The sequence below is a fragment of the Clostridioides sp. GD02377 genome (assembly GCF_045899875.1).
Classification (GTDB): Bacteria; Bacillota; Clostridia; order Peptostreptococcales; family Peptostreptococcaceae; genus Clostridioides; species Clostridioides difficile_A.
The window spans coordinates 57,672-142,649 of sequence record NZ_JBJODA010000013.1 but is presented as its reverse complement, the minus strand read 5'-3'; the positions used below and the strand labels follow the sequence as shown (position 1 = coordinate 142,649).

Sequence of the window (84,978 nt, the reverse complement as noted above, 5' to 3'; positions counted from 1 at the left end):
TTAAAAGAAGGACTAAGACTAATAACAGTTTAAAATAAATAACTTATGTAAGAACCGTAGGAACTACGGGGATAGCCTGTGGAGAATTGATAAGACATATTTCAGTATGCAAGATTCTATGAAACAGGAACCCTGTGACTTTAGTCATGGGAGGTTCAGAGAGAATTAAGTTTGCCTTGTTTTATAGATAATGCAAAAGAAATAGTGGAGAATATAAAAATATTTAGTATAGAAGATTTCAAAAACAAAATGAAAATCAATGAGAAACTAGCTACATTAAATAAAAATAGATTTGAGAGTATTAAGTTTGATAGACTTGGGAGTCCTGCAATCTTAACTTATGATGGAATGCAATATAAAAACATAGAAGCACATAGTTTTACAAAGGAAGATGAAGACTTTGCAGATGGTTGTATTCGAATCATAAGTGGATTGTATGGAGTTATAAAACCATATGACAGCATATATGAATATAGATTAGAAATGCAGACAAAATTACAGATACAAGAATTTAAGAATTTATATGAATATTGGGGAAATAGCATATATAAAGAACTAATTAAAGAAAAAAAGGCTATCGTCAATCTGACATCAAATGAATACAGTAAATCCATAGAAAAATTTATTAAAGATAGTGATACATATATTACATGTACTTTTAAAGTAAGCAAAAATGGTAAATTGAAAGTTGAATCTACACAAGCAAAGAAAGCTAGAGGAATGATGGTAAAATATATTGTAAAAAATAGAGTAAGAGATATTGAGGAACTAAAGAAGTTTAATTTAGGTGGATATAAGTATCAAGAAAAGCTATCTGATAGTGGTGAATATGTATTTGTAAAAGAGTGGATAGTTTTAAATATTAAATAGTATTGTTAAATTTAGGTAAAATATGCTTATTGTGTATTGAATTGAGCTTAATTTTAAAATATAATTATTCTTAAATCAAAAAAAGAAAGGAGTGATCTTCCAAAATGGAAAATCACAAACAGATGCCTTGGCATTCAAGAGCAACACATGAAATTTTAGAAAGTCTAGATTCATCAGAAGAGGGGCTCACCGATACCGAGGCGGAAAAACGGATTAAAGAGAATGGTTTAAATGAACTGAGAAAAAAACCACCTAGAACAACTTTACAAATGCTTTGGAGTCAAATTACAGATGCTATGGTTTTAATCTTAATAGGAGCAGCCATATTATCTTTGATATTTGGAGAATTTACAGAAGCTTTTGTAATACTAATAATTGTAACAGTAAATGCAGTTATTGGAATCGTTCAAGAGAAAAAAGCAGAATCATCACTAGAAGCACTAAAAAATATGAATTCACCTATAGCTCGTGTTATGCGTGAGGGTGAAGAAAGTGTTATTCCAGCAAGTAATCTTGTAGTAGGAGATATTGTTTTTTTAGAAGATGGGGCGATGGTTCCAGCAGACCTTCGTTTAATAGAGACATCAAGTTTAAAAATTCAAGAAGCTTCATTAACAGGAGAATCTGTTCCATCAGAAAAAGACTCAGATACAATCTTATCTGAAGAATGTGTATTAGGAGACCGTAGCAATATGGCTTATACATCCTCAATCGTCACATATGGTAGAGGTGTAGGTGTTGTAGTTGCAACTGGTATGGATACAGAAGTGGGTAACATAGCGCATCTTTTAGATTCACAAGATGATTTTGATACTCCTATAAAACGTAAACTTAATACTGTTGGAAAGACATTAAGTGTAATAGGTATTATTGTATGCGTTGTTATATTTGCAATAGGTGCATTTTATCAGAGACCTCTCTTGCCAATGTTTATGATTGCAATTTCCCTTGCCATATCAATTATTCCAGAGGGATTACCTGCAACAGCTACTATTGTAATGGCTTTAGGCGTACAACGTATGGCTAAAAGAAATGCTTTAATTAGAAAATTACCTGCTGTTGAAACACTAGGAGGAGCTACAGTAATATGTTGTGATAAAACTGGTACATTAACTTTAAATAAGATGACTGTTACACATATTGCTGTAAATGGAGATTTTGAATCTGGGAAAGTTACATCAATAGATACTGCATCTGAAAAACATCCACTAGTATATAAAGAGATTGTTTATGCTGGTGCACTTTGTAATGATGCATGTATTAATCCAGATAAAACAGATGAAATATTAGGTGACCCAACAGAGGGTGCATTAATTTTTATGGCTAACAAATTTGGAATAGATCAAGAAGCTCTTGAAGAAGAATATCCACGTGTATTTGAACAGCCTTTTGATTCTGATAGAAAATGTATGACAACTGTTCATAATATAGATGGAAAGATTACTGCTTATACTAAAGGTGCAGTAGATGAAATTCTTGACTTATGTACTAAAATATTAACATCAAAAGGCGAAAGAAATATTACCGAATTGGATAAAAAGAATATACACGAATTATGTCTTACTATGTCTAAAGATGCATTGCGTGTACTTGGTTTTGCGAAGCGTGAGATTTCATCTATACCAAAAGAAGATAATGGAAATATAGAATATGATTTGACATTTATAGGTATGGTTGGTATGATTGACCCTCCAAGAACTGAGGTAATTGATGCAGTAAATACTTGTAAAGAAGCAGGTATAAGAACTATAATGATAACTGGTGACCATAAAGTTACTGCCACAACAATAGCTCATGAATTAGGAATATGGAATGAAGGAAATACTGTTATATCTGGTGATGAACTTGATAATTTAAGTGATGATGAGCTAGATGAGGCTGTTAAAAATGCTACAGTATTTGCACGTGTGTCCCCTTTTGATAAACTTAGAATTATACAATCTCTAAAAAGAATTGGAGAAGTGCCAGCAATGACTGGAGATGGAGTAAACGATTCTCCTGCCTTAAAATCTGCTGATATCGGTATAGCTATGGGTATAAGTGGTACAGACGTTGCAAAAGATTCTTCTGATATGATTTTAATGGATGATAGCTTTACAACAATTGCTTATGCAATAAAAGAAGGTAGACGTGTATATAGAAATATACAGAAAGTTATACAATTCTTACTTGTTGGTAATATAGCAGAGATACTTACATTGTTTGTTGCAATATTATTAAATTGGGACACTCCACTTCTTGCAGTTCATATTTTGTGGGTAAACCTTGCAACTGCTACACTTCCAGCCCTTGCGCTTGGAGTTGACCCACCAAGTAGAAATATAATGAAGCATCAGCCAGTGAAATCAACAACCTTATTTGAAAAAAATCTTATACAAAGAGTAGTTACTCAAGGTATATTTGTGGCAATAATGACTATTTTAGCATATAAAATTGGTCTTAATATAGAAAATCATGCTGTAGGTCAGACAATGGCATTTTGTGTATTAGCATTTTCACAAATGTTAAGAGCATTTAGTCAGCGTTCAAATACAGATTCCATGTTTAATAAAAATAATGGTAAGAATCCATTTCTTTTAATTTCATTTTTAACTTCTGCATTATTAATAGCAGTAATACTATTTGTACCTGTCTTTAGAAATGCATTCAGTTTAACTATTTTAAATGGTTCAGAATGGCTCATAACAATCATTCTAGCCACAATGTCTGTAGTTCAAGTAGAAGTTGGAAAAGTTATTAAAAGAAAAATTTTAAAAAAATAGTTGACAAAATTAGGAAAAATATATAAGATATAAAACATAGAAAAATTAAATAAATCTTATCCAGAGAGGTGGAGGGACTGGCCCTATGAAACCCGGCAACCAGTATATTTATATACATTGGTGCTAAATCCTGCGGCGAAAGCTGAGAGATGAGTATAATTAAGCTTATACAGAGCCTGAGTTATATACTCAGGCTTTATTTATTTTAAATCTCATCTGGTAAATAGTTTAATTTTTTTACTAAAATCTAAGGGGGATACAAAAATGTATAACAAAGAAACAATATGTGTACAAGGAAATTATAAACCAGGAAATGGAGAACCAAGAGTCTTACCTTTATATCAAAGTACAACTTTTAAATATAGTAGTATAGACCAACTTGCTGACCTATTTGATTTGAAAGTTGATGGACATATGTATTCAAGAATAAGTAATCCAACTGTTCAAGCCTTTGAAGAAAAAATAAGTTTGTTAGAAGGGGGAGTATCTTCTGTGGCTGTATCATCAGGTCAATCTGCAAATATGTTAGCTGTTTTAAATGTATGTAAATCAGGAGATAGTATACTTTGTTCCTCAAAAGTATATGGAGGGACATTCAATTTATTGGGACCTAGTCTTAAAAAATTTGGAATAGATTTAATATCATTTGATTTAGATTCAAGTGAAGATGAAATAGTAAAACTTGCAAATGAAAATACTAAAGTTGTGTTTGCAGAAACACTTGCGAATCCAACTCTTGAAGTTATAGATTTTGAAAAAATAGCAAATGTGGCTAAGAGAGTTAATGTTCCATTTATAGTTGATAATTCACTAGCATCTCCAGTGCTTTGCAATCCTCTAAAATATGGGGCAAACATAGTTACTCATTCTACTACAAAGTATTTAGATGGGCATGCTTCAAGTGTTGGGGGGATTATAGTAGATGGTGGAAACTTCAATTGGGATAATGGAAAGTTTCCAGAGTTAGTTGAACCAGACCCAACATATCATGGAATAAGTTATACTCAAAAATTTGGAAATGCTGCATATGCAACTAAGGCACGAGTTCAACTACTTAGAGATTATGGAAATTGTTTAAGCCCATTTAATGCATATCTTACTAATTTAAATGTTGAAACACTTCACCTTAGAATGGAGAGACACAGTGAAAATGCACTTAAAATAGCTAAGTTTTTAGAAAAACATGAAAATGTAGATTGGATTAACTATCCAGGACTTGAAGATAATAAGTATTATGAGAATGCCAAAAAGTATCTATCAAAAGGATGTAGTGGAGTTTTATCATTTGGAGTAAGAGGTGGATTAGAAAATGCCAAAAAATTTGTGGAAAAATTACAGATAGCATCTTTAGTTACACATGTTTCAGATGTAAGAACATGTGTTATACATCCAGCTTCAACTACTCATAGACAGTTAACAGAAGAACAATTAATTGCATCTGGAGTATTACCTTCACTAATAAGATTGTCCGTTGGAATAGAAAATGTAGAGGATTTAATAGCTGATTTAAATCAAGCTTTAAATTTCTAATAGTCTAAGAGAAAGAGAAGTGAAAAGATATGGCTTTAATACTACCAAAAGGATTACCTGTTATTAATAAATTATTGGATGAAGGAATAGATGTAATTTACAAAGAAGATTTTAATAAAGAATTAAAATATGAAGAGAATATAGATACAAAGATAGCTATATTGAATCTAATGCCTATAAAGATGGATACAGAATTAGATTTACTTAGAAGAATAGATAAAACAGGATTTAATGTATCTGTGGAATTTATTAAAATCTCAACAAGAGAAAGTAAGAGAGTATGCAATGAGTATGTTAAGGATTTTTATAAAACATTTGATGAAGCCAAAGAAGAACACTTTGATGGTTTTATAATAACAGGAGCTCCAGTTGAACAAATGGAGTTTGAAGAAGTTGATTATTGGGATGAACTAGAAGAAATTATGGATTATTCTAAAAGAAAAACTAAATCTACATTATATATATGTTGGGCAGCTCAAGCAAGTCTTTACAAATACTACAATGTAAAAAAACTTCCATTAAGTCAAAAATGTTTTGGGGTATTTAAGCATAAAGTAGATAAAAATAGTAAAATAGTAGATGGATTTGAAAAAGAATTTTTTGCTCCACATTCAAGACACACTACTATAAATACTGAAGCTCTAAGAAATAATAAAGAATTGAGTATTGTAAGCCATTCTAAAGAAGCTGGTCCTTATATAATTACAAACTCAAGAGATGTATTTGTAATGGGGCATGGTGAATATGATAAGTACACTCTTGATAAGGAATATAAGAGGGATATAGACAAGGGAGATGAGATATCAATACCTCAAAACTATTATATGAATAATGACCCTTCACAAGAGCCAACTGTCAAATGGAAAAAACATTCTGAGTTATTGTTTAGAAATTGGATAAAAAACTATCTACTACAATAAATTTGAGATGCCATATAAAAATAATTAAATAAGATATAGAAAATGATAGGTATAGAGATAGTCTTAATGATTCTTTATACCTTATTATTTTTTAAAAAATTTGACATTATAATAGTAGTTTTATATAATAAAACTAAACCGACTGACGGTCTATTGAAAGGAGAAAACATATGAGAATTGTAAAAGACCCTGAAGAACGTAAAGCTGAAATATTAGATACAGCTGAAATGCTTTTTTGTACTAAAGGTTATTCGAAAACTACTATAAATGATATTTTAAATGAAATTGGAATTGCAAAGGGTACTTTTTATTACTACTTTAAATCCAAAGAAGAAGTAATGGATGCAATTATAACTAGAATTATAGATAATGATATAAATATGGCAAAAAAAATTGCTTTAAATCCAGAAATTCCAGTGCTTGAAAAATTCTTTCAGATATTGATGTCTCAAAGACCTAGTGTTGGAAATAATAAAGAAAAAGTAATTGAACAATTCTATTTACCAAACAATGCAGAAATGCATCAAAAGACAATAGTTAAAACTATTTTAAACTTTACACCAATCTTAGCAGAGGTAGTAGAACAAGGAGTAAGAGAAGGAGTATTCAATACAAAGTATCCAAAAGAAACAATAGAGTTTTTGATTGCTTCTTCTGAGTGTATATTTGATGAATCAATGTTCAATTGGAATAAAGATGAAATGTTACAAAAAACAGAGGCTTTTGTTTATATTATGGAAACAACCTTAGGTGCAGATAAAGGTAGTTTTGATTTTGTACATGATATGATAATAAAGAATTAAGTTTTTGCACTATTTATTATTATATTTTGATTTTTAGTCATACTATATTTGAGATAATTAGTTGTAATGGGATTAAAAAGTGGGAAATCGGTGTAAAATATATACATCGATTTTTCATTAAATTTCATTAAAAATATATTATATAAAATTAGATATCAATAAGAAATGATATTTATAACTGAAGTTACAATATTGTAATTGACAATAAATACTTAATACTATAATATTTAATACATTAAATATTATAGTATTAAGTATTTATTAGTGAGATACGCTTAAGTCTAAGGTTAATATTCAGTAAAATAAAGCATTTTTGTAGGGAGAGTTTGTATGGATGAGATAAGTTTTAAGAAAGAGTTATTGGAATTGACTAGAGATATAAATATTAAATTTGCAACTTTATTGAGCCAATTTTATCAACCACTTGGTATTACAGCAGTGCAAGCCTTGATTCTGTCAGAACTATGTGAACATGGAGAGAAAAAAATAAGTGATTTAGGAAAAAATTTAAATATGACAAACAGTAATGTATCAGTAATATGTCAGAGACTTGAAAAGAATGGTTTTTTAAATCGTATAAGAGATATGGAAGACCAAAGAATTGTAAAAGTAAGGCTTACAAATAAATCACTAGATATACAGGAGAGTATTTCAAGCAGTATCTTTGATGATTATTTTGAAAATATGACTAGTGAAAAATTGCAAGATATGGAAGATATAATAGAAGGTTTAGAGAAGTTAAATAAGCTTTTAACTTACATTGATTGCAAATAACATAAAAAATAATTTAAAGGAGAATAAAATTATGGATGAACATAAACCACAGAAAAGGTCTGGTCTCTATTATTATACAATAATAATAATAGTAGTAATGTTTTTAAATGCTTTAATATTTCCAAGTCTAATGGATAAAAAAATGGTTGAGATTGACTATGGGAAGTTTCTTACAATGTTGGATACAGGAAAAGTAAAATCTGTTGAGATAGAAAATAATAGAATAGCAATAAGTCCATCTAGTAGTAAGGATAAGAATATATACATAACTGGTAGAATGGATGACCCAGAATTGGTAGATAGATTGAAAAATGCGAAAGTAGAGTTTAATAAGGTTATTCCTAAGGAAAACTCACCACTTTTAAGTATTTTACTTACATGGATAATACCTATAGGTATTCTTATGCTATTTGGTAATTTAATGATGAAATCAATGCAAAAGCGAATGGGTGGCAACAGTATGCAGTTTGGAAAGAGCAATGCTAAAATGTATGTATCTGCTCAAAGTGGAAAAAGATTTAATGATGTTGCTGGTCAAGATGAGGCAAAAGAAGCTTTAAGTGAGATAGTAGATTTCTTACACAATCCAGAAAAATACAAGAAGATAGGAGCACAAATGCCTAAAGGTGCGCTTTTAGTAGGGCCTCCAGGTACAGGAAAAACACTTCTTGCAAAAGCTGTAGCAGGAGAAGCAAATGTTCCATTTTTCTCAATATCTGGTTCTGAATTTGTTGAGATGTTTGTAGGAATGGGAGCATCTAGAATTCGTGATTTATTTAAACAAGCAAAAGAAAAAGCTCCATGTATAGTCTTTATAGATGAGATTGATACTATTGGGAAAAAGCGTGATAATGGAAGTGGATTAGGTGGAAATGATGAACGTGAACAAACTTTGAATCAGTTGTTAAGTGAGATGGATGGTTTTGATGGTGGAATAGGTGTAGTAATACTTGCTGCTACAAATAGACCTGATAGTCTTGATAAAGCATTACTTCGTCCAGGAAGATTTGATAGACGTATACCAGTTGAACTTCCAGACCTTGGAGGACGTGAAGCTATATTAAAGGTGCATGCTCAAAATGTAAATGTAAGCTCAGATATAGATTATAATGCAGTTGCGAGGTCTACATCAGGTGCTTCAGGCGCAGAACTTGCAAATATTGTTAATGAAGCAGCACTTTTAGCTGTTAAATCGGGCAGAGATATAGTAGAACAACAGGATTTTGATGAATCTGTCGAAACTGTAATTGCTGGATATCAACGTAAAGGAGCTGTAATTTCAGATAAGGAAAAGAAAATTATAGCTTATCATGAAATAGGTCATGCACTTGTTGCTGCTATGCAAAAACATTCTGCTCCTGTCCATAAGATTACTATAATACCTAGAACTTCAGGTGCATTGGGTTATACTATGCAAGTTGCAGAAGATGAGAGTGTACTTATGTCTAAAGAAGAAGCAATTGATAAAATAACTACATTTACAGGAGGTCGTGCTGCTGAAGAGGTTATTTTTAATACTTGTACATCAGGAGCCTCAAATGATATAGAGCAAGCTACAAAAATTGCAAGAGCTATGGTTACTCGTCTTGGTATGAGTGAAGAGTTTGATATGGTTGCTCTAGAGACAATAAGTAATCAATATCTAGGAGGAGATACTTCTCTTGCTTGTTCTTCAGACACTGCTGCCAAAATTGATGAAGAAGTATTTAGAATAATAAAAACTTGCCATAAAAATGCAACTGAAATTTTAGAAAACAATATTGAAAAACTTCATGAACTTGCTGAATATTTATTAGAAAAAGAAACTATTACAGGTGATGAGTTTATGGAAATACTTAATTTACAATAAAATAATTATTTAATGATTTAGGATAAAATCCTTTTAGATTTACTAAAAAGTGGTATAGCATTTATAAATGTTATACCACTTTTTAATATGGAAAAATCTTATTTAATATAACTAGTTTTTATTTTATATTGTATAAGTTTTGAGTAAGCTATCTTAATTTAGCAATATCTGTATTTGATAATTCCATTGTAAAATTCCAGTTACAGATATGATGTGTACAATTACATTTGGGCATATATTAGATTCTGTTTTTAATTTATGTAATAATTCTCTTAAAACTATATCTTTATTTTCTTCTGTACAGTTTGCACATAGGTAATCACCTTCTGGCAATATAGTTAATTCTTCTACAGAGGGATACTTTAAACAAATTGCAAACAGTCTAGATTTTTCTGGAGTTGTAATCATACCAGCCATATCTTCAAATAAAAATTGCGATTCTAATGATGTATCAAGTTGATTATAGAAATGTTCATGATAGTTCCATAAGTTTTTTAATGATGCATGTTCCATATTATTGGAAATAAGAATAACTCTTTTGGGAATATGCATTACAAAAAAATTATCTTTTTTAGTATCAATATTATTTAATTTGTTTTCATAATCTGTGTAAGCACGTTTAATTTTTTCTTTTGCATATTGGAGATAAGCTATTTTCTTATTTGCATTTTCTTCAGCTTGTTTCAGAGCTTCAATAACTTTATGTAGGTTATCAAGTTGTAATATGTCTCCAATTTCTGTTAATGTAAAATCCATTGATTTAAGTAATGCTATAGTTTGTAATTTTACAAGTTCTTGTTCAGAATAATATCTATAACCAGATGATTCATCTCTGTAACAAGGTTTTACAATACCAATACGGTCATAGTGACGTAGTGCTTCACTAGTCATACCTACAATTTCTGCAGCTTGTTTAATCGAAAAGTAATTTTTCATTCATTCACCTCTTGACTTTTTTGTAACACAAAAGTTTATAATACATTATATCATCTGTTGACATAAGTCACAATGATATAAAAAAGAAAGATTAGAGAGGATAACAAGTTATGATAGAATTAAAAAAAGTAACGAAGAAATACAAAGAAGCAGTTGTTTTAAGAGATTTTACATGTACAATTCAAGCAGATGGAATATATTGCTTGTTGGGAAGAAATGGTGCAGGAAAAACTACACTTTTAAAATCTATTGCAGGTTATCAGAATATTTCTAGTGGAAGTATTTATGTGAATGGAGGTTTTATTAGTACAGCAACAATGGATACTAGTGTCAGTTATATTGATAACTTTGCAAAACATTTTAATCTTCCTGTAAAAAAACTTATTAAAATTGCAGGAAAATTAAATCCTTCTTTTGACAATCAATTTGCCATTGAGATGATGGAACGCTTTGAATTGGATGGAAGTAAAAAGTTCAATAAACTCTCATTGGGAATGAAAACTATGGTTTCTACTATTATTTGTCTTTCAAGTAATAAACCAGTAATTCTTTTAGATGAACCAGTACTTGGTTTTGATGCAATTATGCGTGCAGAGTTTTACTCTTTATTAACAGAAAGTTTTTCTCAGAAACCAAGAATTATTATTGTTTCTACTCATATAATAGATGAAATTGCAAAAGTTATGCAAAAATTGATTATTATTGATAGAGGAGCATTATGCTTTTTTGATACATTACAAGTTATTAAGGATAAAGCATATAGTGTAAGTGGACCAAAACAAGAGGTAGAAGAAGCTACTAAAGATTTGAATATAATTGGAAATGAACAAGTTGGAGGTTTTTTGACAAGGCACATTTTTGACGTATCTATTAATTCTGAGAGTCTTAATATAGAAGAAATGTCTCTCCAAGATTTCTTTATTTATATGGTTGGAAGAAAGGAGGTAATTTAATATGAATCCAGTTTTAACAATTGTAAAACGTAATTTTTCGAGTAGCTTTATTGGATTTATTATTACAATTTTAGTAGTATTATTATCCAGTACATCTAGTGATGCAAAAATAGCCATAAGCCGTGGAAATTATACTTATCTTTATATATTAATAGTTCCATTTTTTATTGTATATTTTAATTTCAGCAAGCTGATATATTTAAATGCAACTAAAAAATATTACTTTTGGGGAAGTATGATAACATATATTATTACTGCTCTAGCAGTATCTCTCATAAATACTTTCATTCATCTTGTAATAGACCCGATTAATCAAACTCAAACAGTAATAAATTTATTAGAACTATGTGGTTGGTGGCAAAATGGACCATTTCTTGCTTTTTTCCAGCAATTTACCTTCCTATTGTTAGTATCTATATTTTTACATTTATTATTGTCTATGCAAACTTATTGGTATGGATGGATAACTGACATCACTCTTATAGCTATCATATGTATATTTGTTCCTATACAGCATTTGCGTGGCATACTGGTAGAGTTTTTTAAGCTTATTATGTTCAATAGCAATCCATTGCTACATATTGGAATTTGTTCAATAGGTAGTTTACTATTAGCATATCTTTGTTTGATTGTATTGAAGAAGAAAGCTATTTAACAAGGAGATTACAAATGAAAAAAAACTTTAAAAAATTATTTAGTCTTTTAAGTATATTAATTGTATTATCAAGCACTTTAGTGGGGTGTTCTTCTACAGATACTACTTATGAGAAAAAGCAATACTCTATGTTAGATATAGATAATATAGAAGTTGACATAAAAGATAGAAAAATTGAGGTTTTTCCATCTTCAGATAAAAAAATTCATATTTCTTATTATGACAGTGAAAAAGAGTATTATATGATTGATTTATTCGAAAAAAATAGATTGTCAATTAAATATATTACTAATAAGGGTTGGAGTGATTATATAGGTGGAAAGACTTCAATAGAAAACAGAACAATAAAAATGTGGATACCCAATGAATCTTTAGAAAATCTAAACTTAAAAACATCTAATGGAGATATAGAAATATCACAATTATCATTTTTAAGTTCAGTAGATATAAAGGTTAGCAATGGAAATATTGAATTAAAAGAGCTTGATGCAAGAAACTCTATAGAACTTGAAACGAAAAATGGTAATATAGGTGGAACACTAACAGGTTCTTATGATGATTTTTTTATATCAAACTATATAAAAAAGGGAAAAAGTAATTTGCCTAATGATAAACATAATGGTTCAAAGAAACTTACAACTTATACAAATAATGGAGATATTCTTTTGGACTTTATTAACGATTAAAGCCAAACCTATTAAAATAAAACTGCAAATAAAGCAAAACACATACCATTCATTTGTAGTGTTTTGCTTTATTTTTTATGTATAAAATCCGAATCATGTATATGAAACCTCTAAAGTTATTTGCTACTTGTATTTATTAAGTATTTTTATTATTTAGTTAATAGTACATATTTAAATCTTTACATAATCTTAATCATTAAAAATACATTTTAACTACAATTTTATGCCAAAATTGATAATATAATAATAATGAAAGGTGTAAGGAGGTTGTTTAATGGACAGACCAAACCCTGATATACTGTTAGAAAAGATTAAAAATGAAGAAAATAAATTGAATAGAGGTCAATTAAAAATATTTTTTGGCTATGCAGCAGGAGTAGGGAAGACTTATTCTATGTTGGAATCTGCACAAAATTTGAAAAAAGTGGGTGTAGATGTAGTAGTTGGATATATTGAACCACACACAAGACCAGAGACATTAGCTTTACTTGAGGGATTAGAAATTCTTCCTGTAAAGGAGATAGAATATAAATCTATAAAACTAAAAGAATTTGATTTAGATGCTGCTTTGGCAAGAAAGCCAGACGTTATATTGGTAGATGAGTTTGCACATTCTAATGTCACTGGGCTAAGACATACAAAAAGGTGGCAAGATATAGAAGAATTATTGTTAGCAGGTATAAATGTATATACCACTGTAAATGTTCAACACTTAGAAAGTCTAAATGACATTGTTGAAATAATTACAAATGTATCAGTTAAAGAAACTATACCAGATAAGTTTTTAGATACTAATACACAATTGGAACTTATTGATGTTGAACCTGATGTACTTCTTGAAAGATTCAGTGAAGGTAAAATATATAAGAAAGAACAAGCAATTAGAGCAAAAGATAATTTTTTTATAAAAGATAATTTAGTTGCCCTTAGAGAGATTGCCCTTAGAAAGACAGCAGAACGAGTAAATAAAGAAGTACAAATGACTAGATTGTCAAAAGGTGATGTAAGTGTAATACCTACATCAGATACACTGCTTGCATGTATAAGCCCCTCTCCATCCTCTGCAAAAGTCATTAGAACTGCATCTAGAATATCAGACAGTACATTTGCAAAATGGATAGCTTTATATGTTGAAACTCCAAATACAGCAAGATTACCTTTACAAGAGCAAAAACAATTACAAAACAATTTAAAACTTGCCAAGAAATTAGGTGGTGAAATAATTGTTTTACATGGTGAAGATGTAATTGAACAGATACTTAGGATTGCAAAGCTTAGAAATGTAACAAAAATTGTAATAGGTAGAAATCATTCAAATAATAAAAAACTTAATAAGAAATTTAAAAAAGATATAGTTGACAAATTAATAGACGAAGTGGATTATATAGATATACATATAATACCTTATAAATTTGCTTCAGAAGTTAAATATAAACCTAAAAAAGATAAACTATCAATAAAATCAAAATTTAAAATTAGTAAGGTTGATTTTATCAAACTTATGATTGTTACTTTAATGATAAGTATCTTAGCATATGTAGTACAAAGTCTTGGATTTATAAGAGAAAATATACTGCTAATATATATGTTAGGAGTAGTTTTAGTTTCAATGTGGACTAAAGGATATAGCACAGGTATAGTGAGTTCTGTGTTAAATATAATCCTACTAAATTATTTTTTTACAGCACCAATATATACATTATCAATAGCTGATTCAAACTATATAGTTACATTAGTTGTATTTTCGATAGTTGGTATAATAACTAGTACACTTACATCTAAAGTACAACATGAAGCAGAAACAGCTGCTAAAAGAGAAGAAAATACAAAAATGATATACCAAATAATAAAGGGATTTTTGAGGTTATCAAATAAAGATGATATAGTAAATAAGGGGATAGAGCTTTTATCTCTTAGTTTGAGTAGAGATGTAGTTTGTTATTTAAGTGTAGATAAGCATAAAAAATCAAAGTTATATAAAAAAAATGCTTCTAACAAAGATAAAAATGATTTAGATAGTGACGATGAAAAAGCTGTTGCAAGTTGGGTTTTATCCAATTCAACAGTGGCAGGTAGTGATACAGATACACTTCCAGGTTCAAAGGGGTATTATATACCAATAGTAGGTATGAATTTAACTTTAGGGGTTGTTGGGATATCATGTATTGATTCGAAATTAGATGCAGAAGACATAAATTTAATTGAAACAATAATAGCTCAAATGGCAATAGCTCTTGACAGAGAAATTCTATCAGAAGCAAAAGAAAATACCAATCTTGAAATAGAGAGAGAAAGATTAAGAAGTAATCTTCTAAGAGCAGTTTCCCATGACCTTAGAACTCCATTAGCAGGAATATCTGGAGCAGTAAGTACGATTATAAAAAATAAAGGTACTATAGGTCAAGATATAATAGATGAATTACTTAGTGGTGTATATGAAGATACTCAATGGTTAATTAGACTTGTTGAAAATTTACTTAGCATGACTAAAATAGATGAAGGAAAATTAGAAGTTAAAAAACATTCTGAACTTGTTGAAGAGGTTATCTCAGAAGCATTGCAAAAAATTAAAAAAAGAATTGAGAATGCAATTATAGATATTAATATACCAGAACAAATACTATTTGTTCCTATGGATGCAAAATTGGTAGAGCAAGTTTTAATTAATTTGATAGATAACTCTTTAAAATATTCAAAAGAAGATTGTAAGATAAATATAAATGTATATGAAGAAGAAGATTATGTTTGGTTTGAAGTATCTGACAATGGCCCTGGTATATCAAAAGAATTGAAAAAGCATGTTTTTGATAGATTTTTTACAGGAGAAGAAGGTTCTAAGGATTCTAGAAAAGGTGTTGGACTTGGATTATCAATTTGTAAATCAATAATTCAAGCTCATAAAGGTGAAATTATGGTAGAAAATAATAGAGATAAAGGTTCAACTTTTAAATTTAGTTTGCCTAAGGAAAATGAATAATGTCAAATTTTGAAATTTATTTTTGGAGGAAGAAATGAGTAAAAAACTTATATTATTAGTAGAGGATGATAAGACAATAAGAAAATTTATATCTACTGCGCTTTTGACACAAGATTACGATGTCAAGGAAGCTATAACTGGTAAAGATGGAATATCGATTGCTGTTTCATATTCTCCAGATGTCGTTCTTTTGGATTTAGGGTTAGAAGATATGGATGGAATAGAGGTAATAAAAGCTATTAGACAATTTTCAAAGATACCAATAATTGTAGTTTCCGCAAGAGAACAAGATAGAGAAAAGGTAGAAGTATTTGATGCAGGAGCGGATGATTATTTAACAAAACCATTTTCGATAGTAGAATTATTGGCTAGAGTAAGAGTTGCACTTAGACATTCACAGATGGAGTTACAACAAAAAGAAGAAGTTAAATCTACTTTTGAAGTAGATAAATTATTGATTGATTTTGATAAAAGAAGAGTTATAGTTGATGATAATGAAGTCCATTTGACACCTATTGAATATAATATTCTTTCATTACTTGCAAAACATCATGGAAAAGTACTTACTCATAATTTTATAATAAAAGAGATATGGGGTAGTATTATTGGAAATGAAACTAAGTCTTTAAGGGTTTTTATGGCAACATTAAGGAGGAAAATAGAAAAGCAACCTGCTGACCCAAGGTATATAATTACAGAGGTTGGTGTAGGATATAGATTAAATGATGAATAGATGTTATGTATATTAATTATCAGATTGAATATTTAATGTATATTATAATTATATAATTTAGTTAAAAATAAGAATGAAGTGTATATGCTATTGTTAGTTTAGTATATGCATTTTATTTTTTAAGTATCAATAATTTTTTGGTATTAATAATACGAAATATGATTTAAAATAAATACATGGTATAATTTGTGGTAAAGATTTTAATTAAACAATAAAAATATTTAACCCTTGTCTTATAATAAATTTAACATAAATATTAAATAATAATTATTAAAATAGTGTAAAATAATTACAATAATCATTATACAAAATTTTTGAAATGTAAATTGAAGTTTAGGAGTAGATGTATGTATATACTGAATTTAAATACAAGAGAAATTATTGAAGATTTTAGTGAAAAATTTTATACAGCAGAAAATTCTTATCTTATATTAAGTGCTCCAAAAAATTTAAAATTGCTCAAAGAAATCTTGGATATAGATGAGATAACTTTTAATGATTGTCTTAAGTTTGATGAAATAACGAAACTTGATTTATTTGATAATTACGATTTTTTGAGTTTAAATACATTTGAATTAAGAGATGGAGAGGCTGTTATAGAAGAAGTAAATATGTATTTATCAGATAATTTTATATTAGTTGTAGTAAATGAGGAACATTTTTTATTTGAATTTGTAAAAAGTATTATTTTTAAAAATTCTCAACTTGAAAAAAACCCAGTTATAAATCTATTTAAAATAAACTATTTAATTTTTAGAGAGGTTATAAAAAATGGTTTTGAGTCTTTGGAAAAAGTTGAAGAATTAATTCTTCAAATAGAAGATGAGATGATGGATAATATTCATAAAAATCATGTATCTAGAATAAGTGATGTAAGGGGTCTAACGAGGACTATAGTTAAGAATACGAGACCTCTTTTATATATTGGTGACAGAATAGTAAAAGAAAATATAAGGTATTTGAAGTATTCCAATGTAAAAAAATATAATCTTGAAAATTTTCAAGGTATAGATTTTGGAATTGATAAATTATATAATTTTTCATTATCAACACGAGAATTAGCTGATAAATTATTAGATATATACTCTTCTAGAGTAGGTGAAAGAACAAACCATCTAATTACAAAATTAACTTTACTAACAGCTATATCTGCACCACTTACAATTATAACTGGTATATATGGAATGAACTTTAGATACATGCCAGAATTAAATTGGGTATATGGATATCCGGCAACTTTATTCTTTATGCTATGTATAATTTTTGTTGGAATTGTAATATTTAAAATAAAAAAACTATTGTAAATAACAGATGATTTTTAAAGTGTTTTATAAAAATACAGCAATTAAGAAACTAATTTAAGAAAATGAAAAAATATTTTAAATTGAAAATATTTATAGAAAATATTGACAATTATATTTTCTTTGCTATAATTATTAAACAAGAAGAATAATAAATTATAAAAATGGAGGAGAATACTATGAAAGGAATATTAAAAGAACTAACAGCAAAACTTTATAGCTTTTATTACTTTATGTTCTGGGGCTTTTATTTTAGCGCTGGCTATTTCTTTTACAAAAATACATGCAATTCCTTTCTGGTGAGGCCTTGTTTTAATGATTTTGAGCATAAGTAAATTTTATAAAAATTGTTGTTTTGTATATTTATATAAGATTTAATGCTTAATAGATTATTTTAGAGAACTCATTAGTGAGTTCTCTTTTTTATTTTAAATATAAAACTATAATATTGGGAGGTAGTAAAAATGATAGTAGTATTAAAAATGGGAGCAGATAAAAGTGAAGTTAAGAAGTTAATAGAAGCTATTGGAAGAGAAGGAGTAGAAGTTAATCCTATAGATGGGACAGAACTAACTGTTTTAGGTTTAGTTGGAGACACTAGTAAAATAGATGCTAAAAGAATAGAGGCAAATAAAATAGTTGAAAAAGTTATGCATGTAGTAGAGCCTTTTAAAAAGGCTAACAGAAAGTTTCATCCAGAACCTTCTATAATAAATGTTAATGGGATGGAAATTGGTTCAAAAAAAATTGCTATGATAGCTGGACCTTGTTCTGTTGAAACAGAAGAACAAATAGTATCTATCGCTGAAGATGTAAAAAAATCAGGAGCAGGGTTCTTAAGAGGAGGAGCATTCAAACCAAGAACATCACCATACGCTTTCCAGGGATTAAGATACGATGGATTAGATTTATTAAAGAAAGCAAAAGAAAAAACAGGGCTTCCTATAGTTACAGAAATAATGTCAACACAAGATATAGATATATTTGAAGAAAATGTAGATGTAATTCAAGTTGGAGCTAGAAACATGCAAAACTTCGATTTATTAAAAGAATTAGGAAAAACACATAAAACAATACTTTTAAAAAGAGGATTATCTGCTACAATTGAAGAGTGGTTAATGTCAGCTGAGTATATAATGGCTGGAGGAAATGAAAATGTAGTACTTTGTGAAAGAGGTATAAGAACTTTCGAAACATATACTAGAAATACTTTGGATTTAAGTGCAATTTTAGCTGTAAAGAAGCTTAGTCATTTACCAGTAATAGTTGACCCAAGTCATGCAGCAGGAAAATCATGGATGGTAGACTCTCTATCTAAAGCAGCAATTGCAGTTGGAGCAGATGGGCTTATAATAGAAGTTCATAATGACCCAGCCCATGCACTTTGTGATGGCAAACAATCAATTAGACCAAATGAATATGATGAATTAATAAGTGAATTAAAGACTGTCGCATTAGCAGTTGGAAGAGAAATATAATCTATAAAAGGATGGTTAAGTGTGGAAGAAAAATTATTAGTAAATTTAAAAGAAAATAGCTATAACATATTTATTAAAAAAAATATATTAAAAGATATAGGTAAAGAAATAAAAAAAATATATTCTGGAAATAAGATTTTTATTGTAACTGATGAAAATATAGCGAAATTATATTTAAGTGAAGCAAAAAAAAATTTAAATGAATCTGGATTTGAAACTAAAGCTATAATATTAAAAGCTGGTGAAGAAACAAAGTCATTTAATACTCTTCCTAAAATATATGATAGTTTACTCGACTTTACGTTGACTAGAAAAGATTTGATTATTACTTTAGGAGGAGGGGTAATAGGAGATTTAGGTGGATTTGTAGCAGCAACTTTTCTAAGAGGTGTAAATTTCATTCAAATTCCAACATCTTTGTTAGCACAAGTTGATAGTTCTGTGGGTGGAAAAGTTGGAGTTGACCTTGAAAGAGGAAAAAATTTGGTAGGAAGCTTTTATCAACCTAAAGCTGTGTTTATCGACCCAAATGTACTGTTGTCACTTCCTGAAAAATTTTATAGAGATGGAATGGCTGAAGTTATAAAATATGGATGTATAAAAGACAGAATTTTTTTTAATAAGCTTTTAAGTTTAAAAAATAGGGAAGAAGTAATGCAACATATAGAATACATTATACACAAATGTTGCTTTATTAAAAAAACAGTGGTTGAAGCTGATGAAAGAGACTTCGGAGATAGAATGCTTCTAAATTTTGGGCATACATTAGGTCACGCTATTGAGACATATTACAATTTTTCTGGCTATACTCATGGAGAAGCTGTTGGCATAGGGATGTATAAGATAACTTTAGAAAGTGAAAAAAAAGGAATCACAAATGAGGGTACATCAGAGCTTATAAAATCAATTTTAATAAATTATGATTTGCCTTATGAAATTGAATTAAGAGATAATAAGTCTATAATAGATGCAATATCTCTTGATAAAAAGAATCTAGGTGATACATTAAAAATAATACTTTTAAAGAACATTGGAGAGAGTATTATATATAATACTACTTCTAAATTTTTTCAGGAGGTAAAATGATGGGAAGTTTAAAAATATATCCAAGTAGATTGTCTGGAGATGTAAAAATCCCACCATCCAAAAGTATGGCACATAGAGCAGTTATTTGTTCATCTTTAAGTGATGGAAAAAGTAGAATTTCTAATATAGATTTTTCTGATGATATTATAGCTACTATAAGAGCAATGACATCACTTGGAGCTATTATAGAAAAGAAGGAAGATATTTTAGAAATTACGGGTATTTTTTCTAAAGAAGCAGTTTTGAATAAAGAAAATCAATTAAATCAATCTAAATTGACAATAGATTGCAATGAATCAGGTTCTACTTTAAGATTTTTAGTACCTATATCACTAGCATTTGATGGAATAAAAAGATTTGTAGGTAGAGGGAATCTTGGGAAAAGACCACTTGATACTTATTATGAAATTTTTGATAGACAAAATATAGAATATAGCTATAAGGAAAATCAACTGGATTTAGTAATATCAGGAAAACTTAAAGCAGATGAATTTAAAGTAAAAGGAAATATAAGTTCTCAGTTTATAACAGGTTTATTATTTATTTTACCAATATTAGACAATGATTCAAAAATAATAATTACAACTGAGCTAGAATCCAAAGGATACTTAGATTTAACTCTTTCAACTATGAGAGATTTTGGAATAGAGATTGTAAACAATAATTATAAAGAATTTATTATAAAAGGAAATCAAATGTATAAAGCTAGAGATTATAAAGTGGAAGGTGACTATTCTCAAGGTGCATTTTATTTATCAGCAGATGCTATTGGAGGAGAAATTAATATACTAGACCTTAAAGAAGATTCTCTTCAAGGTGATAGTGAAGTTATTGATATTTTATCTAGAATGGGTATGGATATTTTAAGAGAAGATGAAAAAATAAAAGGTATAGTTAATTGTTTAAATAGTACTCTAATAGATGCATCTCAGTGTCCAGATATAATACCAGTTTTGTCAGTAGTAGCAGCTTTAAGTAGAGGAAGAACTACAATAATAAATGCTGGAAGGCTTAGAATTAAAGAATGTGATAGACTTCATGCAATAAGTGTTGAGTTGAGTAAACTTGGAGCAAATATAGAGGAAAAAGAAGATAGTTTAATAATTGATGGGGTAAGTAAGTTAAATGGTGGAGTAGAAGTATGGAGTCATAAAGACCATAGAATTGCAATGACACTTGCAATAGCTTCTTGTAGATGTGACAAACCGATAGTATTAAAAGATTTTGAGTGTGTATCTAAATCTTATCCACATTTTTTTAAAGATTTTGAGATGTTAGGAGGGCGAATTGATGAGTGGAATATGGGGAAATAATTTGAAAATCTCAATTTTTGGAGAATCTCATGGAAATGCTATAGGTATAAATATAGATGGTCTTCCTTCTGGAATTGAACTTGACCTTGATAAGATTGATAAAGAAATGAAGAGAAGGGCACCTGGAAAAAATTCTATATCTACCTCAAGAAATGAAAGTGATATACCAGAAATTCTAAGTGGATACTTTGATGGTAAAACTACAGGAACTCCACTATGTGCAATCATAAGAAATAGTGATACTCGTTCAAAGGATTATGGGGAACTTAAAAATTTAATGAGACCAGGACATGCAGATTATACAGGGCATGTAAGATATTCTGGATTTAATGACTACAGAGGCGGAGGTCACTTTTCAGGGAGGATAACAGCTCCATTAGTATTTTGTGGTGCTATATGTAAACAAATTCTATCACAAAAAGGAATAGAAATAGGAGCACATATAAAAAAAATTAAAGATATAGAAGATATTAGCTTTGATTATGCAGATATATCAAAACAACAATTAACAAATTTACAAACTTTAGAGTTACCTTTACTTGATTTATCAAAGGAAGACACTATGAGAGATACTATTATAGATGCAAAACATCAAGGAGATTCAGTTGGTGGAATAATTGAATGTGCAGTAGTGGGAATTAATGTAGGCATTGGGAATCCATTTTTTGATTCTGTTGAATCTACTCTATCACATTTATTGTTTTCTGTTCCATCTATAAAAGGTGTAGAGTTTGGTTTGGGTTTTGGACTTACAGATATGTATGGTTCTCAAAGTAATGATGAGATGTATTATGAAGGTAATCAAGTTAGGAGTAAAACAAATAATAATGGTGGAATTATTGGAGGTATTACAACTGGAATGCCAATAATTTTCAAAGTTGCAGTAAAACCAACACCATCGATTAGTGTTCAGCAGAACACAATTAATATAAAAGATAAAAAAGATGATATTTTATCTATTAAAGGTAGACATGACCCTTGTATAGTTCAAAGAGCAGTACCTGTAATAGAAGCAGTAACGGCTATTGGAATTTTTGATTTGGTGAAAGGACGATAATAATGGAGGATTTAACAAGATATAGAAATGAAATTGATGACATAGATAAAGAGCTTATTCAATTATTTGAAAAGAGAATGAATACAGTTCTTGAGATTGCTAAACATAAAATGAAAAATAACACTACTATATTTCAAAAAGATAGAGAAGAAAAGGTACTAAGTAAAGCTGTAGATAATTTGGATAATAAAGGGTATTCTCAAGAAACGATACAGTTTTTTAATTCTATAATGGAGATTAGTAGGGGATTACAAAAGAGAATAATGGATGACGATAAAGAAGAAAAATCTGAATGTAATCTAAATTCATCAAATGAGAAATTTGATTTGTCAAACATCAATAAATATAAAACTTTAAAATATGAAATTAATAAAAAAAATATCCTAGTAGGGTTTCCTGGTATATCCGGTTCATTCACAGAAGAAGCATTAAATAAATTCTTCAACAAAAAAATATCCAAAAAACAATTTAAAGAATTTGAAGATGTTTTCGTAGCACTTAAAAATAAAGAAATAGATTATGGAATAATACCTATAGAAAATTCATCTACAGGAGCCATTTCTGAAACTTATGACCTTTTAAGAAAATATGGTTTCTATATAGTTGGAGAAGAATGTATAAAAATAGACCAAAATTTAATTGGAATAAAAGGTACAAAACTTGAAGATATAAAAGAAATATATTCTCATCCACAAGGGATAGGGCAAAGTAGTGAGTTTTTAAAACAGAATAGTAATTGGAAACTGATACCATTTAATAATACAGCAACAAGTGCTGAACTTGTAAAAAGACTTCAAGACAAAACAAAAGCAGCAATTGCAAGTAAAAAAGCTGCAAATATTTATGAACTAGAAATAATAAGTCCTTGTATAAATGATATTACGAATAATTACACTAGATTCGTAGTAATCAGCAATCAGATACACATTGATGAAGAATCAAATAAAATGAGCATAGTATTTTCTGTTGAACATGAAGCAGGAAAACTATATAAAGTACTTGGGTACTTTGCTGAAAATAATATAAATATGACAAAAATAGAATCAAGACCTATGAAGGATGCTTCATGGAGATATTTCTTTTATATAGATTTTGAATGCTCTATTTATAATCCAAAAGTGTACAATTTATTAGAATTGATAGAACATAATACAGCATATTTTAAATTTATAGGTGTATATAAGAATAAAATTGAATAGGAAAATAGAATTCTTTATTTAAATTTAATTATTAGGAGGTACAAAGATGAATTTTTTTGGTCTAGTAGGTGAAAAGCTTTCTCATAGTGTTTCACCTCAAATCCATAAAAGAATATTTGAGATATTAAATATTGAAAGTGCATATAAAAACTTTGAAATATCAAAAGAAGATATATCCAAGTTAGAGAGTGCTATAAAATTATTAGGGATACAAGGAGTAAATGTCACTGTGCCATATAAGGAACGCATTATGAAATATTTAGATTTTATATCACCAGAAGCAAAACGAATAGGAGCAGTTAATACAATTTTACTTAAAGAAAATATATTATATGGTTATAATACAGATTACTTTGGTCTTGATAGTATGTTTAAAATGGCCAATATTAATGTTCAAGGAAAAGTCGCTGTTATATTAGGAACTGGTGGAGCATCTAAAGCTGCTCTTACATATCTCCTTGATTCTGGTGTAGATAAAGTTTATGTTTCAACTAGAAAAAAAGATAATAAAAAATTATTAAATGATAAAGCTATATTAATAGACTATGAAGAACTTCAATTTATAAAAGGAGATATAATGATAAATGCTACACCAGTAGGAATGTATCCCAATGTTGGAATATCACCAGTACCAAAATCAATTATACAAAATTTTGATACTTTAGTGGATTTAATTTATAATCCTGGAGAAACAGAGTTTTTGAGAATTGGTAATGATATAGGTAAGAAAACTTGTGATGGTTTATATATGTTGGTAGGTCAAGCAATAAAGTCTCAGGAAATTTGGCAGAATAGAAAAATAAATAATGATATTTTAGATGTTATATATAATGAATTAAAATTAGAGTTTTTGTAAGGGGGATTATTATGATAAATAAACCAAAAGAAAAATTAATATTAATAGGTATGCCAGGAAGTGGAAAAACTACAATTGGTAAACTTCTAGCTCAAGAATATAATTGTAGTTTTTGTGATATGGATGATTATATAAGTGAAATATCACAAAAAAGTATAGCAGAATTGTTCTCAGAAGGAGAGGATGTTTTTAGAGACTATGAAACTCAAGCATGCAAAGAACTTTCTATTAGTGATAAAACAGTGGTATCTACTGGTGGTGGTGTAATAAAAAAAGATGCCAATATGGAGATATTAAAAGAAACAGGTATAGTTATTTTTATTGATAGACCTGTACAAAAAATTTTAGAAGATATAAATATTAATTCAAGACCTTTATTAAAGAATGGCAAAGATAGATTATACAATCTTTATGATGAGAGAATAAGTCTTTATAAAAAGTTTTCAGATATTGAGATTTTAAATGATAAGTCATTAAATAATGCTATATATAATATTACGAATGCAATCAGTGATAATTTTAAATTTGAGTTTAAAGAAAAATAATCTAGGGGGAAATGAAGATAATGAATATTGTTATTGTAGGGCTAGGAGTTATAGGAGGTTCTTTTGCTAAAGCACTAAAAAAAGCAGGATATGAAAATGTATTTGGAGTGGATGTAGATTTAGAAACTTTAAAGAAAGCAGAAGAATCAAAAATCATAAAAAAAGGAAGTACTACAGGTAAAGAGCTATTTAAGGAAGCTGATTTAATTATATTATCTATATATCCTAGATTAATTGTGGATTTTTTAAATAATAATAAGCAATTCTTTAAAAAAGGAACTATAATCACTGATACTACAGGAATAAAAGAAACACTTATCAATGATGTATTAAAAATAATTCCAGATGACATAGATTTTATATTTGGGCATCCCATGGCAGGAAGAGAAAAGAAGGGAATTGATTTTGCAAGTGAACAGGTTTTTAAAGAAGCAAATTATATAATTACTCCAACTGGTAGAAATAATATAAAAAATTTAGAATTGGTTGAAAATTTAATTTTGGAAATAGGGTTTAAAAGAGTAAAAAAATTGACTTCACAGAAACATGATGAGATTATAGCTTTTACATCTCAGCTTCCTCATGTTATGGCAGTTGCTCTTATAAATAGTGATGAAGAAGATAGAGATACAGGTAAATTTATTGGAGACAGTTATAGAGACTTAACTAGAATTGCAAATATGAATGAAGATTTATGGAGTGAACTTTTTTTAGGAAATAGAGATAATTTACTAAAATCTATAGAAAATTTTGAGTCAGAAGTAAATTTGATAAAAGATGCTATTTTTAATAATGATAAAAATAAATTAATAGAATATTTTAGAAAATCTTCAATAAGAAGAGAAAGTCTAGAAAAATAAAGATTGCTATTTAAGCTACATGTCGCTGGGTATAGATATAAACGATAGCATATTTAATTGTATTAGTATCTATAGATTTAATATAATTAAATATGTTATTGATGTATTTATACCCTTAAATATTGCCACTTTATAAATAATATTTAAAAAAATGGTCTTTGTTAACAATTTATGAAACTTAATTGTAAAAAAGAGTTATTAATAGTAAAATAAAATGAATCAATTAAATTATAGTTGTTAAAGAGGGAGAGGTGTATCTACTTGAAAAATAGTAGGCCAATATTGAAAAATATGTTAATCGCATTTATAGTGCTATTCTTTTTTAGTATATTTGCTTTTTTTTATGTGAGTAATATGGATAGTGCACTAGAATATGAAACACAAAAATATCTGTCTGAAATTAGTACAGAAAGTAAAATCGCAATAAATAGTAAATTGACAAGTAATTTAGATAAATTAGAGAGTATTTCTAAACTTTTAGAGACAGAGGATAGCTTTAATTTAGAAAAAACTTTAAAAATTCTAAAATCTTATAACAAAGACAGTAATTATAATAATATTGGTCTAATTTTACCAAATGGGAAAGGTTATGCTGAAACAATTTTTGGAACAGATTTTTCAGATAGAGATTATTTTAAACTTGCAGTTAAAGGTAAATCTAATATATCAAAACCATTAATAGATAAAACTACTGGAAAACTTACTGAAACATATGCTGTACCTTTATATAATAAAGGGAAAATTGTTGCTGTGATTGCAGCTGATTATGATGTTGAGTTTATATCTGAATTCTTATCAATTTCTACATTTAATGGGGAAGGTTTTTCACTTATATGTGATAGTGATGGTAATATAATTATTCCATCGTATCATAAAAATTTAAACTCAAATATTACAAACCTATCTCAAATTAACTTTGAAAAAAGATTTACTTTTAAAAATATGAAAAAGTCAGACCAAGGTGTAGTGCAAGTTGAAGAATCAGATGGGAATTTTTATATGGCATACACATCTCTAGGAATTAATGATTGGTTTATAGCGTCCTTTGTTCCAAAGACGGTTGTATCTAAAAAATTGAATGATTTAATGATAGTTACAATTATTGGATGGATTATACTTTCATTTTTATTTTTAGGCATTATAATGTACATACTATATTCAAAGAGAAAGAGCCAAAAAACTATAGAAAAGGTGGCATATACAGATTTGGTAACTGGTTATTCAAATTGGAGAAAGTTTGAATTAGATGTTACAAATTTATTAAAAAAATCTTCACAAAATAATAAATATGCAATGGTTATATTTGATATTGATAAATTTAAAGCGATTAATGATATCTACGGTCATAAAAAGGGAAATTTAATTTTAAAAAATATAGCTAGTACTTTAGATGAACTAACCAATAATAATGAAACCTTTGCTCGTGTAAGTGCTGATAATTTTAATATATTGTTATCATACAATACAAAAGAAGATATAATAAATACAATCAAAAAGATTATAGCAAATAATGAACTTGTGAACTTATCTTTTGGAATTTATGAAATTAAAGATAAAACTTTGACTGTAAGTGTATATAGTGATAGAGCTTCACTTGCAAAATCTTCAATAAAAAATAATAGTGATGTGAACTTTGCTTTTTTTAATGATAAATTAAGAGATAAACTATTACTTGAAGATAAGATAGAAAAAGAAATGGAATATGCACTTGAAAATGGTCAATTTGTAATGTATTTACAACCAAAATATAATATTAGATTAGATAAATTTTGTGGAAGTGAAGCCTTAGTAAGATGGCAGTATACAGAAAAAGACATAATATATCCAGGAGATTTTATTCCTATATTTGAAAAAAATGGATTTATTAGAAAAATCGATATGTACATATTAGAACAAGCTTGTAAAGAAATTAGATTCTTATTTGATAAAGGTATTTCACCATTGCCTATATCTGTAAATTTCTCAAGAGTTGATTTTTTAAAAAAAGATTTTATTTCAAAGATAGTAGATGTATGTGATAAATATAAAATACCATATAGTTTAATAGAAATTGAAATTACTGAATCCAGTATGTTTGGAGATACTGATATTCTATTTGATGTGAGTAGAAATCTACAAGATATTGGTTTTATAGTTTCGATGGATGATTTTGGCTCAGGATATTCTTCTGTAAATATGCTTAAAAATATACCATTAAATGTAATAAAATTAGATAGAGGATTTTTTATAGATGATAAAGATGTTGATAAAAGTCAAATTGTTATAAAAAGTATAGTTTCTCTCATCAAGCAATTAGGAATAAGTGTCATCGCAGAAGGAATAGAAACTAAAAATCAAATAAAAATGTTAAAAGAAGCAAATTGTGATATTGTTCAAGGATATTATTTTTCAAAACCATTACCAGTTAAAGAATTTGAAAAATTAGTCTATAAAATATAGTCAATAAATCTTAAATGGGAGGTGGTAAATAAATGATAAGAGCAAAATCTTTAAAGAGCATATTGAGTATTGTTTTAATATTTTTATTTACAATAATTTCTTTTTCTGACTTTGCATTTAAAACTAATGTTCAAGAAGAAGAAAATAATAAAGTTAATTTAAAAGAGATATCTCTTCAAAGTTCTAATGCAATAAAAATAAAATTGGATAGTTCTTTATCATTCATTAAAAGTGTATCAAATATGGTTTCATACTTTGATACTATAGATAATCAAGAAATAATTCCATTGTTATCTAGAATATCAAAGGAATCTGATTTTCAAAGAATATCTATTGTATCTCCTAAGGGGATAAGTCATACTAGTGATGGAAAAACTATCGATGTATCAAATTATGAATATTTTAAAAAAGCAATTAGAGGAGAAAGTAATATATCTGAGGTTGTGAAATCTCCAATTGATGGAAAAGATACTTTTGTTATAGCCACACCTATATTTAAAAATAATGATGTAGTTGGTATTTTGTATGGTTCTTATTACAATGATAAACTAGCTGAATTTATAGATATAACAAGTTTTAATAGTGAGGGATATATAGATATATTTGAATCTAGTGGACAATTTGTTCTAAAATCTTCGCATACAAATAATATCATTAAATCTAGTAGTAATATATATGATATATTTAAAAAGGCTTCTTTTGATGAAGGTTATAGCTATAAAAAAATATACGAGGACACAAAGAATAACAAAAGTGGTTTTACATCATATGAATATAAAGGAGAGAATAGGTATGCCACTTATACACCAATTGGCGTAAATGATTGGTATGTGCTTTCTGTTATACCACAATATACTGTAAGAAAAAATATTGATAAAATAAATCAATTAGCATTTTCTCTAATTTTTAAAGTATTCTTATTATTTATTATACTTATAATATACATCTTTTATAAAAATAATAAATCTCGAAGACATATATTAAAAACAAACAAAGAAATATCATCTATTACAAATAGCATCCCTGGAGGAGTACAAAAATGTACGATTGGAGAAAGGTATGAATTTAATTTTTTAAGTGATGGATTTATAGATTTGTTTGGTTATACAAGAGAAGAAATAGAAACCATATTTAATAATGACTTTTATAATCTAATATATAAAGAAGATGTAAAAAGAATAAAAGAGGAGATTTCTGAACAGCTTCACAAAAACAAAACTATTGAGCTAGAATACAGAGTTATAACAAAAAATTGTGATGTAGTGTGGGTTTTAAATAAAGGAGAAATTATAACAGAACCTGATGGTAAAGAGTATCTTTGTTGTGTAACAGTAGACATTACAAAAACGAAACAATTAGAAAAAGAAATGGAACAAAAAAATCTAGAACTTGAAATGGTATCAGAAAATATTTTAGGTGGTATACTTATAACAGACTTTAATGAAGATTTTACTATACAATACACTAATGCTGGTTATCTTTCAATGATTGGATATACTCGCAAACAACTAGAAGAAGAACTTCAATACAGGGCATGTACTCTCGTTTTTTACGATGATAGAAAAAAGACTCTTGAAAGTATAAAACATCAGTTAGATAAAAAAGGTATAGCTGAATATGAACATAGAATAATAAGACGAGATGGTAATATTATCTGGGTTTCTGTAAAAGGAAGGCTAATTATTGATGGTGATGGAAGTGAAAAAGGTATTTGGATTTTGACTGATATAACTGATTTGAAAAATGTAGAGCAAAAACTTAAAATCAATGAAGAAAGAGTTAGAATTGCATTAAGACAAACATCAAATACTATATTTGAATATGATATAGAAACAAAATCACTTTTAAATACTAATAAAGAACTCGATAAGTACAATATTCCTAATATTACTGAAAATGTTCCATATTCTTTAGTAGAATCAGGAATAATTCATAAAGATTTTAGTGATGATTTTATAAATATGTACGAGAAAATAATGAATGGAGCAAAGATAGCAAATTGTATAATTAAGATAAAACTTCCAGATAAAAGTTACGTATGGAATAAGGTTACTTTGACCACAGTTTTTGATGAAGATGGGAAACCTGTAAGAGCAATTGGTATACAAGAAGATATAAGCGAACAAAAAGAGGCAGAAATAAGATATAATCAAGAAGGCAAATATCATTCAGCCATATTATCAGAAGCAATGATAACTTATGAGATAAATGTATCAAAAGATACTTTTATAAGAGGAAATGAAAACTGGTATAAAGAATTCGGAATTAAGCCCGACAATAACTACTCAGAGATGGTAAAAAATATAGCAAAGAATATTATCTATAAAGATGATAAAGATGTATTTTTAAATACATTTTTGTGTAAGAATTTGTTAACTGCACACAAGAATAATATAAGTGAAATAAAATTAGAATATCGAAGAATGAATCAAGAAAATAAAATGATTTGGGTTATTTGCACGATGCACCTGATAAAAGACTCTATTACGAATGATATAAAAGCTCTTGCTTATGTTAAAGATATTGATAAACAGAAGAATGAAGAAATTAGATTAAAAATAAAAGCAGAAAGGGATACCCTTACAGGATTATATAATAAAGGGACTACTGAAAAACTAATTAATGATTTCTTAGGTTCTGAAGAGTCAAGCTTAGGAATACATGCATTTTTAATTGTTGATATAGATAACTTTAAATCTGTAAATGATAATTTAGGACATGTATTTGGAGATAAAGTATTATTTGAGGTTTCTAAACATCTAAAACCTATATTTAGAAAAGATGATATAGTGGGTCGTATTGGTGGAGATGAATTTATAGTATTCTTAAAGAATATTCAATCTTTTGATAATGCTAAAAAGAAAGCTGAAAAAATATGTGATATATTTAGAAACTCTTATACTGAAAACAAAAAGACATATAAAATATCAGGTACAGTTGGAATTTCATTTGTTCCAGAACATGGAACTATATTTGAAGACCTTTATCAAAAAGCAGATATAGCACTTTATTATGCAAAAAGTAAAGGTAAAGATAAATATGCACTTTACAATGATTACGCTTATCAAAATGAAGTTAGCAATATAGATTACGATAACATAGAAAAAGTAAATAAAAATGAAAAATCTAAACCTGTACTTAAGGAAGTCCTTGATTCCATTGATAATTATATATATATAGTAAATCCAAATACTTATGAACTTCTCTTTATCAATAATAAGGTATCAAGCCTAGATTTAGAAATAAAACTAGGTGAGGCTTGTTATAAATCATTATTAAAATCTAATAAACCTTGTGATAATTGTCCTCTTAATGGATTGGAAGAAAATAAACACTCGAAATTCAATATGGAGACAAATACATTTGGTACAAATATAAGTATAGCAAGTTGGATTAATTGGATAGATGGAGAATATAACTGTCTCATAGAGTGTATAGATATTTCTTTGTACAAAAATAAATAAAAAGGATTATGAGAATATGTTAAATAGTGTTAGTTTAATATTGGGCATAGTATTTGTAATTTACTATTTTTATCTTAAAATAGTTTTTGGAGGGATTTCATTTAGTGAAATTTTCTTAGTTGTAGGAATCCTATTAATTGTTTATCAAATATTTAAGAATAAAATTAAAGAAAAGAAGGTTTTTTATAAATTGCTAAAGATAATAATTAGTGTTTTTCTAATAGTGTTCATAGTTACTGAAAGTTTGATTATTTTTTACCCAAAAAATAACTTTGAAGTAAAGAGTGATTATCTATTGATTTTAGGAGCTTCTGTAAAGAAGAATACACCAAGTACAACCTTAAAGGGAAGATTAAACACAGCCTTAAAATATTTAAAAGTTAATGATGATTGTTATGTGGTTGTATCAGGTGGTAAAGGAAATGGAGAAAATATAACTGAGGCAAAAGCTATGAAAGATTATCTTACAAAAAATGGTATAAATAAGAATAGAATAATAGAGGAAGATAAAGCTACTAATACTTACGAAAATTTTAAGTATTCAAAGTTAAAGATAGAAGAACATAGCAAAGAAAAATTAAAAGACTTAAGAATAAAAATAGTAACAACAGATTTTCATGTTCTTAGAAGTAAAATATTGGCATATAGAAATGGATATAAAAACACCTCTTTTTATGCTAGTAAATCAAAACTTTCATTTATACCTACTTATTATACAAGAGAATTTTTTGCACTATGGAAAACAATTGTTTTTGATAGATAATAAATTAAGAAGACTGGATATAAATTATAAACCTATATCCAGTCTTTTTTTATATGATAAACCAAAAGTTATAAAATTATCTTTTCTTTTAATTTTAATCCATTTCTCATCTTTACAAATCTCCTTGGCATTTTATATTAATATCATAAACGTAAATAAAATATTCATAATATTAATACAAATCAATATAAAAATAGTTTCAAGATTGTACTAATTGTTATAAATATAGATAGAATTTTAAAAAGACTTTTTAGTTTACATAATAAAAATAAAGTTAACTAAAATTCTTAATTTTAGCTTGAGGCGTACAATTAGACGTTTAAATAAATTCTAAGCTTATTTTATCCTCAAAGGTATAAAACATCAATAAAAAATATATAAGCCACTTAAAAACTAAAATAATAAGTCGTTATTTTAGGCAAGATTACGAAAATAATTAGAATAAAAAATACGAAATAATCAAAGTCAGTAAATGTTATAAAATTCAACTAGATTTCAACGTGTATTTTGAAGTTACTTTTAATTTGCTATTATTATTAAGTGAATAAAATACTGAGAATTTTATGATTAAAATAGAACATAAATAAAAAATGAGATGTATATAGTTTAATCCGAAAAAATATCTTAAGTGATTAAATTTGATTTTTTTTAAATAGTTTGTATGATAGTTTAGAATATAAAAGCATGGTTTTTAATTTATTTAAAACTAAAAAAAGAGAAAAAATAATAAAAAAATTACTGACATTTTACTGACAAAATACAATTTTATCTTGTTATACATATTGAAAATACTAGATTAATAAAAAATGGCATAAAATAGTATATTTTATGCCATTTTTTATTTGTATGATAGTTTTTAAAAATTATAATCTAAATAATTTATCTACCATAAAAAATACGCTATTAAATAGATTGGGGATTATGGAAAGAAAAAAAGAATATTATAGAAAAAAAACATGCTTATTGAATGAAAATGTCACATAAAAGTATTTAAAAGAATAATATATTATGAACACAAAATTTTATAATTTCAAAGGAGTGATAATATGGCAACAGTGTCAGGCCAAATAATTTTTGATAGAGATAGAAGTGCTACTATCAACACTGGAGACACAGGAATAGCCAATGTACCAGTTGTGTTACAAAATATAACAACTGGAGCTAGACTTGTAGTTCTTACAAATGCTACAGGGAATTATGTGTTTACTAATGTTCCAAATGGTAACTATAGGATTGTAGAGGCTTTTGGAACTCCAGGAGGAATACCGACACCAGGAAATTTTGCAACAGCAGTAATAGGTCCAGTTCCAATTGCCCAAGCACCACCTATTACTTTTGTAACAAATCCACCTACAGGTTCAACAAACTTAGATTCTACAACACCTAACACATTACTAATAACAGTGACAGGTTCTGATATAACAAATCAAAATATATTAAATGGACCTGTAATTTATACACCTATACAAAATATATTGGACCCTTGTGTATCTGTATCTGATATAAATCTTATTACAGATGCGGATAATGGTACATTTGGTTTTTTCCAACTAGGTACACCAAGTAATACAGGTCCTGCAATAGAACCTTACCCAGGTGTAACGCCAGATTTTACGTATGTGGTACCAGACCCGACTAAGTTTACACCTATAGATGGAGAATACACAGTACAAAACATTATGACAAATGCGATGAGCAACGTTATAGGAGCTTGGTGGCGTATTGCTGACCATACTACAGGAAATGAAACAGGTAGAATGATGGTAGTAAATGGTTTTGATCCAGGCGCTGTATTTTTTAGATCAACAGTATCTGTTACACCTAATACTAATTTCCTATTTAGTACATGGATTTTAAATCTTTTTAAGGTAACAGGATATCCACCACCACAATTAGGCGTAAGAATACTTGACCAAAATAATAATATATTGTATCAGGCAACATTAGGAACTCAAATTCCAGTTAATACAAACGCACCAGAATGGAAAGAAGTAGGTACTATCATTAATTCTCAAAATAATAATCAACTTACAGTAGAATTTTTTAGTGAAGGAGAAGGTGCTGTTGGAAATGATTATGCTATAGATGATGTTTCTTTAAGAGAAATTGAAATACCAACATTTACTCCAATAAAAACAAGCAATACAACAGCTGCAAATGTAGGAGATATAGTCACATACACAGTTAGACTAGATAATACTTGTAGTAGTCCTTTAACTAATGTATTTTTTAGAGATATCGTTCCAAATGGTTTGTTATTTATACCTGGAAGTGTAACGGTTAATGGTGCATCTATATCAGGAGTAGACCCTAATATAGGTTTTACATTGCCAAATGTTGGAGGAGGGACAAGTGTTGAAGTAACCTTTGATGTAAGAGTAGAAGGTATTCCTAATCCAAATCCAATTAATAATATAGCAACTATAGATTACTCTTATACACCTGTAGAGGGAGGAATACCAAATGATTTTTCAGTAGATTCTAATCCAGTTCCACTTTTGGTAATAACAGCAGATATTGAAGTTACAAAGATGTCTGAGCCTGATGTTGTGAATCCAGGGGAAGAACTGATGTATACTATAAAAGTTATAAATAATGGACCATATCCATCTGAAAATGTAATCTTAACAGATAATATACCTGCTTCCATCTTGAATCCAGAGTATTCATCAAATGGAGGAATAACTTTCCAACCATGGACTGGAAGTCTTAATATAGGCACTTTAGGAGTAGGAGAAGTAAGAGTTATTATAATTAGAGGGGTTGTAAATCCATCAGCAATAGGTACTATAAGAAATACAGCTGTGGTATCTTCATCTACAGCAGACCCAAACCCTAGAAATAATACGTCTACAATAGATACAGAAGTAAGTCTGTTAGCAGACCTTTTAATAGTTAAGACATCAGAACCTAACTCAGCAGTTCCAGGTACTTTATTAAAATATACTATTGAAGTAGTAAATTTAGGGCCATCAAATGCTGAAAATGTAGTACTAAATGATGATATACCAGATTCTGTTTTGAATCCAGAGTATTCAACAAATGGTGGGGTAACTTTCCAACCATGGACTGGAAGTCTTGGTATAGGAACTTTAGGTGCTGGAGCTTCAGTAACAATTTTAATACAAGGAATAGTCAGTTTAAATGCTACAGGAGATATAGTAAATACAGCAACAGTCGTTTCATCTACACCTGACCCAGATTTAAGTAATAATATATCAACTACTATTACACCAGTTAATCCACAAGCAGGCATTTCTATTATAAAAGTAACTGATGAGGATGTAGCTGTTCCTGGAGAAGAACTTGTATATACAATTGGAATTTTTAATGAAGGACCATCCAATGCTACGAATGTAGTTTTAACAGATAATATACCTGCTGCTATTTTAAATCCAGAATACTCAATAGATAATGGAGTAACTTTCCAACCATGGACTGGAAGCCTTAATATAGGTACCGTGGCACCAGGGCAATTAATAAGAATTATTATAAAGGGATTAGTAAGTTCAACAGCCACAGGATATATTACAAATACAGCAGAAGTAAGTGCAAATGTACCAGAACCAGTTGTAGATTCATCAACAGTGACAACTCCTATTATTGCATCAGCAGATATAGGTGTAATAAAGACTAACAATATGGATGCAGCAGTTCCAGGAGAAACTTTTAGCTATACTATAGTAATTACAAATTCAGGACCATCAGCTGCACAAAATGTTATTTTAACAGACAATATACCAACTTCTATTTTAAATCCAGAATACTCAATAGACAACGGAGTGACTTTCCATCCATGGACTGGAAGACTTAATATAGGTACTCTAAATGCTGGAGAAGTAAGAAATATTATAATAATGGGAACAGTAAGCCAAACAGCAGTAGGTATTATTGTAAATACTGCAACTGTAAGTTCAACTACGTATGACCCAAATCTAAATAACAATACTTCAACATCAGAAGCAGAAGTAAGCTTATCAGCAGATGTTTCCGTAATAAAATTAGTAAATAAAAAAGAAGTTTGTGTAGGAGAACGATTAGAATTTTTAATAAAAGTATCAAATGCAGGACCAGCAGATGCTCAAAATGTTATTTTAATAGACCATGTATCAAATAAACTTGGTAGGGCAGAATTTTCATTGGATAGAGGTATAAGTTTTAAACCATGGACTGGAAGTCTTGATATAGGTACATTACCAGCAGGGTCTTTAAGAGTTATTCTATTGAGAGGATTTGTAAAACCAACATGTAATGACAAACTAATAAATACTGCAAAAGTAACTTCAACAACACCAGATTCAAATCCCAACAATAATATATCAAGAGTGAAAGTGAAAATTGAACAGTGTTGTTGTGATGACTCATGTTGTAAAGATTGTTGTTGTGGCGATCCTTGTTGTAATTGTTGTAAAGACTGTTGTTGTGATAAACATAGTTGCAATTGCTGTAATGATTGTTGTTGCAATGAGCACAGTTGCAATTGTCACAATGATTGTTCTAAAAATAAGTCTAAATATTAATTTGCCACAATAATTTTATCCTAAATAAGATAAAAAGTAGATTTACAGTGTATGAAGAAAATATTTTATATTAATTAAAAAATATTAACCTTTTTATATTTGATAAGGACTAACTTCGCAGTGCTATTGCCTAAAGCGAAGTGGTCCTTATATAGTTTTGTTTTTTTAATAAAAATTATTCATATCTTTTACTTATCTAAATTTATATAGCCAAAAATAATTTAAGATTTATCACCTCAGGCTATTTTTATATTCATAAAGGTACATTTCTTTAAGTACATAGGTAAACTTTACTGCATTTTAAGAATAAAAGAATTTTATTCCTATTGTTGAGGATGAGAATACTATTTTTTTATATTGGAATAATAAGAGTAAATCTATAATACAGAAAAGAGGTATTTCTAGTATGCATGAAAATAAAAAGAATCTATTAGATGGAAGCTTAGCTCAATATAATGATACAGCTGTTCCAAAAATACCAGTATTCGCTGGTAGTGATATAACTTCAGAAGTTTATTATTTTAAACCTAATCAAGTTCTTAATGCTCATAGACATCCTAATGGTGAGCAAATATTTGTGTTTCTAAAGGGCGAAGGTAAAATGAAGCTTGGTGAACATGAATGTGATGTAAAAGATGGTGATACTGTCTTTGTACCAACAGGAGAATGGCATGAGATTACTAATGGAAGCAAAGAAGAAATGGTAGCTGTTCAAATCACAAAAATCAATGCTGGAGCAGAATATAGAGGATAGATATATAAGTACAATTAGTACTTTAATTTCTATTTTATTATATAAACTTTAATCTCAAACTGTAAAAAGAGGCTATCTCAAAATAGAGATAAGCCTCTTTTTCATTGTTGAAATGATGAACATATATTCTTTATTTTATATTTTTTATAGCATTCTCAGCAAACTCAGTATTTACAATATCTTTATAAGGTGCTTCTTTGTCTAATTCTTTGGCCTCTTTCATAACAGACATTAATTTGTTCAATCCTTCTTCTTTTAATACAGGATTTTGAGACCATGCATCTATTGATTTGTATCTATCTACAACTGTTGTTAAGTCTTCTAAAGATATATCTTCAAAGAAAGGTTGCATAGCTTTAGCTATATCCTTACTAGGTGCTTGTTGAACCCATAGTTGACCTTTATAGACAGCATTTGTAAATCTTTGAATTAAATCTTTATTATTTTTCATATATGATCTAGTAGTGGAATAAGCTGTAAATGGTATTTCTCCAGAATCTTTTCCTATAGATGTAACTATATATCCACTACCTTCTTTTTCCATAGCTGTTGCTGTAGGTTCAAAAGCTGTTGTAAAGTCTCCTTCTCCACCTGCAAAAGCTCCTGCCATTACACCAAATTGTACATCAGTTCTTACATTAACATTACCTGCTTTTAGATTTTCTCCTATAGTAAGCCCTTTGTCTTTTAGAACATATTCAAAAGTCATAAGTGGAACTCCACCTTTTCTGCCACCTAATATTTCTTTTCCTTTTAAATCATCATAAGAGAAATTAGACATTTTTTTTCTAGCTACTAAAAAACTTCCATCTCTTTTAGTCAATTGAGCAAAGTTCACTGCATAATCATTTTTATTTTGATTATATACATATATAGATGCTTCAGGACCCATTAGACCTACATTTGCTTCACCTGAAATCAAAGCCGCCATAGTTTTATCAGCACCTTGAGTATTTATAAGGTCGATTTTTATACCTTCATCTTCAAAAAAACCTTTTGTAATAGCAGCATATTGTGGAGCGTAAAAAACGGAATGAGTAACTTCTGCTATAGTTACCTTATCTAGATTTTTAGATGAAGAAGAGTCATCTTTTTTATCATTGGAACTAAAATCACATCCAGTTAGACATAGCGTGCCTATAACAACAGAACTTGCAATTGCAACTATTTTTTTAAACATAATAAATACCTCCCATAAGACATCCGAATAATATATAGTATTAAATATTTATTGTAGTTGTTACAAAAATGTATCTATATTTATTCTATTTCTACAAAAACCTAAAAATAAATTTGAGTTTTATGTTTTAAACAATGTTTAATCTTGGGTAAATTATATTGATTATTTATAATTTAAAGGGTAAAATTAAAATAATATTATTTTAGAGTACTATATATAAATACTAATTTATATGAAAAGAATTTATATATAAAGTTAGATTATTTTTATATGAAATAACCTAACTTTATATTTTGCAATTACTTGAGTATTACTGGACAAACATAATTAAAATGGAGGAAATTATATGAAACAAAATAAATATGATAATGATGAATTCTTTGATAAATACAGTAAAATGGAACGTTCTATAAATGGTCTAGCAGGTGCTGGAGAATGGCATGTTTTAAAAAAAATGTTACCAGAATTTAAAGGAAAACGCGTTTTAGATTTGGGCTGTGGATTTGGATGGCACTGTCAATATGCAGTTGAAAATGGAGCAGATTCTGCTGTTGGAATTGATATTTCAGAAAAAATGCTAAAAGAAGCTAGAAACAAAACAAAATTTGATAATATAAAATACATATGTATGCCTATTGAAGATATTAATTTTCTAAAAGATAGTTTTGATATAGTTATTAGTTCTTTGGCACTACATTATATTCAATCATTTGAAGATATATGTAATAAAATAAGTGACTGCCTTTCAAGTAGAGGTGAGTTCGTATTTTCTGTTGAACATCCTATATTCACTGCATATGGAACTCAAGAATGGTATTGTGACAAGGATGGTAATCATCTTCATTGGCCAGTTGATAGATATTTTACAGAAGGAGTACGTAAATCTAATTTTTTAGGAGAAGAAGTTATAAAATATCATAAAACACTGACAACTTATCTAAATACTTTAAATAAAACTGGATTTGAAATATTAGAAATAATCGAACCTCAACCAGAAGAAAAACTATTAGATACAATTCCTGAAATGAAAGATGAATTACGCAGACCTATGATGTTACTTGTAGCTGCAAGAAAAAGATAGTAAAGAATAGTTAATTTAGCTTATAGAGAAAATTTTAAATGCTAAGCTGAAAGATTAATTGTATTTTTTAAAGAAGGCAAAAGTAATGATTTCTTTTGCCTTTTCTAGTAAGTAACAATTATACTTCTACATAATATATTTCATTTCCATTTTGTTCTATAAGTTTTTTCATGTCTTCAAATTTCAAAAACACAGTAGCTGTGTTGTCATTTGGATGTATACCTATTTTATCCATTTTTAATAAATCTTTATCAAATACAACTTTTACAACAGCATCTGTATCATTTAATATACCAAAAGGAGTTACAGCTCCCTTAGTAAGTTTTAAGTATTTCTGAAGTCTTTCTTCTGATGCAAAACTAAGAGGCTTACTATCAATTTGTTGACGAATGTCTTTTAAATCTGCTTTTTTATCCTTACCTAGTACAACTAAAAAATGTTCTTTCCCTTTAGCATCACGAAGAAATAAATTTTTTACAACAAATTCCATATGTAATGTTTCTAATTGTTCCATTTCTTCAATTGTATAAACTGGTGGATGATTTACAGCTTCATAAGGTATATTTAATTCATCCAATTTTCTATATACTTCTTGTTGTTGAGTATCCATAATATCCTCCTATTAGAAATTTATTTTATATATAAACAATATTATCACATAAAACTTCAAAAGAAAACGTTTTATGGTGTGTAAATGCTATATTATTTGCTTTTAGATAAAGCTCTAATGTACAAATATAATTCTATAAAGTTAAAAAATTTTAAAAATACTTGTAAAAAGAACATTATTTACTATTTATAGATTATATAAAAAGAGATTATATAAAGTCACATATGAAAAAACTATATTATACTATCTTTTCTTTTTGGAATAAACTATACTTTAAATAGAGATATTTAATTTTAATAAATTTTACAGTATTAACAGTAAATTACCTTAGAAAGGAACGTGCTTTATATGTCTACAGACAAAGTTGTTGGAATCATAGATGAAGAAACTGCAGAACTTGCTGGAATTGAATATACTGGTAAAATTTATGCTTCTTCTGGTGTTATAAAACATATAAAGAAAAAACATAGGTGTCAATTAAGTAAGGATATTGTTAATGATATAATAGATACTATAAAAATGGTACTCAAATCTCCTGAATATATAGGCAGTCATCCTAAAAAGCCTGGAAAAAGTGTGGAGTTTATAAAAAAAATTGGTGATTATATTTTAGTGGCTACAGAACTAGATACAAAAAAGGGATATTTATATGTATCTTCACTATATGCTATAAAAGAAGCGAAATTAGAAAGTAGAATTAGTAGTGGAAGAGTAAAACAATACGAAAGTTAACAGAATATTATTATTTTTGAAACTATTGAAAAATATTGTTAAATAAGTTATAATATTAATATATATGTAGATATTTATTAGTTAGATTTGAGGTTGGAAAGGGCACCCAATACGCTACTATGGAGTAGTTAATAGAGATGCAGGATACGCCGCCCTGCCAAATCTAATTACATTTAAAAGAGAGGATTAATTCCTCTCTTATTGTTTTTTGAACTATTAAGTAAATTTATATAAAAGATTTGAAGTATAAGAATACTTACTTTATCCTAAATAATTTCTTAGATATTCATATAATGTGATTTATGGAATAATATGAATAATCCTATATCTATAAAAAAGTATTTTTTTGTATTAGTTTCTAAAAATTTAGTTAGAAACTATATCATTATGGAAAAAAATGTATTATAATATTTAGAAATATTATAATAAGGGGCGATTAGATATGAGTTTATCAAAGAAAATAGAAGATAAGAGAAAAGCTAAACAAAGAGCTGAAAAAGTTAAGCAAGCTAAAGTTGCTACAGCTGGTGTAGTGTTAGGAGCAGTTACTGGTGCAGTGAGTGGAGTATTGTTGGCTCCTAAATCAGGAAAAGAAACAAGAGAAGACATAAAAGATGCTTCACAACAGATTGTTGAAAAAATAAATATTAAAACAGTAGATGTAAAAGATAAAATGTCTAACAAGCTAGAAGATAGAAGAGGAAATTTTATGGAGTCAAAGAAAAAAATAAGAAAGTATATAGATACTAAAAAGAACATTGAGCATTCTAATGAGGAAGATAAAATAATAGATATTGTTGAACCAGTTAGTGTCACTGAGGAATAGGAATGAACAATACAATAACAATCAATATAAGTATAATATATATATTATTAGCTATACTTGGATGTGTTGCTTTAGTTTATTTAATTATTGTACTTGCTAAATTACATAAGATTTTAAGTAATGTTGGAACTGTTTTAAATGATAATACACAAAATATAAATACAACTTTAAATAATCTTCCTAGTGTTGTAGAGAATTTTGGAGAAGTAGGAGAAAATATGAAAGATGTAACTGAAGCAGTTACTGAAGTTACAGCAGATTTTCTTGTTACTAAAGACAGTGTCAAATCAAATATGGATGTTATAGTTGATATATTGACTATAATCAAAAACATTTTTTTAGATAAAAAATAATTCTAGTTTTAATGAAAAAATTATTAAAACAGAAAATAATTTATCGATAAAATTAATATGAATAAATAAAGATGTATCTATTAATTAATAAACTAACAAGTAGATACATCTTTTTATTAGATTTTTATAAAATAATCATTCTCTTATAATTTATCTATTTGTTTTAATGCTAATTTAACAGTTTCATATCTATCAGCACCATTTATTACTACATCACCTTTTACAAGTTTATTAGCTTCTCCACCTATAACATAAACTTTTTTCCCTAAACCTTGCTTATAACTAGATGCTTCAACCATTAAAGCATCTTTTAATTGCCAGTATAAAATCTGAGCTGCTACTTTGTCAGCATCTCCTGTATAAACTATTACATTTTCATACACTTTATTTCCCCCCTGAGAATCTGATATAGATTTATTTAATATTCCTTCTGCTATCAATTTAGCAACTTTATCTTTATTGTTAATGTAGTAATCTGTATCTGCCTTACTATCTACAAAACATACTTCTATTAATATTGCTGGTGCATCAGTATGATTAAGCCAATAAAGACCTCTAACATCAGATTTTGCTCCTCTGTTTTTAAATACTGTAGCTAATTTAGCATTTACTCTTTCTGCATGTATTTTCCCATTATTAGTTTTATATATTGTTTCTGTACCTTCTGGAGCTGAAGTTGTGACATTTGCATTAAAATGAATTTGAACAGCTAAATCAGTTTCTTGTTTGTTTGCTATTTTACACTGGTCTGCTAAATGATTATTTGATTCATCAACTCTTCCTGTGTAAACAGTAGCTCCCCCCATTTTAAGCCATTTGACAATCAAGTCATTCATTATTCTTGTTTCTTTACCTTCATTTATATATCCAACAGCTCCTGTACCTTTTCCAGTTAAAGTATGCCCTGGTATTACTACTACTTTCAAGCTATGCATCTCCTTTTCAATTAAATTTAACCTCTATTTAATATATGCATAACTTAGAAATTTGTTTCTTTTTATGTCTTATAGATTTAATATAAGATATCTTGTAAATTCATAGAGCATTTAGGTAAAATGTATTAAAGTTATAGTTTTGTATATAATACATTGCTTGATTTCAATAATTTTATAGCATATTCATCCATTCTATATCCATTTCTATAATATATATGTTTAATTCCAGATTGAATTATGGCTTTAGTACAATTTAAACATGGAAAATGAGTTACATAAATGGAACAATCTTTAACTGCGATACCTTCTTTGGCACAATAGTAAAGAGCATTTTGTTCAGCATGAATTGTCCTAATACAATGTCCATCTCTCATCTCATGACCAACTTCACTGCAATGCTTATCTCCAGAAATACTACCATTATAACCAGTAGATACAATTCTATTTTCTGAATTTACAATTATAGCACCTACATAGGCTCTATCACAAGTACCTCTTTCAGCTACTGTCTCACATAATCTCATAAAATATTCTTGCCATGAACATCTATTTTCAATTTTATTTTCCAAATTAATCCCTCCAAACTTATGTCTAATATATAAGGTTTATACCTTAAAAATAGTATTAAAAACAAATTTATATATAAATATGTTAGAAACAAAGCAATTTAAAATAAGAAAACTGTCTCAATAAAATCGAGACAGTTTTATAATCAAGGTTTATAATAGAAGTTCATATTTTTCTTTAAATTCTTTTACAGCTTCAGGCCATGCCTTTTGCTCTGTAATCCCTTTTTCTTTAGCTATTTTAATTGCAATTTTTCTTATCATTGCAGCTCCCTCTAATATTCCCATTTTTAATCTCCCTTCAAATATCTTTTTGTATAGAATATAAATAGTGCTAAGATTTATTACATGCTGCATATACAATATTTATACAACATGTAACTTCTAAATTCCTTTTATTTTCATATGTCTTTAACCGACATATAATTATATTCAGTAAGTTTTAAAATTATCACTTAAATAATTATTATTTAATCTTTTTTATTATTTACTTTCTTATTTACACACTAAAAACTGTAGGTAAATTTGTCTTATATTTTCACAAATATTCCTACAGCTTTAATTATTAAAAATGTATCTCTTTAATTTCGAAAAATGATTACTTATAAGAAATCATTCCTTATTATAATCACTAAAATAATCAAATATCTTGAATAAAATTTTACTTATCTAGAATTGTATATTTTTTCTATAATATTAACTACAGCGTACATTGCCCATGCACAGATAGCCAATACAAATACGCCCATCATTACTAAATCTAATTTGAATACTTGAGAGCCATATACTATTAAGTATCCTATTCCATATCTTGAAACCAAAAACTCTCCAACAATTACACCTACCCAAGCCATACCAATATTAATCTTAGTTAAATTTATTAAATTTCCTGTATTTGCAGGTAGTATAAGTTTAAAAAGTATTTGGGATTTACTTGCTCCAAAACTTTTTAGCATTTTAATTTTTTCTTCATCTATATTCATAAAATAATTGTAAGCTGAAAGTATAGTAACAACAACCGAAATAGTTACAGCTGTTACGACGATTCCTTCTATTCCAGCACCTACCCAAACTATAATTATAGGAGCCAAAGCAGTCTTAGGAAGAGCATTTAAAACTACCAAAAATGGGTCTAATATTTTTGATAATTTCTCTGACCACCAAAGAGCAATTGCTACCAAGATACCTAAAACAGTCCCTATAACAAGACCAAGGACAGTTTCATATACAGATATTCCAATATGCTTAAATAACTGTCCACTAGATGCATACTGAATAAATAAATTGTAAATATCACTTGGTTTGCTAAATAGAAATGTATTTATAACATTTAAGTCAGCTAGAAGTTCCCAGACTATGATAAAACCAATTAGAATCAATAACTGGTAGAACAATACATTTCTTTTTTCTCTTTTTACACCTTTAACATAGTTTATATATCCTTCAGATCTTTTATTAAGCCTCATGTGTATCTAGCTCCTTCCATAATATGTCGAAATACTTTTGAAAATCCGGAACTTTACGTGTTTTGAGAGGCGTTTTTGTTCCCTCCATATTAAGTTCAATGTCGTAAATGTTTTTTATGGTAGCAGGTCTTTTAGATAATATTGCAACCTTATCTGATATGCTTATTGCTTCACCAATATCATGCGTAACCAAAATAGTAGACTTATTCTCATTTTTAATAATACTATAAACATCATCACAAACTAACAATCTCGTCTGATAATCAAGAGCTGAAAAAGGCTCATCTAAAAGTAAAATATCTGGATTTACAGACAGGGTCCTAATAAGTGCAACCCTTTGTCTCATACCACCAGATAATTCTTTTGGGTACATGTTTCTAAAATCCCATAATCCATAAGTCTTTAAAAGACTTTCAACTCTATCTAAAGATTTTTTATCTTTTTTGCCTTGAATTTCTAAGCCAATAGTTATATTATCCATTATATTTCTCCATTCAAGCAAATTATCTTTTTGAAACATATATCCAATATTTCCAGTAATCTTTACGTCGCCACTAGTTGGTTTTAAAAGATTAGTAAGAATATTTAAAATTGTAGATTTACCGCTTCCAGAAGGACCAAGCAAAGTTAATATTTCTCCTTCTTTCAAGTTAAAATTAACATCTTTTAATACTTCAAGCTCGCCTTCCTTAGTGTAGAAGTTCATATTTATATTTTTAACTTCTACTATGTTGTCATTCATTATGCCACCCCCTATAACTTTTAGCTCGTATATATTATGTTATTAACAATATGACCTATTTGTACCATTTTTCATAAATATAATATAAATATTTTGTTTATTTACGTATTTTCTTAGTAACTTGTACGTATAAATTATAGATAAATAAATTATAAGGTAGGGGATAGAATTGAGTAACATAATAACTAATTTAATAGAGTCAATATTTACTAATCCGATAACTATATTGTTTTTACTTGCAATAACTTTATATTCTGTTTTTAAGATAATAGAAAATAACAGAGTATACTCGTTTGTAAGTTCAAAACTAGAAGAAATCAATAGAAACCATAAAACGAGTGAATTTTATGGAAAGATAAGGAATGATTACTATACATATAGCAAAGAAAATCCTTATTCTGATGTAAATATAACTTCTTTTATAGAAGAAGTTGTATCAGATTTAAAACACAACAACTTACCACTTTTAGAGAAGATTAGAAGTATAAAAAATTCATCTTCAATAAGTATTTTGCTTGGAGTTTTAGGTACATTTGTTGGACTTTCTACAATGCTTTTATGTGTTGATACCAAAGACATTATAAATTCACTTCCTTCGACTATTAGTAGTATGCAGACTGCATTTACAACAAGCATCTTTGGAGTTGTATTTTCTCTAATTATAGGCTACTGTACAAAGATAAAAGATTGTGAACATGTTTTAATACAGATAATGTTAAAATGCGAAAATTTATTAACATCTGAGATAACTCATTTTAAATCAGAAAGAATGGATTTAAAAGTAGAAGAGGTAAAAAATACAATAAAACAAATAAGTAAGTCTATAGAAGCTATTGAAAAATTTGATAAAATATCTAAAGATTTAAATGACTTTAATGATGAATTCATAAGTGGAATAGAAGCTTTAAAAAGCCTTTTAGAGGGTTCTCAAAGCTCTATTAAGACTTTTGACCAAAGCGTAAGAAAATTAGATAAACAGTTTAATATTTTAAATGTAAAGTTTGTAAAATTGTTTGATAAGTATGATAATCAAGACAACATAAATAAAGAGATTTTATTTGACATAAAAGAATCTTCAAAAAATATATACAATGCTACTGAAAGCCAGTTTAAAATTAGAGACTACATAAAAAATATAAATGCAGGATTTGCTTTATATGAAAGAAGTGCCCAAGATTTATTAACTAAATTAATGACTCATGAAAATAAAATATCTCAAAATCAAAAAATTCTTTTAGATGAAAAGTTTACTCTAGATGATTCAATAAAAAATCTTTCAAGTATTATTGAAAACTTTTCCAATGACCTACAAGTTAAACTAGATATAATGTTTGAGAATTCTTTAGATATTCAAGATAAATTAGACGTTATGTTTAATAACTCTTTTATGCATGACGAAGTTCCTCTTGAGAGTGAAGAATTATTTAAAGATGATATCGATAGTGTATTTAACCCTTTCAGCGAAGAAATTTATGAGATAGAAAATAATGAAATAAAGGTCATAGGTGAGGATGAGTTAAATGAATAATAAATATAGAAGAACTATTAACAGAGAATTTGAAAAGAGTAGCTTTTGGCCAACATTTACAGATTTATTATCAACTGTATTGATGGTTGTGATTCTTATCTTATTTAGTTCAGAAAGTATTTCAGGTTCTGTCGAGCAAGATTTGGCCAAGAACGTCAATGCTTCTGTTGAGGAGACCTTTAAAAAAAGTGGTATTCCTGTGAAAGTAGATAAGGTTAATGGTCAAGTAACCTTTGGTGAAAGAACCATGTTTGATGTAGATAGTGATGTTTTAAAACCAGAGGCTAAAGAAATGTTAAAAATGTTTGTTCCAAAGTACATAGAAACTATATATAAAGATTATGGGGATTATATATCAAAAATAGTTATAGAAGGCCATACAGATGATGTAGGGAGCTATATATACAATTTAGACCTGTCCCAAAGAAGAGCATATAGTGTTGCAAAGTATATAGTAGGGGATGAGATTGGTAACTATAAATATAAAGATAAGGTTACTAGACATATTATTGCAATAGGAAGATCAAAAGCTGAACTTATAAAAGATGGAGATAATGGAGTAAACAGAGATGCATCTAGAAGAGTAGAGCTAAAATATGAAATAAATATTAATCAAAATAAATAATTGAATTTTTATAAAAAAAAAGAAGGCAGTTGGTGTGAGCTTTAAGCCTTCTTTAAGGAAAAAGTTTATTTATTTTTGTTGATATTTAACATATTATAGTTTTTAGAAAAAATTTGCAATATCTTAAACGTAAATGGTCGTTTAAAATGCATAACTGGGTACTACTGATGTAAAATATTTCATTTTATATAATATAAAATTTATAAGCAGTCAATTGTTGATATTATTATACGATAACAAGTCATTTAAAATAATATGTAGAAAAATATCATAAAAAACCATATAATGCTAGAGCTATTAGTATATTATATAGAGCTTAGAATAATTTAATTATTTATTAATTAGATTATAGTAGAAAAATAAAAAGGTAACAACTAACCTTAGTTGTTACCTTTTTATTGATGAAAAAATTTAACTTTAATTATTTTTTTATTAATTGATAACCAAAACAGATTCCTGCTCCTCCAGATTTCTTAATTTGATACATTGCTTGGTCTGCTTTATTGATTAATTCTTCTGCATTATTTCCATCTTCTGGATAGCAAGCTATGCCAACACTAGTATTGCAGTATACTGAGCCATTTTTTAAATTCCATGGTTTTTTAAATCTATTATGTATAAAATTTATTAAATTGCGAATATTATCTTTTGTAATATCCCCACCAATTACAGCAACAAATTCATCTCCACCATTTCTATAAACAGAATTCTTAAGAAGTGGAATTGAAGAGAAAAAATCCCCAAGTTTTACAAGGAATTCATCACCAGCATCATGCCCATAATTATCATTAATTACCTTAAAGCCATCAATATCGAAAAAGATTACATATCCTTGTTCATCTTCTTTAGCATTGTCGATTCTATTTTTACATTCTTCAATAAGCATCCTTCGGTTTGGCAGACCTGTTAATACATCGTAATTTGCCATATATTCAATTAATTCTTCATTCTTTTTATTATCAGTTATATCTGCACTACTAACAAGATGAGCAAGACGACCATCAACCCATCTAAAATCTGTACTAAATACTCTAAACCACGCTCCATCAAAAGGTCTTTGATAATTCCATGTATATACTCCTGTACTAGTCCCATTTTCATCAATAAGATTTTCTTGTGGACAAAACTCACAAGGAGATGTCTGTCCTGGGAAAAGAATTTGCCAGCATTTATGTTTTGAAAATTGAGATACGCCACCATAAGGAGCAGCCATTGACTCATTGACATATAAAATATCATATGTATAAAAATCAATTATATAAATATCTATGCCTGTATGATTTATTATTCCTTCAAGTGCAGTCTGTGTGAATAAAACTTTATTTCTATGTATTCTTATTCCTAAATACTTTTCAAGCATTGAAAGTACAATGGCTAATGTCTTAAGTTCAGAATCAGAAAAATCTACTTTACTGCATGTAGTATTTAGAAATAAGATAAAACCATAGTTATTAAAATATTCATCTACTACAGAAATTCCAAGCAAAGATTTTGCAGAAAAAATATTCATAAAATCAATCTCACATGATTTATAATCTTTATTTTTATCTAAGTAGATTATTTCTTGATGAGCTAATTGATTTTGAAAATCTGACTTAATTTCACATGCATTGAAACTATTGCATAATTTTATATCATTCAAACTATAATTTTCAATTAAATTAAATTGATTATATTGGTCTGCTTCATATACTAAACCACATTCAAATGAGAAGGTATTACAGATAAGTTCAAGAGATTTAGTAATTGTTTTTGTATCTATCTGTTTTCCAATGAGCATATTAGCAAGTGCTTGAATAAGTGTATAATGTGAGTTATCTTTCATTTTTACCTCCTAAGTAAAAATCCTGTCAATAACTCATCATTTGGCTAAGTTTGAAATGAGAATTTCCTTCCTCAAATATAGGTTAAGATAGTTAAACTGACAGTTATCAAAGTTTAAAATTATATTTTTATATTACTAATAATGACTTATTTAGCTATTTTCTTTTAGTTAATACATATATTATAGTATATTTTTTTAATGGATTAAAGCTTAAAAATTCCTTATGATGCAATTTATTATCATCACTATTATATTAAACATTATTACTTAAAAATACATAAAAAATTAACAGTTTATATTGTAAAAATAAAGAAATAATCAAGATATTATTGTTTCAATATTAAGTCAATATAATCCGACTATATAAGAGAAATATTGATACTAAATAGTTAATTATGATAAAATAAGTCGATAGATGTTGTAAAGTATTATGAAAATGGAGGAGTAGTTTGTGATAGGAAGTAGTATAAAAAATAGTAATATAAAAAGTAAAAGAAATTCTAAATTTAAAGCTTTAGTATTTTTACTGATAATATCTATATCGATTTATTTGACTGGTTGCGATACATCAGATAATGGCAACAATCAATCAAATAACAAAGATTCCTTATCTAGCAGTATATCAAGTGATAAAAATGTAAAGATTCATTTTATTAACACTGGAAATAGTGATGCAATATTGATTCAAGAGGGTAAAACTTTTACATTGATAGATGGTGGGGATAATGATGATGAAAATTTAATGGTAGATTATCTTAATAAGCAAGGTGTAAAAGATATTAAGTATCTTATAGCTACCCATTCTCATGCAGATCACTTAGGTGGACTTGATTCTGTTGCCAAAAACTTTAACATAGAGAATGTTTTTGTATCGAATGGTTCAGCAGAAACAAAGAGTTATAGAGACTTTATAAATGCTTTGGCAAATAAAGATTTATCTCCAAGTGTACCACTTGAAAATAAGAAGTTTTATTTAGAAGATTCTTACTTTGAAGTTCTAAATACAAATGGTGGAGATACGACTAATGAACAATCTCTAGTTCTTGCATATACTAATGGTAAAGATAAAGCTTTATTTACAGGTGATGCTGAAGAAGGTACAGAAAAAGAGATATTACCAAAACTTAGCAAAGTAGACCTTTTAAAAGTGGCTCATCATGGTTCTCGTAGTAGTTCATCTCAAGCGTTTTTAGATAAAGTAGACCCTGAGTATGCAGTCCTTTTAGTAGGTAAAGGCAATTCATATGGTCATCCACATCAAGAAACAATGAACAAATTGGAAAAAATGGGAGTAAAGGTACATAGAAGTGATGAGTGTTCAGACATAATATTTGAATCGACAGGTGATGGAGTATTTACAAGCTGTAAAGATGGAAGCTATAAAAAAGGGGTTAGAGAAGATGGAAACTCTGAAAAATCAAATAACAATACAATAAAAAATGAACCTCTAAATAAAGAACAAAATGTATCTAATACATCAGAAATAGTGTATTTTACTCCAAAAGGGAAGAGTTATCACTCAACAAAAAATTGTAGTGGTCTTTCAAGAAGTAAAAAAATATTATCAGGTACTATTTCCGAAAGTAAAAAAAATGACCCATGTGATATATGTTATGGAAAATAATAAAAGAGCAGATAATAAAAAATAAAATAAATGCATAAAAAAAATAAGCTATAATTAGTAGATAACACATTTTATCTATACGAATAGCTTATTTTTTTAGTATTCTTTAAATAGTTATTTTATAACTCTAAATACACCAGTTACAATACCTACAATTTCAACTTCTGAATCATTAAGCATAATTGGTTCCATAAAATCATTTTCTGGCTGAAGTCTTATTAAGTGTCCTTCTTTAAAAAATCTCTTAACCGTAGCAGATTCACCATTTATAAGTGCAACTACTATCTGAGAATTCAAGGCTGTATTTTTTTTGTCTACTACAACGTAATCTTCATCTAAAATTCCTGCATTAATCATACTTTCGCCTTTTACTCTTAATACAAAATTATTACTGCCCTTTACTAAACTGGCAGGGAATGGAATGTATTCCTCTATGTTTTGTTGAGCTAAAATGGGTTCTCCAGCTGTTATTTGACCTACTAATGGAAGTTCTATTATTTCTTGATTAGCTCCAGAAACATCATTTACTTTACTACGTTCTAAAACTTCAATAGCTCTTGGTTTAGTAGGGTCTTTTCTTATGTATCCCAGTTTTTCAAGTTTATTTAGATGAGAGTGTACAGTTGAAGTAGATCTTAACCCTACAGCAGTACATATTTCTCTTACAGCAGGTGGATAACCTTTTAATATGATTTGAGACTTTATAAATTCCAATATCAAGACTTGCTTTTCAGTTAGATCTAAATACATAACATCACTCATTTCTAAACATATTTTGTTTTTATTTCCATACGTTTTATATTTTTAATTATAACATAATCCATTTATATCTGCAAACATTTGTTCCTGATTTTTAATCATCCTCAATCCATTCAAAATTCTTAACTATATCACGTTTTACATTCTTTTTATGAGCTGCATAAAGCTGAGTAGTTGTGACATTATCATGGTCAAGTAAGTTTTGAACATCGTATATAGAAAATCCTGTTTGGATTAGGGAAGTCGCAGCAGTTGCTCTTAATTTATGAGGACTATATCCATTATCTCTAGTCGTATCCAGTGGAATAGAGGTATATTTTTTTACCAATGTTCTTATAGCTTTTGCTGTAATTCTCTTGTTTTGAAGAGATAAGAATAAAGCATCTTTTTCATCATCGTTTAATAAATCATCTCTTATTCTTTCATTTTGCAAATAGTCTTTTATTACATGTTCGCAAGTATGGTTTATAGGCATTAAAACTTCCTTTCCACGTTTTCTATATATTTTAAATTCTCCTCTTGAAAAATTAAAAGAGGATATGTTTAATTCTCTAAGTTCGTTTAATCTAAGCCCATATGTAACAAATAGAGCTAAAATAGCTTTATCACGCAATTTAGTCTTTCTCCAATATACTTTTTCTTTTTCTGTAAGACCTTCACCTGTTTCTACTGATTCTAACATCTTAGCAACTTCATCTATTTCAAGACGTTTAATAGCATCTGGTTGAGGTTTAGGAAGTTTTATTGGATTAAATCCATCAGTTATATTATTATCTATTTGAGAGTTCCTATATAAGAACTTAAATAGAGTAGAGATGGATGATTTTTTTCTTGCCAAAGCTCTATTATTATTTTCAAAAATTAATGTGTTTTTTTCTGTATTTTTATAATATCTACTACAATAATCACCTAAGAATAAATTTATATCTCTTGATTTTATTGTATTAAAATCATCTTCAGTAATATCTTTTATACAATCTGCACTTGTTAATTCTTTAGTTTCAACCAAATATGAACAGAAAAAATTTATATCTTCTAAATAAGCAAGTCGTGTGGAAACTGCAACAGAGCCTTTTAAATATATAAAATAATCCTTCATAAATACAGGAAGTTTATTTTCCAAAAGTAGACATTTTTCTATAAGCTCATTTTCCTTGATGACGATATTATCAGGTTTATCTGATTTATTATGTATTTTTATAATTTTCTTATCATTATTCAAAATTAAACCTCCTAAAGTAAAAATATAAATCTTTTAAATTATATAAATTAATTATAAATCTTTAATTTAATTATTTTTTGTATTTTTAAGAGATTAGTAGTGCTTTAATCGAGATTAGCACTAACTATTCCCTAAATCCACATTTAAAGACTAGTTGTATTTAAGTACTCTTTTTTTATTTCTCAATATATTTATAGAATAATTCTTAAAATATATTGAGAAATTTTATACTCTTTTTATACTCTACTGAAATCTTTTTTATTTAATATTTTTATCTGTTTCTAATAAAACTAAATATATTGTAAAATATACAGCTCTTTAATTAAAGTTTTTAAATGGACTGACCAAACTTAAAATATAAGATATTATTAGAGTTACCACTGAAAAAATAAGCCCTATCGCCATGAAAAAACTCACAAATATATTATATTGAACTATCAGACTGGATATATTCAAGTTATCAGGTCCAAGTAAGTATGTAATTAGACTTATCGCTAAAATAACTATGATTATAAAACTCAAACCATTTAAGCTGTTTTTTAAATCAGCACTACTAAGTGACATATGTGTAGATATAGAATACATTAGGAACATAAATATAAAATACTTCAATGAATATATACTAGGTGTTAACAACATTACTTTTATAAAATTAGAAATATCATCTATAATAATGTGTATAAAACCATTTATATTGAAACTATTAATCATACTTACATATAATTTTAAGTCTATATTTTGTGTCACTTTCATATAACTCTCTGGCAACAATATATTAAAAAGTAAAATAATCATTATTGTTCCACCTATAATAGGTGCAATTCCTATAAAGAAATTTCCTATACTTTGATAAAGACTATCTTTCTTATAACTATGACTTACATATCCTAATATGCCATCATTTTTACTTTCTATTGGTCTGAAAAATTTAACTGAATTTATTTTATGCATAAAAATCAAGCACATTATCAAATGACTAAGTTCATGAATAAATGTTCCTATAGCTCCAGTTACAATAATCCCAGTTTTTCCAAAAGATGAAAATATAAATTTATTGTTTAGATTTTCTGTAATACTAAAAATCAGTCCAAAAACAATAAATATTCCTAAAAAGCAAAAGATATTTATCATACTTATTTTTAAAATTTCGATTATATGAATCATAAATTAAAACCTCATGTAGAAGTATTTGACTACTCTACTTCATATCCATTACAAGTTAGAATTTTACAAGCATTTTCTATATCTTTTTCTTTTATTAAAATATAATCTGTATCATATGTAGAAATTGCAAATATGCTTATTTTATTTTCTGCTAATAAGCCACTTAGTTTAGATAAAATTCCTATAAGTGAAAAATCTAAAGGTCCTAGTATCTTAAGTATTCTCCACTCTTTTTCTGACTTAACATCAGAAGGAATATTATTATTTGAACATACAACACTTAATTCATCCTCAGTCTTAGTTATAGAGTAAAAGTTTTTTGTATCTATCCATGTTGGTATTTTACTATCATTATTTAATCTACATACTGCATACTCTTCTGCAAATAATTTTAATTTCATAATGTACATCTCCTCCAAACTTATTTGTCTACTTAAGATTATACATTAAAAATTATATAAAATAAAACATATAACGTAAAAAAGGTTCACTATAGTATCCTATTTCTATAGCCAACCTTTAAAACTTCATTAAATTCTAATAAAAAGATATATTATCTAGGTTCAATTATAAGTTTAATGGCTGTTTTCTTATCACCCTCGATTTCTATATCAGTAAATGCGGGAATGCAAACTAAATCCATTCCACTAGGTGCAACAAAACCTCTTGCTATTGCAATTGATTTTATCGCTTGATTTAGAGCTCCAGCTCCTATAGCTTGTATTTCTGCAATACCTCGTTCTCTCAGTACTCCAGCCAAGGCTCCAGCTACAGAATTAGGATTAGATTTTGATGAAACTTTTAGTACTTCCATTTCAACATCTCCTTGTTAATTTGTTAAAGTATCCATTACCTAAAGTACTAAATCACAATTGCCATTTACTAATTACAATCATCATTTAAAGTATACTTTTATAAAAATATACTTCTATAATTGTTTTAAGAAAACCTTTATTTTTTAAAACCATTTTATAATGAAAAAACTACAAATTTCTTTATATTCTATAAGCATTTTCCAATATTTCTAAATTTATTATATCTTTGAGTCATAATTTCTTCTTTATCCATATCTTTATAATGATTTAATCTTTCTAAAATATAAGCTTTTATTTCCTTTGAAACAGCTTCTACATCTTTTTGTGCTCCTCCAATAGGCTCTTTTATAATCTTATCTATTATTTTTAAATCATACAAATCATCACTTGTAAGTTTCATAACATTACAAGCTTCTTTAGCTTTAGAAGAATCTTTAAATAGGATACTAGAAAGACCTTCAGGTGATATTACAGAATAAACTGAGTGTTCTAACATGCAAACATCATTACCTACTCCAATACCCAAAGCTCCTCCACTACCACCTTCACCAATTACAAAAGTGATTACTGGAACAGAAAGTTTACTCATTTCAAGTAAGTTTCTTGCAATAGCTTCTCCTTGTCCTCTTTCTTCTGCTTCTAAACCACAAAAAGCTCCTGATGTATCAATAAACGTTATTATTGGTCTATTGAATTTCTCAGCTTGTTTCATAAGTCTTAGTGCTTTTCTATATCCTTCTGGATGAGGCATTCCAAAATTTCTTTTTATATTTTCCTTCGTATCTCTTCCTTTTTGATGACCAACTATAGTAACATTGAATCTTCCTATCTGACCTATTCCTCCAACAATAGAAGGGTCATCTTTAAAAAGCCTATCTCCATGAAGCTCTAAAAAATTAGAACAAATGTGTTCTATGTATTCTAAAGTCGTAGGTCTTTTTATATCTCTACTTAACATCACCTTTTCATATGGAGATAGATGGGAAAAGGCTTCTTCTTTAAGTTTTTCCAATTTCTCATTAAGTGAATTTATTTTATCACTTAAATCTATATTATTTGCCTCAGAAATAGTTATTAATTGTTTAATATCATTTTCTAAAACCTTTATTTTTTCGCTATTATTTTCAATCAAAACAGTTCCTCCTTCATGCCCTATTTCTTGTGCATAGCAAGAATTTGATATAATACTTCCTTCATTTTTCTTCTATCTACTATCATGTCAATAAAACCTTTTTCAAGTAAAAACTCAGAAGTTTGGAATCCTTCAGGAAGTTTCTGATTTATTGTTTGTTCTATTACTCTTGGACCTGCAAAGCCTATCAATGTATTTGGTTCAGAAATTATAATATCTCCAAGCATAGCAAAACTAGCAGTTACTCCTCCTGTAGTAGGGTCAGTTAGAACTGATATATATGGCAATGATTTTTCTTCAAGTTTAGAAAGTGCTTGAGAAGTCTTTGCCATCTGCATAAGAGATACCATACCTTCTTGCATTCTAGCGCCTCCTGAAGCAGAACAAATAATTATAGGTAAATTATTTTCAGCAGCATATTCTATTGAATAAGTTATTTTCTCTCCAACAATAGAACCCATACTTCCCATCATAAAATCAGGATTCATTACACAAATAACTGTTTTAATTCCATTTAATCTTCCATAACCTGTGACAACAGCTTCTGACTCATTCGTTTTTTCCTTATAAGAGTCTACTTTTTCTTTGTATTTAGGAAAGTTTAGTGGGTTTTGAAATTCTACCTCAGAATTAAACTCCATAAAAGTTCCCTTATCAATCAATAAATTTATTCTTTTTCTTGCTCTTAAGCCATAATGTCTTGAACATTTTGGACATACAAATGAATTTTCTTCTATATCCTTTCTAAATACATGACTATCGCAACCTTTGCAATAAGTCCAAAATTTATCATCTACACTATTCTTTTTAAAGTTGTCATCTAAAGAAATCGTAACATACTTAGATTCTTTTGATGATAAAAATTTTTTTATCATAATCTATTTACTCCTTATAATGTAGCAAATTCTTTCTTCATAAAGACATCTTCTATAAATTTGGTATGATGAGTATCTTCTCTAAACTCTTCACTTGTTACAAGTGCCTTTTGGAATTCTACATTTGTATTAATACCTTCTACAATAATTTCGTCTAGAGCTCTATACATTCTATTTATACATTCTTCTCTAGTCTCAGCCCAACATATTAATTTACCTATCATAGAATCATATAAAGGTGGTATAGTATATCCTGCATATACAAAAGTATCAAATCTAACACCAAAACCTCCAGGTAAATTTAACGATTCTATCTTACCTGGTGATGGAGCAAAGTTATTTGATGAATCTTCAGCATTTATTCTACACTCAATAGCATGACCTCTAAAAGTAATATCTTCTTGTTTAAAAGGAATTTCTTCCCCATTAGCTATAGATATTTGAAGCTTTATAAGGTCAAGACTTGTTACCATCTCTGTAACTGGATGTTCAACTTGTATTCTTGTATTCATCTCTATAAAATAAAAGTTTTTATCTTTGTCAACTATAAACTCAATAGTACCAGCACCAATATAACCTACACCTTTTACTATATCTACTGCGATTTTATGAAGTTTTTGTCTCTCTTCACCTGAAAGGTATGGACTTAAAGATTCTTCTATTACTTTTTGATTTCTTCTCTGCATAGAACAATCTCTATCACCTAAATGTATTGCATTTGAGTGTTTGTCCCCAAATACTTGTACTTCTATATGTCTAGGATTTTCTATGAATTTTTCCATATATAAAGCGCTATTAGAAAATGCTGCTAGAGCTTCTGAACTTGCCATGTCAAAATTTGAAAAAAGTTCTTCTTCTTTTCTAACGATTCTCATACCTTTTCCACCGCCTCCACTTGAGGCTTTTATCATAACAGGATAGCCAATTTCTCTTGCAACTTCTAAAGCTTCTTCCTTAGTTTTCAAAACAGATTCTGAACCAGGAACAACAGGGATATTTAATTCCATCATAGTTTCTCTTGCTCTAGATTTATCTCCCATCAAAATCATTTGTTCTCTTGTTGGACCTATAAAAATAATATTATTCTCTTCACATTGTCTTGCAAATTCAGGATTCTCTGATAAAAAACCAAAACCTGGATGAATAGCATCACACTTTAATTTAAGCGCAAGGTATATTATATTTTCTATATTGTTATAACTCTTGCTTATATTGTTTGGCCCTATACAAATAGATTCATCAGCTATATATCTATGAAAACAATCTTTATCTATTTCAGAATAGATAGCAACAGTCTTTATACCTAATTCTTTACATGTTCTGATGATTCTAACTGCTATATCGCCTCTATTTGCAACTAGTATTTTTTTTATCAACTTAAATACCTCCTACTACAATGGTTTTATCTTAAATAAAGGTTGATTATATTCTACTAGTTCTTCATTATCAACTAATACTTCAATTATTTCACCTTTAATTTCACTTGTTATCTCATTCATAAGCTTCATCGCTTCTAATATACATAAAGTATCGCCTTCTTCAACTACATCGCCAACTTTGACAAAACTATCTGCATCTGGACTTGGAGAATCATAGAATGTTCCCATCAAAGGAGCTACTACTACTGATAGATTCTCATTAGATGCGACAGGTATATCGTTTACAACTGGCTTTTCTAAAGAAAGATCCACTACTGATTCTTGTTGTACACTTAAAACAGGTGAACTTGTAACTTGAGCTTTTTTAGATACTTCTAATTTTAAATCGCTACTTTCAAGTTTTACATATTCTAAGTTAGTTGAGTCTATAACCTTTAATAATTCCTTAATTTCATTGATGTTCATGTTGTTACCCCCTTGTATTATTACCTGGTGCTAATATTATATCACAAAAAACAAATTTATAAAAGAAAAAGTGCTGACTAGAGAATCAACACATCAATATATATTTTAATTTTAGATTAACAACAAGTAACTTATATTTGTTTTAATTTTCCATTATTAATATAGATTATAAGTATAAAATGAATAAAATTCAATATTTTTTGCAAAATACAAGAGAATACAAATTAATACCTCGGGGATTTTTAAGACAAATACCAATATTATGCAATTTAGACTTCGCTTTCTTTCAAATTAGTATCATTTTCTTTATCTTTACATAGAATATACTTTAACTTAGTTATTAAAATATCACTATACATGTTAAAAGTTATTAAAATTGCAGGAATTATAAAATAAACTCTAGCACCTATAAAGCCAAAAACTACTGTAAGAAATATTAATCTTTTATTTAAAGTAAAAAAAGGTATATTAAAGATACTTTTATCAGATGTCTTTGGAGTATAAGAACATATAATTCCAAAAATTACAGTTAACATACAAAGTGGGAGTAATGTATAACTTGAAATTATTCCTAAAAAGCCGATACTTTCAAAGTATTTACTAGCACTATTTGTATAAACAAACATGTATCCATTTAAGTAAGCGCATATACACGATATAATGCCAAAAGTTCCTCCTAGGGATTGAGTGTACCAATTAAAAAATTTAGATTCCATATACCTCACCTCCTAAAACTGTATATATAATGATATGCGTTTAAATAATGAAATATATCTTTATATACTTATGAATAAATTTTTGTTAATTTCATTAATTTATGTTTAAGAAATTTGAAGTATAGTGTAGTATATATTAATGTAGATAAAGTTTTATGCTACTCACTTAATTTATCTCATTATGGATTTAACACAGGTTTAAAAATTATTACAGGGTTTTATATTTTTGTTGAGCTGAAAAATTTATTATAAATGAAGGGATGTTTTCGCTTTGGTAGATACATTAGAATTTGGTCTTAAAATTTTATTTTTTATATTATCAATTATTTGGATGGGTAAAATAATGATTTTAAGAACTGATAAGCAAATAGTAATCAATCCTTTGCTTATTGGTATATCTGCAGTCCTTGTGATGTTGCATACCTCACAAAGTAACATTGAATTTTTTGGACTAGATGTCCAGTATATAAGAATAGTTTTATATATCATATATTCATTAATAATTTTAATAGGAATATGGGCTACTAACAGAAGAAATGGTATTTTCTAGATAATCTATTTTTAATAGATATCTAAAGGTTGCTAGTAACAAAGTGCTAATAATAGTGCTCTGTTACCAGCAACCTTTATTTTAGTTATACATTTAAATTAAAAATTAAATTATTAAGTAAGTTGACATATACTTATTTTACATTGAAAGTGATTAGAACTTCTTGAGATGTATTTAAATCATTTTTGTCACTTAGTACAACTTTTACTACAGCTTGACCTGTTTTGTTACCTTTAACAGTCATACCTTCATATGAAATTATGTTTTTATCACTTACAGATACAGTAAAATCTAAATCCTTTGGAAGGCTATCAGTAACTTCCCAATACTTATAATAGCTATCAATTTTCTTTGTAATTATTTTTCTCAAATCAATACTTTCACCTTTTGCTATATCAACATTATGATATTTAGAATCCAGTTTATATTGATTGTCTTTTGTATCAATAAAATTCAAATCACAATTCACATCCACACCATTATCAGAAAGAGAATTTACTACACCATCATCAACCAAATAATTATTTGCTAAATTGATTGAATCCATATCTTTTAGACTTAAAGCTTCTCTAGGAACTTCTTTTATATTATTGTTCCAAAAAATAAAATTGTCTACATTTTCAAGATAGGATATTCCTTTTAAATTTGAAATGTTTTCACCAGTTGCATAAAATTCTCCATCTAAAGCCTTTATATTGCTTATAGTCATCTCATCTGGGTTTATATATCGTTTTACAACTGCTCTTAGATTGGCATCAGGAAAAATATTTTTAAGTTGATTGTCGCTTAAAACATTATCATTTGAATTTATTGGACTTAAAGCTGCCGCAGAAATAAGAAATGGTATTACATTAGCTAAATTCATAGTACCCTCCCACATAAATTTTTTATATATAGTAATTTAATTTCTATGAGAGGGTTCTGTTTCCTTGTTGTATATACCTACTTTCGTACACTTTATTAATATAAATTAAAATAAATTTCTACTATTAAACTTATAAACATATTGCTAGTTACGTTTTTTAGCCTCACATCTAAATATTCGCATACCTTGTGACATAAATTTGTCCTCATACTCTGTTGTAACATTATTTTCATACTCACTATTTCCTAAATCAAGAGAAATATTCTTCAATAGCCAATTATTTGCAGCAATTTCATTTAAACTAAACTCGAATAATTTTTCATTATCTGTTTTAAAGTGAATTTCGCCATTATCTTCTAAAACCTCGTTATACATATCTAAAAATCCAGAATGAGTGAGTCTTCTTTTACTCCATCTATTTTTAGGCCATGGGTCACAGAAGTTTATATAAATTCTTGACAATTCTTTAGCTTCAAAGTAATCTAAAATATTACTTACATCTCCCCATAAAAATAATATATTATTTAAATTAGAAACATCAGCCTTTTCAACAGCCTTTAAAAGAACTTCTTCTTTAAGTTCCATAGCAATATAATTTATGTCAGGGTTTTGCTGGGCTAAAGTTGTTATAAACTTACCTTTACCAGTACCAAATTCCACATGTATTGGATTATCATTACCAAACTTAAAACTCCACTTACCTTTTAATTCTTCTATATCGTCTCTTAAAACGTATTTTGTATAACTTAAAAGTTTTTCATCTGCACCTTTTTTTCGTCTTCTTCTCACAATAATTCTCCTTATATATAAAAATTAGTAAAATACATTTTTTATTATACATTATCTAAGCAAAAAATAAAAAGAACTCTCTTAAAATAGAAATCTATTTCTATAAAGAGAGCTCTTAATCTGCTAAAAAATTAATCTTAGTGGCACCCTGAACACCCAGAGCATCCTCCTCCACCTTGATCTTTCATATTTTCAGGAATAACTCTAAATCCAAATCCTGTATCTTCTATTATTATATCTCCATACTGACTATATTCATCAGAGCTCATTACAAATTGTAATTCTCCAATTTCATAAGTTAAGTCATCTTCTTTTTTCTCATCTAAAGCTAATCCAAAAGAAGGACCTCCACAACCAACACCTGCAAAGTATACTCTTATATTATTAGGTTTATCTTGATTGTCTTTTAAGATACTTTTCAAAGTATCAATAGCTGTTTCTGGTAAAGTAATTTTCATTAAATCATTCCCTTTCAAATATTTTATTAAAACAATATCTATTATATACCCATATAAGGTACATAATCAATTAGTTTTTGCATATTTTACTAAAACTTCTGCCAAATATTACTTAAAGCTTTAAAATACTTTATATGATATTTTATTTCCTTAAGTAAATACCCTATTGTATGCATAGTAAACAAATAAAAGTTTTGCTAAAAAATATAATGATTTTATTTGTTGTTTTAATATTATAACACATTTGATAATGACCAATTCATATATGCAAAATTTATATATTTGAAAGCTTCTCTGTATACAACAAGAAAAGCACAATGGTATGTATCATCGTGCTTCTTCTTTCTTTTTATAATTTTCATTTGTAACTACTCAAAGATGTTGTGGCTATAACAATGCAAAATGGCTACTCTCAATAACTGATTTCATCTGACATAAGCAAAAAGGATGTCCAGCTGGGTCAAACATAACTTTCCAATCATCAGAAAATTGCTCTTTTGCGATTGTCGCTCCACAATGAATTGCATACTGAACTGCCTTTTCCAAATCATTAACAGCAAAATCCATATGAGCCATCTGCTGTTGAGCTTCGGGCTTTCCTGGCCATATAGGTTGTTTATACTCAGGATTTCGTTGGAACGTTATACCAGGATATGTACCTTGATTTGTTCCTGGAGCACCAACACATGCAAATTCTTCATTATAAAATGGTATTTCCCACTTAAGTAATGTTGCATAGAATTTTGCTAATTCATATGGGTCTTTACAATCCATTGTAAATGAATACATTTTTATTTTCAATTCATCATACATAACTTAATTACCTCCAATAATCTAAATTCAAACATTGAGTTTGTAAGCTATTTTACGTGTCCTTATATTATGTATTAAGTATTTAGTTCTTGCAATATAAAAAAACTTATATTTTAACATTTTATAATTATTGAAACTGTTTAATAAATTCAGCAGGCTACATCGTATGTTTTGAAACTTCTTCAACACTTAAACCTAGTTTTAACAACCTTTTTATGACACTTTCCATGCTCTCTGAAACTTCTAATTTATTGGTAATTCATATCCTAGCAACTCATTATACAATTAAACCATCTAAAACTGTAATAGTACGGCTACTACTTTTAGCTGCTTCTAATGAGTGAGTTACCATAATTATAGTTTGACCACTTTCTTTGTTTATTTTACTTAGTAAATTTATTATTTCTGTTCCTGTATTGCTATCTAAATTTCCAGTAGGTTCATCAGCAAATAGAATTTCTGGCTTTCCTATTAAAGCCCTGGCTATAGCAACACGTTGTTGTTGACCACCAGATAACTCTCGTGGTGTATGTTTACGTCTATCACATAAACCTACTATATCTAATATTTCATCTAATTGATTTTTATAATCTTTTAAATTCTTACCATCTAATAATAAGGGAAGCATTATATTTTCTTCAACATTTAGATTTGGTATTAGATTATAAAATTGAAATACAAATCCTATATTTCTACGACGTATCATACTCATATTATCATCATCAAAATGTGATATATCAGTTCCATTTATATACACTTTTCCATTAGTTGGAGTATCTAAGCCTCCTAAGATATATAAAAGAGTGCTTTTCCCAGAACCAGATTGACCCATAATAGAAACAAATTCACCTTTCATTACTTGCAAGGATATATCTTTTAGTACCCTAGTTGTTGCATTTCCAATTTTGAATTCTTTAATAATATTTTTAGCTTCTACAGCTAAACTCTTAAATGTAGTTTTCATATTAACCTCCTTTATTATTCAAATTTAATTTCTTCTACTAGATTCATTTTCTTACTTTTTACAATTGGGACTATTGAACCTATTAAAGTTATTACAATTCCCAATAATCCCACAATAATGAATGTTTTAAAATCCAATTCTGGGGACATTGAAATCTTTGGTCCTGCAACTATGAATATAGTTTGAATTTCCATTATAGATATTACAATTCCAATAATAGAACCTAGCAACCCTGAGGTAAAACCTTCAATCAATGTCATTTTTACATTTTGTTTATTGCTTTGCCCTACCGATTTATACATAGCTATAGAACGTCTTTTTTGAATATAATTAATTATTAGGTTATTGATAATCCCAACTGTAGCAAGAATAAAAATGAAATAGGTCATTTTATTCATAGGAGATAAAAAACTACTTATAGTTTTTAAAGCATCATTATTAAATTCTTTAACTGTACGGCTCCAGTTAGATGTATCTTTAAATAAGTCTCTTATCTGAATCATAACAGCATCTGGATTAACTGCTGTATATGTTAAAAGACCATAATTAGTTTCATCAAAATCACTAACAGCATAATGTGATGGTATAACAGCTTCTACATCACTTGCACGAGATTTAAAACTACCTAGTATTTTATAAGAAAACTCATATTTATCATTAGATAAAGTTACTGTCTCTCCTATAGATAAACCTAGTTTTTTTAAAGTATCTTCGTTCAAAATAACAGAACGCTTATCTTCAAAAGATTCAATTACTTGTTTTTTCATATCAGAATTTGTATAATTGATTGCAAGCATAGAACTATACAATTTTAAATTATCTGTGGCTTCTAGTCTTGAAAATATTGTATTGTTACCACAAATCTTATTATTCATAACATAAATAGGTAAAATATTTTTAATTCCACTTATATGTCTAACATCTTCAATAAACTCTTCATCCATCTTTCCATCTGCAAAACCTTGTAGTTCTGCATCACGAAATACATCACCTACATAAGTTTTGACAAAACTGCCAACAACACTTATTACAATCACTGCAGAAATACTTATAAATAATAACGTAATATTCTGTGTAATATTTTTGTTATTTTTCATATTTCTAGCAGCTAATTTCCCCTCATTACCTAGAATCTTTTCATAAACAAACTCAAAAATTGTAGACATGGTATCAGTAAAAGGAGGTATTAACACAATAGTAGATACGATTAATCCCAGTAATGAAAATCCACCAGCTAAATACAGTGTATTTTCAGGTGATATTCTTGGTAGTAGAATAGACAAAATAAGTATAATAGTGCCTATAAAAAGTATATGACGATTTGAAACATTCTTTTCTTCTACAGCTCCTAATACAACATTTTTAATAGGCAAACGACTGGCTTTTCTAACAGGCATATATGCACTAAATAAAGAAACAATTATTGCTACTATAACAGAGACAATCACCCCAAGAGGAGATATTACTGTTGGAATTGATATTCCTTGTTCAAGAGAATTTCCAAGTCCATGTAGCATAATATTTAAAACAACTATACCAATAGGAATAGCAATCACTCCTCCAATACTTCCATATAGCAAACTTTCAAACATTAAAATATAAGTTACAGTTTTTTCATTAGCTCCAACACTTCTAAAAGTACCAATAAATGGAATACGTTCTAGTGTAATCACTTTATAACTACTGTATATGATAAATATACTAAGAGTTAATGCGAAAAAGCTTATTAAGAAGAAAGGCATTGTTTTTTGTCTAGCATCTGCAACTATCTTACTTTCATTTATGGTACTTGATACCTTGTATTTTTCAGTTGGAAGTTCTTCAGACAATTTACTTACTAGACTTTCTGTCTTTTCTCCTTTTGATTCGATAAGAACTCTTGTATATCCATTTCCTTTATTTAATATTTTAGATAGAGTTTCTTTAGGCAATAGTGCATTTACACCTCTTGTATGTCTCAAAAATACTGTATCATATGAAGCAATATCACTAACTTCAAAAGTATAGGGCTTCCCATAGATTTGTAAAGTAATAGAATCACCTTTTTTTATTTTATATTTTGATGTAAAACGGTTGGGAAGAATAATCTTATCACCAGAAAAATCAGTAATACTATTCCCATTTTCCAATCGTGGTTTGTTGATTTTATTCAGTTGATTTAAGTCTGCTGATATAAGACTGAATGATTCATAATATCCATCTGTATGATAAATAGCAGAACTTTCTAATATCCCAACTTTTGATTTTATAGAATTTAGATTAGGAATATCTTCTAGACTAGTTAACATATCTGGATTTTTATTTTGGATAGATATAGTTGCACTACCAAACATACCTCTTGCCATCTTTCTCTGTGCACTTTCGTAAGATAATCCAATCGAGAACGAAACAAAAAGTAAAACTGTCGATAAAACTATGGACAATAACATAACTGTCGTCCTAATTTTTCTTTCTCTAACATTTGTTAAAATATACTTTAATATAATCTTCAAATTTACACCTACTTCCTTAATTAAATTTAACCTAGACTTAGATTTAATCCAATCTATGTAGAATCTCTAATACAACTTTTTATTCTGTTTTCAACTAAACAAAATCCTAAATAAAAAAGATTGATAAACTATTATATAAACATAATAATCTACCAATCTTAATATATTTTTTAATTAACCTTAATTAACCTTAATTAAATGGAAAGCAGATATGAAATGAACTGCCTAGACCCAATTCACTTTCAATAGATATATCTCCTTTATGAATTTCAATGATTTGCTTTGTTATTGCTAATCCTAAGCCAGTTCCATTTTTTCTTTGCTTTTGCGTGGTTCCTCTATAATAACGATTAAATAAATTTGACACTTCTTCTCTTGTAATCCCTTTTCCATTATCTGAAATAGTAATTTCAATTTGTTCATTCAACGCTATATTCACAACAACTTTGGTATCCTTATTTCCATATGTAAAAGCATTAATGATAAGATTACTAAAAGCACGTTTTAATAGTATATAATCAAAACTAAAGTTAATAATGTCTGTATCATTTTTAAATTCAATTATATTTGACTCATACTCTGGGTAGTTTAAAATATCAATGGACAATTCCTTCAAAAACCTTACTAAATCATCATTTTTCTTATTTAAAGGAATAATTCCATTTTGTAATTGATAGGTTAACTTTAAATCGCTTATAAGTTTATTTGTATATTCTATATTTTTTAACATGATTGAAGCGTATTTATGTATCTTTTCGGATGAATGAGTAATACTGTTATCTGCAAGGAGTTCTGCGTATCCTTTTATTGGTGAAAGTGGAGTTTTTAAATCATGGGTTATATTTGAAATCCATTCTTCTCGCATAATATCAGTTTTCTTTTGTATCTCGTCACTTTTATGAATTTCTTCACTCAGAAGATTTAAACTATCATAAACATCAGCAAAAACTCCTTTAATCTTAATTGGTAGATAGCTTCTTTTTGAAACATCACTAACAGCAATTGTAATATTGGAAATACACTTTGTTACCCAGTAACTATAAATGACTCCAGAAATCAAAATTATTAAAAATATAATTACTATAATTGAAAATATAATTGACTTTCCACCTATAAATTTATTACCATCAAAAAACATATTTACTTTAGATATATTTAATGGAAAATGTATAATATAAATAAAATCATTTTTGTTATTTGTAATAGTATTAAAGTATGTAGTGCCATCACTAGAATTATTTTGCTCAACTAATGCTAACAATTCAGAATTAGAATAGTAATTTTTATGGTCTTTGGGTTCCGAAAATCCATAAACTGTATTTCCATTAGAATCTAAAATTTGCAACCACAATTTGTTTTCTTGAAGTTTTTCTAAACCATATTCTTTTATTTGTGGTTTATTATCTATAAACATTATTTGTTCATTAAAATCTTCTGTAAATTTTTTAGCCCAATCACTATGAACATACTTCCCATTTGGCTGTTGAATAGTAATAAGGGATAAGAAAATGCCTATTACAATAAAAATTAAACAAAGAAAAATTACGAAAAAAATAAGGTATGAATGGAGTATTGTCTTGTAACTAGGTTTACGCATTTAATCAACTCTTTTCTTAAGCTTGTATTTTGATTTAAAAATATAACTATCTATATAAATTATATTTATATTACTTTATGTTATCAATATAGTTATTGTCTTCAATAAATTCAAATAAAAGTATCTCAGCATATTAAACAATATAAAGAAATTCTTCATATAACTGTCTTTATAGGGGATACTTTATAAAAGAACTAAAAAATTATAACATATAAAACTTTCATAGATAAATAACAATATTAGTAAAAATATTAAAACACTATATAAAATTCACAAATATTAAGAATAATGAAACACTTGAAATTACTTATATCAAGAAAAATTTATATAATATAAATTGGTCAAATATGTTATAATATTAAATTGTGACAAGTTCATGGAGGTGTTTATATGAAAAAACAAAAGTCGCCAATTTTACTTGAGATGTTTGGTCTATTTTTTGGTTGTATATCAATGAGTATTGGTATAAATATGTTTTTAAAACCACATACAATTGCTCCAGGGGGGCTTAGTGGTCTATCATTAGTATTAAACAAAGTTACAGGACTTCCAGTATCAGCCATCATGTTAATTATAGGTATACCATTAGTAATACTTGCTTTTAGAATTATGGGAACAAAAAATTCATTAAAAACGTTATTTGGTACAATCGTGTTTTCTGCTATAGTCCAATTAACAGACCCATTATCAAAATTAAGATTTACTGATGACTTACTATTATCTGCTATTGCAGGTGGAATATTAGTTGGTATTGGTTTAGGAATAATGTTTAAGTCAGATGCTTCTACTGGGGGGACAGATTTAATTGCACTCATACTTAGTAAAAAATTCCCAGGAATAAAAGCTACAAAATTCATGTCATGTTTAGATGGAATGGTTGTTATATCTTCTGGTATAGTAAATCGTAGTTTAGAAACTGCTCTTTACTCTGGTATAGCACTTTGTATATTAATAAAAATAGCAGACATGATAATAGAAGGATTTGACCATTCAAAAGCATTTTTTATTATTTCTGATGAGCCAGAAAATTTAAGAAAAGCTATAACTGAAGAACTTGATAGAGGTCTTACTATTCTAGATGGTAAGGGTGGATATACTAGAGAAAATAAAGAGGTCTTATTAGTTGTAGTTTCTAAAAAACAAGAGCTTTATCTAAAGAGATTGGTTAAAAGAACTGACCCTACTGCATTTGTTATAGTTACAGATGTACATGAAGTTCTTGGAGAAGGATTTAAAAAATTAGAAAATTAATTATAAAGTTAATACTTTAATTAATTTTGCTTAATAAGAATTTTATATAAAAAGGCATGAGTCTGAAAGTCTCATGCCCTTTTGTTTAAACTTTATTAGTATATTAAATACTTATATCTATTATTTTCTCAATTCATATTGATAACAAGGAACATTTTTTACAATACTACCAACATGAATTTTCTTAATATGTTTTCCCATACATTTAAATCCTAGCAAATCTAATGATTTTGTAGAATTCTGATTTTCTTCATATGTTATAGCAATGATTTTTTTTAAGTTTAGTTCTCTAAACCCATACTGTATTACTCTTTTAGTTATCTCAGTAGCAAAATCATGCCCCCAATAGTTTGGGTTGATACATATACCTATTTCTGCTTCTAATGCTTTGGGATTTATATTATTAAACCCCATATTTCCAATAACTTTATTGTCTTTTTTATATACTATAGCAAAATGACCAATCTTTCCTTTTTTATACGGATTTAGAAAAAAAGATTTTATAAACTTTCTTGTGTCTTCTAAAGATTTGTGTTCACTAAATGGTAAATGCTTTACTACTACTTTATTTTTATAACAATCAAAAAAATCTTCAACATCCTCTAAGGATGCAGGTCTTAGTATACAGTTTCTAGTTTCTAAGGTTTTCATTTGAGGATATCCAGAATCAGACATTTCTAATCCCCCTTTATACATTAATCTAAATATACTGTTCATATTTAAAATACGATATTAATTATATAAATGTTCTCAAATTAACCTTATTTCTATTTTTAATAAAAACTAGCTTATTATATGAATCTTTCAAACGTACAAACTTGTATCTACTTTGTATATCAACACACTTGTTATATACATTCTAAATTACATATTATTTGAAATCATACTTAAAAATTCTTTCGTTGCTAAAGACAAGGAGATATCCTTTAAATGACAGTACCCTATACTTCTCTTAGGTATTGGCTCTTTTATATCCAATTTAAATAATTTTTCGCTTTCCAAATAATCTATACTGAATTCTTCTATAACACAAGATACGCCAAGATTTATGTACGCAAATTCTAAAAGTAATTCATGAGAACCTAATTCTATATCTGGGTTTAGTTTTATACCTTTTGATAAAAAATATTCATTTACATACAACCTTGAATTTGCTTTATTTTCCAACATTATCAAAGGCAATGTATTTAATTCTTCTAATGATATTTTTTTACCTTTATATTCTATGTAATCATCTGCACATACAAATATATCATGTATTTCAATACACTCAACAATATTTAGTGAATCATCTTCTATTGGCATATTTATAATTGCTATATCTATATTTCCATCTTTAAGTAGAGATATAAGTTCTCTACTTGTTCTATTTATTGTAGATACATGTATATGTGGATACTTCTTATGAAAGATTTCTAAATACTTTAATAAGAAAAAACGTGCAGCAGTATCTCCTACTCCTATTTTTAAAGAACCATATTCTAATTTTTTAAATTTATTTATTCTATCTTCTCCAGATGCTATTAGCTTTAATGCAGTAGTTATATGTTCACTTAAAATCTTTCCCTCTGGTGTTAATTTTACACCTTTATTATTTCTATAAAACAGTATAGTGTCCAATTGTTCTTCTAATTGTTTTATTGACTGGCTTACAGCTGGCTGTGACATAAATAATTCTTTGGCAGCAAGAGAAAAACTCTTATTACTTGCAACTGCATTAAAAATCCTATATAGTTCAAGTTTTATATTCATATATAATTACTCCTTATGTCAAATATTAGTATTATTTATTTTACTTATAATCATATTTGAATTATAATATACATGGTACTAATATGACAATATTAATTCTTTAGGAGGATTTTGAATAATGAATAGATTAGTTGGGACTGTTTCAAGAGGAGTTAGAGCGCCTATCATAAGACAAGGAGATGACTTAGTCAAAATAGTTGTTGATTCTGTTTTAAATGCGTCAAAAAGTGAAAGCTTTGAAGTTAGAGACAAAGATGTAATTGCAGTTACAGAAGCTGTTGTAGCTAGAGCACAAGGAAATTATGCTCATGTTGATAATATTGCGACAGATGTAAAAGATAAATTTGGAGATGATACTGTTGGTGTTATATTCCCAATTTTAAGTAGAAACCGTTTTGCAATATGTTTAAAAGGAATTGCAAAAGGATGTAGAAAAGTTGTATTAATGTTAAGCTACCCTTCTGATGAAGTTGGAAACCATTTAATAAGTATTGATGAACTTGATGATAAAGGAATAAATCCTTGGTCAGATGTTTTAACAGAGGAAAAATATAGAGAGTTATTTGGATATAATAAACATACATTTACTGGCGTAGATTATGTTGATTATTATAAGAATTTAATTAAAGATTGTGGTGCAGAAGTAGAAATTATATTTGCCAATAATCCAAAAACTATTCTTGACTATACAACAAGTATTTTAACTTGTGATATACATACAAGACAAAGAACAAAGAGAATTTTAAAGCAAAATGGTGCTAAAAAAGTGTATTCTCTTGATGATATAATGACATCAAGTGTAGATGGTAGTGGGTATAATGACCAATACGGACTTTTAGGTTCAAACAAAGCTACAGAAGAAACAGTAAAATTATTCCCTATAAATTGTGATGAGGTTGTAAACAAAATTCAAGGTGACATAAAAGAAATCACAGGTAAAAATGTAGAAGTAATGGTTTATGGAGATGGAGCTTTTAAAGACCCTGTAGGGAAAATATGGGAGTTAGCTGACCCAGTAGTATCTCCTGCTTATACAAAAGGTTTAGAAGGAACTCCAAATGAAGTGAAATTAAAATATTTAGCAGATAATGATTTTGCTGACTTATCTGGTGATGAATTAAAAGAAGCTATTTCTAAATACATAGTTGAAAAAGATAATAAATCTGATGATTTAACAGGAAATATGGTTTCTCAAGGTACTACTCCAAGAAGATTAACAGACCTTATAGGTTCTTTAGCAGATTTAACATCTGGAAGTGGAGATAAAGGTACTCCTATTATTTACATACAAGGATACTTTGACAATTATACAAAATAATTTTTTTAAAGAGGATTTTATTTCTCTATATTAAATTTAAAATTTATTAAAACCTCTTAATTGATACATTTTACTATGTATCAATTAAGAGGTTTATTTAATGGCTTTAGAAATGACTAACTCTAAGGTATTTTCAGATTATATAAACATTCTTATTTAGATTTATACAATTCTAACTCTTGCTTATTTCTGAGATAATATCATTTTTTAAAATTTGCTTTACTGGAATAATAACTGCAACGATGCTGATAATAATATTTAAAACAATCATGCCTATATAGAGGGGTGCATTTACTTCAAAGATTGGATTTATATATAAATATACGCGTTTTACCATAAAATAAATCATAAATTGTCCAATAATACTTCCAATTATCATTATAATACTTGCATATAATCCATATAAGAAACCTTCTCTCATCATCATAAGTAAAAACCTATTATCCGTAATACCCATAGCTCTTAAAATCCCAAATTCATGTCTTCTTGAAAAAACTAAGTAACTTACTGTATTGATAATATGAAACAGACTTATTGCTAGAAGTACAAATACAATACCATATATAAATAAAAGTTTTTGATTTAAATAGGTATTATTTTTTTCAATAGCTATGGTATAGTCTGTTACTATACATCTCTTTATATTATTTACAACACTTTTTATATCTTCAGACAACTCTATGCTATTACTTTCTTTTGTCTTTTTTATACTTACTGAATTGTAATTTTCAATATTAAAGTTATTCTTCATTTGTTCATTTGTCATAACTATATCCATACCATAGTCGCCAATAAAATATATGTTATTAGCCATTACACGTTTTACAGTAGCAGCAACTACAAATTCTTTTGTTACATAATCATCCTTATTTTCTTCTTTAAATTTAACAATTTCACCTGTTGGTTTCATTGTTTTTGGTACTTTAACCTTTATTGTATTTCCTGGTTTTATATCCACTGCATCATACATACCAGTCCCATCCATAGGTAATCTAACTATAACTTTATTATTTTTGACCATATCGTCATGATTAATTTTTCCATCTATGATATAAGAATTTAGCCCTTCTAACATTCCATTGTTATATCCATATATATTGGTTTTTAAAAGGTATCCACCTTCGCTTTGTTTTGTACAAATACCATTAAAAAAATTCTTTATTCTATAATCTTTCTCAAGAGGTTTAAAGAAGTTTTTCCAAAATAATTGTTTTTCTTTAATTTGTATAGCTCCAAACAAATACTTTACTGGATAAACTCGTGATACTCCCTCAACCTCATTGAGTCTTGAAATTTTACCTTTAGGTATACCTATATCAAAATCGGTTGTTTGCATAGTTACTTGGTAGTCAGAATTTAAACCATCATCAGCTTTCATTGTAAGTTCATTATTATTTTTAGTAAGCTGTATAGAGTAACTGGAACATAGGAAAATAATCCCACCAAGTGACAATGAAAATAAAATACCCACAAACATTCCCTTTTTTTGAGTCATGTATTTATGAGATAGTACCTTTGTCATATTAGAATGTCTTACACTTTCTAAAGTCCTTTTTTGCTTATTAGTGACCTTAAAATTTTTCATGGATTCTATACTAGAATATTTATTTAATTGATGTACAACACGCACAGTAATTAAAATTAACAGTAATAAAATAAATAAGAATCCCAAATAAATAGATTTTTCGCTTATAAAAAATGCTCCTGGAGTAATATCACTGCTCAAAAATATATGTGGAAATCGTTCATATATTGTAGATGCTACTCCAATACCCAATATACAACCTATAGGAAATCCAATAATAAAAAGTAAAAATAACTCTAAAAATAGTAAGAATAAGAGTTGTTTATTATTGGCACCTAATACTTCTAAAACTCCATATTGTGATATTCTCTGAAGTATTGAAACGTGGAAAATACTATATACTGCTGCTGCGCCAAATACTCCAACAAGTAAGATAATTGCATTTGTATTTAGCTCTAGATTTTTTAAGAACTCAAATATATTATATTTTTCTATGCCTTTTGGAGGCTTTACTCCAAATTCAATTGATAAGTGCCAATTTACATGAGCGTTTTCTTTTGATATATTGAATTTTTTTATAAATTTAGAGTTTTGCTTATTTATATTTTTATTTTCATCATACTTTACATAAACTAAATAAGAATTATTTTCTTTAGGTTGTGAATAATCATTTACAAATCCTTGCATATCAGTTTTGGGATTTGTAAGATTTGATAAAATACCACATAATTTATAAGTTTTACCATCTAATTTAATTGTCGTTCCAATCTCTTTTTTTACATTTAAATTATTTAGTGAATATGTGTCAAAAGCTATCTCTCCATCTTTACTAGGAAGACTTCCTTGCAATAATTTTCTACCTGTCATATCTAGGTATGATGAATCTGCATTTAAAAATTCTATAATAAAAGGTTCATCTATATGAGATTTAGCATTTGTAACTCCAAGTTTATCTATAGTGTATTTTTTTGATTTTTTATTTTCTTTAATTTTTTTTAGTTGTTTCTCGTTTACTTTATAGTAAAAATGATAATTTCCACTATCTTCCCTTATTTTTTCGATTGCACTTTTATTTGCACTATGAACTAGAGAACCAATTCCTGTCAAGAGTGCTACTGATAATACTATGCTTAAAAATATAGATATAGATTGTTTTTTATAATGTTTAATATATTGAATTGCAAACTTTATCAAAGACATCATAGTACTCCACCACCATTATTTACTACAATTCCATCTTCAATATGTATAATTGAATCACATACTTGTGCTATATTTTCATTATGTGTTACCATCAGTATCGTTTGATGAAATTTTGCACTACTTTCTTTTAATAAACATACTACTTCCATTGTGGTTTTACTATCAAGATTTCCAGTTGGTTCATCTGCTAATATAAGTGCAGGTTTATTTGCTAAAGCCCTAGCAATTGCTACTCTTTGTTGCTGTCCACCAGAAAGCTCATTTGGAAACTTTAGACGCTTATCCCAAATCCCCAATGTATTCATCAACATTTCAATATATTCATGGTCTACATTATTTCCTCTATCTAATGTAACAGGAAGAGTTATATTATCATAAGTGTTCAGTACTGGTATTAAACTGTAGTTTTGAAATATAAACCCTATATTTCTTCTTCTAAATACTGTTAAATCTTTTTTTCCTATTTTAGATATATTCTTTCCTTTAATTATTACATCACCTGATGTTGGATTATCTAATCCACCTATAATGTTTAATAATGTGCTTTTACCAGAACCAGAAGTTCCAACTATAGCAGTAAACGTAGCTCGTTCAATTTCTATGCTTACTCCATTTAAAGCTTTGACTTTAGTCTCATCTTTTCCATAGTGTTTTACTAAATTATTCGTCATTAATATACTCATTTAATTTCTCCTTTCAGTACAGGTATATGTTCTTATAAGATATTGTAAATGACGATAATTACACTCAACCTACAAAGTTAATTTAAACTCTTACAGTTTTGTAAGAAGATACTAAAACAACTTCCATTTCCTAACTTAGATTCTACTATAATATTCCCATTTTCTTTTTCTAAAATTAACCTTGCAAGATATAGACCAATCCCTGTTCCATTTTGATTTTCTACATTCTTGCTTCTATAAAACCTTTTAAAAATATCATTTAACTCTTTACTATCAATGCCTATTCATTCATCTTTAATAGTGATTTTAGTATACAATTCCATTTTTATTATAGAGACAGTAATTACACTATTTGATGGTGAGTATTTTATTGCATTTTCTAATACATTTACAATTGCTTCTATAGTCCATTTTTTATTATGAACTAGTTTTACATCTGAAAATGGTTCTAGATTTATCCTTATATTTTTAGCTTCTGCTTTATTAAAAACAGTACTAATACTTTGCAGAATAGTATCTTTTATTAATAGTTCATCTACCTCAAAATTAATGACTCCATCTTCTAATTTAGTCATCTTAAATAGAGATTGTAATAACCAATCAATCTTAAAGGTTTCATTTTTCATCTTTTGTAAAAACTCCTTTTTCTGTGATGTAGAAATATTCATATTCTCCAGAAGCTCGCAATAAATAGTTATATTTGAAAGTGGAGTTTTTAATTGATGTGACATATTTGAGATTAAGCTTTTAATTGCTTCTTTTTCTAATTTTGACTGTTCTACTTCTATTTCTATCATATCTTTAACTTTTTTTACTTGGTGAGAAATTTTTGATAATCTTGTATCTTTAGTATCTGAATAAGTAACTTCTTTACCTTCCAATATTTGATTTAACATTAAGCTCAATTCATCATATCTATTTTGATTTTTTTTAGTGATTATGATACATACAGCTACTATACATATCATAAAAGCTAATACCAACATCTTATTCTACCTCGTTCCATAGATACCCCATTCCATAAGCTGTTTTTATATATTTTGGATTAGAGGGATTATCTTCTACTTTTATTCTAAGTCTTCTTATATTTACAGATACAATATTCTCATCAACATAATTTTCTTCACTATCCCAAATATGATGCAAAATTTGTTCCTTTAATAATATCTGACCTTTATTTTCAATTAGGTAACTTAGAAGCTTATATTCTACAGAGCTAAGTTCTAAACATTCTTCATTTTTATATACTCTAAGTAAGTTTTGGTCCAATTTTATTCCATTAGAATATATTACTTTATTATTTAATTTTTTTCTTATTGCTACTTTAACCCTTGCCTTTAATACAGATAAAGAGAATGGTTTTGTAATGTAATCATCAAGTCCTATTTCTAATCCTTTTACCTCGTCAATTTCTGAGTCTCTTGCAGTAAGCATTATAATTGGTGTATCTGACTTTTCTCTTATTAACTTACACACATCAAATCCATTTCCATCTGGGAGATTACAGTCCAAAATTATAAGGTCTATATTTTTATTATTAAATACATGCAATCCTTCTTGTACTGTGTAAGCCTTAAATACATTAAATCCATCACTTTTAAACGCATAAAAAAGGCCTTCGTTTAAGTTTATATCATCCTCAATAATTAATAAGTTCAATTTTACACTCCTTTAAATTTCAATTATTTTTGTCTTGTTATAGTTTTAATATACATTTATTTCACTAAAAAGACTGTAATTAAATTTGTTTTTCAAATCTAGTTACAGTCTTATATCTTGTACTTACTCTTCATTCTTAGAATATGCCTCATAAAACATTTTGATTGAATCTAAATTATCATCAGTTATAATAGGTACACCACTTGTACTTAAAAACTCAGATAAAAATTCAATACGCCTGAAATATTTTTCTGTACTATCTCTAAATAATATTGGGTCTAGCCAAATATTAATTAAAATTATGAATACTTCAGATACTTCATCTGGATAATCTGTTTTAAAAATACCTTCTTCTATGCCTTGCTTTATTAGACAAGATAATAAAGGAGTTATTTCAATAGTAGATGCTCGTATATTCTTTATAAAAAAAGTTGGTTTTTTTTGACTGCACATATAATCAATCAATTTTTTTCTTATTTCTGAACTAGATATATATAAAATAAATTCAGATATTTTTTCTCTAACAGTTAACTTAGGATTGTTTAATAATGACTTTAGATTTTCAACTTCTACTCTTAAACTATTTAATACTATCTCTTCAAATAACATTTCCTTGTCTTTAAAATGATAATACACAGCCTCTTTAGATATATCAAGAGTATCAACGATTTGTTGCATAGTTACATCATCATAATCTTGCTCTTCAAATATTTTCCATGCGACTTCTAGTATCTGAGTTTTTATTTTATTAGAGTATTTATTTCTTGACATATAAATTCACTTCTTTCTTTATTAGTTTATACTAATCATTAGTACATTAATTATAATAAGATTCTTTACAATATGTCAACACACTCCATTTAAAGACAACAAAACGTATTTGCTCCTAATTTTTTTAATATTAATATAATTTCCTTATAAAAATATTATAATTAATTATGTAGTTATACATTTCTCAATTTAACTACACTTAAATTGAAAATACAACGTTGTTCTTATATAATTAAATTATACAACAATAATGATATATTTTTTAAGTATATTTTTACTAGGGGGAATAGAGATGAAAAGGGTTGATGAAAGAAATACTATGTTTGCAAGGGCAAATTATAAAAAGGATAGTACTGCTTATAATGACTATTATAAGCAAAATCCTGAGAAAAAAGAAATTGATGATAGTATAAGAAGCAGACCAAACTTATGTAGCGAAGGAACAATGACTTACAACAAAGTAAACTCTCCAATGGCAAGTAGTGCATTTGATTTTTTATCTGATATAAAGTCCTTATGTGAAGGAAACGTTTCTGACACAAAAGTAGATGTAGATGCAAAATCAATGACAAAAAAAATAAAAGGTTTTGCAAAGCAATATGGTGCTTCTGTAGTTGGTATAACTAAATTAAAAGACTATCATATTTATACAAATAGGGGAAGACATGAAGAAAATTATGGAGAAGAAGTTAATCTGACTCACAAGTATGCTATTGTATTTGGATGTGAAATGGATAAAGAAATGATAAATAGAGCACCAATGATATGTGAAGTTATAGAAACATCAAAGTGTTATGTAGATGCTTCTATTGTTGGAATGATTTTAAGTTACTACATAAGAAACTTAGGATATGATGCCAGAAATCATATGGATGCTAACTATTTAGTAATGCCTGTTTTTATAGCTCGTGATGCTGGTCTGGGCGATATAGGAAGAAATGCTATTCTTACAAATAAAGATTATGGTTCTAGACTTAGATTAGGTGTTGTTACTACAGATATTCCACTTTTAGAAGATGAATATGCTGATTTTGGATTAGAAGATTTTTGCAAGGTCTGTAAAAAATGTTCTTTTAACTGTCCTTCTCACTCACTTTCTAATGATATTAAGATTAGTGATGATGGAAAGTATAATTGGGTAATTGAACATGAAACATGTTATATTAAATGGAGATATTTAGGTACAGATTGTGGTATGTGTATATCTGCTTGCCCATTCAGCCAAAATCTTGAAACTATAAAAAATACCACTTCTTTTAAGGGTAATAATGAACTTATTGAAAAAGCTTTAGATGAGTATACTTCAAAATTTGGTAAAAGAATATTTGTACCTGGCAACCCTTCTTGGTTAAAATAGTTCTACTTAGTCAAGAGTCTGTCCTATGATGAATTATAGGACAGATTTTTTATTAAATACATAGATTATGAAGGATTTTTTCTTGATTATAACAATTCAGCAATATTTTAAATTTATAATTGACCTTATAAAATGTCAAACATAAAAGGAGTATATATATGGAAAAGATATTGATTGTGGAAGATGATACTATATTAAATAAAACTCTGTCATATAACCTAACAGAAGATGGATATTTGATTACTTCAAAATTTACAGCTATTTCTGCATTAAAGTCTATTATGGAGTATAAATTCGACTTAATCATTTTAGATGTTAATTTACCAGATAAGAGCGGATTTGAATTATGTAAAGAAATTAAGATGAATTGTGATATACCAATAATTTTTTTAACAGCTAATGATATGGAATACGATATGATTAAAGGTTATGAGCTTGGAGCTTTAGATTATATAACAAAACCCTTTAATATAAATGTATTTAAGCAGAAAGTAAAAGCTCTTTTAAATCATATTACAATAAAAACAAAACAAGATTGCTATGATGATGGATATCTTGAAATTAACTTTTCTGAGCTATCAGCCAACATAAATGGAAATCAAATTATATTTACTCCATTAGAATTTCGTACATTGAAGCTATTTACTGAAAATCCTAAAAACATATTAACAAGAAAAATACTTTTAGAAAAACTCTGGGATATAGATGCTAACTTTGTAGATGAACATACTTTAACATCTGTTATAAGTAGAATTAGAAGTAAGATTGAAAAGGATAATTTTCAATATATTAAAACAGTATATGGTATGGGGTATATGTGGTTGGGTGAAAGAAATGAAATTTAAAAAATTTTCTTTTAGCTCTATTTATTTAACAATTGCCATTGGTCTAATTTTTACAGCCATTCTATTTAGTATAGTAATTTATGTAATAACTGATGATATAAAACTAGTTGTATTATTATTAATATATACAATAATACTTTGTGGATTTATGGCCCTAATAGTATTTTTACTTCATAAAAAAATAACTATGTTTTGTTCTGAAATATGTCATACTTTAGATAGTATGATGAATAGTGAAGACAATATTGAAATTGTATTAGAAGAAGAAACTATTTTATCACGTATCAATCATAGATTAGTTAGAATGTATGAAGTTATTCAAGAAAATCGTCATAATGTTGCTATGGAAAAAGCTAACTTACAAGAATTAGTTTCTGATATATCTCACCAAATTAAAACTCCTATTGCAAATTTAAAGATGATTAATACTACTCTACTCAATCAAAAATTTAAAACAGAAATTCAAAATGAGTTTTTGATGGATATGGAAGGTCAATTAGATAAATTAGATTTTTTGATGCAGTCTATGGTGAAAACATCTAGATTAGAAACAGGTATAATCACACTATCTAAAAAGAAAAATTTAATTTATGAAACAATTGCTATAGCACTTAGTGGAATTTTATTTGATGCTGAAAAAAAGAACATTGAAGTTACAGTCGATTGTGACCCTAATTTATATATAGTTCATGATAAAAAATGGACTTCTGAAGCTATTTTTAATATATTGGATAATGCAGTAAAATACACGAATGCTAATGGGAAAATACATGTATCTACAGAATGTTGGGTTATGTACACCAAAATAGATATCACTGATAATGGAAAAGGAATATCAGAAAGTCATCAAGCAGAAATATTTAAAAGATTCTATCGTGAGGAAGATGTACATGATATAGATGGTATTGGAATAGGTCTATATCTTTCAAGAAAAATTATATCTCTTCAAGGTGGATATATTAAAGTTACATCAGATATTGGAAAAGGGGCTACATTTTCTATATTCTTACCAAATAAATAGCTCTTTAAATATTTTATTTGTGATAATTCTGCAACATTTTGATTTTATACTGTTCTTATAATATATTAAGGAGGTTTTATGATGAGTATTTTACAAGTAATTGATTTGAAGAAATATTATGGTGAAAATTCAAATATTACAAAAGCTCTCGATGGTGTAAGTTTATCTATTGAGAAAGGTGAGTTTATCTCTATTGTAGGTACATCTGGAAGTGGTAAATCAACATTATTAAATATGATGGGAGGATTAGATAATCCTACATCTGGAAAGGTTGTTATAAGAGGTAAAGAATTATCAAATATGACTGACGAACAACTTACAATTTTTAGACGTAGAAACATAGGTTTTATATTTCAAAATTATAATCTTGTTCCTTTGCTTAATGTATATGAGAATATTATTTTACCAATAGGATTAGATGGAGAGACCATAGATAAAGATTTTATACATGAAATTATAAGTATGCTTTCTCTAGAAGAAAAACTATATGATATACCAAGCAATCTTTCTGGAGGACAACAACAACGTGTTGCTATAGCTAGGGCACTTGTAACAAAACCTGCTATTATACTAGCAGACGAACCAACAGGTAATCTTGATAGTAAAACGAGTACAGATGTGTTAGCTTTACTGAAAATGACAAGTGAAAAATTCAATCAAACAATTGTAATGATTACTCACAATAATGAAATTGCTCAACTAACTGATAGAATTATTCGCATTGAAGATGGAAAAATTGATAATTAGGAGGTGTAATATATGTTTAAAAATAACAATCGTGCTTTTATAAGAAAAATAGCTTTAAATGATTTGAAAATTAATAAACTCAAAACATCTCTTTCAGGTATTATTATAATGATTTCTACATGTTTACTGTTAACAGTAGCCTTAGTTTCATATAATGGTTCTGTAGATTTAGTTAATTCATCTCCATATCATGCTATATATAAGTCTGTAAATGAAAAATCAAAAAACATACTATATCGAGATAAAAATTTTAGTGATGTAGGAACATACAAGTTAATTGGCAGTAACAAGAAGACAGATTATATGATGTCAACTATTTATGCAGATAATATAGCAATCAAACTTATGAATTTTCAACCAATGGAAGGTACTATGCCTACAAATAAAAATGAGATTGCTATTTCAGAAAAATACTTACAGCAACTTTCTTTAAATAAAGACATTGGAGACAGTATTAAATTAACTTATCGTGATAATATGACGAATAAAGAAATACAAAGAGATTTTGTTATTGTTGGCATTTTAGAAAATTATTATCAAGATAATGCTAAACAATATTATACAGTTGTTTCAAATGACTATTTTAAGAACACAATTTCTACATCTTTACAAAATAAAAGTAGCAATTTTGATGATACAAGGCCTAACGATGTAGATGTATTAGTAAAATTGTCAGAAGAAAATACAAAGAAAGATTCAGCTTCAATTAAGACACAATTAAAAGATATTGGCTTTTCTTTAGGGATTAAAAAATATAATATATACTTAAATGATAAATATATTGAATCAAATTTAATCGATAGTGAACAGGTTATTACAGTTTTGGCAGTTGGAATAGTTATTCTTTTTTCTAGTATTTTTGTTATATACAGTATTTTTTATGTTTCAGTTGTTAATTCGGTTCATGTGTATGCTAAGTTGAAATCTTTAGGAATGACTTCTTTTCAGTTAAAAAAGATTATTTCTCTACAAGGAAATTTTTTATCTTTTATTTTCATTCCATTAGGTATCATTATATCGTGTATAATTGCTTACATAATTCAACCATTAGCATGGCAGATAATAGATGATTCATTTATAATCTTAATTTTATCACTAGTAATGTACTTAACTGTTAGAATTTCTCTGCATAAACCTGCTAGAATTATTTCCAAAATATCTGCTATTGAAGCTATGCAATACACAGAAATTAAATTTAGAAAAAAAATAAAAAACTTTAATTATATAAATATTAAAAATTTAGCCTTAAAAAATATTGAGTCAAATAAAAAGAAGAACTTAATTGCATTAATCTCACTAAGTATTAGTGGAATTTTATTTATTTCAATTGCTAATCTTGCTAATTCGATAAATTTTAAGAAACAGTTGTCACAACAATTTGTATATAACGAAAATTACCTTGTTAGCATTAAGAGTGATAATTTATATGAACGCATTACACAAATTCAACAAAACAACCCATTAACAGATTCCCTTAAAAATGAGATTGAATCTATTCATGGAGTAAAAAAAGTAATTGAATCTAAATCAATTAAAGGTAGTCTTATAGAACCTTCTATCAAAGATAAAGATGAAAAACAATTTACTACTTTAATTAAAGGTCTTACACCTGAAC

General features: G+C 27.6%; 76 protein-coding genes and 1 riboswitch (1 of these 77 cut by a window edge). Of the genes, 41 read left to right on the top strand and 35 right to left on the bottom strand.

The genetic code is table 11. The features are described from left to right. The first annotated feature begins 171 nt into the window (after positions 1-171). The 7 genes from yaaA (at position 172) to ftsH (ending at position 9,508) form a co-directional block, all read left to right on the top strand. Positions 172-870 (top strand): peroxide stress protein YaaA, encoded by a 699-nt coding sequence (gene yaaA, locus Q3304_RS13110; RefSeq protein WP_407813952.1) that lies wholly within the window; start codon positions 172-174, stop codon positions 868-870. Positions 871-974: 104 nt separating this feature from the next. Beyond that, entirely contained in the window at positions 975-3,632 is a 2,658-nt protein-coding gene (locus Q3304_RS13105; protein ID WP_407813953.1) for a cation-translocating P-type ATPase, read from the top strand. Between the two features lie 53 nt (positions 3,633-3,685). Next, positions 3,686-3,788, top strand: a riboswitch (SAM riboswitch). Positions 3,789-3,896: 108 nt separating this feature from the next. Further along, positions 3,897-5,162 (top strand): O-acetylhomoserine aminocarboxypropyltransferase/cysteine synthase family protein, encoded by a 1,266-nt coding sequence (locus Q3304_RS13100; RefSeq protein ID WP_054276698.1) that lies wholly within the window; start codon positions 3,897-3,899, stop codon positions 5,160-5,162. A 29-nt stretch (positions 5,163-5,191) separates the two neighbouring features. Beyond that, complete coding sequence (locus Q3304_RS13095; protein WP_407813954.1) at positions 5,192-6,082, top strand: homoserine O-succinyltransferase; 891 nt, start codon at positions 5,192-5,194, stop codon at positions 6,080-6,082. A gap of 170 nt (positions 6,083-6,252) precedes the next feature. Then, positions 6,253-6,885: a TetR/AcrR family transcriptional regulator gene (locus Q3304_RS13090; RefSeq protein ID WP_407813955.1), complete on the top strand. Its 633-nt coding sequence runs from the start codon at positions 6,253-6,255 to the stop codon at positions 6,883-6,885. A gap of 330 nt (positions 6,886-7,215) precedes the next feature. Then, entirely contained in the window at positions 7,216-7,659 is a 444-nt protein-coding gene (locus Q3304_RS13085; protein WP_054270302.1) for a MarR family winged helix-turn-helix transcriptional regulator, read from the top strand. Positions 7,660-7,690: 31 nt separating this feature from the next. Further along, positions 7,691-9,508: an ATP-dependent zinc metalloprotease FtsH gene (ftsH, locus tag Q3304_RS13080; protein ID WP_054276701.1), complete on the top strand. Its 1,818-nt coding sequence runs from the start codon at positions 7,691-7,693 to the stop codon at positions 9,506-9,508. Between the two features lie 153 nt (positions 9,509-9,661). Here the strand turns inward: ftsH and Q3304_RS13075 are convergent, their stop codons facing one another. Then, positions 9,662-10,444: a MerR family transcriptional regulator gene (locus Q3304_RS13075; protein ID WP_054270304.1), complete on the bottom strand. Its 783-nt coding sequence runs from the start codon at positions 10,442-10,444 to the stop codon at positions 9,662-9,664. A 110-nt stretch (positions 10,445-10,554) separates the two neighbouring features. On the opposite strand from Q3304_RS13075, the gene Q3304_RS13070 reads away from it, so the two are divergent. The 19 genes from Q3304_RS13070 (at position 10,555) to Q3304_RS12980 (ending at position 38,083) form a co-directional block, all read left to right on the top strand. After that, positions 10,555-11,397, top strand: coding sequence for an ATP-binding cassette domain-containing protein (locus Q3304_RS13070; RefSeq protein WP_407813956.1), 843 nt, complete (start codon positions 10,555-10,557; stop codon positions 11,395-11,397). A 1-nt stretch (position 11,398) separates the two neighbouring features. Then, on the top strand, positions 11,399-12,052 hold the full coding sequence (locus Q3304_RS13065; RefSeq protein WP_407813957.1) for a hypothetical protein: 654 nt from the start codon (positions 11,399-11,401) through the stop codon (positions 12,050-12,052). A 14-nt stretch (positions 12,053-12,066) separates the two neighbouring features. Next, complete coding sequence (locus Q3304_RS13060; RefSeq protein ID WP_223195490.1) at positions 12,067-12,738, top strand: DUF4097 family beta strand repeat-containing protein; 672 nt, start codon at positions 12,067-12,069, stop codon at positions 12,736-12,738. 274 nt (positions 12,739-13,012) lie between these two features. Beyond that, a complete protein-coding gene (locus Q3304_RS13055; protein WP_074178141.1) occupies positions 13,013-15,715 on the top strand; it encodes a sensor histidine kinase KdpD in 2,703 nt (900 codons plus the stop codon). A gap of 34 nt (positions 15,716-15,749) precedes the next feature. Beyond that, entirely contained in the window at positions 15,750-16,448 is a 699-nt protein-coding gene (locus Q3304_RS13050; protein ID WP_407813958.1) for a response regulator, read from the top strand. Between the two features lie 347 nt (positions 16,449-16,795). Continuing rightward, positions 16,796-17,752, top strand: coding sequence for a CorA family divalent cation transporter (locus Q3304_RS13045; RefSeq protein WP_407813959.1), 957 nt, complete (start codon positions 16,796-16,798; stop codon positions 17,750-17,752). Between the two features lie 461 nt (positions 17,753-18,213). Next, positions 18,214-19,227: a 3-deoxy-7-phosphoheptulonate synthase gene (gene aroF, locus Q3304_RS13040; protein WP_054270312.1), complete on the top strand. Its 1,014-nt coding sequence runs from the start codon at positions 18,214-18,216 to the stop codon at positions 19,225-19,227. Positions 19,228-19,248: 21 nt separating this feature from the next. Further along, the gene (gene aroB / locus Q3304_RS13035) at positions 19,249-20,313 is read left to right on the top strand and encodes a 3-dehydroquinate synthase (RefSeq protein ID WP_407813960.1); all 1,065 of its coding nucleotides are present in this window, start codon (positions 19,249-19,251) and stop codon (positions 20,311-20,313) included. Then, the gene (aroA, locus tag Q3304_RS13030) at positions 20,313-21,626 is read left to right on the top strand and encodes a 3-phosphoshikimate 1-carboxyvinyltransferase (RefSeq protein WP_407813961.1); all 1,314 of its coding nucleotides are present in this window, start codon (positions 20,313-20,315) and stop codon (positions 21,624-21,626) included. Before aroB ends, aroA begins: the two co-directional genes overlap by 1 nt. Beyond that, the gene (aroC, locus tag Q3304_RS13025) at positions 21,604-22,683 is read left to right on the top strand and encodes a chorismate synthase (protein WP_054276706.1); all 1,080 of its coding nucleotides are present in this window, start codon (positions 21,604-21,606) and stop codon (positions 22,681-22,683) included. The genes aroA and aroC overlap by 23 nt, the downstream gene beginning before the upstream one ends. 2 nt (positions 22,684-22,685) lie before the next feature. Further along, positions 22,686-23,882 carry a prephenate dehydratase gene (gene pheA / locus Q3304_RS13020; protein ID WP_407813962.1) on the top strand — a complete coding sequence of 399 codons (1,197 nt, stop codon included), beginning with the start codon at positions 22,686-22,688 and terminating at the stop codon, positions 23,880-23,882. Positions 23,883-23,928: 46 nt separating this feature from the next. Then, complete coding sequence (aroE, locus tag Q3304_RS13015; protein WP_407813963.1) at positions 23,929-24,738, top strand: shikimate dehydrogenase; 810 nt, start codon at positions 23,929-23,931, stop codon at positions 24,736-24,738. Between the two features lie 11 nt (positions 24,739-24,749). Next, positions 24,750-25,283, top strand: a complete 534-nt coding sequence (locus Q3304_RS13010; protein WP_169466834.1) for a shikimate kinase — start codon at positions 24,750-24,752, stop codon at positions 25,281-25,283. A 20-nt stretch (positions 25,284-25,303) separates the two neighbouring features. Continuing rightward, a complete protein-coding gene (locus Q3304_RS13005) occupies positions 25,304-26,143 on the top strand; it encodes a prephenate dehydrogenase (RefSeq protein WP_167640529.1) in 840 nt (279 codons plus the stop codon). 261 nt (positions 26,144-26,404) lie between these two features. After that, entirely contained in the window at positions 26,405-28,582 is a 2,178-nt protein-coding gene (locus Q3304_RS13000) for an EAL domain-containing protein (RefSeq protein ID WP_407815437.1), read from the top strand. Positions 28,583-28,614: 32 nt separating this feature from the next. Beyond that, positions 28,615-32,046 (top strand): GGDEF domain-containing protein, encoded by a 3,432-nt coding sequence (locus Q3304_RS12995; protein WP_407813964.1) that lies wholly within the window; start codon positions 28,615-28,617, stop codon positions 32,044-32,046. 16 nt (positions 32,047-32,062) lie between these two features. Then, positions 32,063-32,809 (top strand): YdcF family protein, encoded by a 747-nt coding sequence (locus Q3304_RS12990; protein ID WP_407815436.1) that lies wholly within the window; start codon positions 32,063-32,065, stop codon positions 32,807-32,809. A 1,046-nt stretch (positions 32,810-33,855) separates the two neighbouring features. After that, a complete protein-coding gene (locus Q3304_RS12985) occupies positions 33,856-37,329 on the top strand; it encodes a hypothetical protein (protein ID WP_407813966.1) in 3,474 nt (1,157 codons plus the stop codon). A gap of 406 nt (positions 37,330-37,735) precedes the next feature. Beyond that, a complete protein-coding gene (locus Q3304_RS12980) occupies positions 37,736-38,083 on the top strand; it encodes a cupin domain-containing protein (RefSeq protein ID WP_054270322.1) in 348 nt (115 codons plus the stop codon). 130 nt (positions 38,084-38,213) lie between these two features. Here the strand turns inward: Q3304_RS12980 and Q3304_RS12975 are convergent, their stop codons facing one another. Then, positions 38,214-39,263: an ABC transporter substrate-binding protein gene (locus Q3304_RS12975; RefSeq protein ID WP_407813967.1), complete on the bottom strand. Its 1,050-nt coding sequence runs from the start codon at positions 39,261-39,263 to the stop codon at positions 38,214-38,216. 346 nt (positions 39,264-39,609) lie between these two features. On the opposite strand from Q3304_RS12975, the gene Q3304_RS12970 reads away from it, so the two are divergent. Next, a complete protein-coding gene (locus tag Q3304_RS12970) occupies positions 39,610-40,344 on the top strand; it encodes a class I SAM-dependent methyltransferase (protein ID WP_407813968.1) in 735 nt (244 codons plus the stop codon). Positions 40,345-40,462: 118 nt separating this feature from the next. Here the strand turns inward: Q3304_RS12970 and Q3304_RS12965 are convergent, their stop codons facing one another. Next, positions 40,463-40,954 carry a prolyl-tRNA synthetase associated domain-containing protein gene (locus Q3304_RS12965; RefSeq protein ID WP_074178158.1) on the bottom strand — a complete coding sequence of 164 codons (492 nt, stop codon included), beginning with the start codon at positions 40,952-40,954 and terminating at the stop codon, positions 40,463-40,465. A gap of 348 nt (positions 40,955-41,302) precedes the next feature. Here Q3304_RS12965 and Q3304_RS12960 point away from each other — a divergent pair, with 348 nt between their 5' ends. The 3 genes from Q3304_RS12960 (at position 41,303) to Q3304_RS12950 (ending at position 42,865) form a co-directional block, all read left to right on the top strand. Next, positions 41,303-41,686 carry a PBECR2 nuclease fold domain-containing protein gene (locus Q3304_RS12960; RefSeq protein WP_054270335.1) on the top strand — a complete coding sequence of 128 codons (384 nt, stop codon included), beginning with the start codon at positions 41,303-41,305 and terminating at the stop codon, positions 41,684-41,686. Between the two features lie 442 nt (positions 41,687-42,128). Next, positions 42,129-42,512: a YtxH domain-containing protein gene (locus Q3304_RS12955; RefSeq protein WP_054270336.1), complete on the top strand. Its 384-nt coding sequence runs from the start codon at positions 42,129-42,131 to the stop codon at positions 42,510-42,512. 2 nt (positions 42,513-42,514) lie between these two features. Continuing rightward, positions 42,515-42,865, top strand: coding sequence for a hypothetical protein (locus Q3304_RS12950; protein WP_054270337.1), 351 nt, complete (start codon positions 42,515-42,517; stop codon positions 42,863-42,865). Positions 42,866-43,008: 143 nt separating this feature from the next. Here the strand turns inward: Q3304_RS12950 and Q3304_RS12945 are convergent, their stop codons facing one another. The 5 genes from Q3304_RS12945 to Q3304_RS12925 all read right to left on the bottom strand — a co-directional run bounded on the left by Q3304_RS12945 (position 43,009) and on the right by Q3304_RS12925 (position 46,574). Then, entirely contained in the window at positions 43,009-43,800 is a 792-nt protein-coding gene (locus Q3304_RS12945) for an N-acetylmuramoyl-L-alanine amidase (protein ID WP_223195921.1), read from the bottom strand. Positions 43,801-43,931: 131 nt separating this feature from the next. Beyond that, a complete protein-coding gene (locus Q3304_RS12940; RefSeq protein WP_074178160.1) occupies positions 43,932-44,369 on the bottom strand; it encodes a cytidine/deoxycytidylate deaminase family protein in 438 nt (145 codons plus the stop codon). Positions 44,370-44,519: 150 nt separating this feature from the next. Next, positions 44,520-44,654, bottom strand: coding sequence for a hypothetical protein (locus Q3304_RS12935; RefSeq protein ID WP_054270339.1), 135 nt, complete (start codon positions 44,652-44,654; stop codon positions 44,520-44,522). 377 nt (positions 44,655-45,031) lie between these two features. Next, complete coding sequence (locus Q3304_RS12930) at positions 45,032-45,832, bottom strand: ABC transporter permease (RefSeq protein ID WP_054270340.1); 801 nt, start codon at positions 45,830-45,832, stop codon at positions 45,032-45,034. Continuing rightward, a complete protein-coding gene (locus tag Q3304_RS12925) occupies positions 45,822-46,574 on the bottom strand; it encodes an ABC transporter ATP-binding protein (protein WP_407813969.1) in 753 nt (250 codons plus the stop codon). Before Q3304_RS12925 ends, Q3304_RS12930 begins: the two co-directional genes overlap by 11 nt. Positions 46,575-46,743: 169 nt before the next feature. Here Q3304_RS12925 and Q3304_RS12920 point away from each other — a divergent pair, with 169 nt between their 5' ends. Both Q3304_RS12920 and Q3304_RS12915 read left to right on the top strand, forming a co-directional pair. After that, positions 46,744-48,102 (top strand): hypothetical protein, encoded by a 1,359-nt coding sequence (locus Q3304_RS12920; protein ID WP_407813970.1) that lies wholly within the window; start codon positions 46,744-46,746, stop codon positions 48,100-48,102. Then, the gene (locus Q3304_RS12915) at positions 48,095-48,727 is read left to right on the top strand and encodes an OmpA family protein (protein ID WP_407813971.1); all 633 of its coding nucleotides are present in this window, start codon (positions 48,095-48,097) and stop codon (positions 48,725-48,727) included. The genes Q3304_RS12920 and Q3304_RS12915 overlap by 8 nt, the downstream gene beginning before the upstream one ends. A 421-nt stretch (positions 48,728-49,148) precedes the next feature. Here Q3304_RS12915 and Q3304_RS12910 read toward each other — a convergent pair whose 3' ends face one another. Then, positions 49,149-50,552, bottom strand: a complete 1,404-nt coding sequence (locus tag Q3304_RS12910; protein ID WP_407813972.1) for a diguanylate cyclase domain-containing protein — start codon at positions 50,550-50,552, stop codon at positions 49,149-49,151. A 466-nt stretch (positions 50,553-51,018) separates the two neighbouring features. Here Q3304_RS12910 and Q3304_RS12905 point away from each other — a divergent pair, with 466 nt between their 5' ends. Then, positions 51,019-52,176: a ComEC/Rec2 family competence protein gene (locus Q3304_RS12905; protein ID WP_407813998.1), complete on the top strand. Its 1,158-nt coding sequence runs from the start codon at positions 51,019-51,021 to the stop codon at positions 52,174-52,176. Positions 52,177-52,290: 114 nt separating this feature from the next. Here the strand turns inward: Q3304_RS12905 and lexA are convergent, their stop codons facing one another. The 10 genes from lexA to Q3304_RS12855 all read right to left on the bottom strand — a co-directional run bounded on the left by lexA (position 52,291) and on the right by Q3304_RS12855 (position 60,703). Next, positions 52,291-52,926, bottom strand: coding sequence for a transcriptional repressor LexA (gene lexA / locus Q3304_RS12900; RefSeq protein WP_054270364.1), 636 nt, complete (start codon positions 52,924-52,926; stop codon positions 52,291-52,293). Between the two features lie 103 nt (positions 52,927-53,029). Next, complete coding sequence (locus tag Q3304_RS12895) at positions 53,030-54,157, bottom strand: tyrosine-type recombinase/integrase (RefSeq protein ID WP_167640893.1); 1,128 nt, start codon at positions 54,155-54,157, stop codon at positions 53,030-53,032. A gap of 318 nt (positions 54,158-54,475) precedes the next feature. After that, positions 54,476-55,321 (bottom strand): hypothetical protein, encoded by an 846-nt coding sequence (locus Q3304_RS12890; protein WP_407813973.1) that lies wholly within the window; start codon positions 55,319-55,321, stop codon positions 54,476-54,478. A 29-nt stretch (positions 55,322-55,350) separates the two neighbouring features. Beyond that, positions 55,351-55,722: an ACT domain-containing protein gene (locus tag Q3304_RS12885; protein WP_074178173.1), complete on the bottom strand. Its 372-nt coding sequence runs from the start codon at positions 55,720-55,722 to the stop codon at positions 55,351-55,353. A 152-nt stretch (positions 55,723-55,874) separates the two neighbouring features. Next, positions 55,875-56,135, bottom strand: coding sequence for a stage V sporulation protein S (locus tag Q3304_RS12880; protein ID WP_003424039.1), 261 nt, complete (start codon positions 56,133-56,135; stop codon positions 55,875-55,877). Between the two features lie 188 nt (positions 56,136-56,323). Further along, positions 56,324-57,268 (bottom strand): acetyl-CoA carboxylase carboxyltransferase subunit alpha, encoded by a 945-nt coding sequence (locus Q3304_RS12875; protein ID WP_054270368.1) that lies wholly within the window; start codon positions 57,266-57,268, stop codon positions 56,324-56,326. 20 nt (positions 57,269-57,288) lie between these two features. Next, positions 57,289-58,143 carry an acetyl-CoA carboxylase, carboxyltransferase subunit beta gene (gene accD / locus Q3304_RS12870; RefSeq protein ID WP_054270369.1) on the bottom strand — a complete coding sequence of 285 codons (855 nt, stop codon included), beginning with the start codon at positions 58,141-58,143 and terminating at the stop codon, positions 57,289-57,291. 14 nt (positions 58,144-58,157) lie between these two features. Next, positions 58,158-59,519: an acetyl-CoA carboxylase biotin carboxylase subunit gene (gene accC / locus Q3304_RS12865; protein WP_407813974.1), complete on the bottom strand. Its 1,362-nt coding sequence runs from the start codon at positions 59,517-59,519 to the stop codon at positions 58,158-58,160. Positions 59,520-59,534: 15 nt separating this feature from the next. After that, the gene (gene accB, locus Q3304_RS12860; protein WP_054270371.1) at positions 59,535-59,987 is read right to left on the bottom strand and encodes an acetyl-CoA carboxylase biotin carboxyl carrier protein; all 453 of its coding nucleotides are present in this window, start codon (positions 59,985-59,987) and stop codon (positions 59,535-59,537) included. A gap of 269 nt (positions 59,988-60,256) precedes the next feature. Then, positions 60,257-60,703 (bottom strand): hypothetical protein, encoded by a 447-nt coding sequence (locus tag Q3304_RS12855; RefSeq protein ID WP_054276746.1) that lies wholly within the window; start codon positions 60,701-60,703, stop codon positions 60,257-60,259. 271 nt (positions 60,704-60,974) lie between these two features. On the opposite strand from Q3304_RS12855, the gene Q3304_RS12850 reads away from it, so the two are divergent. Then, the gene (locus tag Q3304_RS12850; RefSeq protein ID WP_003424072.1) at positions 60,975-61,253 is read left to right on the top strand and encodes a hypothetical protein; all 279 of its coding nucleotides are present in this window, start codon (positions 60,975-60,977) and stop codon (positions 61,251-61,253) included. A gap of 133 nt (positions 61,254-61,386) precedes the next feature. On the opposite strand, the gene Q3304_RS12845 is transcribed toward Q3304_RS12850, so the two are convergent. From Q3304_RS12845 to Q3304_RS12810, 8 genes are all read right to left on the bottom strand, one after another. Then, the gene (locus tag Q3304_RS12845) at positions 61,387-62,118 is read right to left on the bottom strand and encodes a hypothetical protein (RefSeq protein WP_054270373.1); all 732 of its coding nucleotides are present in this window, start codon (positions 62,116-62,118) and stop codon (positions 61,387-61,389) included. Positions 62,119-62,262: 144 nt separating this feature from the next. Next, entirely contained in the window at positions 62,263-62,907 is a 645-nt protein-coding gene (trmB, locus tag Q3304_RS12840) for a tRNA (guanosine(46)-N7)-methyltransferase TrmB (RefSeq protein ID WP_219673992.1), read from the bottom strand. Between the two features lie 137 nt (positions 62,908-63,044). Beyond that, positions 63,045-63,365, bottom strand: coding sequence for a Fe-S cluster assembly protein HesB (locus tag Q3304_RS12835; protein WP_407813975.1), 321 nt, complete (start codon positions 63,363-63,365; stop codon positions 63,045-63,047). A 233-nt stretch (positions 63,366-63,598) separates the two neighbouring features. Next, the gene (locus Q3304_RS12830; RefSeq protein WP_407815435.1) at positions 63,599-63,727 is read right to left on the bottom strand and encodes a hypothetical protein; all 129 of its coding nucleotides are present in this window, start codon (positions 63,725-63,727) and stop codon (positions 63,599-63,601) included. A gap of 25 nt (positions 63,728-63,752) precedes the next feature. Continuing rightward, a complete protein-coding gene (locus tag Q3304_RS12825; protein WP_407813976.1) occupies positions 63,753-64,178 on the bottom strand; it encodes a VOC family protein in 426 nt (141 codons plus the stop codon). 277 nt (positions 64,179-64,455) lie between these two features. Further along, entirely contained in the window at positions 64,456-65,142 is a 687-nt protein-coding gene (locus Q3304_RS12820; RefSeq protein ID WP_074178176.1) for an ABC transporter ATP-binding protein, read from the bottom strand. A 14-nt stretch (positions 65,143-65,156) separates the two neighbouring features. Next, a complete protein-coding gene (locus Q3304_RS12815) occupies positions 65,157-67,634 on the bottom strand; it encodes an ABC transporter permease (RefSeq protein ID WP_407813977.1) in 2,478 nt (825 codons plus the stop codon). Positions 67,635-67,824: 190 nt separating this feature from the next. Continuing rightward, on the bottom strand, positions 67,825-69,231 hold the full coding sequence (locus tag Q3304_RS12810; protein WP_407813978.1) for a sensor histidine kinase: 1,407 nt from the start codon (positions 69,229-69,231) through the stop codon (positions 67,825-67,827). 390 nt (positions 69,232-69,621) lie between these two features. Here Q3304_RS12810 and Q3304_RS12805 point away from each other — a divergent pair, with 390 nt between their 5' ends. Then, positions 69,622-70,482 (top strand): YitT family protein, encoded by an 861-nt coding sequence (locus Q3304_RS12805; protein WP_054270379.1) that lies wholly within the window; start codon positions 69,622-69,624, stop codon positions 70,480-70,482. 120 nt (positions 70,483-70,602) lie between these two features. On the opposite strand, the gene Q3304_RS12800 is transcribed toward Q3304_RS12805, so the two are convergent. Further along, positions 70,603-71,157 (bottom strand): GNAT family N-acetyltransferase, encoded by a 555-nt coding sequence (locus Q3304_RS12800; RefSeq protein ID WP_407813979.1) that lies wholly within the window; start codon positions 71,155-71,157, stop codon positions 70,603-70,605. Positions 71,158-71,346: 189 nt separating this feature from the next. Next, positions 71,347-72,234: a LysR family transcriptional regulator gene (locus Q3304_RS12795; RefSeq protein WP_407813980.1), complete on the bottom strand. Its 888-nt coding sequence runs from the start codon at positions 72,232-72,234 to the stop codon at positions 71,347-71,349. A gap of 118 nt (positions 72,235-72,352) precedes the next feature. Between Q3304_RS12795 and Q3304_RS12790 the strand changes: the two genes are divergently transcribed. Next, entirely contained in the window at positions 72,353-73,552 is a 1,200-nt protein-coding gene (locus tag Q3304_RS12790) for a coenzyme F420-0:L-glutamate ligase (RefSeq protein WP_407813981.1), read from the top strand. A gap of 172 nt (positions 73,553-73,724) precedes the next feature. On the opposite strand, the gene Q3304_RS12785 is transcribed toward Q3304_RS12790, so the two are convergent. The 6 genes from Q3304_RS12785 to Q3304_RS12760 all read right to left on the bottom strand — a co-directional run bounded on the left by Q3304_RS12785 (position 73,725) and on the right by Q3304_RS12760 (position 79,393). Next, complete coding sequence (locus tag Q3304_RS12785; RefSeq protein ID WP_407813982.1) at positions 73,725-76,280, bottom strand: FtsX-like permease family protein; 2,556 nt, start codon at positions 76,278-76,280, stop codon at positions 73,725-73,727. Then, positions 76,277-76,963, bottom strand: a complete 687-nt coding sequence (locus Q3304_RS12780; protein ID WP_054270384.1) for an ABC transporter ATP-binding protein — start codon at positions 76,961-76,963, stop codon at positions 76,277-76,279. Before Q3304_RS12780 ends, Q3304_RS12785 begins: the two co-directional genes overlap by 4 nt. Positions 76,964-77,040: 77 nt before the next feature. Beyond that, the gene (locus tag Q3304_RS12775) at positions 77,041-77,241 is read right to left on the bottom strand and encodes a sensor histidine kinase (protein ID WP_407815438.1); all 201 of its coding nucleotides are present in this window, start codon (positions 77,239-77,241) and stop codon (positions 77,041-77,043) included. Positions 77,242-77,247: 6 nt separating this feature from the next. Next, on the bottom strand, positions 77,248-77,949 hold the full coding sequence (locus Q3304_RS12770; RefSeq protein WP_407813983.1) for a sensor histidine kinase: 702 nt from the start codon (positions 77,947-77,949) through the stop codon (positions 77,248-77,250). Between the two features lies 1 nt (position 77,950). Further along, positions 77,951-78,622: a response regulator transcription factor gene (locus Q3304_RS12765; protein WP_407813984.1), complete on the bottom strand. Its 672-nt coding sequence runs from the start codon at positions 78,620-78,622 to the stop codon at positions 77,951-77,953. A 123-nt stretch (positions 78,623-78,745) separates the two neighbouring features. Then, positions 78,746-79,393 carry a TetR/AcrR family transcriptional regulator gene (locus Q3304_RS12760; protein ID WP_407813985.1) on the bottom strand — a complete coding sequence of 216 codons (648 nt, stop codon included), beginning with the start codon at positions 79,391-79,393 and terminating at the stop codon, positions 78,746-78,748. Positions 79,394-79,685: 292 nt separating this feature from the next. Here Q3304_RS12760 and Q3304_RS12755 point away from each other — a divergent pair, with 292 nt between their 5' ends. The 5 genes from Q3304_RS12755 to Q3304_RS12735 form a co-directional block, all read left to right on the top strand. Next, a complete protein-coding gene (locus tag Q3304_RS12755; protein ID WP_407813986.1) occupies positions 79,686-80,750 on the top strand; it encodes a 4Fe-4S dicluster domain-containing protein in 1,065 nt (354 codons plus the stop codon). Positions 80,751-80,908: 158 nt separating this feature from the next. Next, the gene (locus Q3304_RS12750) at positions 80,909-81,595 is read left to right on the top strand and encodes a response regulator transcription factor (RefSeq protein WP_407811735.1); all 687 of its coding nucleotides are present in this window, start codon (positions 80,909-80,911) and stop codon (positions 81,593-81,595) included. Continuing rightward, positions 81,585-82,616, top strand: coding sequence for a sensor histidine kinase (locus Q3304_RS12745; protein WP_407813987.1), 1,032 nt, complete (start codon positions 81,585-81,587; stop codon positions 82,614-82,616). Before Q3304_RS12750 ends, Q3304_RS12745 begins: the two co-directional genes overlap by 11 nt. Before the next feature lie 81 nt (positions 82,617-82,697). Further along, positions 82,698-83,363, top strand: a complete 666-nt coding sequence (locus Q3304_RS12740; RefSeq protein ID WP_167640347.1) for an ABC transporter ATP-binding protein — start codon at positions 82,698-82,700, stop codon at positions 83,361-83,363. A gap of 12 nt (positions 83,364-83,375) precedes the next feature. Then, positions 83,376-84,978, top strand: the 5' portion of a protein-coding gene (locus Q3304_RS12735) for an ABC transporter permease (protein WP_407813988.1). The gene runs 815 nt beyond the window's last position; the window shows 1,603 of its 2,418 coding nt (coding positions 1-1,603); the start codon lies at positions 83,376-83,378; the stop codon falls past the right edge of the window.

Coding starts and splice junctions, on each gene's coding strand:
- Q3304_RS13105 (WP_407813953.1), top strand. CDS start 975: ATGGAAAATCACAAACAGATGCCTTGGCATTCAAGAGCAACACATGAA.
- Q3304_RS13100 (WP_054276698.1), top strand. CDS start 3,897: ATGTATAACAAAGAAACAATATGTGTACAAGGAAATTATAAACCAGGA.
- Q3304_RS13095 (WP_407813954.1), top strand. CDS start 5,192: ATGGCTTTAATACTACCAAAAGGATTACCTGTTATTAATAAATTATTG.
- Q3304_RS13090 (WP_407813955.1), top strand. CDS start 6,253: ATGAGAATTGTAAAAGACCCTGAAGAACGTAAAGCTGAAATATTAGAT.
- Q3304_RS13085 (WP_054270302.1), top strand. CDS start 7,216: ATGGATGAGATAAGTTTTAAGAAAGAGTTATTGGAATTGACTAGAGAT.
- ftsH (WP_054276701.1), top strand. CDS start 7,691: ATGGATGAACATAAACCACAGAAAAGGTCTGGTCTCTATTATTATACA.
- Q3304_RS13075 (WP_054270304.1), bottom strand. CDS start 10,444: ATGAAAAATTACTTTTCGATTAAACAAGCTGCAGAAATTGTAGGTATG.
- Q3304_RS13070 (WP_407813956.1), top strand. CDS start 10,555: ATGATAGAATTAAAAAAAGTAACGAAGAAATACAAAGAAGCAGTTGTT.
- Q3304_RS13065 (WP_407813957.1), top strand. CDS start 11,399: ATGAATCCAGTTTTAACAATTGTAAAACGTAATTTTTCGAGTAGCTTT.
- Q3304_RS13060 (WP_223195490.1), top strand. CDS start 12,067: ATGAAAAAAAACTTTAAAAAATTATTTAGTCTTTTAAGTATATTAATT.
- Q3304_RS13055 (WP_074178141.1), top strand. CDS start 13,013: ATGGACAGACCAAACCCTGATATACTGTTAGAAAAGATTAAAAATGAA.
- Q3304_RS13050 (WP_407813958.1), top strand. CDS start 15,750: ATGAGTAAAAAACTTATATTATTAGTAGAGGATGATAAGACAATAAGA.
- Q3304_RS13045 (WP_407813959.1), top strand. CDS start 16,796: ATGTATATACTGAATTTAAATACAAGAGAAATTATTGAAGATTTTAGT.
- aroF (WP_054270312.1), top strand. CDS start 18,214: ATGATAGTAGTATTAAAAATGGGAGCAGATAAAAGTGAAGTTAAGAAG.
- aroA (WP_407813961.1), top strand. CDS start 20,313: ATGGGAAGTTTAAAAATATATCCAAGTAGATTGTCTGGAGATGTAAAA.
- aroC (WP_054276706.1), top strand. CDS start 21,604: ATGAGTGGAATATGGGGAAATAATTTGAAAATCTCAATTTTTGGAGAA.
- pheA (WP_407813962.1), top strand. CDS start 22,686: ATGGAGGATTTAACAAGATATAGAAATGAAATTGATGACATAGATAAA.
- aroE (WP_407813963.1), top strand. CDS start 23,929: ATGAATTTTTTTGGTCTAGTAGGTGAAAAGCTTTCTCATAGTGTTTCA.
- Q3304_RS13010 (WP_169466834.1), top strand. CDS start 24,750: ATGATAAATAAACCAAAAGAAAAATTAATATTAATAGGTATGCCAGGA.
- Q3304_RS13005 (WP_167640529.1), top strand. CDS start 25,304: ATGAATATTGTTATTGTAGGGCTAGGAGTTATAGGAGGTTCTTTTGCT.
- Q3304_RS12995 (WP_407813964.1), top strand. CDS start 28,615: ATGATAAGAGCAAAATCTTTAAAGAGCATATTGAGTATTGTTTTAATA.
- Q3304_RS12990 (WP_407815436.1), top strand. CDS start 32,063: ATGTTAAATAGTGTTAGTTTAATATTGGGCATAGTATTTGTAATTTAC.
- Q3304_RS12985 (WP_407813966.1), top strand. CDS start 33,856: ATGGCAACAGTGTCAGGCCAAATAATTTTTGATAGAGATAGAAGTGCT.
- Q3304_RS12980 (WP_054270322.1), top strand. CDS start 37,736: ATGCATGAAAATAAAAAGAATCTATTAGATGGAAGCTTAGCTCAATAT.
- Q3304_RS12975 (WP_407813967.1), bottom strand. CDS start 39,263: ATGTTTAAAAAAATAGTTGCAATTGCAAGTTCTGTTGTTATAGGCACG.
- Q3304_RS12970 (WP_407813968.1), top strand. CDS start 39,610: ATGAAACAAAATAAATATGATAATGATGAATTCTTTGATAAATACAGT.
- Q3304_RS12965 (WP_074178158.1), bottom strand. CDS start 40,954: ATGGATACTCAACAACAAGAAGTATATAGAAAATTGGATGAATTAAAT.
- Q3304_RS12960 (WP_054270335.1), top strand. CDS start 41,303: ATGTCTACAGACAAAGTTGTTGGAATCATAGATGAAGAAACTGCAGAA.
- Q3304_RS12955 (WP_054270336.1), top strand. CDS start 42,129: ATGAGTTTATCAAAGAAAATAGAAGATAAGAGAAAAGCTAAACAAAGA.
- Q3304_RS12950 (WP_054270337.1), top strand. CDS start 42,515: ATGAACAATACAATAACAATCAATATAAGTATAATATATATATTATTA.
- Q3304_RS12945 (WP_223195921.1), bottom strand. CDS start 43,800: ATGCATAGCTTGAAAGTAGTAGTAATACCAGGGCATACTTTAACTGGA.
- Q3304_RS12935 (WP_054270339.1), bottom strand. CDS start 44,654: ATGGGAATATTAGAGGGAGCTGCAATGATAAGAAAAATTGCAATTAAA.
- Q3304_RS12930 (WP_054270340.1), bottom strand. CDS start 45,832: ATGAGGCTTAATAAAAGATCTGAAGGATATATAAACTATGTTAAAGGT.
- Q3304_RS12925 (WP_407813969.1), bottom strand. CDS start 46,574: ATGAATGACAACATAGTAGAAGTTAAAAATATAAATATGAACTTCTAC.
- Q3304_RS12915 (WP_407813971.1), top strand. CDS start 48,095: ATGAATAATAAATATAGAAGAACTATTAACAGAGAATTTGAAAAGAGT.
- Q3304_RS12910 (WP_407813972.1), bottom strand. CDS start 50,552: ATGAAAGATAACTCACATTATACACTTATTCAAGCACTTGCTAATATG.
- lexA (WP_054270364.1), bottom strand. CDS start 52,926: ATGTATTTAGATCTAACTGAAAAGCAAGTCTTGATATTGGAATTTATA.
- Q3304_RS12890 (WP_407813973.1), bottom strand. CDS start 55,321: ATGATTCATATAATCGAAATTTTAAAAATAAGTATGATAAATATCTTT.
- Q3304_RS12885 (WP_074178173.1), bottom strand. CDS start 55,722: ATGAAATTAAAATTATTTGCAGAAGAGTATGCAGTATGTAGATTAAAT.
- Q3304_RS12880 (WP_003424039.1), bottom strand. CDS start 56,135: ATGGAAGTACTAAAAGTTTCATCAAAATCTAATCCTAATTCTGTAGCT.
- accD (WP_054270369.1), bottom strand. CDS start 58,143: ATGATAAAAAAATTTTTATCATCAAAAGAATCTAAGTATGTTACGATT.
- accB (WP_054270371.1), bottom strand. CDS start 59,987: ATGAACATCAATGAAATTAAGGAATTATTAAAGGTTATAGACTCAACT.
- Q3304_RS12855 (WP_054276746.1), bottom strand. CDS start 60,703: ATGGAATCTAAATTTTTTAATTGGTACACTCAATCCCTAGGAGGAACT.
- Q3304_RS12845 (WP_054270373.1), bottom strand. CDS start 62,118: ATGAATTTAGCTAATGTAATACCATTTCTTATTTCTGCGGCAGCTTTA.
- Q3304_RS12835 (WP_407813975.1), bottom strand. CDS start 63,365: ATGAAAATTACTTTACCAGAAACAGCTATTGATACTTTGAAAAGTATC.
- Q3304_RS12830 (WP_407815435.1), bottom strand. CDS start 63,727: ATGAAAATTATAAAAAGAAAGAAGAAGCACGATGATACATACCATTGT.
- Q3304_RS12825 (WP_407813976.1), bottom strand. CDS start 64,178: ATGTATGATGAATTGAAAATAAAAATGTATTCATTTACAATGGATTGT.
- Q3304_RS12820 (WP_074178176.1), bottom strand. CDS start 65,142: ATGAAAACTACATTTAAGAGTTTAGCTGTAGAAGCTAAAAATATTATT.
- Q3304_RS12810 (WP_407813978.1), bottom strand. CDS start 69,231: ATGCGTAAACCTAGTTACAAGACAATACTCCATTCATACCTTATTTTT.
- Q3304_RS12805 (WP_054270379.1), top strand. CDS start 69,622: ATGAAAAAACAAAAGTCGCCAATTTTACTTGAGATGTTTGGTCTATTT.
- Q3304_RS12800 (WP_407813979.1), bottom strand. CDS start 71,157: ATGTCTGATTCTGGATATCCTCAAATGAAAACCTTAGAAACTAGAAAC.
- Q3304_RS12795 (WP_407813980.1), bottom strand. CDS start 72,234: ATGAATATAAAACTTGAACTATATAGGATTTTTAATGCAGTTGCAAGT.
- Q3304_RS12790 (WP_407813981.1), top strand. CDS start 72,353: ATGAATAGATTAGTTGGGACTGTTTCAAGAGGAGTTAGAGCGCCTATC.
- Q3304_RS12785 (WP_407813982.1), bottom strand. CDS start 76,280: ATGATGTCTTTGATAAAGTTTGCAATTCAATATATTAAACATTATAAA.
- Q3304_RS12780 (WP_054270384.1), bottom strand. CDS start 76,963: ATGAGTATATTAATGACGAATAATTTAGTAAAACACTATGGAAAAGAT.
- Q3304_RS12770 (WP_407813983.1), bottom strand. CDS start 77,949: ATGTTGGTATTAGCTTTTATGATATGTATAGTAGCTGTATGTATCATA.
- Q3304_RS12760 (WP_407813985.1), bottom strand. CDS start 79,393: ATGTCAAGAAATAAATACTCTAATAAAATAAAAACTCAGATACTAGAA.
- Q3304_RS12755 (WP_407813986.1), top strand. CDS start 79,686: ATGAAAAGGGTTGATGAAAGAAATACTATGTTTGCAAGGGCAAATTAT.
- Q3304_RS12750 (WP_407811735.1), top strand. CDS start 80,909: ATGGAAAAGATATTGATTGTGGAAGATGATACTATATTAAATAAAACT.
- Q3304_RS12745 (WP_407813987.1), top strand. CDS start 81,585: ATGAAATTTAAAAAATTTTCTTTTAGCTCTATTTATTTAACAATTGCC.
- Q3304_RS12740 (WP_167640347.1), top strand. CDS start 82,698: ATGAGTATTTTACAAGTAATTGATTTGAAGAAATATTATGGTGAAAAT.